Annotated in this window: 99 protein-coding genes, 10 tRNA genes, 2 pseudogenes and 1 riboswitch (1 of these 112 running past the window's edge); of the genes and pseudogenes, 46 read left to right on the top strand and 65 right to left on the bottom strand. The window is 37.8% G+C overall.

Going from position 1 to position 115343, the window contains the following annotated elements:
- The 10 genes and pseudogenes from CIK00_RS10870 to CIK00_RS10915 form a co-directional block, all read right to left on the bottom strand.
- Positions 1–136, bottom strand: a pseudogene (locus CIK00_RS10870) (S-(hydroxymethyl)glutathione dehydrogenase); the annotation flags it as partial.
- Positions 137–556: 420 nt separating this feature from the next.
- Positions 557–1120, bottom strand: coding sequence for an S-(hydroxymethyl)glutathione synthase (gfa, locus tag CIK00_RS10875; RefSeq protein ID WP_101768891.1), 564 nt, complete (start codon positions 1118–1120; stop codon positions 557–559).
- Positions 1121–1422: 302 nt separating this feature from the next.
- Positions 1423–2034 carry an S-(hydroxymethyl)glutathione synthase gene (gfa, locus tag CIK00_RS10880; protein ID WP_101768892.1) on the bottom strand — a complete coding sequence of 204 codons (612 nt, stop codon included), beginning with the start codon at positions 2032–2034 and terminating at the stop codon, positions 1423–1425.
- Positions 2035–2251: 217 nt separating this feature from the next.
- Positions 2252–3478 carry an NAD(P)/FAD-dependent oxidoreductase gene (locus CIK00_RS10885; RefSeq protein ID WP_101768893.1) on the bottom strand — a complete coding sequence of 409 codons (1227 nt, stop codon included), beginning with the start codon at positions 3476–3478 and terminating at the stop codon, positions 2252–2254.
- A 543-nt stretch (positions 3479–4021) separates the two neighbouring features.
- Positions 4022–4915, bottom strand: a complete 894-nt coding sequence (locus CIK00_RS10890; RefSeq protein WP_101768894.1) for a LysR family transcriptional regulator — start codon at positions 4913–4915, stop codon at positions 4022–4024.
- A 247-nt stretch (positions 4916–5162) separates the two neighbouring features.
- Entirely contained in the window at positions 5163–6389 is a 1227-nt protein-coding gene (locus CIK00_RS10895; protein WP_101768895.1) for an NRAMP family divalent metal transporter, read from the bottom strand.
- A gap of 233 nt (positions 6390–6622) precedes the next feature.
- A complete protein-coding gene (budA, locus tag CIK00_RS10900) occupies positions 6623–7342 on the bottom strand; it encodes an acetolactate decarboxylase (RefSeq protein WP_101768896.1) in 720 nt (239 codons plus the stop codon).
- A 12-nt stretch (positions 7343–7354) separates the two neighbouring features.
- Positions 7355–9019 carry an acetolactate synthase AlsS gene (gene alsS / locus CIK00_RS10905; RefSeq protein WP_101768897.1) on the bottom strand — a complete coding sequence of 555 codons (1665 nt, stop codon included), beginning with the start codon at positions 9017–9019 and terminating at the stop codon, positions 7355–7357.
- A gap of 268 nt (positions 9020–9287) precedes the next feature.
- On the bottom strand, positions 9288–10478 hold the full coding sequence (locus CIK00_RS10910; RefSeq protein WP_101768898.1) for a NupC/NupG family nucleoside CNT transporter: 1191 nt from the start codon (positions 10476–10478) through the stop codon (positions 9288–9290).
- A gap of 629 nt (positions 10479–11107) precedes the next feature.
- The gene (locus CIK00_RS10915; protein ID WP_101768899.1) at positions 11108–12574 is read right to left on the bottom strand and encodes an MltF family protein; all 1467 of its coding nucleotides are present in this window, start codon (positions 12572–12574) and stop codon (positions 11108–11110) included.
- Between the two features lie 363 nt (positions 12575–12937).
- Between CIK00_RS10915 and CIK00_RS10920 the strand changes: the two genes are divergently transcribed.
- On the top strand, positions 12938–13429 hold the full coding sequence (locus CIK00_RS10920; RefSeq protein ID WP_101768900.1) for a YehS family protein: 492 nt from the start codon (positions 12938–12940) through the stop codon (positions 13427–13429).
- 92 nt (positions 13430–13521) lie between these two features.
- Here CIK00_RS10920 and copI read toward each other — a convergent pair whose 3' ends face one another.
- The 5 genes from copI to CIK00_RS10945 form a co-directional block, all read right to left on the bottom strand.
- Complete coding sequence (gene copI / locus CIK00_RS10925; protein ID WP_101768901.1) at positions 13522–14073, bottom strand: copper-resistant cuproprotein CopI; 552 nt, start codon at positions 14071–14073, stop codon at positions 13522–13524.
- A gap of 3 nt (positions 14074–14076) precedes the next feature.
- Positions 14077–17241: an efflux RND transporter permease subunit gene (locus CIK00_RS10930; RefSeq protein ID WP_101768902.1), complete on the bottom strand. Its 3165-nt coding sequence runs from the start codon at positions 17239–17241 to the stop codon at positions 14077–14079.
- Complete coding sequence (locus CIK00_RS10935) at positions 17241–18962, bottom strand: efflux RND transporter periplasmic adaptor subunit (RefSeq protein WP_101768903.1); 1722 nt, start codon at positions 18960–18962, stop codon at positions 17241–17243. The genes CIK00_RS10930 and CIK00_RS10935 overlap by 1 nt, the downstream gene beginning before the upstream one ends.
- A 12-nt stretch (positions 18963–18974) precedes the next feature.
- Entirely contained in the window at positions 18975–20357 is a 1383-nt protein-coding gene (locus CIK00_RS10940; protein WP_101768904.1) for a TolC family protein, read from the bottom strand.
- A gap of 223 nt (positions 20358–20580) precedes the next feature.
- On the bottom strand, positions 20581–20973 hold the full coding sequence (locus tag CIK00_RS10945; protein ID WP_101768905.1) for a hypothetical protein: 393 nt from the start codon (positions 20971–20973) through the stop codon (positions 20581–20583).
- A gap of 298 nt (positions 20974–21271) precedes the next feature.
- Here CIK00_RS10945 and lgt point away from each other — a divergent pair, with 298 nt between their 5' ends.
- Entirely contained in the window at positions 21272–22072 is an 801-nt protein-coding gene (gene lgt, locus CIK00_RS10950; RefSeq protein WP_101768906.1) for a prolipoprotein diacylglyceryl transferase, read from the top strand.
- A 65-nt stretch (positions 22073–22137) separates the two neighbouring features.
- Here the strand turns inward: lgt and CIK00_RS10955 are convergent.
- From CIK00_RS10955 to CIK00_RS10975, 5 genes and pseudogenes are all read right to left on the bottom strand, one after another.
- Positions 22138–24685: pseudogene (locus CIK00_RS10955) on the bottom strand (TRAP transporter permease).
- A gap of 129 nt (positions 24686–24814) precedes the next feature.
- A complete protein-coding gene (locus CIK00_RS10960) occupies positions 24815–25774 on the bottom strand; it encodes a TAXI family TRAP transporter solute-binding subunit (protein ID WP_101768907.1) in 960 nt (319 codons plus the stop codon).
- A gap of 374 nt (positions 25775–26148) precedes the next feature.
- Positions 26149–26991 (bottom strand): energy-coupling factor transporter transmembrane component T family protein, encoded by an 843-nt coding sequence (locus tag CIK00_RS10965; RefSeq protein ID WP_101768908.1) that lies wholly within the window; start codon positions 26989–26991, stop codon positions 26149–26151.
- A 2-nt stretch (positions 26992–26993) separates the two neighbouring features.
- The gene (locus tag CIK00_RS10970; protein ID WP_101768909.1) at positions 26994–28688 is read right to left on the bottom strand and encodes an ABC transporter ATP-binding protein; all 1695 of its coding nucleotides are present in this window, start codon (positions 28686–28688) and stop codon (positions 26994–26996) included.
- Between the two features lie 2 nt (positions 28689–28690).
- Entirely contained in the window at positions 28691–29242 is a 552-nt protein-coding gene (locus CIK00_RS10975; RefSeq protein WP_101768910.1) for an ECF-type riboflavin transporter substrate-binding protein, read from the bottom strand.
- 657 nt (positions 29243–29899) lie between these two features.
- On the opposite strand from CIK00_RS10975, the gene uvrY reads away from it, so the two are divergent.
- The 3 genes from uvrY (at position 29900) to pgsA (ending at position 33083) form a co-directional block, all read left to right on the top strand.
- Positions 29900–30544 carry a UvrY/SirA/GacA family response regulator transcription factor gene (gene uvrY / locus CIK00_RS10980; RefSeq protein ID WP_101768911.1) on the top strand — a complete coding sequence of 215 codons (645 nt, stop codon included), beginning with the start codon at positions 29900–29902 and terminating at the stop codon, positions 30542–30544.
- Positions 30544–32394 carry an excinuclease ABC subunit UvrC gene (gene uvrC / locus CIK00_RS10985; protein WP_101768912.1) on the top strand — a complete coding sequence of 617 codons (1851 nt, stop codon included), beginning with the start codon at positions 30544–30546 and terminating at the stop codon, positions 32392–32394. Before uvrY ends, uvrC begins: the two co-directional genes overlap by 1 nt.
- A gap of 131 nt (positions 32395–32525) precedes the next feature.
- Entirely contained in the window at positions 32526–33083 is a 558-nt protein-coding gene (gene pgsA / locus CIK00_RS10990) for a CDP-diacylglycerol--glycerol-3-phosphate 3-phosphatidyltransferase (RefSeq protein WP_045038447.1), read from the top strand.
- A 175-nt stretch (positions 33084–33258) separates the two neighbouring features.
- On the opposite strand, the gene cobA is transcribed toward pgsA, so the two are convergent.
- From cobA to nirB, 4 genes are all read right to left on the bottom strand, one after another.
- Positions 33259–34080 carry a uroporphyrinogen-III C-methyltransferase gene (gene cobA, locus CIK00_RS10995; protein ID WP_101768913.1) on the bottom strand — a complete coding sequence of 274 codons (822 nt, stop codon included), beginning with the start codon at positions 34078–34080 and terminating at the stop codon, positions 33259–33261.
- Between the two features lie 50 nt (positions 34081–34130).
- Positions 34131–34937 carry a nitrite transporter NirC gene (nirC, locus tag CIK00_RS11000; protein WP_101768914.1) on the bottom strand — a complete coding sequence of 269 codons (807 nt, stop codon included), beginning with the start codon at positions 34935–34937 and terminating at the stop codon, positions 34131–34133.
- A 113-nt stretch (positions 34938–35050) separates the two neighbouring features.
- The gene (nirD, locus tag CIK00_RS11005; RefSeq protein ID WP_101768915.1) at positions 35051–35377 is read right to left on the bottom strand and encodes a nitrite reductase small subunit NirD; all 327 of its coding nucleotides are present in this window, start codon (positions 35375–35377) and stop codon (positions 35051–35053) included.
- Positions 35374–37941, bottom strand: a complete 2568-nt coding sequence (gene nirB, locus CIK00_RS11010) for a nitrite reductase large subunit NirB (RefSeq protein ID WP_101768916.1) — start codon at positions 37939–37941, stop codon at positions 35374–35376. Before nirB ends, nirD begins: the two co-directional genes overlap by 4 nt.
- 533 nt (positions 37942–38474) lie before the next feature.
- Between nirB and CIK00_RS11015 the strand changes: the two genes are divergently transcribed.
- From CIK00_RS11015 to CIK00_RS11090, 16 genes are all read left to right on the top strand, one after another.
- Positions 38475–38548 (top strand) — tRNA-Cys (locus CIK00_RS11015).
- Between the two features lie 19 nt (positions 38549–38567).
- A tRNA-Gly gene (locus CIK00_RS11020) sits at positions 38568–38643 on the top strand.
- Positions 38644–38707: 64 nt separating this feature from the next.
- Positions 38708–38794: transfer RNA gene (locus CIK00_RS11025), tRNA-Leu, on the top strand.
- 54 nt (positions 38795–38848) lie between these two features.
- A tRNA-Cys gene (locus CIK00_RS11030) sits at positions 38849–38922 on the top strand.
- A gap of 19 nt (positions 38923–38941) precedes the next feature.
- Positions 38942–39017: transfer RNA gene (locus CIK00_RS11035), tRNA-Gly, on the top strand.
- A gap of 64 nt (positions 39018–39081) precedes the next feature.
- Positions 39082–39168 (top strand) — tRNA-Leu (locus CIK00_RS11040).
- A gap of 146 nt (positions 39169–39314) precedes the next feature.
- Positions 39315–39390: transfer RNA gene (locus tag CIK00_RS11045), tRNA-Gly, on the top strand.
- A gap of 64 nt (positions 39391–39454) precedes the next feature.
- Positions 39455–39541, top strand: a tRNA-Leu gene (locus tag CIK00_RS11050).
- Between the two features lie 54 nt (positions 39542–39595).
- Positions 39596–39669 (top strand) — tRNA-Cys (locus tag CIK00_RS11055).
- A gap of 19 nt (positions 39670–39688) precedes the next feature.
- Positions 39689–39773, top strand: a tRNA-Leu gene (locus tag CIK00_RS11060).
- A gap of 491 nt (positions 39774–40264) precedes the next feature.
- Positions 40265–40753: a hypothetical protein gene (locus CIK00_RS11065; protein WP_101768917.1), complete on the top strand. Its 489-nt coding sequence runs from the start codon at positions 40265–40267 to the stop codon at positions 40751–40753.
- 3 nt (positions 40754–40756) lie between these two features.
- Complete coding sequence (locus tag CIK00_RS11070; protein ID WP_101768918.1) at positions 40757–41323, top strand: DUF5384 family protein; 567 nt, start codon at positions 40757–40759, stop codon at positions 41321–41323.
- A 160-nt stretch (positions 41324–41483) separates the two neighbouring features.
- Positions 41484–41825: an ArsR/SmtB family transcription factor gene (locus CIK00_RS11075; RefSeq protein ID WP_101768919.1), complete on the top strand. Its 342-nt coding sequence runs from the start codon at positions 41484–41486 to the stop codon at positions 41823–41825.
- 108 nt (positions 41826–41933) lie between these two features.
- Positions 41934–42989: an ACR3 family arsenite efflux transporter gene (gene arsB / locus CIK00_RS11080; protein WP_101768920.1), complete on the top strand. Its 1056-nt coding sequence runs from the start codon at positions 41934–41936 to the stop codon at positions 42987–42989.
- A gap of 154 nt (positions 42990–43143) precedes the next feature.
- Entirely contained in the window at positions 43144–43641 is a 498-nt protein-coding gene (locus CIK00_RS11085) for a hypothetical protein (protein ID WP_101768921.1), read from the top strand.
- A gap of 226 nt (positions 43642–43867) precedes the next feature.
- Positions 43868–44380: an RNA methyltransferase gene (locus CIK00_RS11090; RefSeq protein WP_101768922.1), complete on the top strand. Its 513-nt coding sequence runs from the start codon at positions 43868–43870 to the stop codon at positions 44378–44380.
- Positions 44381–44450: 70 nt separating this feature from the next.
- Here CIK00_RS11090 and CIK00_RS11095 read toward each other — a convergent pair whose 3' ends face one another.
- Complete coding sequence (locus CIK00_RS11095; RefSeq protein WP_101768923.1) at positions 44451–45308, bottom strand: DMT family transporter; 858 nt, start codon at positions 45306–45308, stop codon at positions 44451–44453.
- A gap of 261 nt (positions 45309–45569) precedes the next feature.
- On the opposite strand from CIK00_RS11095, the gene CIK00_RS11100 reads away from it, so the two are divergent.
- From CIK00_RS11100 to ald, 9 genes are all read left to right on the top strand, one after another.
- Positions 45570–46178 (top strand): 2OG-Fe(II) oxygenase, encoded by a 609-nt coding sequence (locus CIK00_RS11100; protein WP_101768924.1) that lies wholly within the window; start codon positions 45570–45572, stop codon positions 46176–46178.
- Positions 46179–46270: 92 nt separating this feature from the next.
- On the top strand, positions 46271–47044 hold the full coding sequence (locus tag CIK00_RS11105; protein WP_233426557.1) for a metalloregulator ArsR/SmtB family transcription factor: 774 nt from the start codon (positions 46271–46273) through the stop codon (positions 47042–47044).
- A 29-nt stretch (positions 47045–47073) separates the two neighbouring features.
- Positions 47074–47256 (top strand): protein-tyrosine phosphatase family protein, encoded by a 183-nt coding sequence (locus CIK00_RS11110; protein ID WP_101768926.1) that lies wholly within the window; start codon positions 47074–47076, stop codon positions 47254–47256.
- Positions 47257–47448: 192 nt separating this feature from the next.
- Complete coding sequence (locus tag CIK00_RS11115; protein ID WP_101768927.1) at positions 47449–48447, top strand: ArsJ-associated glyceraldehyde-3-phosphate dehydrogenase; 999 nt, start codon at positions 47449–47451, stop codon at positions 48445–48447.
- Positions 48448–48490: 43 nt separating this feature from the next.
- Positions 48491–49723, top strand: coding sequence for an organoarsenical effux MFS transporter ArsJ (arsJ, locus tag CIK00_RS11120; protein WP_101768928.1), 1233 nt, complete (start codon positions 48491–48493; stop codon positions 49721–49723).
- A 184-nt stretch (positions 49724–49907) separates the two neighbouring features.
- Entirely contained in the window at positions 49908–52853 is a 2946-nt protein-coding gene (locus tag CIK00_RS11125) for a bifunctional diguanylate cyclase/phosphodiesterase (protein WP_101768929.1), read from the top strand.
- A 76-nt stretch (positions 52854–52929) separates the two neighbouring features.
- Complete coding sequence (locus CIK00_RS11130) at positions 52930–53598, top strand: HAD family hydrolase (protein ID WP_101768930.1); 669 nt, start codon at positions 52930–52932, stop codon at positions 53596–53598.
- A 75-nt stretch (positions 53599–53673) separates the two neighbouring features.
- Positions 53674–53940 (top strand): hypothetical protein, encoded by a 267-nt coding sequence (locus CIK00_RS11135; protein WP_036794193.1) that lies wholly within the window; start codon positions 53674–53676, stop codon positions 53938–53940.
- Between the two features lie 192 nt (positions 53941–54132).
- A complete protein-coding gene (gene ald / locus CIK00_RS11140; RefSeq protein ID WP_101768931.1) occupies positions 54133–55242 on the top strand; it encodes an alanine dehydrogenase in 1110 nt (369 codons plus the stop codon).
- Here the strand turns inward: ald and CIK00_RS11145 are convergent.
- The 17 genes from CIK00_RS11145 to ebgR form a co-directional block, all read right to left on the bottom strand.
- Entirely contained in the window at positions 55218–55787 is a 570-nt protein-coding gene (locus tag CIK00_RS11145; protein WP_101768932.1) for a cysteine hydrolase family protein, read from the bottom strand. The two genes, ald and CIK00_RS11145, sit on opposite strands and share 25 nt — an antisense overlap.
- A 140-nt stretch (positions 55788–55927) precedes the next feature.
- Positions 55928–56566, bottom strand: coding sequence for a murein L,D-transpeptidase catalytic domain family protein (locus CIK00_RS11150; protein WP_101768933.1), 639 nt, complete (start codon positions 56564–56566; stop codon positions 55928–55930).
- 822 nt (positions 56567–57388) lie between these two features.
- Positions 57389–58021, bottom strand: coding sequence for a YccT family protein (locus CIK00_RS11155; protein WP_101768934.1), 633 nt, complete (start codon positions 58019–58021; stop codon positions 57389–57391).
- A 178-nt stretch (positions 58022–58199) separates the two neighbouring features.
- Positions 58200–59390 (bottom strand): class I SAM-dependent methyltransferase, encoded by a 1191-nt coding sequence (locus tag CIK00_RS11160; protein ID WP_101768935.1) that lies wholly within the window; start codon positions 59388–59390, stop codon positions 58200–58202.
- A gap of 352 nt (positions 59391–59742) precedes the next feature.
- Positions 59743–60072 carry a sulfurtransferase TusE gene (tusE, locus tag CIK00_RS11165; RefSeq protein WP_101768936.1) on the bottom strand — a complete coding sequence of 110 codons (330 nt, stop codon included), beginning with the start codon at positions 60070–60072 and terminating at the stop codon, positions 59743–59745.
- A 134-nt stretch (positions 60073–60206) separates the two neighbouring features.
- Positions 60207–60875, bottom strand: coding sequence for a Bax inhibitor-1/YccA family protein (locus tag CIK00_RS11170; protein ID WP_101768937.1), 669 nt, complete (start codon positions 60873–60875; stop codon positions 60207–60209).
- Between the two features lie 227 nt (positions 60876–61102).
- A complete protein-coding gene (locus CIK00_RS11175; RefSeq protein ID WP_101768938.1) occupies positions 61103–61876 on the bottom strand; it encodes an amino acid ABC transporter ATP-binding protein in 774 nt (257 codons plus the stop codon).
- Positions 61877–61889: 13 nt separating this feature from the next.
- Positions 61890–62987 (bottom strand): amino acid ABC transporter permease, encoded by a 1098-nt coding sequence (locus tag CIK00_RS11180; RefSeq protein WP_101768939.1) that lies wholly within the window; start codon positions 62985–62987, stop codon positions 61890–61892.
- Positions 62988–62989: 2 nt separating this feature from the next.
- Positions 62990–64189 carry an amino acid ABC transporter permease gene (locus CIK00_RS11185; RefSeq protein WP_101768940.1) on the bottom strand — a complete coding sequence of 400 codons (1200 nt, stop codon included), beginning with the start codon at positions 64187–64189 and terminating at the stop codon, positions 62990–62992.
- A gap of 86 nt (positions 64190–64275) precedes the next feature.
- Positions 64276–65307, bottom strand: a complete 1032-nt coding sequence (locus CIK00_RS11190; protein ID WP_101768941.1) for an amino acid ABC transporter substrate-binding protein — start codon at positions 65305–65307, stop codon at positions 64276–64278.
- A 431-nt stretch (positions 65308–65738) separates the two neighbouring features.
- Entirely contained in the window at positions 65739–66965 is a 1227-nt protein-coding gene (gltS, locus tag CIK00_RS11195) for a sodium/glutamate symporter (RefSeq protein ID WP_101768942.1), read from the bottom strand.
- Positions 66966–67813: 848 nt separating this feature from the next.
- Positions 67814–68155 (bottom strand): hypothetical protein, encoded by a 342-nt coding sequence (locus CIK00_RS11200; RefSeq protein WP_101768943.1) that lies wholly within the window; start codon positions 68153–68155, stop codon positions 67814–67816.
- A gap of 102 nt (positions 68156–68257) precedes the next feature.
- Positions 68258–71338 (bottom strand): EAL domain-containing protein, encoded by a 3081-nt coding sequence (locus tag CIK00_RS11205; protein ID WP_101768944.1) that lies wholly within the window; start codon positions 71336–71338, stop codon positions 68258–68260.
- A gap of 181 nt (positions 71339–71519) precedes the next feature.
- Positions 71520–72950: an amino acid permease gene (locus CIK00_RS11210; protein ID WP_101768945.1), complete on the bottom strand. Its 1431-nt coding sequence runs from the start codon at positions 72948–72950 to the stop codon at positions 71520–71522.
- 173 nt (positions 72951–73123) lie between these two features.
- Positions 73124–73576 (bottom strand): beta-galactosidase subunit beta, encoded by a 453-nt coding sequence (locus CIK00_RS11215; RefSeq protein WP_101768946.1) that lies wholly within the window; start codon positions 73574–73576, stop codon positions 73124–73126.
- Entirely contained in the window at positions 73576–76653 is a 3078-nt protein-coding gene (ebgA, locus tag CIK00_RS11220) for a beta-galactosidase subunit alpha (protein ID WP_101768947.1), read from the bottom strand. Before ebgA ends, CIK00_RS11215 begins: the two co-directional genes overlap by 1 nt.
- A gap of 249 nt (positions 76654–76902) precedes the next feature.
- Complete coding sequence (gene ebgR / locus CIK00_RS11225) at positions 76903–77880, bottom strand: transcriptional regulator EbgR (protein WP_101768948.1); 978 nt, start codon at positions 77878–77880, stop codon at positions 76903–76905.
- A gap of 346 nt (positions 77881–78226) precedes the next feature.
- Here ebgR and CIK00_RS11230 point away from each other — a divergent pair, with 346 nt between their 5' ends.
- The 3 genes from CIK00_RS11230 (at position 78227) to galM (ending at position 81658) form a co-directional block, all read left to right on the top strand.
- A complete protein-coding gene (locus tag CIK00_RS11230; protein WP_045038728.1) occupies positions 78227–79288 on the top strand; it encodes a UDP-glucose--hexose-1-phosphate uridylyltransferase in 1062 nt (353 codons plus the stop codon).
- Between the two features lie 74 nt (positions 79289–79362).
- The gene (gene galK / locus CIK00_RS11235) at positions 79363–80553 is read left to right on the top strand and encodes a galactokinase (RefSeq protein WP_101768949.1); all 1191 of its coding nucleotides are present in this window, start codon (positions 79363–79365) and stop codon (positions 80551–80553) included.
- Between the two features lie 16 nt (positions 80554–80569).
- Positions 80570–81658 carry a galactose-1-epimerase gene (gene galM / locus CIK00_RS11240; RefSeq protein ID WP_101768950.1) on the top strand — a complete coding sequence of 363 codons (1089 nt, stop codon included), beginning with the start codon at positions 80570–80572 and terminating at the stop codon, positions 81656–81658.
- A gap of 55 nt (positions 81659–81713) precedes the next feature.
- Here galM and CIK00_RS11245 read toward each other — a convergent pair whose 3' ends face one another.
- The gene (locus CIK00_RS11245) at positions 81714–82232 is read right to left on the bottom strand and encodes an AAA family ATPase (RefSeq protein ID WP_101768951.1); all 519 of its coding nucleotides are present in this window, start codon (positions 82230–82232) and stop codon (positions 81714–81716) included.
- A gap of 234 nt (positions 82233–82466) precedes the next feature.
- On the opposite strand from CIK00_RS11245, the gene CIK00_RS11250 reads away from it, so the two are divergent.
- Complete coding sequence (locus CIK00_RS11250) at positions 82467–82823, top strand: DsrE/DsrF/TusD sulfur relay family protein (protein WP_101768952.1); 357 nt, start codon at positions 82467–82469, stop codon at positions 82821–82823.
- Between the two features lie 89 nt (positions 82824–82912).
- Here the strand turns inward: CIK00_RS11250 and CIK00_RS11255 are convergent, their stop codons facing one another.
- The gene (locus tag CIK00_RS11255) at positions 82913–83941 is read right to left on the bottom strand and encodes a substrate-binding domain-containing protein (protein ID WP_045038733.1); all 1029 of its coding nucleotides are present in this window, start codon (positions 83939–83941) and stop codon (positions 82913–82915) included.
- Positions 83942–84138: 197 nt separating this feature from the next.
- Here CIK00_RS11255 and CIK00_RS11260 point away from each other — a divergent pair, with 197 nt between their 5' ends.
- The 7 genes from CIK00_RS11260 to CIK00_RS11290 all read left to right on the top strand — a co-directional run bounded on the left by CIK00_RS11260 (position 84139) and on the right by CIK00_RS11290 (position 88745).
- Positions 84139–84471 carry a tRNA-binding protein gene (locus CIK00_RS11260; protein WP_045038734.1) on the top strand — a complete coding sequence of 111 codons (333 nt, stop codon included), beginning with the start codon at positions 84139–84141 and terminating at the stop codon, positions 84469–84471.
- Positions 84472–84691: 220 nt separating this feature from the next.
- Positions 84692–85699 (top strand): transposase, encoded by a 1008-nt coding sequence (locus tag CIK00_RS11265; RefSeq protein WP_101768953.1) that lies wholly within the window; start codon positions 84692–84694, stop codon positions 85697–85699.
- Between the two features lie 223 nt (positions 85700–85922).
- Positions 85923–86279, top strand: a complete 357-nt coding sequence (locus tag CIK00_RS11270) for a MerR family transcriptional regulator (RefSeq protein WP_101768954.1) — start codon at positions 85923–85925, stop codon at positions 86277–86279.
- 58 nt (positions 86280–86337) lie between these two features.
- Positions 86338–86715: a carboxymuconolactone decarboxylase family protein gene (locus tag CIK00_RS11275; RefSeq protein ID WP_101768955.1), complete on the top strand. Its 378-nt coding sequence runs from the start codon at positions 86338–86340 to the stop codon at positions 86713–86715.
- A 234-nt stretch (positions 86716–86949) separates the two neighbouring features.
- Entirely contained in the window at positions 86950–87291 is a 342-nt protein-coding gene (locus tag CIK00_RS11280) for a 5-carboxymethyl-2-hydroxymuconate Delta-isomerase (protein ID WP_101768956.1), read from the top strand.
- Between the two features lie 91 nt (positions 87292–87382).
- Positions 87383–87781, top strand: coding sequence for a cystatin domain-containing protein (locus CIK00_RS11285; RefSeq protein WP_101768957.1), 399 nt, complete (start codon positions 87383–87385; stop codon positions 87779–87781).
- A gap of 313 nt (positions 87782–88094) precedes the next feature.
- Positions 88095–88745 carry a Qnr family pentapeptide repeat protein gene (locus CIK00_RS11290; protein ID WP_101768958.1) on the top strand — a complete coding sequence of 217 codons (651 nt, stop codon included), beginning with the start codon at positions 88095–88097 and terminating at the stop codon, positions 88743–88745.
- Between the two features lie 67 nt (positions 88746–88812).
- Here the strand turns inward: CIK00_RS11290 and gloA are convergent, their stop codons facing one another.
- The gene (gloA, locus tag CIK00_RS11295) at positions 88813–89253 is read right to left on the bottom strand and encodes a lactoylglutathione lyase (protein WP_101768959.1); all 441 of its coding nucleotides are present in this window, start codon (positions 89251–89253) and stop codon (positions 88813–88815) included.
- Positions 89254–89353: 100 nt separating this feature from the next.
- Positions 89354–90937 (bottom strand): Na+/H+ antiporter NhaC family protein, encoded by a 1584-nt coding sequence (locus CIK00_RS11300; RefSeq protein ID WP_101768960.1) that lies wholly within the window; start codon positions 90935–90937, stop codon positions 89354–89356.
- Between the two features lie 84 nt (positions 90938–91021).
- A riboswitch (Lysine riboswitch) is annotated at positions 91022–91196 on the bottom strand.
- 750 nt (positions 91197–91946) lie between these two features.
- Here CIK00_RS11300 and CIK00_RS11305 point away from each other — a divergent pair.
- A complete protein-coding gene (locus CIK00_RS11305) occupies positions 91947–92183 on the top strand; it encodes a hypothetical protein (RefSeq protein ID WP_101768961.1) in 237 nt (78 codons plus the stop codon).
- Positions 92184–92277: 94 nt separating this feature from the next.
- Here CIK00_RS11305 and artM read toward each other — a convergent pair whose 3' ends face one another.
- The 5 genes from artM to punC all read right to left on the bottom strand — a co-directional run bounded on the left by artM (position 92278) and on the right by punC (position 96891).
- Positions 92278–92949, bottom strand: a complete 672-nt coding sequence (artM, locus tag CIK00_RS11310; RefSeq protein ID WP_101768962.1) for an arginine ABC transporter permease ArtM — start codon at positions 92947–92949, stop codon at positions 92278–92280.
- Positions 92946–93650 (bottom strand): arginine ABC transporter permease ArtQ, encoded by a 705-nt coding sequence (artQ, locus tag CIK00_RS11315; protein ID WP_101768963.1) that lies wholly within the window; start codon positions 93648–93650, stop codon positions 92946–92948. Before artQ ends, artM begins: the two co-directional genes overlap by 4 nt.
- Before the next feature lie 3 nt (positions 93651–93653).
- Positions 93654–94388 (bottom strand): lysine/arginine/ornithine ABC transporter substrate-binding protein, encoded by a 735-nt coding sequence (locus tag CIK00_RS11320; RefSeq protein ID WP_101768964.1) that lies wholly within the window; start codon positions 94386–94388, stop codon positions 93654–93656.
- A 63-nt stretch (positions 94389–94451) separates the two neighbouring features.
- A complete protein-coding gene (gene artP, locus CIK00_RS11325) occupies positions 94452–95180 on the bottom strand; it encodes an arginine ABC transporter ATP-binding protein ArtP (RefSeq protein WP_101768965.1) in 729 nt (242 codons plus the stop codon).
- 505 nt (positions 95181–95685) lie between these two features.
- Positions 95686–96891: a purine nucleoside transporter PunC gene (punC, locus tag CIK00_RS11330; protein ID WP_101768966.1), complete on the bottom strand. Its 1206-nt coding sequence runs from the start codon at positions 96889–96891 to the stop codon at positions 95686–95688.
- 104 nt (positions 96892–96995) lie between these two features.
- On the opposite strand from punC, the gene punR reads away from it, so the two are divergent.
- Positions 96996–97898, top strand: coding sequence for a DNA-binding transcriptional activator PunR (gene punR, locus CIK00_RS11335; protein WP_101768967.1), 903 nt, complete (start codon positions 96996–96998; stop codon positions 97896–97898).
- Positions 97899–97966: 68 nt separating this feature from the next.
- Here punR and CIK00_RS11340 read toward each other — a convergent pair whose 3' ends face one another.
- The 14 genes from CIK00_RS11340 to CIK00_RS11405 form a co-directional block, all read right to left on the bottom strand.
- Positions 97967–98575: a CDP-alcohol phosphatidyltransferase family protein gene (locus CIK00_RS11340; RefSeq protein WP_101768989.1), complete on the bottom strand. Its 609-nt coding sequence runs from the start codon at positions 98573–98575 to the stop codon at positions 97967–97969.
- Between the two features lie 22 nt (positions 98576–98597).
- Positions 98598–99233: an ATP-binding cassette domain-containing protein gene (locus CIK00_RS11345; protein ID WP_101768968.1), complete on the bottom strand. Its 636-nt coding sequence runs from the start codon at positions 99231–99233 to the stop codon at positions 98598–98600.
- 4 nt (positions 99234–99237) lie between these two features.
- Positions 99238–100899, bottom strand: coding sequence for an ABC transporter permease (locus CIK00_RS11350; protein ID WP_101768969.1), 1662 nt, complete (start codon positions 100897–100899; stop codon positions 99238–99240).
- 98 nt (positions 100900–100997) lie between these two features.
- On the bottom strand, positions 100998–102110 hold the full coding sequence (locus CIK00_RS11355; RefSeq protein ID WP_373322846.1) for an ABC transporter substrate-binding protein: 1113 nt from the start codon (positions 102108–102110) through the stop codon (positions 100998–101000).
- A 131-nt stretch (positions 102111–102241) separates the two neighbouring features.
- A complete protein-coding gene (gene lpdA / locus CIK00_RS11360; RefSeq protein ID WP_101768971.1) occupies positions 102242–104392 on the bottom strand; it encodes a dihydrolipoyl dehydrogenase in 2151 nt (716 codons plus the stop codon).
- Positions 104393–104405: 13 nt separating this feature from the next.
- Positions 104406–105017 carry a carboxymuconolactone decarboxylase family protein gene (locus CIK00_RS11365; RefSeq protein WP_101768972.1) on the bottom strand — a complete coding sequence of 204 codons (612 nt, stop codon included), beginning with the start codon at positions 105015–105017 and terminating at the stop codon, positions 104406–104408.
- A 476-nt stretch (positions 105018–105493) separates the two neighbouring features.
- Positions 105494–106081 carry a TfoX/Sxy family DNA transformation protein gene (locus CIK00_RS11370; protein WP_101768973.1) on the bottom strand — a complete coding sequence of 196 codons (588 nt, stop codon included), beginning with the start codon at positions 106079–106081 and terminating at the stop codon, positions 105494–105496.
- Positions 106082–106460: 379 nt separating this feature from the next.
- Complete coding sequence (gene purR, locus CIK00_RS11375) at positions 106461–107465, bottom strand: HTH-type transcriptional repressor PurR (RefSeq protein ID WP_101768974.1); 1005 nt, start codon at positions 107463–107465, stop codon at positions 106461–106463.
- Positions 107466–107842: 377 nt separating this feature from the next.
- Positions 107843–108634, bottom strand: coding sequence for a heme ABC transporter ATP-binding protein (locus tag CIK00_RS11380; protein WP_101768975.1), 792 nt, complete (start codon positions 108632–108634; stop codon positions 107843–107845).
- Positions 108631–109668 (bottom strand): FecCD family ABC transporter permease, encoded by a 1038-nt coding sequence (locus CIK00_RS11385; RefSeq protein ID WP_101768976.1) that lies wholly within the window; start codon positions 109666–109668, stop codon positions 108631–108633. The genes CIK00_RS11380 and CIK00_RS11385 overlap by 4 nt, the downstream gene beginning before the upstream one ends.
- 17 nt (positions 109669–109685) lie before the next feature.
- Complete coding sequence (locus tag CIK00_RS11390) at positions 109686–110543, bottom strand: heme/hemin ABC transporter substrate-binding protein (protein WP_101768990.1); 858 nt, start codon at positions 110541–110543, stop codon at positions 109686–109688.
- Between the two features lie 74 nt (positions 110544–110617).
- Positions 110618–111037 carry an ExbD/TolR family protein gene (locus CIK00_RS11395; RefSeq protein WP_101768977.1) on the bottom strand — a complete coding sequence of 140 codons (420 nt, stop codon included), beginning with the start codon at positions 111035–111037 and terminating at the stop codon, positions 110618–110620.
- On the bottom strand, positions 111034–111735 hold the full coding sequence (locus CIK00_RS11400; protein WP_101768978.1) for a MotA/TolQ/ExbB proton channel family protein: 702 nt from the start codon (positions 111733–111735) through the stop codon (positions 111034–111036). Before CIK00_RS11400 ends, CIK00_RS11395 begins: the two co-directional genes overlap by 4 nt.
- 3 nt (positions 111736–111738) lie before the next feature.
- Complete coding sequence (locus CIK00_RS11405) at positions 111739–112575, bottom strand: energy transducer TonB (RefSeq protein WP_101768979.1); 837 nt, start codon at positions 112573–112575, stop codon at positions 111739–111741.
- Between the two features lie 410 nt (positions 112576–112985).
- Between CIK00_RS11405 and hutW the strand changes: the two genes are divergently transcribed.
- The 3 genes from hutW to hutZ all read left to right on the top strand — a co-directional run.
- Entirely contained in the window at positions 112986–114398 is a 1413-nt protein-coding gene (gene hutW / locus CIK00_RS11410; RefSeq protein WP_101768991.1) for a heme anaerobic degradation radical SAM methyltransferase ChuW/HutW, read from the top strand.
- A 42-nt stretch (positions 114399–114440) separates the two neighbouring features.
- Positions 114441–114968: a heme utilization cystosolic carrier protein HutX gene (gene hutX, locus CIK00_RS11415; protein ID WP_193435465.1), complete on the top strand. Its 528-nt coding sequence runs from the start codon at positions 114441–114443 to the stop codon at positions 114966–114968.
- Between the two features lie 98 nt (positions 114969–115066).
- Positions 115067–115343, top strand: partial view of a heme utilization protein HutZ gene (gene hutZ, locus CIK00_RS11420; protein ID WP_101768981.1) — the 5' end (the start) only. 281 nt of this gene lie beyond the right edge of the window; the window shows 277 of its 558 coding nt (coding positions 1–277); the start codon lies at positions 115067–115069; its stop codon lies off the right edge, out of view.

Here is a 115343-nt window from a genome sequence, read left to right on the forward strand (position 1 = left end):
GACATACGCCAGTTGCAACGATGCGAACTAATACTTCACCAGCACGAGGTAACATTACATCAATTTCTTCAACAGAAAGAGGTTGTTTAGGACCCCATGCGATAGCAGCTTTTGATTTGATAAATTTGTCAGTCATCGTTCACTCTCTTAAAATATAAGTGACCCATGTTTAAACATGGTGTTCGTTGTTAATTATAGTCACAGGTTTAATATCATCATTGTGACTTGATGCCGCTATTATATTTGTTTCTTAAAAATTGATAATCCCTTAAATTGTAAAATCATTATTACTGAAGGGTAACAATAAGTCTATCTTCTCATGGTAAATAGGATATTACTCATGTTTGTTCTTATTTTAGGCGATACTACCTATTGATGTGAATATCTAGCTATTATTAATTGTAAATACTTTTAAATGAGGGCATAGATTGTCTAGGATTAGTCTTTTAACTATGACCGTTATTTTTACCATTTGAGATGAAATTTAGATAAAAAAAAAGCAATATCAAAAGATATTGCTTTTTAAAGAATAAAATAATTCAGCTATTTATTATGCTTATTTTTGGCTTTGAGCATAAACGTGTGCTGCAATTGCATCCATTAGTGCTGGAGATAGGCAATCGTATGTATTAAGACCTAGTTCGTTAAGACGTGCACGGATAGCCGTCATGTCTTTAGGATCTGTACCTGTTTCAATGATAGATGAAACAAATGCAGCAAACTCAGGTGCAGACCAACCTTTGTCAGTTGATAGTTCTGTATGAACAAAATCTAAACCGAAGAATGGGTGATTAGCATTCTCGATACGACCGTACATGTGAACGCCACATTCTTTACAAGCATGACGTTGAATTGCTGCAGACTCATCGATAATAACAAGCTTTTCTGCGTTAGCAATTACTTCAACGTTGTCACGAGAGATAACAGCGATTTGTGAAAATACTGCGCCTTCAGGTTTCCAGCACTTAGAACAACCACAAGCATGGTTATGTGCAGTTTGACCAGATAGTTTCACACGAACTGTATTTGATTCACAGTTACAGTTTAATACGCCACCTTGGAAGTTTTCTTTAGTTGCAGTAAAACCGTTATCAATTGCAGGGTGTAGAGATATAGACATAATGTTTCTCTTATTGGATTGTTATTAGATGATTTATTTTTTAGGTTTATTATAATTAATTATAAAGACCATTTTTAAATATTATATTTATTTGTATAAGCACAATTAAAAATTAATTAAAATAATAATTAACAAATAGATATTGGGTTGATGTAGTACATTCTATGCTTAATTTTATTTTCCACAATAACGAATACTGTAATTGATTATTACCAAATAGGAACAATCGAAAATAAAGGTAGACAGCCCTAGTAAGGCACAACTTAAAAGGGCGTTCTTATGAAAATAAATTAGCGGTGATTTTATTTATTTTTACTAATGTGGGTTGAAATAGCATCCATTAAGTCGGGTGATAAGCAATCATAAGTTTCTAAACCTAATGATTCAAAACGCTCACGAATTGCTGGCATTGATTTAGGATCAGTACCTGTTTCAATAATTGATGAAACAAATGCGGCAAACGTAGGCGCAGACCAGCCTTGCTCGCTTGATAGTTCAGTGTGAACGAAGTCTAAGCCGTAAAATGGGTGGTTTGTGTCTTCAATACGGCCATACATATGAACGCCACAATCTTTACAAGCATGACGTTGAATGGTTGCTGTTTTATCAACGATGATTAATTTTTTAGCATTGGCGATTACTTCAACATTATTTTTTGGAATAACGGCGACTTGTGAAAATAATGCGCCTTTAGGTTTCCAGCATTTAGAACAGCCACAAGCGTGGTTATGAGCAGTTTGACCATTTAACTTAACGGTAACTTTATTTCTTCGGCATTGACAGCTAATTAAACCACTTTTAAATGTATTTTTAGTTGGTTTAATTCCACCATCTATTGCTGGATGCAATTTAATAAAAGATGTCGTTGAACCTTCGGTATTATTACCGAATAACTTAGCAAAGAATTTTTTCATTATATTAATCTTAATCTGTATAGTAGGATAAAGTATTAAATATTTTATGATAAAAAGAATATTAACGATAAAATATTAGGTATTAGGTATTAGGTATTAGGTATTAGGTATTAGGTATTAGGTATTAGGTATTAGGTATTAGGTATTAGGTATTAGGTATTAGGTATTAGGTATTATATTCGGCTAATAATGATTAGCCGAATATTTATTATGTTTGTTACATGCCGTTAGGTTGGAATAAAGCTTTTAAGCGTTTAGTAATAATTAAACGTGATACAGTAAACATACCTTCAACGGTACGTTGGTGAAGGCGGAAAATTGTATCGTAAAGACGACGAATTAACCGTCCTTTAAAGACTAATTTATTTGCCATCTTTGAATGAGGTGCAAATGAACCAACAGCAAAGTGGTGACCAACAGCGACAACCATACCACCGTCTTTAAATTCAAAATCAGTTAGTTCTTTACCGCGTAATAAATCGGTCAAGCTTTTAGTTAAATGCACTGCAGCGCGGTTAGCAGCTTGTGCTTTTGGCGGTACAAAGCTACCGTCAGCCTGTGGAATTGATGCACAATCACCTAAAGAGAAAATGCTGTTATCAACAGTTGTTGTTAAGTTTGCATTAACAAGGATTTGGTTCATACGGTTATATTCTAGACCACCGATGCCATTTAACCAGTCAGGTGCTTTTACGCCAGCAGCCCAGAACTGAATATCTGCTTCTAATGGTTGATTATCCGCGGTTACCATACCGTGATCTGATACTTCGCTGATGCGGGTATTAAGCAATACATTAATATTGGTACGTTTTAGTTCTTTTAATACTTTTTCTGACATTTTTAGTGGGCTATTTGGTAGCACACGATCAGCAGCTTCAATTAAGTTAATTGTTAGTTTAGCTGCATTGTAACGTTGTAGCTTGTGGCTTACACGAGCAAGCTCTGCTGCAAGTTCAACACCTGTTGCACCTGCACCTACAATATTTACAGTGCGATCACTACCTTCACGTAGTAATTGACTGATTTTATTCCATGCATGACGAGCTTGGCTTGCTGAATCAAGGAAAATACAGTTATCACGTGCACCTGTCGTATTAAAATCATTACTTACAGCGCCGACAGCAACAACAAGGTAATCATATTTAACCATCGCTTCTGTGCCATCATTACGGCGAACAGCGAGCATTTTATTTTCACGGTTAATATCAGTCATTGCTGCTTGATAATGTTGGTAACCGTTAATTGCACCATGAGTGAAATAGCAAACAGAATCTAACTCACGGTCAAAAGTACCCGCAGCAATTTCATGCAGACGTGGTTTCCAATAGTGATCAGTTTCTGGTTCAACCAGAATAATTTCATGTTTTTTACGATTAGCTTTAGCTAACAATGTAGATAGTTCTATACCGGCAGCACCGCCACCTACAATAACGATTCGTGACATAACGAATACCTCAAAAAGTGAACCCTAGACATCATTCTCAGGGGATGGTCTTTCCATCATTAAAGCTATGAGCTGATCCGTTGCTACAAAATGATTTTTTATTAGCCCTAATACGTAGGGCCGCTACCTGATATCTTATATGTAATGAATTTCTTTGATATAAGACAATTAAATCAGTCAAAATTCAAGTTCTGTGAACTAAACAAGGGTATTTTTTTTAAAATATCTTAGTTGAGCCAGGAGTGACTATTATATTGCTAACTCATTTAATGACAATAGAGTAAAAAACAAATAACTTTTACTCTGTAGTAATAATCAGGAACGAAAATATACTTTAAAAAATAATGATGGCAATAAATTGTTAGTAAAATGACAGTATTCAGGTCTATAGATAATCTGCATAACTATACATTTATAAACAGAAAAAAGGATAAAGAGAGTAAGTGTGACAAATGGCAGTGTTCTTATAGAGTAAGAATTAAAGCGCTATTAAAGATAGAGGGGATAGCATGAGTAGAGGCGCTCATGCTAAATAATGATTATTTAAAATGATTCAATATTAGTAAATTGTCCTTGAAGCCAATGAATAGCAGGACTTAATTGGGAACCAATAGGATAAATAAGAGATGCTGACCATACATTACTAGTGATTTTACTGAATGAAAGGTTAAGTTTTTGTACTAATTCATTCTTAAGATCATGTTGTAATACGAAATCAGGTAAACAACAGATACCAATATCTTCACGGCATAATGATAAAATAGTATGGATATCTTCAACATGCCATAATTGTAATGCGGCTTTTGCTTCTTCAAAAGGTAGAGAATCTAAAGAGGCTGGAATTAATAGACGTTGTTGACAGAAATCTTGGTAGCTTAATGTTGTTGCGCCATCATTAAATTTATCAAGGTAAGATTGCGTCGCAACCCAACTGACATTGATATTGAATGCTTGGGTATATTCTAGATTCATCTTATTTTCATGATCAAAAATACCCAGTGCGATATCAAGGTTTTTAGCTTTTATCTCTTCAGCTAAGCGTTTACTATTTTGTTGCATAATAAATAATTCAATATTAGGCAAATCAGAGGATAGTTTTTTTATTATTGATAGTATTTTATCATTACAAACCAGTGGATCTATCCCCACTTTTATTTTTACATCATTCATATGGTAAATAGATAATGATCGCTCAAGAAATGTTTGATATTGCGCCATCATTATTTTTGCATTTTTTAGTACATGTTCCCCTTTTTCTGTAAGGCGAGGGCATTTACTTGAACGGTCAAATACTTGAAACCCTAAATCGAGTTCAAAATTTTGAATAGTGAGGCTAACTGCAGCTTGAGTTTTATTTAGCTGTCGTGCAGCAGCACTAAACGAACCATATTCGGCAGCAGCAATAAATGAGGTAAGAGTTTCAATCTTTATATTCATTTTTTAACGATTCATCTTATTTTATTATTATGGATATAATCATATCTTATCAAACTGTATAAGAATGATAGTAATATAGCTGCTCTAATATAACTAAATCATATATATAATAGCAACTATTAGTGATTTTATAATAACATTTAATGCCAATTTGTAACTAAATAGTTATTGATTATGTCTTGACGCGATAATTAACATAAATATTAATTAAAATGGAAGACATATTTAGTGAGATGTCTCCCATTAATTAGCCGATAAATTTAGTAATAAAACCACTAATATTAGATAGGCTAGCTAAGCTCATGATAATTACAATAGTAATGCCAATAGCGGTCAGATAAAGAGGGTGTTTATAATCACCAACAATATTGGGTTTTCGTGTAGCAGCAAGCATTGTCGCGAGCACTATTGGTAGAATAATACTGTTGACTAGACCTGCTAGCATCAGTAATAGAATCGGCATGTTCATTAATACTGTGCCTAAGGTCGTGAAGATTATAAATCCAACACACCATGCTTTTTCATTACGAGCAACAATAGGGAAAAGGGTTTTTATGAGAGATATAGCCATGTAGGAATTACCAACTACCGAAGTAATTGAAGCAACAAATAAGACTAAGCCAAAAATAAAGTAACCAATATCACCTGCGCCGTGGCGAAATGCGTCTGCTGCTGGGTTTGATTTATCTAATGTTACTCCAGTTGTGATAACACCTAATATCGCACAAAATAATAAAATTCGAATAATGACCGCAATTGATATTCCGGCCCATGCCGTTTTGATGACATTGTGTGTATTTTCAATGCCCGTTAATTTCACATCAATTAAACGTTGTGCGCCAGTATAATAGCCACCAACAGCACCACCGACGATAGTTAAGGTTGGTAATAAAAGGTTAGAAAAATCAGAAGGGGCAATCGCAGCCATTACGGTAGGTGCTAATGGCGGTAAATTGGTAAGGGCAACATAGGCGATTAATACGATCATTAATAACCCGAGATAACGTGCCATTTGATCCATACGCTTTGATGCATTATGAACAACAAAAAGTAGACTACCAATAACACCTGTAAAAATCGCGCCCCAGGTGGTATCTAGTCCGGCTAGGACATTCATACCAAGGGCTGAGCCACTAACATTACCAAAGTTGAAAGCAACAGCGCCAAGCGCTAATAGAATACCAATGAAATATCCCATGCCTGGTGCCACTTTATTAGCAATATCTTGAATACGTAAGCCTGAAACACCAACGATGCGCCATAAGTTCATTACAATACCAAACGTAATAAACATGGAAGCAAAAACAGGGAAAGCCATATCAATGTTATAAATATTGGTAAATACGGCAGTTTGCGTTAAAAAACCAGGACCGACAGATGTTGTGGCCATTAAAAAAGCAACACTTAAAATAGCTTTGTTTTGCCAGTTGTTGTTACGCGGGGAGGTGTTGGTGGTTAATGTGTTAGTTTGCATAATCAATCCCAAAATTAATGTCTCTCATATTTATAAAAATAGAAAGACAACTGATGGGGATCAGCTGCATTGTGATGACGTTTTTTTTGCTAAAAAGTAATGCAATGTAATCGATTGCTTTAGCTGGCGCAGATAATAGAGATAGTCTTGGTTATTGTCAATAATGTTTTTTAAATAGTAAAAAAAACCCCATTATTATAAATAACAGGGCTTGAAACAACACGTCTTAGCGATTATTTTTCGGTAGTATGGATAGCCGCTTTAAGATCGTCAGGATTTAAATCAGCACGATCAAATTCTTGAGATGCAGGCATGCGTAAATGGAAATCTTTAAATATTTCAACTTCAGTAGTGCCTTCTGTCAAAATAAAGTCACTGACATGACCACCTTGAGTACGATCATCACTAATGAAATGGAAATGGAAGCCAGGAACATTAATACCGATCATGTATTCAGGGATCTTAAAGCCAATCATTATGCCTGAGACATGGGTCATTTCTGCAATAGGTTGATGTTTTACGACTTCTACCATTGGCGGATAAGGGCGATGTTGTGCTGGAACGGTACGTGTTTTAACGTATGAAAATTTACCCGTTAAACGAATAGCATTAATTGCATTGTTAGCAACAAAATCTTTTTCTAAACACGCTTCAAACTCAGCTTTTGTTAGTTCAATAAGGCTTACTTTTTCCGTAGGTTCAAAATTAACCACAGAAGCAAAGGGAGTGGTAATATCATGACTAACTAAATGTACTTCACCAGTACTGGTTAGTTGATAGACTTCATCACCTAAAACGATCATTTCACCATCAAGGTCATTAAAGGTACCAATACCAAAGTTGCCGTGATCAAGTAGTTGACCAATTGTAAAATCACCTTGGTATAAACCTGCAATTAAGGCACTCATCATTGAAGTTTGGTAAAACGTTTTGTTGTTATGTTGCTGACTCATGATGTTTTCCTATTAATCTTGTTGGCAAGGGTGAAGTTGATCAAGTAGACGGCTGTTATCGCGGTAGTCAATATTAACGTTAACTAATACAGGACCGCTTAATGCCATTGCTTTACGTAATACTGGTTCAATATCATCAGCAGTATTAATGGCTAAACCATACGCACCAAAGCTTTCGGCATACTTAACAATATCTGGGCCCATAAAGCTCACTGCACTTTCACGACCATATTTTTTAAGCTGCTGAATTTTTACCATGTCATAGCTGTGATCTGTCCAAACAAAGTGAACAATATTACATTTATGACGAACAGCGGTTGCTAATTCCATAGATGAGAATAAGAAACCACCATCACCAGACATTGAAATAACTTTTTCATTAGGTGTCAGTAGTGATGCTGCGATAGCCCAAGGTAAAGCAACGCCCAATGTTTGTTGGCCATTACTAAACAGTAATCGACGAGGCTCGAAACTATGGAAATAACGTGCCATCCAAATGTAGATAGAGCCTACATCGCAACATACAGTCGTATCATCACTCACAAATCGACGTAGATCATGCACAAAACGCAATGGATGAACACCCATTGACGATGTTTTGTTTACACCCATGCGCATAATTTGTTGTAAGTCTTGACGTAAATCCTGAAATTTTTGATTATTTTCAAGAGATTCACGTTGATCTAATTCAGCGGCAATAGAAGCAACTGAAACGGCCACATCACCGACTACTTCTGAAATAGGATTATAGCTAGCTTCTAAATCAGCTTGTTGGTAACCCACATGGATAATGGGTGTTTTACCGTCTTTATTCCATAAGATTGGATCGTATTCAATTGGGCTATAACCAATAGTAATAATTAAATCAGAATTGTTTAATGCAATATCACCCGGTTGGTTTTTAAATAAACCCACACGACCAAGGAAACAATCATATAAATTATGAGAAATGACACCAGCAGCTGCAAAGGTGTTAACCACAGCAATTTTAGTCTGCTCAAGTAATTGACGAATGGCACCAGCAACAAATGGCTGGCTCGCATCCATACCTAATAATAATACTGGGTTTTTAGCCGCGTTGATAAGATCGGCTGCCTGACGGATAGCTTGTGGGTGCGCACCACCAAATAAAATTGGCTTCGGTTGTTGTACTGGAATAAAAGGAATTTGGTTAGTTAGTACATCTTGAGGAAGGCTAACAAAACTTGCCCCTTGAGTCGGTTGTTCTGCAATACGAAAAGCTTTATGAACCACGTCAGGTAAAGAAGCACTGTCCATTACTTCAGCGGAAAACTTAGTAATTGGATTAAATAGAGAACGTGTATCCATTGATTGGTGCGTATTATGGGAATACATCGAAAGTGGAACCGCACCAGCAAGGGCAACAACAGGATCACCTTCACTATTTGCAGTAGCAACACCAGTAACTAGGTTTGATGCACCAGGACCTGAAGTGGCAAGACAAACACCAGCTTTACCTGTTAAACGACCCGTCGCTGCGGCCATGAAAGCGGCATTTTGTTCATGATGACAAATAATGATTTCAGGGCCGTCATCACAGATAGCATCAAACACGGAATCGATTTTAGCACCAGGAATACCAAAAATATGCGGAACATCGTGTGCTTTTAGGGTTGCAACGACAAGCTCTGCACCTGAGATGATTTTATTTGACATATAAGCCTCATTGTTATGATTATTTATCGGCTCAGGACATGTTTTCGCTAAATCGAATTTTATGTAATGAGTAATACAAAATTTAAATTATTTATCATACAAATTAAAGAGGCTAAAACTGGAAGTTAATATTACTTAATTAATTAATTGCAGTGGAATTGATTGTATATAGAAGGATGAGCAGAAGTAATAATGGCTGAAGATATTGATTCTTATGTGATAAAAAACCACAGGATTCATTTAAGAATCCTGTGGTTAATTGATGCTGCTATAGCATGATGTTAGCAATTAATGCAGATAAAATACTAACTAACGTTGAACCATAAAGTAAACGTAAGCCAAATCGAGCAACCATATTACCTTTTTCTTCGTTTACACCTTTAACCGCACCAGCAATAATGCCGATAGAGCTGAAGTTTGCGAATGAAACAAGGAAGATAGAAACGGTACCGACAGTATGTGCTGATAAACTACCGACTTGTTTTTGAAGGTCCATCATTGCGACAAATTCATTAGTAACAAGTTTCGTTGCCATGATACTGCCAGCTTGTAATGCCTCGTGAGCAGGAATACCCATCAGCCATGCAACAGGGTAGAACAAGTAACCAATTAGGTTTTGGAAGCTGATACCAAAAGCGGCACTAAAGCCAGCGTTGATCATTGAAATTAGAGCAATAAAACCAATAAGCATTGCAGCAACAATCACTGCAACTTTAAAGCCCATTAAAATGTATTCGCCAAGCATTTCAAAGAAAGTTAATTTTGCGCCACTTTCTGCTGCCATCATTTCATCGATATCCATTTCTGCTTCATGGTCATAAGGATTAATAATGGAAAGGATGATAAAAGTACTGAACATGTTTAAAAACAATGCTGCAACAACATACTTAGGGTCGACAAGCTTCATGTATGAGCCAACGATAGACATGGAAACTGTTGACATTGCCGTCGCTGCAAGGGTGTACATACGACGCTCAGACATTCCGCCTAGAATGTTTTTATAAGTGATAAAGTTTTCTGACTGGCCAACCATTAATGCACTGATCGCATTGAATGATTCTAGTTTACCCATACCATTTATTTTAGATAACAAGAAACCTAATCCTTTAATGATATAAGGTAATACTTTGATATGTTGCAATATACCAATTAATGCGGAGATAAAAACAATTGGCATTAATACATTAAGGAAGAAGTTAAAATCATTGTTATTCGATAAGTTACCGAACACAAAATTAGTACCATCACTTGCAAATGAGAGTAAACCATTAAATGCGTCTGCAAACTCTTTTACAATACCTGTACCAGCAGATGAATTGAGAAGGAAGTAAGCAAGCGCCAGCTCTATTATAAGTAACTGAATAATATAGCGATATTTGATGTTCTTTCGGTTATTACTAGCAAGTAAAGCTAATACTGCAATAACAACTAACCCGAGTATAAAGTGTAAATAGACCATATTGGATTGTGCTCAGTGTGATTATTATCTGTTTATGTGTGTATGCTGAATGATTTCATACCATGATAAAGTGATGTATATCGCATTTTTAATCCAGTAGTTTTTTTTGCAATTGACAAAAACTAATTTTCCACGTTTGCGCAATCGCTTGCTATTTGTTTGAATATGGTGATAAAAATAATGATGACGATGAAGGGGCGTGATACGATTTATTATATTTTGTGATTTCACTCAAGTTTTTTGATTGAAATGTTTATATTTATTTAAATAACATGGTTTATTATGAGTATAATTGTTTAAATTAAGTGTTGGCTGTTTTGTTGGATATATAGAATTGTTAATCTAGCGTATTAATTCAATATATTAATATTAAAATGTAATATTGGAAATATGAGCAATGATTGTTACTGGCATTAATTTACATTATCAATAGATAATAGAACGATCTCTACTCTATTAATCTTATTACAGGTGTTGTAATGAAAAAATTATCCAAAAACCGTAAATTATGGTATTTCCATAAGCATGACCGTCGAACTAAGCATTTATCACTGCCTAATTTAAAATCATAAATCATCATTATGTATATAAACCATGATGATTATTGATGGCTTATGATAGTTAATGTGTTATTTAAACAACACCGGAGCATCAAATTTATACGGTGGAATAAAAGGGCGAATACCTGAATCACGGAAACGTTGAAGTTTCATTATTTGCTTATAAACAATGAAGTAACGATTAATGTTATTCACATAGACAATCGGTTGTAATCCAATGTGTTTACGGGTAATGAGTTCAACATTATTAAACCAAATATTAGGATTATAACCTTGTTCTTTTGCATAACGGCGCATTTTATTGATATTACCAGGTCCAGCATTATAAGCGGCTAAGGACAGATAAATCTTATTATCGTAATCTATTTTATCGCTACTAAAGTATTGATTTTGTAGATAACGCATATATTTCACACCCGCGTGAATATTATTTTTTGAGGTATATATATTAGGAATATCCACACTAGGATCACGCGCAGTACTAGGCAATACCTGCATAATACCAACGGCACCTTTGTTTGATACTTTATGTTGATTAAGCCCTGATTCTTGAAAACCTTGTGCCATTAACATTAAATAGTCAAAGTCATATTGTTTTGAATAGCGAAAGAATATAGGTGATAGACTTGCTATTTTATCAATATTATTAGGATCAAGTAGCGTATGAAGCCAACGATGATTTTTAATGTATTTACTGTAAATAATATTACCGATTAATGTCCCTTCTTTCACTGTATCAATATAATGATTAACCAGCGCCATCAGTTTGGGGCTGTTTTTACGCATAGCCCAAGCGATTTGACCATCATTACGTAATACAAAATTATCATTAACTCGAATATTTTTTAATATGGGTTGCCAGATTTTTATTTTATGGTTATCAATGACGGTTGCATTGAGAAGGTCTAAATTAATAAGTTCCAGTAATTCATAGTCTTGTAGCGTTTCATCTATGAATAATATTGATGCTATGGGTAAATTTTGCATCCGTAATTTATTATTAATTTTGAGTAAACTTTGATGATAACTTGAACTTTTTCTGACCCAGATTGTTTGACCACTTAAATCGGTGACTTTATTAAAGGGCGGTTGTTTATTATTGTTAATGAGTACTTCTGAAATATTCGTAAGTACAGGTTCACTAAAAGCGACCCGTTTTTTACGTTCAGTCGTCACGGTAATATTAGCAATGGCGATATCACCTAGGCCATTGATGACATAAGGCAGCAGTTTATCTCGGTGTACAGGAATAATTTGTAGATGTAATGCTGGGTGTTTTTTACGAATATCTTGCTCAAAATGTTGCAATAAGTCTGCAATAATACCTTTAGTAATACCATCTTCTATATAGTAAAAACCCAGATCTGCTGCAACCAATACCCGTAATACCCGTTTTTTTTCTAGTTCTGCTAGATCACCGACATACTTAGAACCGCCGAGAGGGGCGAGTTGAACGGCATTAATTTGAAAACTCATTAATAGTAGGCATAAAGAAATTAGCTGATATTTATATTTAATGAAATTAGAAATAGTCATAATTATTTATCTGCCATTCCGTAATAATCGTAAATTGATACGTTTTGGCTTTAATTATGGCTGTAAATAGTGAAAATTTCTTATTTATCTCGATAATTTGTATGACTTATACTGATGATGTTTTATATGCTAAAGAAAATATCGATAAGTATTAATCAATAGTTGAGTATTTATTTTCAATGGTAAGTTATTCATTGGTATGGTGTTAGGAAAGTTATCAATTACAGCTAAGAGTAAATTAATTGGCATTGTTGATATATAAAAGCTGCTAGATACGGGTGAATAGCGATGAGTTATCTGTTATTCTGCGCTGATAATTTCGCTGTGATTATTACAACCACAGCATACTAAATTGGATAAATTGTGACTAATAACGATGTTTTGCGCCGTATTCGCTATACTTTTGAATTAACTGATAGTGAGATGATCGCTATTTTCGCTGCTGCTGACTGTGAAGTAACACGTGAGCAAGTATGTAGCTGGTTAAAAGGCGATGAAGCGGAAGGTTATAAAAGTTGTTCTGATGAGCAAGTAGCTACTTTCTTAAATGGCTTTATTAATCAAAAGCGTGGCAAAAAAGAAGGCGTTCAGCCTGCGCCAGAGCAGAAAATCACAAATAATATTATTTTCAAAAAATTACAAATTGCACTAAATCTAAAAGCAGAAGAAGTGCTTGATTTATTGAAGTTAGTTGATTTCCGTTTAAGCAAGCATGAATTAAGTGCTTTTTTCCGTAAAGTAGATCATAAACACTACCGTGAGTGTAAAGATCAAGTGCTGCGTAACTTTTTACAAGCACTACAAATCAATCTTCATGGTGTTGAATCACTAGAAGAAACGACTGACGAGAAGTAATTGTCTTCGTTGTAAATAAATATTAAAAGCAGCTTCTATTGAAGCTGCTTTTTTATTGGCTGGGATTATTTTCTTCGTTATAACGGACTTTGTTACAACGTAATTGCTTTCATCATTCCAGCTTCTGCATGACCAGGCATATTGCAAGAAAGTTCAACATTTTTATCGCCGTGGAAATGCCATAGAATATGTTTTGCTTTGCCTGGTGCAACGGTGATACTGCTGCCATTATCATGATTATGTTCATGATTACGATGATCCATTTCAACCATCATTTCTCGATGTTTTACTTGTTCTTTTGCTGAGCCGATAGTGAAATTATGATCCATTTTCCCTGTGTTCATTACCACAAATTGCACCACGTCGTTAGGCTTGATATCAACTGGTTTTTTAAAGGTGATTTTCATGTCATCAGAAAGAATAACGTATAACACTTTATCTGGTTTTGACCCCATTGCGGGCATTCCCACATCAGACATATTTTTCATGTCCATCATCTGATGATCCATTTTATTGGTGTCCATTTGTGAATGATCCATACCACTATGATCCATTGTTGCGTGATCCATGGTTGAGTGGTCCATTCCAGCCATCGCTGTTGTGGTTGTTAAGGCTAGTATTAAAGTAAACAGTATTTTTTTCATGACTCATTCCTTTGTAATTGATGATGAATTTAATGATGCTGCTGTATTGGTCTTAAGCTCGCGATTTTTCCAAAGCTTGAAGGTGGCTGGTAATACTAATAACGTCAGTAACAGTGCAGATGCCATTCCACCAATCATTGGTGCGGCAATGCGTTGCATGACTTCAGAGCCCGTACCTGAGCCATACATTATCGGAATCAAACCAATGATAACGGTTAAGACAGTCATCATTACTGGGCGTACACGTAATCCAGCACCTTCACTGATGGCTTGTTGTAAATCATCTGCTGTTAATGAACGTTGTTGCTCTTGAGCATCTTGTTTTTTAAAGGCCCATGATTGATTGAGGTACACCAACATAATCACGCCAATTTCAACGGCGACACCAGAGAGCGCGATAAAGCCAACACCAACGGCAATTGAGAAATTAAATCCAAGTATGAACATCAGCCATAAACCACCAACCATGGCTAATGGTAGGGTAGCCATAATAATGATTACTTCTTGTACGCGGCGGAAACTGAAATAAAGCAGTAGCATAATAATGGCGAGAGTAATTGGAGTAACAATACTCAAACGGGCTTTTGCGCGTTCCATATATTCATACTGACCAGACCACGTTAATGAATAACCTGCGGGCAGTTTTAATTGTTTCGCTACCACTTGCTGTGCTTCTTCAACGTAAGAACCTAAATCTCGTTGATCAATATCGACAAAAACCCATCCATTTGGACGTGCATTTTCAGTTTTGATCATTGGTGGTCCATCTTCGTAACGAATATCCGCAACATCAGCTAGTGCGATTCGTGCACCATTGGGGGTAATTAATGGCAGATCTTTTAATTTCGCGGCTGAATCACGGTAGGATTGCGGATAACGAACATTAATCGGATAACGTTCTAAGCCTTCAATGGTTTCACCTACGTTCATTCCACCAACCGCGGTAGAGACTATTTGTTGAATATCTTTAATGGCTAATCCATAACGCGCAGCTTGGCGGCGATTAATATCAACCGTGATATAACGTCCACCGGCAACACGTTCGGCATAAACTGAGGTTGTTCCCTTAATGTTTTTTAGAATAGGTTCAAGTTCTGCACCGATCTTTTCGATAACCTTTAGATCTGGGCCTGCGATTTTGATCCCAATGGGTGTTTTGATGCCTGTCGCTAACATATCAATACGGGTTTTGATCGGCATCACCCATGCGTTAGTTAATCCTGGAAATTGGATCAATTTATCTAATTGTTTGCGTAAAGACTCAGTGGTAACACCTTTTCGCCATTGATCTCGTGGCTTGAATTGGATCACTGTTTCAATCATGGTTAATGGTGCAGGATCGGTTGCTGTATCTGCTCGACCAACCTTGCCCCAAACCGTAGCGACCTCTGGTACTGTTTTAATCAGTTTATTGGTTTGTTGTAATAACTGACGAGCCTTACCGATAGAGATCCCCGGATAGGTAGTTGGCATATACATTAAATCACCTTCGTCTAACGGTGGAATAAATTCACTGCCAAGTTTTGTTAATGGGTAGTATGAAGAAGCCATTAAACACACCGCAATAACGATGATTGTTTTTGGAAACTTAAGACTTATATTCAATAATGGTCGATAAAGTGCAATCACAGCACGGTTCACGGGGTTTTTATGTTCAGGTAAAATTTTACCGCGAATAAAATAGCCCATTAATACGGGGACTAAAGTAATCGCTAAGCCTGCCGCTGCTGCCATCGCGTAGGTTTTAGTTGATGCTAATGGCGAGAACATCTTGCCTTCTTGTCCTTGGAGCGCGAACACGGGAACAAAACTTAAGGTAATGATCAGCAATGAGAAGAATAAGGGTGTACCAACTTCTTCTGCCGCTTTACCTATTACTTGCCAACGGTTTTCATCGGTAAGTGGGGTACGTTCAATGTGTTTATGCACGTTTTCTATCATCACAATCGCACCGTCAACCATTGCGCCGATTGCAATAGCGATACCGCCTAGTGACATGATATTGGCATTAATACCTTGCCAATGCATGATGATAAAAGCAGATAAAATACCAATCGGTAAGCTAATCGCTATTACTAATGAAGAACGAATGTGGAATAGAAATAGTGCACAGACGATAGCAACCACAAGGAATTCTTCTGCGAGTTTTTGCCACAGATTCTTCACCGCATGGTTAATTAATGTTGAGCGATCATAAGTGGCTACAATCTCAACACCTGCTGGTAAGCCTTGTTGTAACTGTGCCAGTTTAGTCTTGACGTTGGCGATGACTTGACTGGCATTTTCGCCAAAGCGCATCACAATAATGCCACCGACAGCTTCACCTTCACCATTAAACTCAGAAATACCCCGGCGCATTTGCGGACCAATGTTAATATCTGCAATATCCCCGAGTAACAGTGGCGTACCATTTTTGGTTACTTTTAATGGCAGTGATTTTATGTCCTCGATATTGGTTAAATAACCTGTAGTACGCACCATATGCTCAGCTTCAGCCATTTCAATAACGGAGGCACCGGTTTCTTGGTTGCCGTTTTGAATCGCCATATTCACTTGCTGTAACGTGAGGTTATAGGCCCGTAGTTTGGAAGGATCGATTTGAACTTGGTATTGTTTGACCATGCCACCAACGGTTGCAACTTCAGAAACACCTGCAACAGTTTGAAGTTCATACTTTAGAAACCAATCTTGTAAACTACGTAATTCGGCTAAATCATGCTTACCTGTTTTATCTTGTAATACATAACTATAAATCCAGCCAACCCCAGTCGCATCTGGGCCTAAGGTTGGTTTTGCATTGGCGGGTAACTTAGGTGCAACTTGGCTTAAATATTCAAGTACACGAGAGCGGGCCCAATACATGTCAGTCTTATCATTAAAGATAATATAGACATAGGAATCGCCAAAGAAAGAATAGCCACGAACCGTTTCAGCGCCAGGTACGGCTAACATGGCTGTTGTTAATGGGTAAGTGACTTGATCTTCGACCACTTGTGGTGCTTGACCTGGGTAACTGGTCTTAATGATGACTTGAACATCAGACAGATCCGGCAGGGCATCGACGGGGGTATTTTTAACGCTGTATAAGCCAGCAACGGTTAAAAATAAGGCCGCAATTAATACCAATAAACGGTTATTGATTGACCAACGAATAATAGCAGGGATCATTATTTATTCTCCATTGGTTTAATATCTTGCAGAGTGTAATCACTGCCATTCTTAATCAGCTTAAACCGAATCGATTGCCCCTGTTTAAGATCGGTTAATGCAATACTATCGTCGACGGTAAAATTCATTTCACCCGCAGGCCATTTCCATTCAGGTACTGCTTGGTGGTTAACCGTGATCATATTAAATGCGGGCATTAACATTGAGATATCACCATTTACCCACACTTCATTAGCGATATTGTGCTTCTGTTTTTTATAATCAATGATGCTATATTGATTATCTGCTGTTTTTTGTAGCTCAAATTTAATCTGTTGACCTACTACTAAGTCTTTAATTTTTATATTTTTATCAATATTAAAATCCATCGTCATCGCAGGCCAATTCCAAGCACTGACTGGCTGGTGGTTGATGGTTAATATTGTTTGATCAGCATTGATCGCAGTGATCTCTCCTTGAGCCCAAGTGACGGCGGTTGCTTTATCGACACTGTCGACACCATTAATACGTGAGAGATCAGCCGTTTTATTTGATTCTGAATCAAGCATAAATTGTGCTGACGTGACAATACGATCTGCGGTCGTTAATCCTGCGATAACTTCCACGAGATTATCGGCTTCACGACCAATACGGATCTTTACTGATCGGTATTTTCCATTACCTTCAGCGAGTACAACGCGGGTCATATTGCCTGATCGAATCACGGCTTGAGTCGGGATAGTGAGAACGGCTTTTTCGGTTATCGGGGTTAGGGTGATGTTGGCGAACATATTGGGTTTTAATTGCTCATTATGGTTAGCAAACTTTAACCGCATCCGTAATGTACGTGTTTTGGGATCTAGAATAGGGTAAACATAATCAACTTTGCCTTGCCATTGTTGGCCGGGGATCGCATCTAATGTCATGGTGGCTTTACTGTCAGCGGTTATCCAATGTGCTTGGCGTTCAAATATTTCAGCATTAACCCAGACTTCATTTAAAGGTCCCGCACTAATAGCGGCTTGTGCGGGTGATAAATACCCACCTTCACGAATATTTAAACTCGCAATAATACCATCAGCGATAGCTTTGACTTCGATGGTCTTTGTTGCTTTCCCCGTTTTGATAATGTGTTTAATTTGTTGTTTGTCGACCCCAAGTGCGGCTAAACGATCTCGGGCACCTTGCATTAAACCACTACGACCAGTGCGATAAGCATTAAGTAATTCTTGCTGAGATTTAACTAATTCAGGCGAATAAAGGGTAAATAATACATCGCCTTTATGTACCTGTTCACCGACAGCATTGACGTATAATTTTTGAACCCAACCACTGACACGAATATTAGTTTGCCAAAGATGACTTTCATCAAAAGCAACATAACCGATGGTATTTATTTTGGGTTCAAGTTTTTGCTTAATAACTGCTGCTGTTTTTACACCTAAGTTATTTTCAACCGCAGCATCAATAATTACCGTACCTGCAACATTTTCTTTTGCTGTGGTTTTTTCCGCATAAACAGGAATGAGATCCATGCCCATTGGTGATTTACCCGGTTTATCACGTTGGTAATTAGGATCCATTGGGGCTACCCAATATAACGGATCATTATTGGTCGTTGTTGTTTCAGCTGTGGTCATTGATGCTGAATGACGCGATAGATAATGTGTAATAGTTACACCAATCGCAGCACCAATAAGTAAGGCAACTGTCGCAATTTTGAGCGTATTTTTTGACGTCATGGTATTACCTACTTATTGATTATTATTATTGATGGTTGTTGAATGCTGAAGCTGCAACGATTGTGGTTGAACATCAAAACCATTGACTAATGAGGCTAAATTGCTGTTAGTAATGTTTAAGTCGGTAATAATCCGAGCTTGTTCAATGACTAAGGCAAGCTCATCAGTGGCTGCGGTGATCACATTATTAAACTGCGCGGTATTATTTTGATAACCCCGTTCTACAGCTTGTGTACGTGCTTTAGCTTGAGTCAGAAGGGTGGCTGTATAACGCGATAAGCGCTGGCTTAAATTATCACGTTCAACCAATAAGGCATTTACCTTGGCGTTCATTTGATTGAGCAATAGATCACGTTGTGATTTTGCCGCTCCCACTTGATATTGCGCAGCCGCATAATGGTGATCTTGACGGTTATCTGTAAACAGCGGCAGATCCATGGTGAGATAGGCACTCACCAGATCAGAGGCTGGTTTGCCAGACATACCATTGGCTTGGCGAGAGGCATACATAACTTCAATGCCAAATTGAGGTTTATAGGCTTGTTGGCTAATGGCGACTTGGGTTTCATTTGCAGAAATAGCACTATTGGCAATAAGTACCAGTGGGTGTTGTTTCAGTAATGAATAATGTTGGGTAGTGGCGGTTAAACGCGGCATTAATTGGTTAAGATGTTGCCAAGATAACTGGTTTGATGCTTTGATTATTGTTTGCGTTGTGAGCCAATCAGCGCCCAGCCATTCAGACAGTTGTGCCATGATACGATGTTGTGTTTGTCGGTTTGTTTGTAATTTGTCTTCTATTTTGACGACTTGCAGTTGAACTTGGAGTAAATCTTGTGCCTCACCGCTACCGATAGCGTAGTTAGTCTTGGTGAAATTGGCTAATTCCGTTATAAGGCGGTGGTTACGTTGTAAGGTACGATAAACTGATTGTTGATAGCCTAATTCTAACCATAATTGGGTCATTTTATTGGTAATATCAAGTTCACGAACCGCATGTTGAATACCAATAGCTGTTGCTTGGATATCACCTTTTTGTTGTTGTAAATCAAGGGTGTCACCACGGTCAAATTGTTGCATTAAACCAATCGATAATGTGGTCATTGGATCAGTATTTAGAGAAAAACTGTTCGTTGGCAAACCACCAATACCCAGTTTTAATTTGGGATCAGGTAAGCTGTTAGCGCCTAAACTGGTTTCTTGCATTGCACGCTGTTGAGCACTAATTTGCGCCATATTGGCATCGTTTTTAATCGCTTTAGTGATCAGTTGTGTTAATTGTTGCGATTGCTCAGTTTTTGCCGACGCAGTTGTTAATGGTGACGCAAGCAGTGTTACCGGTGTTATCGCGCTAGCACTGGCAATCAGCACTAACATAGAAGTTGTAACGTTCATAACGTAATCCAATCTTCCACAAGCGAATATAAAACAATATAAGTGATGATCTAATTATTATTACGTAGTTAACTAAGTAATAACGGTCTAGGACAGTCATTGAATTAAATAAGGCTTATGGTGATCTTAGATCTGCTGCAAAATAATTAAATACAGATCATAAGATACAATTAATCTATCACGGACAATAATGATGTCGTGAGTAAAAATAGATTAAACGGATTTATGCTATTGGAGGGCGATATAACGTTGGAGTGGTAGTATTTAATTGGTGTGTTTTTTCTATAGCGATGAGCGTCAGATTTGATGGCTGAGATAAGTTTTCAAATTGGCTCGGGAGAAAAGCAATATTACTTAAACATGCGATAGAGCAACAATTATCAACGCCACCCATTTTATCGCAATGTGCTGCCGATTGTTGTGCTTGATGGTGGTCATGAGATGTCATTGATTCATCATCACAGCAATCCATCGTTGATGACATTATCATCATTGAATTATTCATGCTGAGCATTTTTATCGACATTAAAGGCGCACTGGAAGCAACACTTGATAGCAATAATGCTATAAGCGTAAAGCTTGTAATCCAAATTGTGCGAAGACGTTTAATATACATCTTGAGCCTTTAATTAAAGTTAAGTTATTATTATATGCGATAATTGTAGTTTGAGGTCAAGTATTAATTGTTATTTAAAGGGGTAATTAGCGCATAAAATGACAAATATAGTGCGTTAATATGTTTACTATATTGCTCAGTGCTTTTTTTGTGCTGTATTATTAACCGTATTTATTATAAATAGTTTGATAAATTAAGCTGCGGTTTATTCACCCCACTGGTTTTTCTTGCTAATCTGTAATCATTATCGATAGCATTTGTTATTTTTGGCTATTGTTCACTCAGAAGGTAATCTTGTTTGAATCATTTTGTTTGGGATGTTAATCCAATACTAGTGTCATTCTTTGGTTTAAAGATACATTGGTATGGCGTGCTATTTGCGCTCGCTATTACGTTTGGCTTCCAAGTTATGAAGTCAATTTATGAACGTGAAAATAAGCCAATTGAAAGCTTAGATTCATTACTTATGTATGCCGTGGTCGGTATCATTGTTGGCGCTCGATTATTTCATGTGGTGTTCTACGATCCAGATTACTACTGGGCACATCCAGCGAAAATTTTTGCTGTATGGGAAGGTGGACTTGCCAGTCATGGTGGTGGTTTAGGTTTAATCATTGCGGTTTACTATTACAGTAAAAAGTATGCTATTGACCGTATGTGGCTTCTTGATCGATTAGCAATAGCAACCGCATTGTTTGGTTTCTTTGTCCGTTTTGGTAATTTCTTTAACTCGGAAATCTTAGGCACCCCAAGTAATTTGCCATGGGCGGTTGTGTTTGAACGTGTTGATTTAATACCACGTCATCCGGTTATGCTTTATGAAGGCTTTTCTTACTTAGCAATATTCTTCTTATTATTTGCTTTATATAGAAAAACCGATATCGGTAAGTATAAAGGATTGCTGTTGGGTTGGTTCTTAGTCTTGGTGATGACAGTACGATTCTTACTAGAATTTATTAAAGTACACCAAGCTGATTACTCAACCGATATGGTGATTAATACCGGTCAGTTATTAAGTATTCCATTTATTTTAGTGGGTATCTATTTGGTGATTAAAGGCCAAAGAGAGCGCCATTTACAACACGCTAAAAATAGCTAATGTAATGCTTTAAAATTTTAAAAATAGACAATAGAAAGCCGATCAGATGATCGGCTTTTTTTTGTTTATACGATGGCGGATTTTTGTGGTGTTTTTGCTATTGGTGCTGACAGTAAACGTCGACGCTGATTTTGAATTATTATCCCAAATAATAATATTGCAGGTAGCCAAAACCATTCTTTACGCCAGCGTTCCACTGGGACTCTAATATCGAGAATCTGTTGATCAACTTGTAATTGTTCTTTAGCGGCAGGGCTGCCAAAAATTACCATGTCAATCAATGTCTTGCCTTGGCTTTGATAGGTTTCAACACCAATATTTGTCAGTTTTTGTTGGCCGGTATTACCCTTAGGAACGGTAAATAACACGCTAAACTCTCGGTGTTTACCAATCGCATCTTCACCAGCCATTCGCATACGAATAACATTGCCAGCAGGTAGAGTATCAAGGGTTTTTACTAAGTGTGTTGGCGCGATATTTTGAAAAGGATCCACTATTAAGTCTTGCCAAAAACCGGGACGAAATAGAGTAAATGAGATCAATAATAACGCGATATTTTCATACCAACGATTACGAGTAATAAACCAGCCTTGGGTTGCCATCGCAAAAATAAGCATCGCAATGGTTGCAATAATAAAGATAATAATGCCATGGGTTACAGTGACATCGATCAGTAATAAATCAGTATTAAAGATAAATAAAAACGGTAATGCGGCGGTTCGTAAGCTGTAATAAAACGCAGTGATACCGGTTTTTATTGGATCGCCTTTTGATACGGCGGCAGCGGCAAATGAGGCTAACCCAACTGGAGGAGTTACATCGGCCATAATGCTGACCTAGCGTTACAATAACGGGCGCTAATAAGCTTGAGACCACAATATAGTTAGCGGTAGTTGGCAGTCCCATACCAAGTATAAGGCTTAATAGTGCAGATAAAATTAGCATCAGCATTAAATTGCCCATTGATAGCATTTCAACTAAATCTGCTAGAATTAACCCCACACCTGTTTGAGAAACAGCACCGACTATAATTCCCGCGGTAGCAGTGGCAATACCTATTCCGATCATATTACGTGAGCCTGCAATTAAGGCTTCAATCAGATCATTTTTGCCGTCATTGAAATTGCCATAATGATAACCGTCTTTACGTAATAAACTTAGTAGCGGACGTTGAGTGACGATAATACCAACCAACATTACCGAGCCCCAAAAAGCCGATAGTCCTGGAGATAAACGCTCGACCATTAAACACCACACTAAGACCACTACAGGTAAAATAAAATGTAACCCTGCTAATAAGACGCTGCGTGTTTCTGGCAATTCATCTAAGGGCGCATCAGGATCATCAGCCGGTAATGGTGGGTGAGTGGCGGCTACTTTGAGTAAACCGAGATAAACTGCAATTAATAATCCGCCAATGGCATAAGCTGCATAATTACCTAATAACGGTTTGATCCATCCTAAGCCATAATAGAGAGTTAACGAAAAACCACTGACCAACAAACACCCAAAACTAAAACTGGTTAAACGCACTAACCACGGTTTATGGTGCTTAGGTTCAATTGCGGTCATTCCTAACTTTAGAGCTTCTAAGTGAACAATATAAAGCAGAGTAATGTATGAAATAGCCGCCGGTAAAAATGCATGCTTAATAATGTCGATATAAGGAATGCCGACATATTCGACCATTAAAAAAGCCGCAGCGCCCATAACAGGAGGCATAATTTGCCCGTTTACCGAAGATGCAACTTCTATTGCGCCTGCTTTTTCCTTGCTAAACCCGACTTTGCGCATCATTGGAATAGTAAATGTACCCGTTGTGACAACGTTAGCTATTGATGATCCAGATATTAATCCAGTTAGCCCTGATGCAACTACAGCGGCTTTTGCTGGCCCACCACGAAGGTGTCCTAATAAACTAAAGGCTAATTGAATAAAATAATGCCCAGCACCTGCACGCTCAAGTAAAGCGCCAAATAGCACAAACAAAAAAACAAAGCTGGTGGATACCCCAAGTGCGATTCCAAATACGCCTTCAGTGGTGATCCATTGATGATTCGCAAGTGAAGCAAATTGTACACCGCGATGGGCGAGTAATCCCGGCATCCAAGGGCCCGCAAAACTATAACCAATAAAGCCTAGTGCAATAAGAGGTAAAGCTGGGCCTAAGACTCGTCGGGCAGCTTCTAGTAATAACGGTAAGCCAATACACGCAATGACTAAATCAAATTGGGTTAAACTGCCGGGGCGCTGGGCTAATTCATTATACATAACAAATAAATACAATGAGGTAGCTGCCGCAATCATCCCTAAAGCAATATCACTATAAGGTACCCGATCTGTGGCTGAAGAGTGTCTGGCAGGAAAGACTAAAAAGGCAAGAATAAGCGCAAAGGCTAAGTGAATAGCGCGAGTTTCGGTGTCATTAAAAACCCCGAGACCAATAATAAAAGGCAGTGGGGATGCGATCCACAATTGAAACAGTGACCATGAAATAGCTAAAAAGGTAATAACTTTTGCCATCATTCCAGTCGGTAAACGCGCGCCGACATCTTTCGCAATCAGATCTTCTGTTGAAAGCGGGTTATCGAGTATTAGATTATGTTGAGTCATAAGTATTCACTTACTTGTTAACACTAATGAAAACAGAAAACGTTATTAAAGCAATGGCATGCTATGTATTTTCATTAGTAAAAAAGAAGGGTAAGCGAGATAAGTGACTATCTCGCTTGGCGGTGGAATTTACATCCAGCCACGTTCTTTGTAGTAGCGAATAGCGCCATCATGTAGTGGCGCGGTTAAACCGGCTTTTATCATGTCGGTTTCTTTTAGTTCAGCAAAAGCAGGATGTAAGCGTTTGAAACGATCCATGTTAGTAAAGACTGACTTCACTAATTGATACACCATTTCGGGATCAGTATCTGCATTGGTTGATAACACCGCTTTACCACCAATAGAAACGGTATCATTTGGGTTACCACGGTACATACCACCAGGAATAATCGCTTTAGTGAAATAGCTCTTTTCTTTTAATAGTGCATCAATCTCAGGGCCTGTAACCGCAATTAAACGGGTATCTGTAGTCGTAGAGGCTTCTTGAATCGCGCCATTTGGGTGACCAACAAAGTAGCTCATCGCATCAATTTTATTATCACTCATTGCAGGCGCTTGTTCGGCTGGTTTGAGATCAGAAACCAGACTGAAAATATCACTATTCCAATTTTTAACCGTTAAAATCTGCTCAAACGTATCACGTTGTCCTGAACCGGGATTGCCTAAGTTCACTCGCTTATTCTTTAAATCGTCAAAGGTCTTAATACCTGAATCTTCACGAGCAAGAATGGTAAACACTTCACTTTGTAGAGAGAAAACCGCACGAATAGCGGGCATTTTGCCGTGATCTTGAAAAGGGGCTAAGCCGTTAAGCGCTTTAAACTGATGATCGGATTGCATAATGCCGAAGTTGTATTCATGGCTACGTAAACCATTTACGTTAGCCACACCACCACCACTGGTTGGAGCATTACATTTGATGTGGTGAGTATCCGTTGTGCGGTTTACAAATCGACAAATAGATTGTCCTGCAATGTAATAAACACCCGTTTGACCACCCGTACCTATCGAGATAAAAGTGTCAGCGGCCGTAGCGAAGCTTGAGCAAAGTATTCCGCCTAATGTGCTAATAATAGCGAGTAATTTCATTTTAAAATCCTTTTAATGATTATTACAGAGTGATAATTGTTATTTTCTTTATCACTGTGGTATTTATGCTATTTTTGTATTTATTAGTCTGTATGTTGTGTTTTTTAATGATTTTTAGTTATAAAAACGTGACTGGTTGTTTGACTAGTAAGCGTTAAGTTTATTTTTTGTTAATTTAAAGTACGGTTTAATTAATACGCTGACAATAAGTAAAAAGTTACTTTTCTTATGATTTGAGAAATAGAGCAATATTATTAATAAGAGATGGAATAAAAACAAGGATAACAAGAAGGTAATGAAGAGAGGAATTACAGCGAGTTAAACGAAAAAACCGCCAATAAATGACGGTTTTTTATTATGATTTAAAGGCAGTCTTAATGAAAAGGATACCAGAATAAAGTTGTAGATTGATAACGATGCAAAATGCCAAGCCCAAGTACAAGAGCAATAATAACTAGCGCAATGACATCATTTTTTGTCATCGGTTTTAAGCTATACCAACTGCGTTTTTTATTACGACCAAAACCACGTAATGTCATCGCATTGGAGATCACATCAGCGCGATCTAAACTTGAAAAAATCAGCGGCCCAAGGATTTTGGCAACGTTACGAATACGTGTCATCACTGGCGCATTTTTTGATATATCTACCCCTCGTGCTTGTTGAGCATGCATGATATTAGTGAAATCTTTCATCACTTCAGGTAAATAACGTAACGTTAAACTAACCGCATAAGCAATACGGTAAGGGACACCTAATTTATTTAAACTGGCTGAAAATTCCGTTGGATGAGTAGTAAAAACAAATACTAACGCAATTGGGAACATACTAAAATATTTCAGCGTGACGGTTAGTAAGTAAAATACCGTTTCAAGAGTAATATTATAGTGACCAAAAAGGTGCACGAGTACAGTGGTCGAATGCATGTAATCGGTGCCTTGTTGAGGGGCAATCAAAAACATAAATAATGCATTCATTAATAATACGACCGCGGTACCGACTAATAACGGTTTATAGACAGCAAAAGGGATTTTAGTGGCTTTAAGTAGCAATAAACCCACGATGATTAATCCACAGATAACGCGTAGATCAAAGGTGAGTAACACCATTGTTACCCACGCCATAAATAGCACAAATTTAGTAATGCCGTTTAAGGCATGAAGCCAAGAATTGGTGTTGACATAACTGATGCCAAATTTTAAATGTTTGCTTTTCATGGTTATTTATTTTTTACTTCGTGGGCGATAAAACAGCGAATAAATTGATCAATATGCTCAATACCCATCGCCTGAGCTAATGAATATAAGCTAGTAACGGTTAAGTTTGCTTGATCCAATAATGCTGGTTGGCTAAAGATATGATTAACTTTATCATCGGTAAGTAAGCGATTATCGGCAATGACAATCGCGCGTTGGGTATATTCAAGCACTAAGTGCATGTCATGTGAAATAATCACAATGGTTAGCCCAAGCTTTTGATTCAGTTCTTGAATAAACGCCATCATTGCAGTGTAGTGATGATAATCTTGTCCCGCTGTTGGCTCATCGAGGATCAGCAATTCAGGCTCAAGCACTAACATTGTCGCAATTGTAACGCGTTTTTTCTGACCAAAACTTAATGCATCGACAGGCCAGTGGTGATAGCGACCTAGGCCACAAAGTTTAAGCGTTTTTTCTACTTTGATTTTAATCTGTGCTTCATCCATGCCACGGTTACGTAGCCCTGATGCAACTTCATCAAAAATCATATGATGTGAGATCATATGATTAGGATTTTGCATTACCACCCCAATGTGCTGGCTACGCTCAAAAATAGATTGGTTCGTTAAGTCGTTACCATTAAGGGTGATGATACCTTCATCGGCTTCTAACACGCCCATGATTAAACGGGTGATGGTAGATTTACCCGAGCCATTTTTACCCATAATGGCAACAAATTCGCCTTTATGAATATCAAAGCTAACGTCGTCTAACGTCTTGCGAACACCATCATAAGAATAACTAAGGTTGTTAACGCTTAATAGCACATCTTGTACGGGATCTAATTGAGGTTGTTTAACTTGATGGAACCAATCTTCTATTTGAGGTTTGAATTTATCAAGATTAATGGTTGAAAAATATGCAGGCTTATCTTCAGCTGTGATCGTACATCCGGCTGCTTTTATGGCAGAAATATATAATGGTTCACGGATACCGTGTTGCTGTAATAACGGGCTGGCTAAAAGATCATCCGGTGTCATATCTGCAATGATTTCACCACGTTCCATCATAATAATACGATCAATTGGACGGTGTAATACGTCTTCTAAACGGTGTTCAATAATGATCACCGTTTTGTTTGAATCTTTATGTAGATTATCAATGATCTCAATTGCTGCTTTACCCGTTTTGGGGTCAAGGCTGGCTAGTGGCTCATCAAATAATAAAATATCAACGTCATCCACCATGACACCCGCCATAGAGACACGTTGTTTTTGACCGCCGCTTAGTTCAAAAGGAGAGTGATCTAAAATACTGTTTAAATCGACCATATCGGCGGTTGCTTGTACGATTTCACGCATTTGTTGTTGCGGAATCATTTGGTTTTCAAGTGCAAAAGCAATATCTTCGCCTACACTTAATCCCACAAATTGACCATCGGTGTCTTGGAGTACCGTACCGACCATACTGGTACAGTGATCAAGATCTAATGTGCGGGTATTCTTACCATTAATATATAACTCGCCGCTACAATCACCTTTAATAGCATGCGGTATTAGTCCATTTAGGCATTGTCCTAATGTTGATTTTCCACAACCACTTGGACCAATAAGCGCAATTTTTTCGCCTTTGTTAATTGTCAGATTAATATTTTTAAGCGTTGGATTTTCAAGCGCCCAATATTTGAACGAAAAGTTATTAAAGACGATACTCATTATTAATAAGCCTCTTTTAAGTTGAAGCTTTGCTGCTTACGTTTAGCGACCGATGTCAGGATTAAATGGCCAACAAGGGCAATAATGATGGTATTACTTAATGCAATAATGACTAATTGCACTAATACTTTGGTAAATGGTTCTGCATAGAGGACCGCATCAAGAAAAGCGGAGCAGCCATAGCCCACGACATTGGCGACAAATGCAAGTGCCACAAATAGGCTAAAATCAAGTTTAGAAAAAAGTCCCATATCTAAACGGCCACGAGTAAGAATAGGGTAGAGTCCAATAATCAAACCAACAATGCCTGAGCCAAGTTCCCATGTAAACCATACTCCCCAACCGGCAAATAGGTCTGTTACCCAATGACCAATAATGCCAACAAGAAAACCGACAAGAGGACCAAAAAGAACGGCAAATAAGGCTAATACTGCCATGGCTGGTTTTAAAGTGGTGTTAGCAAAGACAGGAATACCGAACATAGGTAAACCACCGATGCCATATAAGGCTGCACCAATTGCAATAACAACAACTGTTTTAGCAGAAAGACTCATAACTTAACCTTGTTAACTCAGTCATCGAGACATTCAGCCATCGATGAAATGCAATAATTGGATTATAAAGGTGCTTATGGTTGTAATCATCGTGTTACAGATTAGACAGACGATGCTAATCAGCAGAGTACCGTGATAGTAATGACTATCATTTTGGGTAACTCAGCATTAATAATCCATTATTAAGTAGGAGCGGTGTAAGTCTTTTCAATATGAAAACGCAGTATGTCGTAAATGTGAAACCAAAAGCGGCGCTATGATAACGTAATCTCTCACGGAAAGGAACGCTTTACATCTAGACGGCTAAAGAATAATCAGCATTAGTTTATCTTATCAAATTTAGGTTAATAAAGTGTTATAGCTTACTGATTTGGCTGTTTTTTATCATGGTATTGTTAGCATATGTGCAGACTAATTTTTTGGGGCTTTATTTTTATTATAAAATAGACAATAATCGAACAACGGTCATTATTTTACAGCGCGTAAAAAATAGATAACCGTAAACTGTCAAGTCTTAACTTTATGTGAAACTTTGCACTGAGACACAGAATCAGTATGAGGTTAGCGTTGAAGTTAAGGTAGAATTATAAGTATTAGTGAGTTAGCTGTCCCGCCATTGTGGCCGGGTGCAGAGCCAAATCATATTGGAGATACAGCTTGATTAATGTATTCCTTGTAGATGATCACGAACTGGTTCGCACAGGGATCCGACGTCTTCTTGAAGATGTCCGTGGTATTAAGGTGGTAGGGGAAGCCATCAGTGGTGAGGAAGCCGTAAAATGGTGTCGTAGCAATTATGCCGACATTATTCTTATGGATATGAATATGCCAGGTATCGGCGGTCTTGAAGCGACTCGTAAAATTTTACGCTTCAATCCCGATGTTAAAATTATTGTATTAACTGTACACACTGAAAATCCGTTTCCAACCAAAGTTATGCAAGCGGGTGCTTCGGGTTATTTGACCAAGGGTGCAGGGCCAGATGACATGGTTAACGCTATTCGTATGGTTAATAGTGGTCAACGGTATATTTCATCTGAAATTGCTCAACAAATGGCTTTAAGTCAGTTCGCGCCAGATTCAGAAAATCCATTTAAAGAACTGTCAGAGCGTGAATTACAGATCATGATGATGATCACCAAAGGACAAAAAGTTACTGATATATCAGAACAATTAAGTTTAAGTCCTAAAACAGTAAATAGTTACCGTTATCGCTTATTTAATAAGTTAAATATTAGTGGTGATGTTGAGTTAACACATTTGGCGATTCGTCATGGCATGCTTGATACTGAGACTTTATAGTGTCAGAGCACGTTGATGATGTCAGTTTTGATGCTCAAGGTTTTCTCAAAACGGTCACTCACCAACCTGGCGTCTACCGTATGTACGACGCCAGCGGTGAGATCATCTATGTTGGTAAAGCCAAAGATCTCAAAAAACGCCTATCCAGTTATTTCCGTATTAATGTTAACGGTGAAAAAACGCGCGCGTTAGTCAAAAATATTCGTAAAGTTGATGTGACAGTTACTCACACTGAAACTGAAGCATTGATCCTCGAACATAATTATATTAAGCAGTATTTACCTAAATATAATGTCTTATTGCGTGATGATAAGTCTTATCCTTATATTTTGCTAAGTGCCAGTAAACATCCTCGGCTATCCATTCATCGTGGCGTTAAACGCCGTAAAGGTGAATATTTTGGTCCTTATCCTGATGTTTCTGCTGTACGTGAAAGTTTGCATCTTATGCAAAAAATATTTCCTATCCGCCAATGTGAAGATTCTGTTTACGCTAACCGTAGTCGTCCCTGTTTGATGTATCAAATTGGTCGATGTTCTGGTCCTTGTGTTAAAGGGTTAGTCTCTGATGATGATTATCAACAACAAGTGCAATGGGTAAGATTATTTCTACAAGGTAAAGATCGGCAAGTGATCAATACCATGGTGGAAAAAATGGAGCAGGCGAGTGCTGTTCTGGCGTTTGAACGTGCTGCTGTTTATCGTGATCAGATCCAAGCCTTGCGTCGTATTCAAGAGCAGCAGTTTGTTAGTCAAGATAATCACGATGATTTAGATGTTATCGGTATTGCTCATCAAAATGGTATGGCGTGTATTCATGGTCTTTATATTCGTCAGGGTAAGATTTTAGGTAGTCGCAGTTATTTTCCTAAAATGCCTATCGATGCTTCGTTAACCGAAGTGTTATCAAGTTTTGTTACCCAGTTTTATTTTAATCAAGCTGAAGGACGGGTTATTCCGAGCCTTATTCTTTTAAGTGAAGAACTCGGGGATGATAGTGAGGCTATTTTAGCTGCATTATCTGAGCTTGCAGGCCGTAAGATAACGATTAAATATCATCCTCGTGGTGCACGAGCCAAGTATTTACAATTAGCACAAACAAATGCCGAAACGGCGCTAACCAGTAAATTAAATCATCGAATGACGATTCAAGAGCGTTTTTTTGCACTGCAACAAGCATTAAACTTAAAACCTATCTCTCGAATGGAATGTTTTGATATTAGCCATACCATGGGTGAAAAAACCGTGGCATCTTGTGTGGTCTTTAATCATGAAGGTCCATTAAAGCAAGAATACCGCCGTTATAATATTACTGGGATCACTGGTGGTGATGATTATGCAGCGATGGCACAAGTATTAGATCGTAGGTATAGTAAAAATATGGAATTGGATAAAATTCCAGATATAATTTTTATTGATGGGGGTAGAGGTCAGCTCTCAAGAGCGTATGATGTTGTTAGTCCTTATATTGCTGAGTGGCCGAAACGACCAATGTTAGTGGGTGTTGCAAAGGGAACCACACGAAAACCAGGGCTTGAAACCTTAATTTTCGTGACGGGTGAAGAATTATCTATGCCAAGTGATTCTCCCGCGTTACATTTAATCCAACATATTCGTGATGAAAGTCATAATCATGCGATCAGTGGTCACCGTGCCCAGAGAGCAAAAGTAAGAAAGCGTAGTACACTTGAAGATGTCGAGGGAGTTGGACCCAAGCGGCGTCAAGCTTTATTAAAATACATGGGTGGAATGCAAGAACTGAAAAAAGCAAATAAAGAAGAAATAGCTAAAGTACCAGGTATCAGTTTAGCTTTAGCAGAAAAAATAGTCGATGCATTGCAACATGGTTAGTCTGTCACTTTGAAGGTCATCATTGTTACAGTACTTTATTGGTTGAATTTACACGAAAGGCATACTCTGTTATTTTTTAGAGTAACCTCGGTTGTATCTTAGACCCAGATCTTGAATATAAGAATAAAATTATGCGTTTATCAATCCCAAATATTTTAAGTTTTATCCGGCTCATTCTTATCCCATTTTTTGTTATTACCTTTTATTTACCTTATGAATGGTCGGCGTTTGCAACTGCGTTAATCTTTTGGGTGGCAGGCGTAACAGATTGGTTTGATGGTTATCTTGCACGTAAACTCAATCAAACAACCCGTTTTGGTGCTTTTATTGACCCTGTTGCCGATAAATTAATGGTTGTAACCGCGATGGTGTTGGTGGTTGAACATTATCATACCCTTTGGGTAACTGTGCCTGCTATTACAATGATTGGACGTGAGATTATTATTTCAGCATTACGTGAGTGGATGGCTGAACTTGGTAAACGAGCAAGTGTAGCCGTTTCATGGGTCGGTAAAGTAAAAACTGCCTCACAAATGTTTGCGTTATTATTACTACTATGGCATCCACATCAATATGTTGTGTGGCTAGGTTATGCATCGCTTTACATTGCAATGGTACTAACTTACTGGTCAATGGTGCAGTATCTTAAAGCGGCTAAAGGTGATTTGTTAAACGCAGATAATCACTAAATAACGTTAAATATTGGCTAACAAATAAAGAAATGGCGAGCTAATAAGCTCGCCATTTTTGTTTCTAGTCTTTTATCTTTGTTGTCTGAATCGATATATTATTGGTGCTATTTTAATGTGGTAAATATCATTAACACCTTACTTATCAATTCCTTATTATATCAATAGTATAAGATTATCCACAGCACTGTAAAGGTTGTTCAATATTGATTGAATCTGTTTGTTGCTTAAACCAATTAAGTTGTTGTGATAATAAGGTCACGCTACCGATAATAATAAGAGCGGGGCTAGCTGCTTGTTTAGCGAGTGTTTCTATCTGAGCTAATTCTCCCGTTAAAACACGTTGCTGAGCCGTGGTGCCACGTTCCACAATTGCGATTGGTGTTGCGAGTGACATGCCATAAGCACTGAGTTTATGACGAATGGCACTGCTTTGATTGAGTCCCATATAAAATACGAGTGTATGTTTAGCACGTGCTAGTGATAGCCAATCAATTTGATCCTGACCTTGTTTTAGATGCCCGGTAATAAACTGGACACTTTGCGCATGATCGCGATGGGTCAATGGAATGCCTGCATATGCAGCACAGCCTGATGCGGCTGTGATCCCTGGAACAACTTCAAAAGGAATATTAAAAGGCAGTAATGCTTCTAATTCTTCACCGCCACGACCAAAAATAAATGGGTCTCCACCTTTTAAGCGTATTACTTGCTTGCCGGCTAAAGCATGTTTAACTAATAAATCATTTATTTGTTGCTGGGGGACGCAGTGATTACCAGCTTCTTTACCCACAAAAATTGATTGGCAGTGCGGTGGAAATAACGCAATAATTTCACCAGAGACTAAACGATCATAAATAATGACATCAGCCTGTTGAATCAAACGCATTGCTTTTACCGTTAGCAAGTCAGGATCGCCAGGGCCAGCACCGACAAGGATAACTTTACCAACACTTTTTGGTGTTGATAATGTATAAAAAGTGTCTTGTTGTGACATAAGTTTACTCCAAGGCTGTGTCATTATTATTAGTATGATTACACTATTTTTTATTGTGGTTGGGTATCAGTTGTAGCGGATTTAATTATTGGACGTTGTGTTTTTGATGTTGTAAACCAATAGCCAAGTCCCATAAATACCACCCCAGAAATAGTATTACCGATAGTTACCCATAGTAAGTTATGACCAATTCCCGCTAGCGTAAATGCTTCTTTATGAACGCCAAACCAAGATAGAGCAAAGATTGTCATATTTGCAATTGAGTGCTCATAACCTGAAGCGATAAAGGCTAATAAACACCACCAAATAGCAATAAATTTCGCAGAGCCTTCAACCCGCTGACACATCCAAATAGCTAAACAAACAAGCCAATTACAAAGAATACCTTTAAATACTAACACTGAAGCGGGTGCAGCCGTTTTTGCCATCGCGACATTGTTTAATAAGCTATTGCCATCATTTAACAGATGACCACCGCCAGCATAGAAGAAAAGTAATGCGACGCCTACAGATCCTAAGAGGTTACCCATCCATGTTTGAGGCAATACCTTTAGCATGTCTGTGACGGTGATTTGACCTGTTTTTACACCAAAAGTTAAAAACATAGTGTGTCCAGTGTAAAGTTCAGATCCTGCAATAATCACCAAGACTAAAGCGATACCAAATGTAGCACCCATAACGAGGGGTCTAATACTGGGATCAACCATATTACCGAGAGTAAAAATTAAAATAATGGCCAAACCAACGTAAGCGCCAGCCATGGCAGAGCTTATCCAAAAGCCTAGTTTCTCGTTTTGTGCAAATTTAACAATACGGGCCGCATTGGCGGAGCATTTTTTGATTGTATCAGCGTACATACATTTTCCTTGTAGAAATTAAAACTGTTTGTCATAAGCTAATAATGAAGTGTTTATATTAACTTATGGCAAAAAGAGTTTGGCAATATATGCCAAACTCATTACTGCTTTAATTACAAGCGAACCTGTACTTGACCTTGGTGAACTTGAATCTGATAACACGTAATTTTAATATCAGGTTGTTCTAAACAATGACCATCAACTAATGAAAAACGTTGTTTCTTTAATGGACTCGCGATCCATAGTTGATCCTGATGTTGGCAAATAATCCCACGAGAGAGGACATTTGATTGTGCAAAAGGGTCTTTATTATTGAGGGCAAATAGTTGCTCACTATTATAGGGACGGAAAATCGCCACTTGTTGATCGCCAACTAATGCGCAAACACCGGTGCCGGGAATTAAATCATCAAGATTGCAGACAGAAATCCACTGACTCATGCTTTTTCCTCCAATGAAATAATAAAGGTTGTATCTTGTTCATGATTCATTGCTTTTTCATCAGCAGTTGCTGGACGATGCTGTTCGCGTGTAGGAACAAAAACAACGTTGTCATCATGCTTAGAACTATTAATGAAATGTGCAAAGCGCTTTAATTGTTGCTCATTGCTGAGTGTGGCTTGCCATTCACAGTGATAAGTTGCAATCAATCGTTCTGCGTCTGCTTCAAGTTGTTGGTTCAGGCCTAATTTATCATTGATGATGACGTCTTTAAGGTAATCAACGCCACCGTCTAAGCTTGTTAACCATGTTGAAGTACGTTGTAGCTTGTCGGCAGTACGGATATAGAACATCAAGTAGCGATCGATATATTTAATTAAGGTTGCAGTATCAAGATCTGCTGCAAATAAGTCGGCATGACGTGGTTTCATACCGCCATTACCGCCAACATACATATTCCAACCCGCATCTGTAGCAATAATACCTAAATCTTTACCTTGAGCTTCAGCACATTCACGAGTACAACCAGACACGCCGAACTTCATCTTATGGGGAGTACGAATACCTTTATAACGGTTCTCAAGTTGGACGCCTAAACCGACACTGTCTTGCACGCCAAAACGACACCAAGTGCTACCAACACATGTTTTTGCCATGCGGAGTGCTTTGGCATAGGCTTGACCTGTTTCAAATCCGGCATCAATCAGACGTTGCCAAATTTGTGGTAAATCGTCTTTATGAGCACCAAATAAACCAATACGCTGTGCGCCAGTTACCTTGGTGTAAAGTTTATAGTCACTTGCAACTTGGGCTAATGCTAATAATCCCGCTGGTGTCACTTCACCGCCAGCCATACGTGGAATAACAGAATAGGTGCCATCTTTTTGCATGTTGCCAAGGAAAATATCATTGGTGTCTTGGAGTGGTGTATTTTGAGGTGTGAGTGCGTATTCATTCCAACATGAAGCAAGGATTGAGCCGATTGTTGGTTTACAGACTTCACAGCCGTAACCTTTACCATATTTAGCCAGTAACGCCTCAAATGACGTAATTTCTTCTATACGAATAAGGTGTAAGAGTTCTTGGCGAGAATATTCAAAGTGCTCACAAAGGTGATTTTTAACTTCAACGCCGGCTTTCGCAAGTTCAGCATTAAGAACTTGGGTTATTAATGGTAAGCAACCGCCACAGCCTGTACCTGCTTTTGTTACTGCTTTAATCTCACCTAGCGTTGTATAACCATCAGCGACAGCTGCCGCAATTTTACCTTTAGTAACATCAAAACATGAACAAATGACAGCACTATCAGGTAATGAATCAGCGCCCATTGCCGGTTTTTCTGTACCCGCATGAGCCGGAAGAATTAGAGCGTCAGGATTTTTAGGTAATTCAATATTGTTCAATTTAAGCTGTAATAAATTACCATAATCAGCGGTATCACCGACCAACACGGCACCTAAAAGCTGCTTTCCGTCTTCTGAAACAATAATACGTTTATAAACATCTTGCTGTTCGTTAAGGTAAACATAGCTTTTACTGTTGGGAGTACGACCATTCGCATCACCAATACTGCCAACTTTTACGCCTAATAATTTTAATTTGGCGCTCATGTCAGCACCTTCAAAAGCATGCGACTCACCCAGTAAGTGACCTACAGCAATTTGCGCCATTTTATAACCAGGAGCAACTAAGCCAAAGAACATGTTGTTCCATGAAGCACACTCACCAATGGCATAAATATCATCATCAGATGTTTGACAGAAATTATTAATCGCAATACCGCCACGATTACCTAGCGCTAAATTGCAATGTTGAGCGAGTTTATCTTGGGGACGAATACCAGTAGAAAAGACAATAAAGTCGACTTCAAGTGAAGTGCCATCAGCAAATGCTAATGTATTGCGAGCATGTTCACCTTGGGCAATAATCTCTTGAGTATTTTTACCTGTATGAACTACAACACCGAGTTGTTCGATTTTTTTTCGAAGTTGTGCGCCACCATGGGGATCCAATTGCTCAGCCATCAGTACTGGGGCAAACTCAATAACATGAGTATCCACCCCTAATGCTTTTAGTGCACCAGCAGCTTCTAATCCAAGTAATCCGCCACCAACGACAACACCACTTTTACTGTGTTTAGCGGTTGCTTCAATCGCTTTAAGATCTTCAATGGTGCGATAAACAAAACAGTCTTTTGAATCATTGCCTTTAATTGATGGCACCCAAGGGTATGATCCTGTTGCCATAATTAACTTATCGTAATGAACTTCACGACCACTGTTTGAGTAAATGAGTTTTTGATCTCGGTTAATGGTGATGGCACGTTCGCCTAATAGGACCTTAACATCATGCTTTTGATAAAAACCTTGCTTAACGAGCGAGAGTTCTTCAGCGGTGTGGTGAGAGAAATAAGATGAAAGATGAACCCTATCATAGGCTACACGTGGTTCTTCACAAAAGACCGTAATATCATAGTTATCCATGTTAGCTTTATCGATAAGCTCTTCGATATAGCGGTGACCAACCATACCGTTACCAATAATCGCTATTTTGACTTTACTCATAAATCCTCTTAACAATATTGTGAATTACAATAATCTTATTGAGTGTTAGTCAGAATAAATATGATATAAATCAAATACAACTTTAAATAACCCTAAAGAGGTATACTTTAAAATCAAATAATTAGCGGTAACAATTAACGCTTATTGATGAAGATCTTACTGTAGAAGAAGGTGTTGTTTCCGATGTAATACTTTAGGTGAAAAGTTATTGACTATTTTATTTGTAATATTGTTAATGTGTGAATAACAATATGAAATTTAAGTGAACGTAAAGTAAATCTCAGTGCCTAGTTATAACAAAGGAATGACAGCTAACAAAAGATGATAATCTTTTAATTTAGAATGGTTATTTTGATGCGGGTGGTTTTTGATCAGAAATGGGCTGATTTTTAGGTGGATGTAACGGAAAATGACCACTTAAATAAAAAGTCATAATTTTTCGTTGACTCAGCCCGTAAAATCAGTAAATTACATCACATACCGCAGCGGGGTGACTCACTGAGGTTAGTACGGAATATAATTCTTTACGATATGGCGCGTTGGCAGAGTGGCTATGCATCGGATTGCAAATCCGCGTACCTCGGTTCGACTCCGGGACGCGCCTCCATTCTCTTTGAGAATAAAATGCGACACTAGCTCAGTTGGTAGAGCGCAACCTTGCCAAGGTTGAGGTCATCGGTTCGAACCCGATGTGTCGCTCCAAATTAAAGAATACGGCTTAGGCGGTATTTACAGATGGTGTCTTACTCATCGCAAGAAATTGCGTGCCCTGGTGGTGGAATTGGTAGACACAAGGGATTTAAAATCCCTCGGCGTTCGCGCTGTGCCGGTTCAAGTCCGGCCCGGGGCACCATCTATTACGTTGTTAAGCAATTAACAGCAGGCTAGGAGAATTCCTAGTAACGTTGGCGCGTTGGCAGAGTGGCTATGCAGCGGATTGCAAATCCGTGTACCTCGGTTCGACTCCGGGACGCGCCTCCATTCTCTTTGAGAATAAAATGCGACACTAGCTCAGTTGGTAGAGCGCAACCTTGCCAAGGTTGAGGTCATCGGTTCGAACCCGATGTGTCGCTCCAAATTAAAGAATACGGCTTAGGCGGTATTTACAGATGATGTCTTACCCATCGCAAGAAATTGCGTGCCCTGGTGGTGGAATTGGTAGACACAAGGGATTTAAAATCCCTCGGCGTTCGCGCTGTGCCGGTTCAAGTCCGGCCCGGGGCACCATCTATTACGTTGTTAAGCAATTAACAACAGGCTAGGGAAATCCTAGTAATATTGGCGTATTGGTAGAGTAGCTATGTAGTTAGTTGCAAGTCTGCGTACCTCGGTTCGACTTCAGAATACACCTCTATTCTCTTTGAGAATAAAATGCGACACTAGCTCAGTTGGTAGAGCGCAACCTTGCCAAGGTTGAGGTCATCGGTTCGAACCCGATGTGTCGCTCCAAATTAAAGAATACGGCTTAGGCAGTATTTACAGATGGTGTCTTACTCATCGCAAGAAATTGCGTGCCCTGGTGGTGGAATTGGTAGACACAAGGGATTTAAAATCCCTCGGCGTTCGCGCTGTGCCGGTTCAAGTCCGGCCCGGGGCACCATCTATTACGTTGTTAAGCAATTAACAGCAGGCTAGGAGAATTCCTAGTAACGTTGGCGCGTTGGCAGAGTGGTTATGCAGCGGATTGCAAATCCGTGTACCTCGGTTCGACTCCGGGACGCGCCTCCATTCTCTTTATGAGAATAAAGCCCGAGTGGTGAAATTGGTATACACGACGGATTCAAAATCCGTTTCCTTCGGGAGTGTCGGTTCAAGTCCGACCTCGGGCACCAATTAAAATAATAAAGCCTCAGCTCACGCTGGGGCTTTGTTGTTTCTAGTCTAATCACAAACTTAGCCCTGTCTTTTTCTGGTCAACTTCCTGTCCCATTCCATTAAAACCACTTCGTAAAACGGCTGTTCCTGCTGATATCCGGTCATGTTGAAAATCCATAGCCGATTACTGTCCTGCAAATTCCAACATAATCTTGTGTATTCAAGTGTCTCTCGTTAAAAATAAGCGTTTATGAAATTTTTATTTTATTATCACATTATGAGACATAGCGAATAAGGTCGGGGATATATAGTTTATTGTAGGGATTTGTTTAATGTCGTTCATATTATAAATATATATGCAGTTATTCTTTTTATATAAATTCAAAAAATATTAAAATACGAGCAATATGCCTTTTGGGTATTAACAAATATATAAATTAGGCGCAATATACCAACACTAGGTGCTTTGTTTTATAGCAACTGTTTGCGTTTAATTATGGTGTGAGAAATGAAAAAAATAATCGCTTTATCTTTATTATCGGCTGTTATTCTAAGTGGTTGCGGAGTAACAGGGGAACAATATAAAGCATCAACTTATCAAGTTAGTGCCTTGAATCAAAAACAAGAAGCAAAAACTATCAACATTATAGCTGTTACTCCAGCAAAGGTGCAGGTTGATAATAAAGAAGCTAAAAAAGACGTGGCTGCGGTTGGGGGATTTTTAGGTAGTATTGCTGGAGCGTTTATTGGCAATAATCAGGGAGAAACACTTGTAGGTGGTGTCTTGGGGGGGGTCACAGGAGGTGCTAGTAGTATGCTTGTTTCCGATAAAGTAATGGTCGATGCTGTTTCTTTAACATATTCTGAAAATAATAAAATTTATACGTCGACTCAAGTAGGGCAAGCTTGCGAGTTTAAACCCGGTGTTGCTTTAGTTATATCAACTCAAGCTAATGAGACTCGAGTTCAGCCTAACTCAGTATGTAAGGAAAGTTAAGCTATGAAGAAAGTGATAATATTTCTTTGCACATTTTGTATTTCACCTTTTTCAATGGCTAATGCTGATACATTACAATCTCAATTATCTGCAATTCATCAAGCAGAAAGTATTGGGATTTCAAATATAAAAGCAGAACAAATACGGCAGGATAAAATAGAAGCAAGACACCGAGCTAAATTGGCTCGTATTGTTTCTCAAAAAAGAAAGCAAGCAGAACAATCGGCGAGATTAAGACATAAAAAGGCACTAGAAAAGCAAAAACGATTAGATGCTCTGCATCAAGAAAAGGTGGCTGAACGTTTAGCGGATAAATATCGAGATCAAGAATATCAAGATAAATTACGAGATCTTGAGTTTAAAAGTAAAATGATAGCTATTCAAAAAGAATCAGCAAGAGCAGCTAGAGAAAATGATTTTATTGATGTAGAACTTAACAGACAAAAAGCCAAAACTGATATATTGCAATCTGAAGCTGATGCTACAAGAAATGTATCAAAAGGCACTCAAAATTTGATGGAGTCAGAAGGTCGAGCTAAAGAAGATGCTAATAGTGGTTGGTTCAATTAAGTTCGTTCTAATTATTGGTGAAATATTATTCTTATTTAAGTAATTAATGCCTCAATTGAAAGATTGAGGCTTTTTATTCGCCTTATCTAAAAATTGATAATTGCACTGTTCTTCAATATGAAGTATCGTTAATCGACGATTAACGAGATGGTGTGATAAAATAATGACCAAATGTCCTGATTCTTGCCAAATATCTTTTGCGGCAACAGATCAACAACTAAAGACAGAACAAACATTAGCAGCACAAGCTAAAGCATTATCACATCCTGCACGTTTGCGTATTCTTCACATTCTTCATACCTTAGATGCGATGGATAGCTGTTTAAACAGTGATCTAGTGTCTGAGTTAGGATTAGCGCAATCAACAGTTTCTGAGCATTTACGGATACTAAAACAGGCTAATTTTATTAAAGCTGAACCAAACCCACCTAAAGTGTGTTATCGCATTAACCGTGAAGCACTAAATACATTTAACGCTAAATTTTCAGATTTCTTGTCTTAATATTTTATTAAGTACTTTATAGACAAGATTGGATTTTTTCATGACAATTAATCGTTATTCGACGATTAACGATTGATTGTTGTAAATAATAAATATTGGAAGGTTACTATGACAACAAAGGTTTTAAATAGCCCAAATAATAAAATGCAGTTTCTTGATCGTTACTTAACGGTATGGATTTTTGCTGCAATGATCATTGGGGTGGGGATCGGCGCTATTTTTCCTGAAGTGTCTCAGTGGAATCAAGCGATGTCGGTTGGAACAACCAATGTTCCGTTGGCGATTGGTTTGATTTTAATGATGTATCCTCCTCTTGCAAAAGTAAATTATGGATTAATGGGAAAAGTAACCAAAGATAAACAAGCCCTTACGTTATCTTTGGTTATGAATTGGATTGTTGGCCCTATTTTAATGTTTGTTTTAGCATTAACCTTCCTTGGTGATCATCCCGGTTACATGGTGGGGATTATTCTTATCGGCTTGGCTCGTTGTATTGCGATGGTATTAGTCTGGAATGATATTGGAGGCGGTAATAAAGAGTATGGCGCTACATTGGTTGCATTAAACAGCGCATTTCAAATTCTGACTTACAGTGTTATGGCGTGGTTGTTTATTACGGTATTACCACCACTATTTGGTTATCAAGGTTTTGCTATTAATATATCTATTATAGATATTGCAGAAAGTGTTCTTATTTATCTTGGTATTCCTTTCCTTGCGGGTTTTATTAGTCGTAAATGGTTGGTCGCTAAAAAAGGAGATCAATGGTACAACGAGGTGTTTATTCCACATATTTCACCTATTACGTTAATTGCATTACTCGCTACGATTGTGCTGATGTTTAGCCTTAAAGGCGATATGATTTTAGCCTTACCAATGGATGTTTTCCGTGTTGCTGTGCCACTGGTTATTTACTTTGTTCTAATGTTTTTTATTAGCTTCTTTGTTGGTAAGAAAATGGGTATTCCTTATGACAAGAATGCCTCTATTGCTTTTACAGCCACCGGCAACAATTTTGAATTAGCGATTGCAGTGTCTATTTCAGTGTTTGGATTGAGTTCAGATCAAGCATTCGCTGGGGTAATTGGTCCTTTGGTTGAAGTGCCAGTGTTAATTGCTTTGGTTAATGTTGCGCTTAGAATGAAACAAAAATATTATCCGTAACTTTTAAATTAATGTGGGTATTAAAATAATAAATTGAGAATAATCAGGGTGTTTATTGATGGATTTTATAATTTGTATTGCAGATAATATGTAATCCAGTATAACCATTATCTACTTGATAAATTTATTTATACTAAACATTAGGATTGCAAGCATGCTAGATCATGTCGTAACAACCTACACCCGATCTATATTTGATGATGATCTTGAAGATGGTTCTATTGATGATTTTTCAGAAGAATCAGCATTGGTAATGGACGTCTCTTCTGAGCGAGCGGATACATTAGCGATGCTGATTGAAAAAGGGATAGCGCTTACTGATGGGGGCTATCATTTGATCGATGATGAAAATCGAATAGGGTATCGTGCGACCGTTGATTTGAAAGATGCCAGTATCATTCGTTTTAATTTAGTACACATCACATCTGAAGACTCACGTCATTTAAATGCCTATGATATTGAAGTGATCGCTGCTGCTGATGATAATAAAGTGTATATATCCACAATGCCGTATATGCCATTTTTTACTACTATTCTTGATATGTATAATGGCGATGAAGCACAAAAGATAGATGCATCGATACAGCAAGCCATTGAAGATTTATCGTTAGGTTGGTTATGTCATCATTTAGCAGATAATAACGTAAATTAATTATTATTAATTATAGTGATTATCGACGTTGAGTTAATTTTTTAGTATAGAATTTCAACAGCGATTATTTAAAGAAGAAGCTTCATTCAAAAGAGTGAGGCTTTTTTGCTTATGGGTCTGACGGTAACGTTAAGTTTGGTTACTTCTTTCTGCAAAGTTACTATTTTAGTATAATGGCATCTTTATTTATATTTGTTGTTAATCTAAACAATAAGGTATTCCTGACATGAAAGATGCATCAGTAATCATTGGATTAAGTAATCCTAAAAGTCCAACCAATATCGGTGCTGTACTCAGAGCTGCTGGTTGTTATAAAGCAGATGCTGTTATTTATACGGGAACCCGTTACGATAAAGCCGCAAAATTTCAGACAGATACTAAAAAAATGGCACAGACAATTCCATTATCTGGTGTTGAATCTATGCTTGATAATTTGCCGAAAGATATGAAGATTGTTTGTGTCGATTTTGCTGAGGGAGCAACATTATTGCCTCATTTTCAGCATCCAGACAAAGCGATCTATATTTTTGGTCCTGAAGATGGTTCCATTTCACAAGACGTAGCAAACAGAGCCGACCATGTTGTTTATGTACCCACGGTTGGTTGTATGAACTTAGCAGCATCCGTTAATGTTGTTTTATATGACCGTCTTGCTAAACAAGAAAATATTATCCAGAGTGATGAACATATTCGCCAAAATCGTGATAATAAAAATAATTTACGTGTAAGCGCTAAATAATATTTAACATGATTGATGGATTATCGCCGTTGTAAATACGAACGGCGGTAATTTTATTCGGTATTATATATTACGCAGATTGTTTAAGATCCCACACAGTATAAAGCCCTAATGTAATTAATATTATAGCTCCGCCTAAAATATCGTTTATTGATGGTTGCTCGCCAATCACTAAAAATACGTATAGTGGGCCTAATAGAATTTCCATTAGCAAAATTAAGCTTGTTTGAGCGGCTGGAATATAGGCTGCAGATTTTGAAATACACAGATAAGAGCCGGGTACAACAATACCACCTAATATCAATAAATATAACATTTGGAGATGGGATAACGAAAAGGGTTGAGCACCTTTAATATAAGCGAACACCGCAATCATAAAGCCAGCTATAATCAGAATATTAGCGGCTTGTTCCCCTTTCGTTTTACGCATGGCGACTAAATAGATAGCGGTTGCTAATGCCGTAACCAATGCTAATACATTGCCTACCCATTGACCGCCAGCTGGCGCAAACGCAAAGATAATCCAAATGCCACTGGTAGCGATACCAATAGCAAGTAATGTTGGCCATTTCAGTTTCTCTTTTAAGATTAAAAAACCTAAAATAGCGGTAAAAAACGGTGCGGTATTGATAATAACAAGGGTACTTGCTACTTGAGTATAATGTAGCGATTCAATAAAGCAGACGGTTGAAGCTGCAAAAATAAATCCTAAGCCTAAAAGAGATAAAGATGGGTGTGAGATTTCAGTTATAAATTTCTTACGATTATAAAATAGTTGAACAATCACCAATACGATACATTGAAACGCACCACGCCAAAAAAGTACATTCCATGCAGTAGAATTTGATAGTTTAACGAATAAACTATCAAAGCTTAATATCATTATGCCAATAAAAGCCAATAATAATCCGTGTTTTTTATCGCTCATAACAACGATTTCCCATACATTTAAATCAGTAAATTAATGTTTTTATCAAAATTATTTATTTAATACGTGATGAGTATTTAATAAATATTATGTCTATGTGGCATTAGTCACTATTTGATTAGATTAATCAACTACTGAATCTAATATTGTATACGTCATTGTTAATTTGAGTAGAAAATTTCATAGTTATGATGATTTTTATGATTTGTCGTAAAGTGTGTCTGCCCTTATAACGTTTTTTTATTTAATATTGGAACGACTATGAACAACGGCAAGCTTATTGATGCATTATTTACCCAAGGGTGGTTTGTTTGGGATGATTTCTTAACTCAAGATAAAGTCAGTGAACTGAAAGCCTGTATTCCCGCAGATTGGAGTCAAGCAGGGATCGGTCGTAATGAGACATATCTGACTAAAAAAGCAATTAGAAGTGATAAAATTCAGTGGTTATCTTCAGATATGGGGCCACCAGTTACTGATTTTTTACAGCAAATGAATGATATTCGAGTCGAAGTAAATCGTCATTTTTTCTTGGGTTTATTTGAATATGAAGCACATTTTTCCAAATATGAACAAGGTGACTTTTATCAAAAGCATTTAGATTGTTTTCGTGGTCAAGAGAACCGTAAATTAACAACGGTCTTTTATTTAAATGATGATTGGCAGCCAGGACATGGTGGTTGTCTTAAAATGTATGATCTCGACGATAATGAATTAGCAACATTAGATCCAAAAGCAGGCAGATTAGTCGTTTTTTTATCTGAACTGTTTCCGCATGAAGTACTTCCCGTGACACAACAACGATTTAGTATTGCTGGTTGGTTTAGAACCAATGGCGTCAGTGGCCATCAATTAGATATAGCTCGTTAGAATTCAAAGATATATTTTTTATTACTTGAACTTGTCATATATGTTTTATCGTATATTCTAATGTTTCAATGATAATTAATAAGGTTTTTACTGTGAAACGTATTTTGTTTCTTTGTACCGGTAATTCTGCACGATCGCAACTTGCTGAAGCATTAATGCGTCATATGTGTCGAGACAGTGAAACTGTAATTGGTCAATTTGAAATTATGAGTGCAGGAATGGCGCCAGAAAGCGTTGATTCACGAGTTTATGAAGTACTCAATTATCATCATATTAATTCCGATAATTTAACTAGTGTATTGGCATCGAGTTTACAACATCGACATTTCGATGTCGTGATAACGTTGTGTGATAAAGCCAGTAGAGAATGTGCTCTTTTCCCTGATTCTGACGCATTAATACATTGGGATTTTAAAGATCCTAAGCCAGAGTCCGGCTCTCAAGGTTTCTATGATGTCTTTGATGGCTTAAAAGCCAAGATAGCGTTATTTTTAATGCTTAATGGTGATAATCAATCTGACACTATTGGTGCGGTTGAGTTATTTAAAATAATGAGTGATCCATTACGATTACGTATTTTAATGTTAATTCATGATGAAGTTGCTTTATCTGTAGGGGATTTGACGAAAGCGTTACAGGTTAGCCAACCGAAAGTTTCTCGTCATTTAGCCTTATTACGTGATAGTGGTGTATTACAAGATCAACGTGAAGGGGTGTGGATTTTTTATCATTTCTCTTCCGATTTACCAGTATGGATCCGCCATACATTTGATACGGTACGTAATGGTCAACTTGCATTGATTAATCAAGAAAAAATACGTTTAAGTGCAATAAAAAACAGGAAGAAACCACCATCAATTTATTAATGCTATAGCAGAATAGGAATTGTTACGTTATGGATAATATACATCCTGTTTGGACACTACCATTAAATGAAGCAGCCTTTACCAAAGGTGGCTTATTATTAACACCATGCCCTGGAACAAAAGGGGTTAATACGATAACGAGCTTGCGTCAATTAAAAGCGGCGGGAGCAACGGTAGTGTTAACTGCGTTAGAATATAAAGCAGTGGAATGATGACGCTAAGTACTAATTGCTATCAATAATAATTTATTACGAAACCTCGCAGATGCGGGGTTTTTTGTTATTGAAGCTTGTTGAACGTATTTTAGGTAAAAAAGGTTTATTTCTTTTCTTGTGGCTGATATATTTGATTTTCCATATATATGGATATTCGTATATTTATTATTAACAAGGTAAGGAAGAATCATGACTATTAAAGTAGGGATTAATGGATTTGGTCGTATTGGCCGCTTAGTATTACGTGCTGCATTTGACTGGCCTGAGATTGAATTTGTCTTAATTAATGATGTTGCAGGTGATGTTAATACCTTGTCCCATTTACTTGAATTTGATTCGATTCAAGGGCGTTGGGGACATGCTGTGACTGTTGATAATGGCAAAATGATGATTAATGGTCATGCAATTCGTTATTGTCAGCAACAACAGATTGCTGATGTCGATTGGTCGGGTTGTGATGTTGTATTAGAAGCCACAGGTGTTCACCGTGATACTCAATACCTTAATCAATATTTACAGCAAGGCGTAAAGCGGGTAGTGGTTTCTGCGCCAGTAAAAGCCGAGGGAGTATTGAATATTGTGGTCGGGGTTAACGATCATTTATTTGATGCTAAAAAACACCGTATTGTTACTGCCGCATCTTGTACTACCAATTGTATTGCGCCCGTTGTTAAAGTGATCCACGAACATCTTGGTATCAAGCAAGCATCGTTTACTACTATCCATAATTTAACCAATACACAAACTATCCTAGATGCGCCGCATAAAGATCTTCGTCGTGCTCGTGCATGTGGTATGAGTTTAATTCCAACAACAACGGGTTCAGCTAAAGCCATTGTGGAAATCTTTCCAGAGTTAGCTGGGAAAATTGATGGTCATGCGGTGCGTGTACCATTGGCAAACGCATCATTGACGGATATTATTTTTGATGTTGAGCGTGATACTTCTATTGATGAAGTTAATCAATTATTGAAAGCTGCATCAGAAACGGAACTGAGTGGTATTTTAGGCTTTGAGGCCCGCCCATTGGTGTCGATTGACTATCGCGGTGATCAACGATCAACTATTATTGATGCGCTATCAACCATGGTTGTAAATCATCGTATGGTAAAAATTTATGCGTGGTATGACAATGAAATGGGTTATGCCACACGGACAGCAGAATTAATTCGTAAAGTTGGTTGTTAATCAGCTAATAATAAAAAGTGATAATAAGTTAGAGAGTATTTTTATGTTAGCAAAGCTGAGCCAGTTACCCAATGATGTACGCCAATATATGTTGGTGACATTTAATTATTGGAATTTCACTCTAACGGATGGCGCATTAAGAATGTTGGTGGTTTTACATTTCCACCAACTGGGTTATAGCCCGTTAGAGATTGCCTCATTATTTTTATTTTATGAATTTTTTGGCGTGGTAACGAATTTAATTGGTGGCTGGCTTGGTGCGCGGGTGGGTTTAAATAAGACCATGAATATTGGTTTGTTTATGCAGGTTGTCGCATTGTTAATGTTGGCTGTACCTTCCGCAAATCTTACTGTTATATGGGTAATGTTTGCCCAAGCGTTATCAGGTATTGCTAAAGACTTAAATAAGATGAGTGCTAAAAGTGCGATTAAAACACTCGTTCCAAATGATCAGCAAGGTGCATTATATAAATGGATCGCACTGTTAACAGGTTCAAAAAATGCACTTAAAGGTGTCGGCTTTTTCTTAGGGGGGGCGTTACTGGCATTGATTGGTTTTCAAGGTGCAGTTATTGCGATGGCTGGAGTGCTTGCCGTCGTATTTATATGTAGCCTATTGTGGCTTGATAAAGATCTTGGCAAGGCAAAGAGTAAGGTAAAATTCAGTCAGATTTTCTCAAAAAGTAGAAGTATAAATATACTGTCTGCGGCCAGAATGTTTCTTTTTGGTGCGCGTGATGTCTGGTTTGTGATTGCATTACCATTATATTTGGGGCAAGTTTTTGGCTGGGATTATATATTGGTTGGTGGTTTTTTAGCGTTGTGGGTCATTGGTTATGGCTTGGTTCAGAGTATTGCCCCAAGAATTACCGGTAAAACGGAAGGCATAGTACCCGATGGTCGAGTTGCATTTGGATGGGCAATGATACTGGCTGTGGTTACGGGAGTGATAGCTATTGCATTACAATTTAATTGGTATCCGCAATTAATTATTATTATTGGTCTAATGATCTTTGGTGCTATTTTTGCGATTAATTCCTCATTACATTCTTATTTAATAGTAAGTTATGCCAAAGATGATGGTGTAAGTTTAGATGTGGGATTTTATTATATGGCAAATGCAATGGGGCGTTTAATTGGAACATTGCTTTCAGGCATGATATATCAATTATATGGTTTAGCGATGTGTTTATGGATAGCATTTATTTTTATTATGATGACAACAATTATATCATTATGGTTACCTCGTCACAGTACAACAACGGCGTCTATTTAATCTAATTGTGTTATTGTTTTTAGTGATAAAGTGATATTCACCTGAAAGATATTAAATAAAATTTATTATCAATACTGACTTCCTTTAATTATGCTATAACATGCGCTATATTAAGCAGTTATTATTTTTCCAGTATTAAAGATAATTATTTTTCCAGATATATTGTTTAGGCTACTGATTACTTATGGTTACAACACTAAAAGCATTAAAACGAAACAGTTATGGTGGCGAGTTCATACAAGAAGTACTGCATACTGTTTATAAAACATTAAAACCCACACATTGTTATATTGCTTATTTTGATCAAAAGCATCACAAAGCGACATCTTTAGCTTATTCTATTAATGATCGTTTTTCGAACACCGTATTTACATATTTAATCAATAATTCTCTTTGTGAAAAGATGATATCTTCTGGAAAACCTTACTATTTTTCTAATAATATCTCACAGATCTACCCATTCAATCAGATAATCACTTCTTATTCATTACAACATTATCTCGGCATACCTATCTTTTCTGAGAGCAGTGAAGTTGTGGGTGTTCTTGGATGTTTATTTGAACATCCTTATTTTTTTTCTGAAGAACGGTATGGCGAATGGTGCCAAGTTCTTGGTGATATTCTTGGTTCTGATGTGCAATATTTAGCAGTGCTATCAGAACAAAAAAAACTACTTTGTGAAATGGAAGAATACCAGCAAGAAGCTCAGCTTGGTAATTTTCAAGTAGATATAGCAACGGGTAGTGCCTATTGGAGTAAAGAAATTTATCGAATATTCCAATGTGAAATTGATAGTTTTACACCTAATGAAACAACGACGAATCAATATATTCATCCTGATGATCGTACCCGTATTCTTGAACTAAGACGTGATATGCTAGATAGTAATAGCATGAGTTATAATGTTATTTATCGTATTGTTTTAGCAGAAGGTGAAAATAAATACTTACGTGAGCATTGTCATATATTGCGTGATATTAATGGGATTGCCACATTAATTAAAGGTATTGTACAAGACATTACCGAATTTTATTACCTTTCAAATAAATTAGATCAAGCATCAGATAAATTAAGCGTAACATATAACGCAGTTACTGAAGGTCTATGGGAATATAATTTAGAAACACAAGTATTATTAACATCACCTAAATTTTGGGATATTTTAGGTATTAATGAAACCCCTGTTAATAATATATATGATTGGGTTATGATGATTCACAACGATGACCGTTTAGCGGTTATTGAATGTTTTTCAAGTTTACGTAATGGTGATACAACCTCAATTGATGTTGAATTTAGATTAAAATCAGGAAGTAATGACAAAAATTGTCGTTGGTTTAATTGTAAAGGTAATATTATTGAATCCAATAGTATTAATTGTTACAACCGCATTGTCGGTATATTAATTGATATAACCGATGCTGTTGTAGCAGAGCAGCAATTAACCCTTGCTAAAACAGTTTTTGATAATACGTCTGAATGTATTGTGATAACCGATAAAGATAATAATATAATTTCAGTTAATAAAGCCTTTGAAAAAGTAACAGGCTATTGTCATGCTGATATTGTTGGTGAAAATCCACGTATATTAGCATCGGGTTATCATAATACTGCTTTTTATAAACAAATGTGGCATAGCCTTGAAACAACAGGAACATGGCAAGGGCAATTAAATAACCGCCGTAGTGATGGTATTGTTTATCCTGAAGAAATGACGATTAATAAAATTGAAGATGATCATAATGTTATTAATTATGTTGGTTTTTTTCATGATATTAGTTCTCGAAAGCAAACTGAAAAGAAATTAAAACTATTAGCAAATAATGACACCTTGACAGGGTTAATGAATCGCCGTCATTTTATTGAAAAAGTAGAAAAATACATCGCACAAATTGATGACGTATCAACTAATAAATTATCGACGTCAATGTGTTCACTTTTATTTATTGATCTTGATGATTTTAAGATTTTTAATGATCTTTATGGTCATGATTTTGGGGATACAGTTTTACAAAAAGTAGCTGATATTCTTAGAACGACACTTTGTGAGTACAGTGTCGTTTGTCGTTATGGTGGCGATGAATATGCCGTCTTAATTAAAGAGCAAGATGTTAATTATGCTCAAAGGATTGCCAATAGATTGGTAAGTATTATGTCACAACCGATTCAATGTAATGGTATTGATATAAATTTAACTATTAGTATTGGTATATCATCATATCCTGAAAGTGGTACGACACATCAAGCTTTACTTAAGAATGCTGATTATGCCATGTATGAACAGAAGTGGTTAGGGCGTAATGGTGTCTGTGTTTATGATCAACAATTACAACATGAATATATCCGTAAATTAAAATTACGCGATAAATTAAAGCATGCTATTAATGCTCAAAAGATAATCGTCCATTATCAGCCTATTGTTGATAATAAAACCGGTAACGTATGTAAATTTGAAGCACTAGCGCGTTGGCATGATGATCAAGAGGGTTTCATCTCTCCAGGGGTCTTTATTCCTATTGCTGAACGCTACGGTTTAATTGGTATGTTAGGTCAATTAGTTTTTGAAAAAGCGTGTGCTGATTTAGATCGTATTCATCGCAGTGGTTTTACCGATGTTGTTTTTTCAATTAACCACTCAGTGAAAGAATTCTCACAGCATAATCAAGAATATATTTTTGAAACGATCAATAACTATAACTTACCCTATAGCGCGATAATGATTGAAATTACTGAATCAACAGCCCTTGATGACGGTAAGAATATTATTGATATTCTTGCGGCATTTAGATCACGCGGTATTGCGATTTCATTAGATGATTTTGGCACGGGTTATTCGTCATTAGCAGCCATTATTGATATTAAACCCGATATTATTAAGATTGATCGAAGCTTTATTGTTAATATTGAACACAGTAAAGAGAGTCAAATGTTAGTTTCATTAGTTATCGATCTTAGTCGTAAATTAAAGGTTGAGGTTGTTGCTGAAGGTGTTGAAACACAAGCGCAATTGGATATTTTATCTGAGATGTCGTGTCATTATATTCAAGGTTTCTACTATAGCCCAGCAGTAGCGATTGATGATGCGATTACGATACTTAAAGCACGTAATAGTGCTAGTGGTGTGAGATGAATAGCGAGCTGTTATTTGTAAAAGTAGGATGTTATAAAAGCAGTTCTTTTATATAGAAATTATTATTTGGTAAACAATGCAAACTCTTTTTTTTGATTTTGATGGTACGTTAGTTGATTCTGAAACGTTTCACGCTAACAATTGGAGTGACTATTTAGCGACATATGGTGTTACGTTAACGGCAGAAGATTTTATTGAATATTATGCTGGGGTTACGTGGCCAAAGATAGCGAAACATTTTATAGATAGTTATCAACTTAATGTAGATATCGTCACTATTACGACTGAAATGGAAGCATTGACTGATACCAAAATTCGTCAGCAAGGGATCCCCGCCTTACCTGGTGTTGATGCCGTGCTTCACGCTTTTTCTGGTAAAGTACCAATGGCGGTTGTGACAGGAGCGCCTCGAGATTACGTTGAAGGTGTCTTAAAATTACATGGCTGGCTAGATTTATTTGATCAAGTATTCAGTGGCTATGAAGTTGCAAATAATAAACCGTCACCTGATGTTTATTTACATGCTTGCCAAGCAATGAAGGTTCAACCTTATCAAGTCGTTGCGATAGAAGATAGCCGTACGGGTTTACAATCAGCAAAAAATGCCGATATTTGTTGTCTATTGATTAATGGACATCCTTCACTAACAGCAATTAATGCTGATCATTCATTTGTTTCAATGGTTGAGGCAAAACCATTACTAGATGCGTTATTTAAAGATAAATTATCGTCTGCAGCTGCGTGAAGTAAGCAATTATCTTGCAGTAACAATACGCTATGTTAAATTATGCACGATTGAAATAACTTAGATAGGTTTATGATGGAAAACGAAGAAATCATGACGGGTGACATGTTGGTTGAAACTGTTGAAAATCAGCTAGCTGACGGTAATCCATTAGTCGTGAAAGAAACATTGATGCGTTTAATGATGACAGGTACTGCACGTGATGAAGCGGTGCAGATGATTGCTTGTGCATTATCTATCGAAGTTTTTGATGTAATGAAAAATGACGGTAAGTTTGATTTAAAACGTTATCGTGAAAATCTTGTCGCTTTACCTGATATGCCTTGGGAAGATGACATCTAATTTATATCGGAAGTGATAAAAAACCGTGATATTTTATCACGGTTTTTTTTGCTTGTTTTTTGTGAATTATTGTTTGATTTGCTATTGATCATTAGTTTAAACGTGAGTTGTTAGCGGGAAAATAGTAGGAAATATCTATTATTATTAACTATTGTCTATATATGACGAGTGTTGATAGACAAGGGTACAATGATGAAAATTGGTATTCCTAAAGAGATCAAGATTCATGAATATCGCGTTGGTATGGTACCTGCTTCAGTAAAAGAAGCAATATTACATGGTCATACTGTTTATGTCGAAACACAGGCAGGAGAGGGGATTGGTTACACTGATGAGGATTATATTGCGGTTGGCGCACAAATTGTAATATCAGCCCAAGCTGTGTTTGAACAAGCCGATATGATAGTAAAAGTAAAAGAACCTCAACGGCAAGAGCGGAGATTATTACGTAAAGATCAAATATTGTTTACTTATCTTCATTTGGCTCCAGATAGAGAACAGACAGAAGATTTAATTAATAGTGGAGCCGTATGCATCGCTTATGAAACAGTAACTGATGACAATGGACAATTACCATTATTAGCACCTATGTCAGAAGTGGCTGGCAGAATGGCATTACAAGCAGGTGCTTTTGCTCTTGAAAAATCACGAGGTGGTCGAGGGGTTTTATTAGCTGGAGTACCTGGTGTCGCACCTGCCAATGTGGTAATTATTGGTGGTGGTGTAGTGGGCATGAATGCAGCTCAGATGGCAGTAGGCTTACGTGCTAATGTGGTGATTATTGACCGAAATGTAGAAGTATTGCGCCGCCTTGACCGTTTATTTTCTGGGGCTGTGACCTGCATTTATTCAACCAGTGATGCTATTGAAAAATATGTTATTGCTGCAGATCTTGTGATTGGTTGTGTGCTCGTTGCTGGTGCACAAGCGCCAAAACTTGTCACAAAGGATATGATTCGACGCATGAAAGCCGGGGCTGCGATTGTTGATGTCGCAATAGATCAAGGTGGCTGTATTGAAACATCATATCCAACCACCCATGATAACCCGACTTATATTGTTGATGATGTTGTGCATTATTGTGTTGCTAATATGCCAGGTGCTGTAGCGAAAACATCAACATTTGCACTTAATAATGCGACGTTACCTTATATTCTACAATTAGCTGATCTTGGTTATAAAACTGCATTCTCTACCAATAAACATTTACTCAATGGCTTAAATGTTTATCACGGTCAAGTCACGAACTATAGTGTTGCTCAAGCATTAGGTTATCCTTATATATCAAGTGTTTTTACTTGATGTAAGGTAGCTATTCTTGACAACATTGCCAAAGAACGTTGATGCTCTTGTTCTGTTGCTGACGTACAAGCATCACTGATAATATGGACACAGTAATCACGATCATGGGCATCTCTAACGGCGGATTGAATTGCCCAGCAAGTACTTACGCCACAAAAGTAAACATCAGTTATTGTATTGGCACGTAGGACACTATCAAGTGCCGTATTATAGAAAGGGTTTACGCGTGATTTTGTGATTACCATATCGTGTTTAGTTACATTTAAATCAGGGTGAAACTCAGTGCCCCATTGGCCTAATTCTAACGCTCGGTATTGTTGTGCTTTGCCAAACATTGGTGATTGGTGAGGTAATTCAAGATAACTAGGCTGAAAACCAACTTTGACAAAAATACACGGTATATTATTTTCTTTGGCCCATTGAATCGCGATATTTGTATTATGGATGATATGGTGGGTACTGACTTGTTCAGCACAGCTTGGTATTTTCCCTTTTATATCAACAATGTCATTAATTAAATCTATAATAACTAATGCCTTTTTCATAATTTTACCTTTTGGTTGGTTATTTTTTTGCTAATGCTAATGAGCATACAATCAAATATTGAGTTTGAATATTATGAAATCTTAGATACAAAAAAAGCTTTTAGTTCTTCAACTAAAAGCTTTTTATTAGAAGAGGTAGATTATTTAGCGTAAGCAAAAATAACACTACCGCCTTTAATTGTATCAATAATCTTTTTGGTCAAATAGGTTGGTATAGCCGGACAGCCCCAACTGCGACCAAGGTAACCATTATGCTTTATAAATGATTCTGAAACATATTTGGCACCGTGAATAACAATAAAGCGTTTTAATGCATTATCATTTTCACCACGTGTTAACCCATTAAGTTTTAATGAATAACCATTACCACCATTGTATGTACCTTCGGTTAAAAATGTACCTAATGATGTTTTATGTGAATTAACACGGTTAGAGAAATCATCAGCCATTAAACGACCACTATTTTCGCCATGTGACACATAAGTACGGTAAAGTAATTTATTCGATTTTAAATCAATGACATAAAATCTTTTTTCAGTAGATGGCATACTGTAATCAATAATGGTTAATAAAGATTTCTTTTTCCCACGGGTTTTATTGTAAGCAATAAATGCTTTTTTGAACACGCTGTAATCAATCTTGCCTTTTAAATCCGCTTTTTGGTAGACATAATCTGCGACAATGTCTGCATTCTTACGTTCAGTATGGAGAACATGCGCAGATGCATTTAATGGTAAAAGGCATACCATTAATAGAAATAGGTAAATAACTTTTTTCATTTAATTCGTTCTATTCTTAAATAGGTTGCAAAGTTGGTTAGCAATTAAGCGAGGGTGTACTTTATCATAAATAAGAAAAAAAAAAGGAGATATTAAATAATAGAGCAGTGATAATTAAACGGTTTTAAATAAGATAGTTGTTGAATTAATGATTAATTTAATCATGGATAACAATAGCTTATTAATATGAACATCATTTAATTAAGTGCAGCATGTTTGATTAATATGAAGCTAAAAAAAGCTGTGTAATTAAGCGAGAAGTGGTTATAACTATTTGTTTTTAATTGATATTTATATCTTACAATCTGAATTTTAAATATTTAGAATATATTTAAAATAATAATGTAGAGGGTGAGTTAAGAGTGATTCAGCGAGAGAGAATATCAACCAAAACAAATAAACATGAATATAAGATGAAGAAAAATAAATAATAACTATTTATATTGTCTAATATAAAGGACAGTATCGATACTATTCATCATATTGCGCTACTTTATTAGTTACATATTATAAATTTCACTTCAACTACTATCACCACCGCCATTTAGATCACCGATATGATCACTATGACCATGACCTAATGAAAGGACTGCTAAGTCATCACCAGATTGACATTTTGTTGAGCCCAAATGGCTTTGGTTATGATGGTACCCATTTGGTATTAAATGACATCGAACAAAATAGGAAAAGAGAAGCCATATTCTTGATTATAAGTAGTAACGTTCACTTCCCTTATTTTTAATTGTAGATATGAAAAATAAGGGAAGGAAGGGTAAATAATCAATCAGTACTTAGTGATACCAGATTTACTATTAAATAGAATTACTTATTAATACTTGCTTTGAAGTGTTGCTGTGTCGTTGTATCTGCCTTGTTATACCAATAATTCAACATTTTAGTGACATAAGCTTGATCAATCTTCTCTTCTTTTTTGGTTGAGCTTACTGGTAGTTGTACGGGTTGTATTTCATTAGCCATAACGATTGAAGGTAGTGCTGCAGGTGCTTCACTTAAATTATATTGTGTGATTTCTTGTTGGAAATTACGTCCAATTTGAATACCATTTTTAATTAATAAACCATCTTTAAATGGTATTTCACTACCATCAGCAGATAACAAAGACATCATTGGATGGTTGTTGAATTTCTGCGCTTGATATGCACTTGAAATATTAGGCAGTTGTAATGTATATGCAATATCACTGCCTGAAAAAGTCATTATTACAACTTCAGAGCGAAATAAGTGAGTGTCGCCATTTTCACGGTAATTTTTATTATAACGAAAAGCGATTTGGTTGTTACCGTTATTCAATATTTGAGGTGCATTACCTTCAGCATTTACGCCATTGACGAGAACCAGTTCAGCAGATTGGGGTAGGTTAAGTGTTACATCGGCAAATGATGAGAAGCTGATGCTACACGCCGCTAAAGAGAGTAGGGCTGTACGTAGTTTCATGTCGATTCCTTTGAGTGTGTAAGATGAATAATCTGTATTAGGCATAGTGGTACTATTGTATTCTGATAATTAAGATTTTGACAAATAACTATCGAATTTAATGATTAATCACTAGTTTGTTGGTATAAAAAAACCCAGCGTCGGCTGGGTTTGATATCTATCTATGCTAAATCGCGTATTACTTTACGTAACAAGCGAAACCTTTAAGGTAGAAACCTTCAGGATAAGCACTGTCTAGTGGGTGATCGGCGGCTTGGCTGAAACGCTCGATAAATTGTACTTCGCGATGTGCATCAAGTGCAGCATCAGCAATGATTTTTTGGAATAAACCGTTATCCATTAAACCAGAGCAAGAGTATGTTAATAACATGCCACCTGGTTTTAGGATTTGCATCGCTAACATATTGATGTCTTTGTAACCACGACAAGCACCTACTAACTGAGATTTAGACTCGGCAAATTTAGGTGGATCCATGATAACAACATCAAATAGCTCGCCACGTTCACGGTATTCACGCAGTAATTTAAACACATCAGCGTTTACAAACTGTGCATTTTCAACCGGATAACCATTCATTTCTACGTTAAGTCGTGCGGTATCAAGTGCTGGTTGAGAAACATCAACGTTAATCACTTCACTTGCGCCGCCTTTTAGCGCGTATAAACCGAAGCCACCAGTGTAGCTGAAGCAGTTTAGAACACGCTTACCGTTAACATATTTAACCGATGCTTCGCGGCTATCACGTTGATCAAGGTAGAAACCTGTTTTGTGACCACCAACGATATCAACGTTAATTTTAACGCCATTTTCTTCAATAGTGACAAACTTAGGTGGCTCTTCACCATGTAGAACGCCTGTGCGTTGTTTTAAGCCTTCTTTTTTACGAACAGATACATCAGAGCGTTCGTAAATATTACAGCTTGGGTAGCACTGTCGTAATGCTTCAAGAAGTACTTCTCGTTGTGCTTCAGCACCTGCACTCAATAGTTGGCACACTAAGTAATCTTGGTAGCGATCGATAGTAATACCAGGAAGACCATCTGATTCAGCGGCAATTAAGCGGTAGCCTGTAAGACCATCGCGAGCGGCTAATACATCACGTAGACTTTGTGCGGCATTAAGGCGGTTAACAAAGAAGTTAACGTCAATGGCTTCATTTTTGTTGAATGTCCATACGCGAACGCGAATCTGAGACTGTGGTGAATAAGCACCACGTGCTAGCCATTCGCCTTTGTTATCGTAAACATCAACGGTTTCGCCAAGTTCTGGTTTTCCTTCAACACGATCAATACCGCGAGAAAAAATCCAAGGGTGGCGACGGCGTAGTGATTTTTCACGGCCTTTTACCAAATAAACAGAAGCAGTCATGACATGCCCAATATGGAATTCGAGTGGGGGCATATTATGTTGTGCTGGCTACGTAAAATCAAATGAAAACGTCTAAGTTGGCATATAAAGCCATTATTGAGTGTTAAATAAACGACAGTACTTCACAAAAATATAAATAGATTTTGTGGGTGGATGATCAGCCTATCGTCATTATTTAACTAAAATAATGTAATGGGCAATATAAAAAAAAAGAGAGTGTTATGGCTCGGCGTTGTGTGAAAACGTGAGTAACGGGTCATGTGTTGTGTAGGGGAGTGATTTCATACTGCTCATAAAAAAACCAAACATAAAGCGAGTTATCGTCGTTATGTTTGGTTTTTAGAATGATATTTTAAATACACTTCACTGGCTTAGGTAACCCAGCAAGTTTAGTTGCTTGCTTTGCTGGACCTTTTGGAAATAAACGATATAGATAACGTGAACTGCCTTTTTCTTCACCGTATTGTTTTGCCATTGCTTTTACAAGCATTCTAACTGCGGGTGAAGTATTAAATTCAAGGTAAAAGTCACGAACAAAGAGAATCACTTCCCAATGTGCCTCAGATAATTCAATCGATTCTTCTGCTGCAAGTGGCACAACTAAATCTTCTGACCAATCACTAACATTTTTAAGATAACCTTGGGCGTCAGTGTCGATTTGTACACCGTTAAATTCAAGCATAATAGACCTCTTTATTGCTAACGTTGCAAGAATAGTGATTCGCTTGTCTACCTGCAAGTAAAAAACGAAAAGCCTGCATCAGGCAGGCTTTTTAGTTTGTATTACTAAACGTAAGGCTAATATATCGCGGTTGTTTAGTTGTCGCTGCTATTCACTACACCTAGAATCTGAAGCAAGCTTAAGAATAGGTTGTAGATAGAAACATACAAAGTAACCGTTGCTGAAATGTAGTTTGTTTCACCACCACGAATGATTGACTGAGTCGTCAATAAGATCGCTGCTGATGAGAACAAGACAAACATACCGCTGATTGCTAACGATAGCATTGGCATTTTTAAGAAGATATTCGCAACTACTGCGACAATAATCGCAATAAAGCCAGCCATTAGCATGCCGTTAAGGAATGATAAGTCGCGTTTGGTTGTTAATGCGTAAGCAGAACAAGCAAAGAATGTTAGTGCTGTACCGCCAAGTGCTGTCATAACAACATGGCCCATGCCCGCACCGACATACATATTTAAAATCGGACCAAGGGTGTAACCCATAAAGCCTGTTAATGCGAACACAAATATAAGGCCTAAGCTACTGTCACGGTTACGCTCAGTAAGGAAAATTAGACCATAGAAGCCAACAAGTAGAAAGATCCAGTGTACAGGTGGAACATTCATAACCATTGCAACGCCAGCAACGCCAGCAGAGAACAATAACGTTAGCGATAGTAAGAAATAAGTATTACGTAAAACCTTATTGGTTGACAGCACGCCTTCGTAACCATTGTCACGATTGACCATACGTTCGTTCATAAGTGTTCCCCTTAGGGTAGTTATGTTAATTCTAATAAAGCTATATATGAGGCTAAACAATACGAATTGCAAGCGTAAACTTAAGCTTTAGATTTATTTGTTTGCTATCAAGCATATTATAAGTATTTGAAGATTAAAATACTTCGCTCTCTAATCTTCATTTATCGTTAAGTTGTAACTAAGTGTTACATCGATAAGGCTTCCTTTAAGGGTGGCAGTTTCAGCCATTAGTGCAATATTTGCTGTAAAAAAAGCTGCGTTCGATCAGATTTAGGGTGATCAAAAAAATCATGAGGGTTATTTTCTTCAATGATTTCTCCTTGATCCATGAATATTACCCTATCTGCCACTTGGCGCGCAAACCCCATCTCATGCGTTACGCACAACATTGTCATACCCTCATTAGCAAGCTCAACCATCACATCTAATACTTCACGTACCATTTCAGGATCGAGTGCTGACGTCGGTTCATCAAACAACATCACTTGCGGATTCATGCACAGTGAACGTGCAATGGCGACACGTTGTTGCTGTCCACCAGAAAGTTGGCCTGGGTATTTATGGGCTTGATCTGGAATTTTAACCCGTTCTAAATATTGCATAGCAAGCGCGTTAGCTTCTTTCTTTGGCATTTTCTTAACCCAAATGGGCGCTAAAGTGCAGTTTTCTAATACTGTTAGATGAGGAAAAAGATTAAAATGCTGAAAACACATGCCGACTTCTTTGCGAATTAGCTCAATATTTTTCAAATCTCCGGTAATGTCTTGCCCTGCGACAGAGATTTGCCCTTGTTGGTGCTCTTCTAAATAATTAATACAGCGGATCATGGTTGATTTACCTGATCCTGATGGTCCACAGATAACGATCTTTTCACCTTTACGCACTTGTAGGTTAATGTCTTTAAGAACGTGAAATTGACCGTACCATTTGTTTACATTAACTAGTTCTATAACCCATTGAGTATTGTTAGGATTAATGGTGGCATCGTTAGTGTTTTTCATTATGCAATCCTTGCTAATGTTGATGGCCAGTATGTAGTTTGTTTTCTAGGTAGATACTGTATCTCGACATACTAAAACAAAAAATCCAGAAAACAAAAGCGACAAAAACGTAGCTTTCAGTGGCAAAACCTAACCATTCTGGATCACTGTTGGCGGCTTGCCCAATGCCTAATACATCAAACATACCAATAATAAGTACTAAGCTGGTGTCTTTAAATAAGCCAATAAAGGTATTTACAATCGACGGAATGGTGATTTTCAATGCTTGGGGTAAGACGATAAGATAGGTTTTCCGCCAGTAACTTAACCCTAAAGCATCTGCCGCTTCATATTGGCCTTTGGGTATTGCTTGTAACCCACCACGAATAACTTCCGCCATATAAGCTGCACTAAATAGTACCACCCCAATTAAGGCTCGGATCAGTTTGTTGGTTTCTAATTCAGAACTTAAAAATAATGGCAGCATAACGGATGCCATAAATAAGACGGTAATTAATGGTACACCCCGCCAGATCTCAATATAGACGGTACAAATACTTCGAATGATCGGCATTTCTGAACGCCGCCCCAGCGCTAATACAATGCCTATCGGTAGCGATACCACAATACCGATAATGGCAATGATCAAGGTAATAAGTAAACCACCCCATAAGTGCGTTTCTACAGTAGGTAAGCCTGCAATACCGCCATATAAAAGAAAGCCTGCTATAAATGGATAAATATTAACAAAAAATAACCAAATCCAACCTCGATGAGGGGTTTTTTCGTAAGCCAGTAAAGTAATAAAAATGGCTAATGTGGCATAAAACAGTTTAGGTCGCCATAATTCAGCACTGGGGTAGAAGCCAAACATGAATTGATCAAACCGTACTTTAATAAAGGTCCAACATGCGCCGGTGAGTGTACAAGCATCACGAGAGTCGCCTTGCCAATTGGCATTAATCAATGCCCAATCAATGATCCCCCATAAACCGATAATGGCAAAATAGCCTAAAAGTAAAGTGATAATCGTATTGAGGACAGAAGAAAATAGATGTTGGCGTAACCATCTAAAAATACCCACTGTGTTTGCTGGTGGGGGTAAATCAGGAAGAAATTGATGCTTACTCATGCTTACCTCTCAACCAGAGCCATTTTTTTGTTATAGATATTCATCAGCAGTGATGTAATTAAACTTAGACTTAAATAAACCGCCATTGTCATCGCGATGATTTCAATCGCTTGTCCTGTTTGATTGAGGGTTGTACCTGCAAAAACAGAGACCAGATCAGGATAACCAATCGCCATTGCCAGCGAGGAATTTTTAGTGAGGTTTAAATATTGACTGGTAAGGGGCGGAATAATAACCCGCATCGCTTGTGGAATTACAATTAAACGGAGAGTTTTATTACGGGTTAAGCCTAATGCTTCAGCCGCTTCTGTTTGACCATGACTGACGGCATTAATGCCTGAGCGAACAATTTCTGCAATAAAAGCCGCAGTATAAATACTCAGTGCAAGTAACAAGGCCGCAAGTTCAGGTAATACCGTAATACCACCACTGAAATTAAATCCTTTGAGAACGGGATAATCAATACTGATTGGTTTACCACTAATAAAGAAAGCTAATAGTGGCAGTAAGGTAATGACGGCAACACTAACGAGAAGTACCGGAGATTGTTTACCCGTGTTTTGTTGTTTTCTCTTGGCGTAATACTGATAACTCATTGCTATGATTAGAGCGATAAGCAGTGAGATAAATATAAAGCTAGAACCTTGTTCAAAAATAGGACTAGGTATGGATAAGCCGCGTATATTAAGAAAAATACTCTCGCCAAATTGTAGGCTTTGTTTTGGTGAGGGCAGAACCTGTAATACCGCAAAGTACCAAAAAAATATTTGTAGTAATAATGGAATATTTCGAAATATCTCAATATAAAGCGCAGCAAAGCGACTGACTAACCAATTAGGGGATAAGCGGGCAATCCCAATAATAAACCCTAAAGCGGTAGCAAGAATAACACCGAGTATGGCAATGAGTGCCGTGTTGAGTAAACCAACAAAAAAGGTTCGGCCATAACTGAAGGTTTCATCATAATCGATAAGCGTTAAACCGATACCAAACCCTGCTTCTTGACTCAGAAAATCGAAACCAGTCGCAATACCACGTGTTTCAAGGTTAGTTAATGCATTATTGATGATGCTATAAAAGAAAAACGCTAGAGCCGCGACTGCAACAAGTTGAAAGATAATGGCGCGAAACATTGGATTATAAAATAGATTTTTAGTGCGAGATCTTGTTTGTGAACTATCAGTCTTCGTAGAAAATGCCATACAACATCCTCATATCCATTGAGATGGACAGAGGGAGCCATAAACGACTCCCTTCCTTTCATAGACGAACTTAAAAGAGCCCGTTATTAACGAATCGGTGGAGCATATTGAATACCACCATTATTCCATAGTGCATTTAATCCACGCTCAATGTTAAGTGGCGATCCTAAACCTACGGTACGATGGAAACTTTCACCATAGTTACCCACTTGCTTAATGATCTGGAAACCCCAATCGTCATTTAATCCCAGTCCTTTACCCTTTGGTCCATCAAGACCAATTAGGCGACGAATATTAGGATCTTTTGAGTCTTTTTTTAGTTGCTCAACATTGGCAGAAGTAACATTGAATTCTTCAGCGTTAATCATGGTAAATAATGTCCAACGAACGATATTGAACCATTGATCATCACCTTGACGAACAACAGGGCCTAGTGGCTCTTTAGAAATAATTTCAGGTAAAACGACGGCGGAAGTTGGATCTTTGAGGTTTAAGCGTAGGGCATATAAGCCTGACTGGTCGGTGGTGAGTGCATCACAACGTCCAGAGTCAAAACCTTTTGAGGTTTGAGGGGCAGTATCAAATACAACAGGCTTATATTTCATGCCATTTACACGGAAGTAATCTGCTAGATTAAGCTCGGTTGTAGTGCCTGATTGTACGCAAACTGCTGCACCATCGAGTTCTTTAGCACTTTTTATACCCATGTCTTTTTTGACCATGAAACCTTGACCATCGTAATAGTTTACACCAGTAAAATTAAGGCCAAGAGCGGTATCACGGTGCAATGTCCAAGTTGTATTACGCGATAAAATATCAATTTCACCCGATTGTAAGGCGGTGAAACGTTCTTTAGCGGTTAACGGTATATATTTAACCTTGGTTTTATCGCCTAATGTGGCAGCAGCAACTGCTTGGCAGAACTCGACATCAAGACCTTCCCACTGACCTTTCGCGTTGGGGTTTGAAAATCCGGGTAAGCCCGCACTAACACCACATTGGACATACCCTTGTTTTTTAACTTTATTGAGCGTGCTATCGGCGGCGTTTACGTTAACAGCGAAGAGAGTAGCAGATGCAGCAAGCACTGCGAATACCCCTGATATTTTTTGAGCCATTAATACTTTCCTTGTCTGGGCAATCGTTAAAGTAATACGCCTCGAGTAACTTATATTGTTAACTCAGTAACAAGACGCTAACAATTACAAGTATAGGAAAATATAGATAAAGGGCGAGTTTTTTCTTTAGTTCTTCAGGATCTACTTTCTTGATAATAACAGACAGTACAACCGCAACAGCGATTATTAAACCTGCTGCTGATGCGAAGGCATACATGATCTATAGGGAGTGAAACTGTGGTGTTTTTAGCATTCTACGCCAATTAAGATCACCATATTTAGCCGATGATTAGTACAGTAAGACCTAAAACAAGGAAGTGAGTATTGATACCATATTCAGATGAGCGGGATTGGGGGAGAAGTGATACGTGAGATACAAAAAAGAGAAGATATACAATATCTTCTCTTTTTATATAGATGATTAATGCTACTTAGTGACCAAGAAAGCTGATGTAACCTTGAAGGACTAATAAGTTAGTAATATCAATAAAGAAAGCACCTACAATCGGCACAACCATAAAGGCTTGTGGTGACGGGCCATTTCGTGACACTAATGAACCCATATTCATTACTGCTGTCGGTGTTGCACCCATACCAAAACCACAGTGCCCACCGGCAATAATGGCGGCGTCATAGTTGCTTCCCATTACACGGAAAGTAACAAAATAGGTAAATAACCCTAAGACGAGAGTTTGAACGGCAAGAATTATCAACATTGGCATTGCCAAGTCCATTAATTCCCACAGATGCAAGCTCATTAGTGCCATTGCTAGGAACAGTGACAAGGCTATTGTACCTAGGGCATCAACAGTTTCTTTGTTGATTTTATAGCACTTAGTACCCTCGCAGACATTGGTAATAAACACACCAATAAACAACGCATATACGAATTCAGGAATACGTAATGCACTGATACCAAGCCCGTCTACAAAATCTTTAAAGTGTGATGCACCTGCAACACAAACCAATAAAATAAATAATACTTCAATGGTGTTTTTAGAGGTAATACGGTCTTCTTCGCGATCGCTATAAGTGATCAAATCCGGGTGTTCAATGTGATGATTACCACTTTCACCAAAATCAGATTTTAGCTTATGTTTGTTGATCAATCGTTGGGCAATTGGACCACCGATGATACCACCCATAATCAGACCAAATGTTGCCGCAGCCATTGATAGTTCTAATGTGTTTAAACCATAGTCGGTAGCAAAAGTTTGTGACCAAGCCGCACCAGTACCGTGACCGCCTGAAAGAGTGATTGAACCAACAATAAGACCAAGTAATGGATCTAGACCTAACGCTTTACTCATTCCTACGCCAACAGCATCTTGAAGAATAATAAATATTGTTGCGACCCCTAAAAATAGGAATACACGAGAGCCGCCTTTCATCAATAATTTATAGCTAGCGGCAAGACCAACGGTTGCAAAGAACATTTGCATTAAGGTGTCTTGCATACTTAATTTGAAATTAATGTCAAAACCTTGAAAATGGAAAAAGGTAATAATAAAGGCAATGACAAGTCCGCCGACAATCGGCTCTGGTATATTATATTTTCTTAAAATCTTAACTTTAGTATTAATAAAGTAGCCAAGAAAAAGCACGATGATTGCGATGAGCAATGATTCGAGCTCATTAACATGAATAGTTGTTGTCATTTAAAATCTTCTTTTTTACTTCTTTGGTGCTAATTTTAACTCCAAAAAGACATTCTTACCATATTGCTATGTTTTGGTTACTGTGCTAGTGGTTGTCTGTTTTTAGTGCTTAGCTATTTATATATTATTAAGTAGTCGTTTTTTTACATGACTAACTGTTAGGTTTATGTTTTTTATTGTTAAATTTAAGTATCGATTATGTTCTGTTATTTATTGGCGTCATAAATCTTTTCGGGTCGATGTTTTTTTGCTGCTTTTGAATGGTTAGTTTTTCAGAATCAAAGTGTTATATTTTATAAGTATGACAATTTAAGTATAGAGTACGGCATTCTTTTTATTTGACGGCTGTAATATAAAGGTTAAATTGAAAATTTAGTTGTTGATAGTGTAATTTAAAAAAAAGCATTAATTCTCATAATTTGAGAAATGTAGGTAGTTAGTTTCAGTACTATTATTTAGTCTTGAAAAAAAAGATAAAAACTAGAAAAAAAATTATGAAACATTGTTCAAAACAGTAAATAGAGGCTTTTTTTGTCATTGTTCAGTGATCAAACCTAAGTGATTTCTTTGTTGTTGAGAGATATTTTTTTATTTATTGGAAGGGATTTAGATAAATACTCAAAAAGATAACTTATTGCTTATAACACCTTATCTCATAGTGTGAGAATGATATGACGATACTTTATTCTTGGCATAATCATGCTTAGACAGGAAGAAAACGGAGAAGTATTAGCGGGGGAGAAAGCAGAATATTAATGGTAACGACAATAAATCATCGTTACCATCATGTTGAAATGAAGAGAGATTGTTTCCATAAAAATACGTTTAGATTAGCTTTTATAAAAAAGTTACTCAGTTTGGTGTTTTTTTAACTTTAAATCTTTTTTTAATTGTTGAATGTACGCAATACGATCGGGATCGGCTGGACGAGTATCATTTTTACGCTCTTGTTGTGCTTGAGCTTCACTTGGGAGTACGCATCGTCCACGAATACGCTGATGATATTGTTTCGTTTCTTGTTCTGCACGTAATGTGGCATGTTCTTGCTCTTTTGCCATCGCTTCACGTGCTTTACTTTGATCAGTAGCATCAACCACAATATAAGAATTGCGTTTTTGCATTCTATTTGGCTGCTGACCAAATTGTTCCCGTTGTTTAATAAAGTTATCTAAGTGATCACTAAAACTCATTGTGACGTCCTGCTAAGTAATCAAAAAAGAATCCATTTATTATTAACAATAAAATGGCGTATATGTTTAATAATAAGCTACAACGTTGAATAAGAGAACCTCTTATATAACGTTCTCTGATATTTGTTGTTTTTGAGGTAGGTATTGGTGATTAAAGTGATCGCGAGTAAGAGGTTTATTGAAATAAAATCCTTGAAATTCTTCGACCCCAAAGGCTTCAAGGGCAATGACTTGTTCAATATTTTCAACACCCTCAGCAACGACAGTTAAACCAAGATTGTGAGCAAGTTTTACTATAGCTTCAATAATAGTAATACTGTCTTTGTCATGGGGTAATGCTTTAACGAATTCTCGGTCTATTTTGAGAATGTTGATAGGAAAACGGCTGAGATAAGCGAGTGAAGAATAGCCTGTACCAAAATCATCTATCGCAATTTTAACCCCAAGCGTTTTAAGTGCGATTAATTTTTGATAAGCTAATTCAATATCTGTCATTAACACACTTTCTGTGATCTCCAGTTCTAGATATGTAGGATCACAACCGGCCTTTTTGATGGCTTGCTTTATAATCTCTGTTAGGTTCGATTCAAGTAATTGTTGTGCTGAAATATTGATAGCCATACTAATATTAAGCCCTTGCTGTTGCCATTGTTTAAGTTGATAACAGGCTTTTTCAATGAGGAATATACCCGCTTCAAGAATTAACCCTGATGATTCAAGTAATGGAATAATATCAACAGGAGCTTGATAATGGCCGTGCTTATCACGCCATCGCAGCAATGCTTCTGCGCCAGTTATTATATGTGAGATAGCTAATACTTTAGGTTGATAATAAAACTCATAGCGATCAGTATTTATAGATTTTCGTAATTCTGATTCTAATTCCAATTTATGTTCTGCTTCAGTTTCCATGACAGGACTAAAATAACAATATTGATTTTTAGACTTATTTTTAGAATAGCCCAATGCAATATTTGTATTTCTTATTATTTTCTCAGGCGTTATTTGACTGTTTATTTGAAGTGAAATGCCAATGCTAGCTGAAATTGAAATGAGTTTATCATCATAACGAATAGGTGCATGAATATTATTGAGTAATTTTATTGCAAGGTAATTAATATTTTGTTTCTGTTGTAATGATTGGATAAGAATGCCAAATTTATTATTATTCAAACGTGATAGAAGAGTTTTTTCTCTTAGATTTGATCGAATACGTTTTGATATAATAATAAGAATATTTTCTATTTTTTCATTATCTAGAGAATCATGTAATTGTTTGAATAAATCAACCTCAATGATTAAGACTGATATTTTAGAGTGATTTTTTTTTGACGTTAATAATGATTTTTTAAGTTCACTAATAAACATATTTCTATTAGGGAGCGTAGTTAACTGATCATAATGTGCAAGATGATGTAATTGATGTTCATAATTAATACGATCAGTAATATCTTTACTGATTGAAATATAGTTACTAATTCGACCATTTTCATCGCGAATAGGGGAGATGGTATTATCAAGATAATAAATGCTATCATCATGATTTTTTTGTAAAACAACACGCTGTATTGTTTGTCCTTGATTTAATTTCGATTGAATGCTGTCTATTTTTTCTTGATTATTAATATAACGCTTGAAAATTGTTTTACTATTTAACCCTATAATATTATTTGAACTATCACCTGTACTTTTTTCATATGAATTATTCACATATTCAATAAAGCCAAATTTATCAGTAATAATGACAGCATTTTCACTTTGTTCTACAGCTCTTGATAGCCCTTTGAGTTGTTGTTCTCGCTTAACCCATGATGTTATATCTATTATATGTAATATGATACTATCATCGTTAGTATTAATTTTTGTTGCGGTGATTTCTAGGTATTTAATCTGAGGGATATTGATCTTTAGCTGTATTTTTTTCTTAGTATTATAAGCTAGAGAATTGATGCTTTGTAATAATGCGACAATATCGCTTTTTGTATCTATTGGATATATATGTGAAATTAAGTTTTTGTGAATAACATCTTTGTTTAAATTTAAAATAGTTAGAGCTACTGAATTAATCGCTGTTATTTTTTGATGGTTGTTAATAATAATAATACCTGAGTCAGTATTTTTAATCAGAGAATGGTAACGAAGAGTGTTTTTATTTTTAATATAAGTAATACGCTTTATCTCTTTCTTTTGTCGATGTATATATCTAATGATAAATAGTATATAAACACAGACAATTATAATTGATATGAATATTGGTATATATTTGTAGGATAGTTGTTGAGTAAATCCAAATATATTATAATTATTTTCAATATCAATTTTTGAAATTAATATCCATGGTGATAAATTACCATTATTAAAATCCAGAGTTGCTTTTAATTGTTCAGGGATAAAAATTGGAGAGTAAGTGTAAAGAATTTTTTCTTTTATTATTTGTTGATTATTGTAATTTTGTATTTGTTGCCATAATGAAAAATACTTACTTTTGAAATTGTTATCAGTGTTAATCGAGGAAATGTCTTTTTGATTGATATTAATTAATGATTGACCTTGATTATCAATAAGCCAAGACTGTAGAAATAATGGGTCATTAGTTTGTGATGTTGTCATCATATCAGCGAGACTGTGTTGCTCTATTTTGATGACCCATTGGTGATTGTTTATCGTAATATGCTGATAATAAGCAATATTATTTATTGGTTTGGCTAACATCTTAATATAAGTTTTATTTGGTAGAAGTGAAAATGCGTGATCAATATCATTCAGTTCTGAAATCGAAGCTATAGGTTTATTTTTTATAATTGTTATTTTTGTATTAGTCGTAGCTTCAATTCTTAATCGATAACTATTTTTATAATCAATCAGACTAATGCTATTAAATCTTATGTTATTAGTTAGCATGGTTGTTGCTAATGTAATAAAAGTATCATTTTGGGATGGGGTCAGTAGTTGCTGCCATGATTGTTGTTTTAACGCGGTATTAAATTGATCAAAAAGAATAATAGTATGTTTAATGTGTTGTGAAATCTGTTGTTGTAATTGATGCTGTTGTTGGCGTTGATCGTTTTTTATTGTATTGATTGTATTGTCATTATTTTGTTGGCTGTGATAGGTAATACTTATTACGGCTAACATCAGTAATAAAAAGCTGAAGACTAAACTTGTTACCATTACTTTTCGCATAATATCCTTATTTACGCATATAAAGCTAAAGCCTGTAATTCATTATATGCTACCAAACACATAAAGTTAATGTTGTGGGAGTTTAAATATGACTGTAATGTGATGAAAGAGTTAATATTAAGAAAGAAAAAAGCCTTGAGGGGGAACTCAAGGCTAGAAAAGTATGATTTATAATTTAGTGTTAATTCGTTTCTGAGACTGTTTCTAATACCATACTTTCATGGGCAGCAAGTTGAAGTTCATAACGATTGTATTTCCACCATGCATAGCCAAGGAATATCACGATTCCACCGACATTGTAGAAGATAATAGTCATGATATCGGCACCTGTTGGAAAGGTAGATGCTAAGAAACCGATACTGAAGATACCAATTAGAATTGATACCATTACGATACCCGTTGTACGTGAACCCATTTTAAAGTCACGTGGTAGGTGGTCTAATTTGAGACGTAAGTTTAAGTAAGCAATCATAATAAACAATGGTGGTAGCATAGAAGCCGCCGCTGTCATGTTAATAACGGTACTCATTAGCTCTTGTACTGAATTAGAACCTAACATTGGTACGATAAGTAGCGGTATTACAATAAAAAATTGTGCCCATGCTGCACGTGCTGGAACACCATTTTTGTTTAACTTAACGGTTTTCTCACCAAAAATTCCAGCTGGAATTTCAGAGAAAAAGATTTTAACCGGTGTTGCTGTCCACATCAGTAGTGAACCTAGCATTGCAGTGAATGAAACAACACCCACAAAACGGTTCATTATAATTTCAGGTAAGCCGTAATGACGCGCTAAGCCTTCAAATACTTGTACTGAACCACCAGTAAATTTCAATGCATCGCGCTCAACAAATACGTTGATAAGTACAGATGAAACACAATATAAGCCACCGATAAAGATACCTGCAAAAATAATCACTTTTACGAAAGCCTTGTGGCCGCCTTTGACATCATTAACATAAACGGATACTGATTCCGCGCCACCCGCCGCCATAAATATCCATGCGGTTACACCAAAGAAGGCCCAGTTAATTTTCGGTGTTAATGCTTCTACTGTGATCGGATCTGCGGGTTGAATACCGCCCATTACCGCCGCACCTGCCAAGATAATGTATGACAATGTTAGCACTAGCATAAATGACGAGGTGACAGAAGTGATTGGCCCCAACATCTTTGCGCCATTGGTTGATACATACGTAGCAAGGGCAAATAGCGCAATACTTAATAGTGTGGTCGTGGTTGGGGTAAATATATATTCATAGCCAAGGAACGCATAGGATGCATAAGCAATAACGCGCGGCAGTAATGAGGTAAAGAAGAATAGATTAACAAACCAATAGGTATAAGCGGCGAGGAAGGCCCAGCGCCCACCAAGAGAACTTTTAACCCACGCATAAACACCTGCTTCTGAGTCTTTATTCAGTGAAACAAATTCAGCAATGATTAAACAAAATGGGATGAAATAAAGCAAGGTAGCAATAAAGAACATAGGGGTAGAGGATAGACCAATTTCGATATTGTTATTAATAACGTTATTGAAACTGTATACCGCAGCAAAGGTCATCGATAGTAGACCAAATTTCCCTATGGTATTACGTTTGGATTCAGACATGAGAATCTCCGATGGATCACGTTTAGTATTGTAGGATGTCTATGTATTTAGCGATTAAACCAAATCATAGGTTATTGTTTTTATGCTTTTGTTGGTGTTTTTGTTGATGTTTTAGCTGTTGGCGATTTTTATTAGATAACCGCCAGTTATTATTCACTGGCGGTTAAGTGTGGTTATTTATTAAGGAAGTATCCATCCTCAATGGTGACACGTAAAACCACTTTTTGAAGGTTGTCAGCGGCACTGAAGCGGTGTGCTTGGTGGTTTTCAAATATCACCATTTGACCTACTTCTATGCGGTGGGCTTGAGCTGTTCCCTCAAAATATTCACGGTCAGTTTCATCGCTGTATGGATGCACTTGCGTTAACGTATCTTTATCTGCACATTCAATAGTTTCACTGCCTGCAAGGTAGTAATGAACATCAAAATAACGGCGGTGGCCGACAAATTGTTCATTCGCGTTTGAAGGGCCATGTTGAAGGCGGTAAGCCAGTGAGTCACCCACAGAATGGAAGGCATTTGGCTGAATATTACCGATGTTCTCAATCGCTTCTACACAACGATTCCATTTACGACCATCGCGATAGAGGCTTTTGAATTGATCCAGTGATGCTAAAATAATCATTATTTATCTCCACCGATGCGTGTTGTGGTAAATGTTTGACTTGCTAAGTAGCGGCTATCACAATCGGCTTTATTAAAGGGCACTAAGCTCACTTGATAGCTGAAGTCATTAAAGTAAACACGGTATGAGTCAAGTACTTCTGAACCCCATGAGTTAGAGCCTAAGCCCATAACTTGATGATCAAGATTGACCGTAATGTAGCCACTTGGCTCAAGTTCATTAATGTGTTGTGCTTGATGGATATGTTGATTGGTGTAATGCCATGCGCTGAAATTAATTTCTTGCTCAGGTTTAACCAATAAACCCACACCATGACGGTTAGTTAAACTTGCCCAACGCACATGCTGGCGGTTGCCATTATTTTGTGGGAATGGGTAGTTCTCAAACATATTACTAACGGTAGTGTTGTAGATATCAATAATGTTGCTTTGACGGCTATCTTGGTAACTTTCTTCAGGGCCACGGCCGTAGTATTCAACCTGATCAAATTGATTATTAATCCCTAAATCCAAACCAATAACCGGAATGACATGCGGGTAATCACCGTACTTATTGCCACTTAACGTCATGTTTACTTGACCTTGAGGGCAAATTTCAAAACGGTATTGGCAACGCATACCAAAATCTAATACTGGCGGCGCAACAATACTGTTGGTGGTAACAATTACTTTACCTGTCATTTGCTCGACATTGATGCTACGGAAATGCTCTTGCATAATGTGTAGGTGAGCTGGGTGCCATAAACCTTCATATTCTTGCTTATGGTTATCAATCATCGGCTTGAAGAAACTCATTGCAGGTGATGATGCAATCAGCTCATTATTTTGGCGTAGCCATGATGTAAGCTTGCCATCAACTTTAGAGAAACGCAGTGCAAAGTCATAACCGCTAATTTCCCAATCAAGACGGTTTTCAATAACGGTTAGTGGTATCGCATTGTTATTTTCAAATTGTTCTTTATATGCAGTATTGGGTTTGGCTTGGTATTGGAATATGCCAAGTTTATGGTTAGCTTCGCTATATGCGGTGCGAGATTTTTTACGCATAGAGACATTCACAAACGTTTCACGCTGATCCATAACTGGTAGCACTAATTCAATATCGCGTGATTCCCCTGCCGCCAAACCCGTCACGGTAATTTGATTAAAGGTTAGAGTGTCACCTTCAGCACGTACTGCGATATCAAATACCACGTCATCTAAAGTAGAGAACCAATATTTGTTAGTAACCGTAATGATGCCTTTCGCGTGATCTTTAACGGCAATTTTTACCGGACAAATAACTTGTTTGTATTCACGTAATCCCGGGCCAGGTGTTTGATCTGGGTAGACTAAGCCATCCATGCAGAAGTTGTAGTTATTTGGATAGTCGCTGTAATCACCACCATATTTGTACACATCACGGCCATTTTCATCTTGCTCGTAAATACCGTGATCACACCATTCCCATACAAAGTGACCTTGAATATGGTCATGTTTGTAGAACACGTTTTGGTATTCAGTCAGTCCACCTGGACCATTACCCATTGCGTGGGCATATTCACAAATAATCCGTGGCTTAGCATGTGGAAACTCACCAAACTCATTCATCATTTGAGCGCGAGAGTACATCGTACTAATAATATCAACCACTTCAGCATCACGATCTTCTTCGTAATGGACTAGACGGGTATTATCAATCGCTTTAGTTGCTTGGTACATTGAACGAATATTACAGCCGTAGCCAGATTCGTTACCCAGTGACCACATAATGATAGAAGGGTGGTTCTTTTGCGCATGAATATGACGTTCAATGCGTTCAACAAATACTTGTTCCCATGCAGGATCATCAGTGATCATGCTCAGGTTACCAACGTTAGCAAAACCGTGCGTTTCAACATCAGTTTCAGCTATTACAAATAAGCCGTATTGATCGCATAGTTCGTAAAAACGTGGATCGTTAGGGTAGTGCGCAGTACGTACTGCGTTAATATTATGCTGTTTCATAAGCACAATATCTTTTTCTACGCGATCCATACCGACAGCGCGGCTATTTAGGTGGTCGTTATCGTGGCGATTAACCCCGTGTAACATTACGTATTGACCATTAATCTCAAACAGGCCATTACGCACTTTAATATCACGGAAGCCAACCCGTTGCGGGATCACTTCTACCACAATGCCATCCGCATCCCTTAGGGTTAAGAATAAGTGGTATAAATGTGGATTTTCAGCTGTCCAATGAACGGGTGAATCCATTTTGATTGCAAAATTGGTATGCGTTGTACTAGCAATGGCTAGACTGAAAACGTTTCCACTAGCAACCTGATGTTGACCCTCATAAAGGGCATAATCAATGCTATAATCACTCACAACGTGACCACTGAGATTTTCCAAATCAACGTTACAGTTTAATGTTGCACCTTGATAATCTTCGTCAAAATCAGTACGTACAGTGAAATCACGCACGTGAATGGGTTCTTTACCGACTAAGTAAACATCACGGAAAATACCCGCCATCCACCACATATCTTGATCTTCAATATAGGTTGAATCGGCCCATTGCATAACGCGCACAGACAGTAAGTTTTTACCGCTGTTAACGAAAGCTGAAATATCAAATTCTGCTGTTAAACGGCTGCCTTTACTAAAGCCAACATATTGACCGTTAACGTAAACTTCAAAGTAGGTTTCAACACCATCAAACTTAATAATGGTTTGTTTTTCATTCCAATTATCACCTAAGAAGAAGGTGCGCTGATATGCGCCAGTTGGGTTGTTTGAGGGTACAAAAGGTACGTCAATCGGGAATGGGAAGCCTTCATCAGTGTATTGTAAGTTACCGTGACCTTCCATTTGCCACATGTTTGGCACTTGAATACTAGTCCAGTCACTCATTTCTTGGTTGTAGAATTCTTCAGGAACAAGCAGTGGATGAGTGAAGAAGTTAAAGGTCCACTGACCACTTAGCAACATGAAATGCTGACTTAAATCACGCTGAAAGCGTTGCGCTTTGTTTAATGCGTTGTAAGAGAAAAAGTATGCACGAGGTGCCAGTCTATTTTCGCTAAGTAAGTTAATGTTTTCCCAGTTATTCACGATGCCTCCAAGACATGTCTTAATTATCTGGGGTTATTATTAAGTAAAGTTTTACTAAAAAAAATAGGTAAAACTTTGTTGTATTAACTTGGTCACATTCTGTTTTGAGCTTTGTGATGTCGACAACAAAAAAACAATCATTGGCGTTTATTTGAGTGATCTTGCGCTTGTTTTAAACTTGTTGAGTAATTAAAAAGCAAAAAAACGACAAATTAATTGTCGTTTTTAATTTATTATTAGCTGCTTATACTATTTTTTAGTTGTGTCTCGTAAAATTAATTGGCTAGGAACAAATACCCGTAATGGAATTGTTCGACCATCACGGCTGCGTTCTAATAACAAATTAACCCCTTGAGATCCCATCAGTTCTGAGTGGATTCTAAAGGTTGATAGTGGTGGGTAAGTAAACTTTGCGGTTGGAATGTCGTTGACACTGATTAAACTAATATCATCAGGGATATTAAGCCCACTTTCATGTATGGCACGTAATACGCCAATAGCAATCGAGTCAGATGCGACAAATAAAGCACTTGGGTGATTGTTAGCCAGCATCTTTTTAGCTAATGAATACCCAGATTGACTACTAAAATCACCACGGTAGATATCTTTATCTGAAACAACACCTTTGAATTTGCCATATTCAGTAAAAATTAATTCACGAATATCATATTTATCAGGGTTATCTTGACCACCAATAAATCCAATTCGTTCATAGCCTTGTTGAGTAAAGTGGTTGATGACTTCTTTGCTTATTCGCTCTAAATCAATATCAATGCAATCAATATCAAGTTGGTGATCAGTGTAATCAATATAAACTGTATTACTCGAAAGGGCACGTGCTGCGGCAAGGTTGTCTGCGCTTACTTGTCCTATCAGCAATATCCCATCTACGGCTTTAGGCGCTGCGGCAATATTGCATTCATAAATATTGGTCAGTTTAATGCCGAGTTTCTCGCATTGGGTGTCAATGCCATGTCGGATTGCGAGGTAATAAGGGTCATCAACTTCAATATCTTGTTTGTAATTATACAAAGCTAGAAAATGTAGGGTTTGTTTTTTAGCGGTTTTTCGAGATTGGCTGGTGGTGTATTCAAGCTGCTCTGCAATTTCAAAAATTTTGCGTTTAGTCTCATCTTTTACGCTAAGGGTTGGATCATCGTTTAACACTCGAGAGACTGTCGCTAACGAGACACCTGCTTTGGTTGCTATTTGTTTTAATGTTGCCATTTGTCCTCCGGCAATCCCTGCAACCTGAATCATGTTTGCTGTGTGTTTAAGGGACATGTAGTTATATTTTATAGAATTATACTATTTATTTTCAGTAAAAAACGCGAATAATTTAGTGTCGGCCAGTGAATATATTATTAATAGAGATTGGATGTTATTTGTAAAGTAGTTAAAAGTATTGATTCATATAGCGTAGATAAGCAATAACGATGATCTTATCTTGTGATGATTAGCACGAATTACATTTTTAATGGAAACGTTTACACGATGTGTCTTTGATCACGGAAGTTAACCTGAAATCACTTTAGACTTTTTAACATTATAGAATCACAAGAGTTGAATCACTATGTCTGAATGTTTTGATCCGATTGACCACCCTCATCGTCGTTATAATCCGTTAACAGGGCAGTGGGTGCTAGTTTCACCACACCGCGCTAAACGTCCGTGGCAAGGTGCGGATGAACAGCCACAACCGGAATCGAATGTTGCTTATGACGGTTCTTGTTTTCTATGTCCAACCAATACCCGTGTATCTGGCGATAAAAATCCTGATTACACCGGTACTTATGTTTTTAGTAATGATCACGCTGCATTAACTGCCGATACGCCAAGTGCGCCTGAAAACAGTAACCCTTTATTTCGTTGCCAAAGCGCCCGTGGTTTAAGCCGTGTTATTTGTTTCTCACCTAACCACAGTAAAACCCTGCCGCAGTTATCTGTTGGCGCAATTCGTAACGTGGTTGATACGTGGAATGAGCAAATTGAAGAGTTAGGTAAAGATTACGTTTGGGTACAAGCGTTTGAAAATAAAGGTTCAGTAATGGGGTGCTCACAACCACATCCCCATGGTCAAATTTGGGCTAATAGCTTTTTACCTAATGAAATTAGCCGTAAAGATACTTTGTTACGTGAATATTATGCACAGCATGGTACTAACTTATTAGTTGATTACGTTAATAGTGAGCTAGAAGATGGTTCTCGTACTGTGGTTGACACTGAACATTGGTTAGCCGTGGTGCCTTATTGGGCGGCATGGCCATTTGAAACCATGTTATTACCCAAAACACACATTCGTCGTATGGATGAGTTAACTCAAGCCCAGCGTGATGATTTAGCGCTAGCGATTAAAAAATTAACCAGCCGTTACGATAATCTCTTTAAATGTTCATTCCCTTATTCAATGGGGTGGCATTACGCTCCTTTCTTTGAATCTGATGCCAATTTTAGTGATACCTCAACCGATCATTGGCAGCTTCATGCCCTGTTTTATCCGCCATTATTGCGCTCTGCAACAGTGAAAAAATTCATGGTGGGTTATGAAATGCTAGCAGAAAGTCAACGTGATTTAACCGCAGAACAAGCGGCTGAAAAGTTATGTGCTGTGAGTGATGTGCACTATTTAGATTAAGTATTCGTTAGGTTTTATCATTTTAATAAATGACATTTTTTCTTGATCATCTTTGGTAATAGTAGGTAAAAATAATGATAACAAATCGTACTCAACACCTTATTGATAATGTATCAGCTGTTTTTTCATCAGTATTAGGCTATGTCGCCAGCCATATTATTCAAGCACCTGGGCGTGTAAATCTTATTGGTGAGCATACAGATTATAATGATGGCTTTGTGCTTCCTTGTGCGATTGATTACCAAGCAATCGTCGCTGCTGCACGTCGTGACGATAATATCGTGCGCGTGGTGGCGGTTGATTACAATAATGAAATAAGCGAGTTTGATATTACTCAGCCGCTTGAGTTTGATCAGCAATGCATGTGGGTAAACTATGTTCGTGGTGTGATTAAATATTTACTTGAGCGAGGCTATGTTCTTGGTGGCGCTGATATTGTTATTAGTGGCAATGTTCCACAAGGTGCAGGTTTAAGTTCATCAGCAGCGCTTGAAGTCGTCATTGGTCAAACATTTAAAGCATTATTTGATCTTACTATTAGTCAGCAAGAAATTGCACTGAATGGTCAACAAGCAGAAAACCAGTTTGTTGGTTGTAACTGCGGCATTATGGATCAATTAATTTCAGCGGAAGGTGAGCAAAACCACGCACTATTAATTGATTGTCGCTCATTAGAGACAACGGCTGTTGCTATGCCTGAAGATATGGCGGTAGTGATCATTAACTCTAATAAGAAACGTGGTTTAGTCGATAGTGAATACAACACGCGTCGTGCACAGTGTGAACAAGCCGCTGCTTTCTTTGGTGTACCAGCCTTACGTGATGTGACATTAGCGACGTTTATCGCGCATGAAACAGAGCTTGATCCTATGGTTGCTAAACGTGCACGTCATGTGATTACTGAAAATATGCGAACTGAACAAGCTGCAATCGCGTTAAGTAATGGCAATATGACGTTATTGGCCGAGTTGATGGCTGAGTCACATGCATCAATGCGCGATGATTTTGACATTACAGTGTCTGAGATCGATACGCTGGTTGATATGGTGAAAGGCGTTATTGGTGATCAAGGCGGTGTGCGAATGACAGGCGGTGGTTTTGGGGGATGTATTGTGGCACTGGTACCACCAACATTTGTTGATGCCATTACCGCTGAAGTGAATGCGAAATATCAGGTAGCAACAGGCTTACAAGCCACTATTTATGTCTGTAAAGCAATGACGGGCGCTGGTGTTATCAGTGAACAGAACTTAGCAATAACGTAATTTAAGGCGACTGAATATGTTAACTCACTTACCTCAACATGCGATTGCGTCACACCAATCTATGACTGTGGATATGGCTGTCGATGGTTTACCCGCTAAATTGATTACGCTTGTTAATCAACAGGGTATGTCGGTTACGCTAATGGATATTGGTGCCACATGGCTTAGCTGTTGTGTGCCTGTAATCGTGGATCACCAAACCCAATACCGAGAAGTGTTGCTAGGGGTAAGTACCCTGAACGATTTTTATCAGCAGCAAGCCTATTTAGGCGCAACCGTTGGGCGTTATGCTAATCGTATTGCCGTAGGTAAATTTAGCTTAGACGGTGAAGATTACCAACTATCAATCAATCAAAAGGGTAATTGTTTGCATGGTGGCGAAAGTGGTTTTAATCATCGTCGTTGGCAAATGCAGCAAGTGAATGCGACTGAAGCGCAATTTAGTTTATTATCTGCTGATGGTGATATGGGCTTTCCGGGGAATTTGCAGGTAATCGTTACTTATACTCTGACTGAAAATAACGAGTTAGCTATTCGATACAGTGCAGAAACAGATAAGCCAACTGTGGTTAATCTTACAAATCATGGTTATTTTAATCTGCTAGGGGCTGATAGCGACAAAGATTGTTTATCACATCAGTTAATGATCAACGCTGATCATTATTTACCGACCGATTCGAGCGGGATCCCGCTGGGTAAATTTAAGACGGTTGAGGCAACAAGTTTTGATTTTCGCGAGCCAAAATTGATAAATCAAGATTGGTTAGCGGATAGTGATCAACAACAAGCGCAAGGGTATGATCATTCGTTTGTATTACGATCTGATGTACGTCGAGCCACCACTGCTTGTGCAACGATAGTCGCGGCTGACAATTCATTAACGATGGATGTGTTAACCACTAAACCAGCAATGCAATTGTACACTGGAAATTTCTTGGCAGGGTGCCCTAATCGTATCGGTGGCGAGTATGCAAATTATAGTGGTTTTGCTTTAGAAACTCAGTTTTTGCCAGATTCACCAAATCACCCGGAATGGCCGGATAATGATTCGATATTACGCCCCAGTGAGCATTATCATCATTTGACCTGTTATCGATTCCGATAGCGCTTAATAATGACAGAAACCCACAACCTTAACGTTGTGGGTTTTTTATTGGTACTTAGTTATTATAAAAAGCATTCAGTTGCTGAATAATTTCATCTTTACCATCAACGTTGTGTAATTTCTTCACGCTCTCATCAGGTATTTCAAAGATATGTTTAATTGCTTCAGCACTGGCATTAGAAATACCATTAGTACGGTATTCTAAGCGTTGGTGAATTAACTTATCTGACGTTGTTACATAAATCATATCGATATTATCAACAGACTGGCGAATATAATCACGATGCTTTTTTTTGTATGCCCCTTGGGTGATCACGAGACGTGGATAGAGGCGACGGTAGTCATTAATTTTATCAACAATGCGGCAGAAAAATTGGTCACGCATTGCTTCAGTAAAAGGCTGTTTCGCGGCAATAATCTGGCGCATTTCATTAGTAAGATCATCATCAGCATGATAAACAAACCAGTCATGATGTGCCCCAATGACGTCACCGACAAATGACTTTCCAGCACCCGATAAACCAAACAAAAACAGCACTGATGGGGCAGACGTTAGTTGAAGGCGATGGCTCATTAAATGCTCTCTGTAAATGACGATTAGGTTATGGCAACTGCATTTAACATACAATTACTCGTTAAGGGCGTTAATGTGCCAAATTATTGCAGTAGTTAAAAGTTTAAAATTATAAAAAATACGGTTAAAGAATAAAAAATAGACATTAGGTGCGGTTTACATTCATAAATGACCACTGACGATACGTTTCATGGTAAAACAAGAGTCGAAAAATCAGATAGAGATAGGAAAATAATGCAAACCATACTAATGATAATTAATGATGCTCCTTATGGCTCTGAGCGTTCATTTAACGCACTACGTTTAGCTATAAAACTGAATGAACAAGAAGCTGAACCTGTTGCTGTTAAAATCTTTTTAATGTCTGATGCGGTAACGTGCGCACTTGCAAAACAAGCCCCAACAGAAGGCTATGATATTCAACAAATGGTTGAGATTGTTTTAGCGCAAGGTGGTGAAGTTAAGCTGTGCAAAACTTGTTGTGCTGCACGTGGATTAACTGCGTTGCCTTTAATTGAAGATGTTGTAATTGCAACATTGGATGATTTAGCAGAATGGACGCTTGCCGCCGATAAAGTGTTTACGTTCTAAAGTAGTAGTATTAAATATTAACCACACAAGTGACGCTGTCACTTGTGTGGTTGTATAACCGAGATATAGAAATAAAACCAGAGAGTAAACTACTGAGGAGTCATTACTGATAAACGTTTAACCAAGGTTGGCACAAACATATGCGTGATACTTGAATCAGGTTGAGTGGTATCGAGTATTGGTTGTTTAGCTGCCGTTGCTAATTGAAAAGCCAATTGTGTCGCTTGTTCTGCCATGATCTGAATGGGGTAACGCACAGTCGTCAGCTTAGGATGCAGATACTTCGCAATTAATCCATCATCAAACCCAATTAAAGACATTTGATTTGGCACCGTTAAACCATTACCTTCAAGTACCGATAAACATCCCGCTGCCATATAATCGTTATAAGCTGCAATCGCTGTTATTGGTTGATTTTTAGCGAGTAGGTTAGTCATTGCAACTTCACCACCATCTTCATCTGGCGTGCCATATTCAATATAGCTTTGTGGTGCAGTTAGCTGATGTGCTTGTAACGCGTCTAGATAACCTTGCTTACGCTGAGTGGTATCTTCAATATCATGATTAGAACAAATATAGCCAATATGCTGGTGGCCATGCTTAATTAATAGCTCTGTCGCTAGATATGATCCTCGATGGTTATCAAGCGCAATACAACGATCAGCGATCTCAGGAATAAGGCGGTTAATGAGCACCATCCCCGGTACTTCTTGTGCATAAGCGATTAATTCATCATTAGATAAACTCTTACTGTGAATAATTAACGTATCACAGCGGCTATTGATCAATAGTTCAATAACATCACGCTCACTGTCAGCATTATGGTAGCCATTACCGATCAATAAATGCTTATTGTGTTGGCGAGCGATATTGTCGATCGATTTGATCATCGCGCCAAAGAAAGGATCAGAAACATCACCCACTAACACCCCAATAGTATTGGTTGATTGGCTGACTAATGCTCGAGCATTGGCATTGGGACGGTAGCCTAGTGTTTTCATTGCTTGTGTTACTGCGGTAATCGCTGCTTTACTTGCTTTGGGGGATTTATTGATCACCCTTGATACGGTTGCGACAGATACTTCGGCGAGTTTCGCCACATCTTTGATTGTTGCCATGATCACCTCTTTACTGTTAAAGCTATTAAACTACGGTTGTGTAAATAACGCAATTTAACTGTGTGATATAGCTAACTAATTCGAAATGATACTCTTTGTAAATCAATATTTAATTGGTAATGAAACGTTAACATATTGTATGTGTATATCACTATTAACAATGAACTTAATTGAGTATTAAGTACGAAGGAGATTCCATGGACACTATTTCATACGCAGATTTCGCTAAATTAGATATTCGTGTGGGTAAAATCGTTGATGTTGTTCGCCATGACAATGCTGATAAGCTTTATATTGTTCAAATTGAAGTGGGTGAAACTAAGCTTCAAACCGTCACTAGTTTAGTGCCTTACTACACCGAAGAGCAATTATTGGGTAAGCAAGTGGTAGTGCTATGCAATCTAGCCAAAGCCAAGATGCGTGGTGAAACATCAGAGTGCATGTTGTTATGTGCTGAAACGGATGATGAATCTGAAAGTGTACTGTTAACCCCTGAACGTTTAATGGCAACAGGCGTAAAGATTGTTTAATTGGTTGTTGTAATATGAAAAGCAGGGTAGTGGCGAGGGTGGCTTGTATTATTTACGTGGCTATAAATCACTTATTCGTCACTATAATTATCTGCCGCGATATGTAAGCCAACCCCCGTCATTCCCTACAAAAAGAATAAAAGAATAATGGACAGCCATAACATTGCGTATCAATTATAAGTAACTACACTTAAGCTTCAAGTTGCTTATGGTGGAACGAATGACAATCTCAAGACGAAAATTGATAGAGCCTCAAATAACGCCTTTTTATCATGTAATTAATCGCTGTGTACGTCGTGCGTATTTGTGTGGCGATGATCCATATAACGGTAAAAACTATCAGCACCGTCGCGGTTGGATCGTAAATAGAATCAAACAATTAGCCGCTGTTTTTTGTATTGATGTGTGTGCTTATGCAGTGATGAGTAACCATTATCATTTGGTGCTTAAAATAGACACCGAACAGCAACAAAAGTTAACCCCAGAAGAAGTAATATCACGTTGGTTACAGTTATTTAGCGGCCATCCTATCGCGGTCGATTTTTTAAAAGAGGGTCAAATAGCCGCAGATAAACAACAAGCGCTATCAACATTAGTGGCTGAATGGCAGCAACGATTAGGCAGTATTAGCTGGTTTATGCGCTGTCTTAATGAAGAAATAGCACGAAAATCTAATAAAGAAGATCAATGTAAAGGGACGTTTTGGGAAGGACGTTTTAAGTCTCAAGCATTACTTGATGAACAAGCATTATTATCGTGCATGATGTATGTGGATTTAAACCCGATAAGGGCGGGCGTTACGCCGTCACTAGAACAGTCTGATTTTACCTCTATTCAGCAACGTATTCGTGAACATTATCAAACGAAAACATCGACACAACAATCATCATCAAACACCTCTCGTTTTCAATTATTACCCTTTGTTGGCGCAGAACATCAAGCTAAAAAAGCAGGTATAAACTTTGTTTTTACCGATTACCTTGAGCTGATTGACTGGACTGGTCGGTGTATTCGAAATGATAAAAAAGGCTTTATTACACCTAATCAACCCAAGATTTTACAGCAAATGGGAATAACAGCAGATGCTTGGCTTGAGCACAGTGAACAATTTATGGAACATTATGCCAATGTAAGCGGTAGATGGTCCCGAATGTGTGCCTTCAAACAACGTATTGGTGGGCATTGGTGTAAAGGAAAGTTAGCGAGTCATCAGTTACATCCTAGTTAGACATGGTTTCTTAGAATTAGATAAAATACCGCAATAACTGTCAATATTGTGGGTTTTGTCGATCCTGAAATATAGAAATAGAATCGATTTAACGAAGAATTCAAATAATAAGTTGTAAATTTTAGATTTGAGAGTTTATTGCTAGTGGAATAATTTATTTTTTAAGGGCGTTATTTAAGAACTAAAATATATGGCTGTCCAAGATTAAGTAAGAGGTAGGATAATGAACATAAAAGAGTTTTCTAGTTTAGTGGGCTTGTCGTCTCATACTCTTAGGTATTATGAAAAAATAGGGTTACTAAAAAATATCCAGAGAAATAGCAGTGGTCATCGAGTATATGCATCTAAAGATGTAACGTGGATTGGTTTTGTAAAGCGTTTAAAAGAAACAGCGATGCCGCTTGATGAGATTTTGGTATATACAAAACTCAGAGAACTTGGTGCTGAGTCGTTACTTCAGCGTCAAATTTTATTAGAGCAACATCAGAAAAACTTGAGATATCATATAAAACAGCAACAAAATCATATGGCTGCTTTGGAAGAAAAAATTAATCTTTATAAAAATGGAAAAGTCGGTTGACTTAGAGTTGACTCTAACTTGTATGGTGTTCCTATATTAATTGAATAGGAATATCACAATGAATAAATCACGTTTTGAAAATGGTGTAGAGTTACTTAATTGTATTGATGGCGAAGCTGGGCGTAAGGTTATTGAAAGCTTACAAGATATTTGTCCTGATTTAGCTAAATATACAATTGAATATCCCTTTGGTGACATTTACGCTCGTTCAGGTTTGGATTTAAAGTCTAGAGAGATCGCAACCGTTGCTGCATTAACTGCGCTAGGAAATTGCGTCCCTCAGTTGAAAGTACACTTAAATGCAGCACTCAATGTGGGGTGTTGTGAGAACGAAATAAAAGAAGTGATACTTCAAATGTCAATTTATGCGGGTTTTCCTGCGGCTCTAAATGCTATGTTTGCTTTCAAAGAAGTGCTTTTTGATAGAGCTGCATGATAAAAAAAACAGTGAAAACATTAACGTTGTAATACTTGGTGAGTAGATTTCCTATCCCGTTCGTAACCTCATTGTCGGGAATGAGAGGGTGAAGATTTGGCATTGATCACAAATTAATACATTAGTGATTAAAATCCAATTTGGTGAACTAATATTAGGGATATTAAGCCGTTATGATATTTATTCGACGCTAGTGTTACAAAATATTAGCTGTACTAAAGAGGGAGTAACAATATGCCACATTGTATCGTTGAATATGCTAAGGATTTAGAAACAGACATTGATTTAACTGAATTAATGACCACCACGCATTTTTCTATTTTTAGTTCAGGTATTTTTGAAGAAGAAGACATAAAAACCCGCCTTATTCCTTATGAAGTTTATCGAACGGGAACAACAGCAAAGCCATTTGTGCATATTACGTTACGTATTTTACCTGGTCGTTCTGATCAACAGAAAGATACGTTATCAGAGCTAATCTTGCATAATGTCGCTTCGATGTTTCATTCGGATATTGCTCTTAGTGTAGAGATTGAAGATATTAATCAGCAATCTTATCGAAAATATGTAGTATAAATTTGCAAATTAATCCTTTTTTTCAATTTTATTTGCAATGAACACTGTTTTTATGTTGTTATAGAGATGTCTACTATAAATAGGAAAAGTCATGAATAAGAAACTTCTGGTTGTTGCTTTGGGTTCATTAGCGTTAGTGGCGTGTAGTGCACAAGATGTTAAAACGACTAGCGAGGCAAATATGCAAACGGGTTGTGACTATACTCACGCAATTCCTGGTGGCTGGCAGCGAGGTGAGATAACACCTGAAGTAACAGCTGCGGCACAAGCAGCTGTCAAAGAAATTACAGGTGACCACCAGCTAAAAAATGTTATTCATGTTACTCAACAAGTTGTTGCAGGTATGAATTACAACGTTACCTTTTCAATCGAAAATCATGACGTTTATACCGCTAAAGTCTTCCGTAGTTTAAAAAACACTTACATTGTTGACTCTGTGAATAAGAATGTTGGCGCAGTTTCAAATTGTGATGTGCCTAATCATTTATAGGTTGTGGTTATTATTTAATCGTATTCTTTAATGAAAAAACAGCTGCTGATATTGATAAATTCTCAATACCAGTGGCTGTTTTTTTATGTCTATTTATAGCCCTCTAATACGGCCATGATAATGCGATAATGAAAACAATAAACGTTCATACTTTTTATTTTAAATAACGAAGCTGATACCTCTTACAATCGCCAGATTTGGCTATTTAAGGCAATGTGAAAAAACACTTATTAGTTTACTGTTTTTACTGGTAATTAATGGTTTATTGTTATTAATATAGGACTGTTTTTAGAATTAATTAGAGTGATTATTGATGCATGTTGCAAAAAAACAATTCGACGGTGACGTCTTTTCTCATCAAGATTTAAGTGAAGCAACGTTTGAACAATGTCAGTTTTATCGCTGTGATTTTTCACGAGCAAACTTAACTGATGCTTGTTTTATTGATTGTAGCTTTATTGAAGCAGGAGAGACTGACGGTTGCAATTTTGCTTATACGAAATTAAAGGACGCCAGTTTCAAAGGTTGTAATTTAGCGATGGCAAATTTTCGTAACGCGCAATGCTTTGGTATTGAATTGCACCAATGTAACCTTAAAGGTGCTGATTTTCATTATGCGTCATTTGCTAATTACATTACGCATAATTCTTTCTTTTGCTCGGCATTTATTTCTGGATGTGATTTAAGTTACGCCAACTTAGAAAGTGTGATGCTTGAAAAATGTGAGTTATTTGAAAACCGTTGGCGTGGCGCTAACTTAATTGGCGTGTCATTTAAAGGTTCGGATTTAAGCCGTGGTGAATTTTCAACTGAGCAATGGCAACAAGCGATATTTAACGAAACTAACCTATGTCATGTTGATCTCGATAACGTTGATGTTCGTCGAGTTTCTTTGGAGGGGGTTAAAATTTGTGATTGGCAACAAGAGCAATTATTGGGAAATTTAGGAATAATTGTTTTATAGATAGTTATGCTAACGAATGATTGCCACAGGAATACAGCATATACCTGTGGCAGCGTTGATTTACCTATTACCATTCACCAATATTAACTTGTGAAATCCATGGTTCAATAGGGGATAACGGCTCACCTTTTTGCAGTAATTCAATAGAAATACCATCAGGTGAACGGATAAATGCCATATGACCATCACGGGGTGGGCGATTAATCGTCACGCCATTGTCTTGTAAGTGTTGGCACAATTGGTAAATGTCATCAACACGAAACGCAAGATGACCGAAATTACGACCACCGTTATAAGCTTCTGTATCCCAGTTATAAGTTAACTCTAATAATGGTGATTGTGTCTGAGTGGTGGCTTGTGCTTGAGCCGGAGCGGCTAAAAATACTAATGTAAAACGCCCACGTTCGCTATCTTTTCTATTTGTTTCAACTAACCCTAATTTATTGCAGTAGAAGTCCAGTGAGGCATCTAAATCACTGACTCGTACCATTGTGTGTAAATATTCCATTGTTTATCTCCTGATCAAAAAAATCCCCGCGGTTTAGTGCTCTAGAATAAATCAAATAAGCACGAAAACGAACGGGGATTATTGTTAATAATGGTTGTTTTTAATCAGCAGCCGTTATTAATTGTTGTTTTTTATCTTGACGTATATGGTAAACACAACAGCCAACGAACCATACTGAGCTGACAGCGATACCCATAATGGTTGAACCTGTGATACCCATTGCAAGGTAGCCAAGGAAAGCACCAAAAGCAACGGTTAATGCGTAAGGTAACTGAGTCATTACGTGATCCATATGATGACTACCTGCGCCTGTTGCTGACAAAATACTGGTGCTTGAAATAGGTGAACTGTGATCACCAAATACGGAACCTGCTAATACTGCTGATAGCATAGGCATTAATAAGTTCACGTCACTCGCAATTGCCATATCACCCGCTAACGGTAGCATGATACCAAATGTACCCCAGCTGGTGCCGGTCGCAAAAGACATCCCACATGATAGTAAGAAAACGAGCGCGGGTAATAGCTCAACAGGTAGACCATTTTTTGTTAATGATGCTAAGTATTGTCCTGTTTGCATGTCGCTAACAACTGTACCAATTGTCCATGCAAATAATAGAATGATAATCGCGGGCATCATTGCTTGAATACCTTGAGGTGCTGCTGTTAACCATGTTTTTAGTGGTAACTTTAAGCGTAGTGCTAATACAATAGAAACGGCAAGACTACATAAGGCAGCATAAACTAATGATGAACCAACATCAGTATGCTCTAGCGATCCAATCAGACTAAATGCTTGACCTTTAGCGGTTAATACATCAGCGCCACTCATTATCATAAAGCCAACACTAGAAACCGTCAGCGTCAGAATAGGTAACACCATATCAATCATGGTGCCATTACCTTCACCTTCAGTAGTGATTTCTAAGCCTTTAGGGTGACCTTTAGATTCATCCCAAAGTTGACCTTTACGTGCGCGCTCTTCGTGCTTACGCATTGGACCAATATCAAGTTGGAATGTGATAACCACAAGTACCATTAACAACGTAAATACAGCATAAAGATTCATTGGAATCATTTGTACGAACAATGAAATTGGGCTGGTATCAGTAATATCATTAGAGACTAAAATGCCACCAAGGATTGCAATGATATAAGCACCCCATGATGAAATAGGCGTGATAACACATACAGGTGCGGCCGTTGAATCTAGCAGGTAAGCCAATTTGGCGCGTGAAATTTGAAAGCGATCTGTCACAGGACGACAGATTGGCCCAACAGATAAGCTATGGAAAAAGTCATCAATAAAGAAAGCAAATACCATCATACCCGTTAAGATATTAGCACTGCGACGATCTTTACAGCGGCGAACACCCCATTCAGCAAATGCTTTGGTTGCACCAGTTGCGGTCATTAAGCTGATCAAACCACCCAGTAATAACATAAATAATAGCATGTTAACGTTACTGGTATTAATTGCACCATCAGCCCAAACTAAGCCAAGAATTTGATGTAAAAGATATTGTAGTGCTGCGAGTGGGTTGTAATTATTTAGAAGGAATGATCCTGCTAGAATACCCACGCCTAAAGACAACAAGACGCGACGGGTAGTAATTGCAAGGATAACAGCCAGTAGTGCAGGGACTACTGATAATAGTGAATCAGAATATTGGATTAAATTCATGGATCTCTTAAACACCTATAATAAGGTGGAGATCTACCGAAAGGATAGAGAAACAGATTTCTTGAGAAATAATACTTCTTATCCCTATAGGGTAGCGCTCCATAGACAACATAACTATGGCAGTTCTGTACTTATTAAATACAGAACCAGCGATTATTGATGACTCAATAACTACTTCGGCGCTGACTCCTTTCTTCGGTTCTCATAGGGGATCTCCCTCCAACCGAATACTCTTAGGCAGCGCGCCTCTACTCAAAGGATTAGACTTTGACTATACATAGATATTTCTCACAAGCAATAAAAAAACATGCTTATATGTATAACAGGTGCAAATTTAAGCATGTTGATTAACTGATCATTGTTTCAATCGGTTAGTCGTTAATTGTTTCGTTATTGTTGCATATTATTCCGTTATTCGGGATTATTATCTATTGGGTGAGTGAGATTATGAATATTGTGATTTAGTACTGGAGGCTACTGCTATTGATATTATCGAAAAGAATAATGCGTAGACTGGAATCATGAATCTAACCAACAATTGTTGTTCATAGTTGATACTCAATTTTATCATTATAGTTATTGGTTAAAATTGGGAGTCATTGATGTTGCTCTTTAAAGATAGAGTAAATGTTTTTTACTATTAGGTTGATTGATTTTGAGGTACTAGATTCTTATAAATAGGAATAGAAGGGGGGTGTTTCATGGATAGTCATATCTATACTTGCTCATCATTTTATTGGGTTATTTTTAATAAACAATTACTTAGTTATGTTTCTGTAATGGGATGTTTTGAAAATAAGTACGAATGATTATTTAGTGAGTGTGGTTTGTCAGTATTTAAATAAATGATTAATAATATTATTTTATATAAGATACCTTTGTTTATATAATAACCAGTTCTATAATGTATCTATTACTATAACGAGTTAACAAATATTCACTATTTAGTAGTATTTGTAACCATAATCTAATATTTTATATGGGTTTATAAAAAATAAGGATATTGACTATGAATTTCTTCTTTCGTTCAAAGAAGACCGTGAAAGCAACAACAGCATTGCAAGCAAAGGAAAGGCTTGTGAGTGAAATTACTCGTCATAGAACGTCACGTCATCTGCAATTGATGAAAGATGAGTTAACGCAATTGTTAACGCAATTTTCCCATATTAAAGAGAATAAAATTGACGTTGTTAAAAATACCAAATCACAATTAGTTTTAAAAATTAACGCTAAACTAAGTCATTAAATCATGATGAAGTGTATTATTTTTAGTTATTAAAAAGCCGACATAGTGTCGACTTTTTAATGCGTTAAATTGTTAATTAGAGTGATAATAAAAATTAACGTACCGCTTCAAAGGCCAGTGCTTTTTTCTCAAATACTCGAAACAGTAATGTGAGTATTCCATTGATCGTAAGGTAGAACGCCCCTGCAACAGCAAACACGGTTAAAGTGTCATAAGTTTGTGCATTAATACGTTGTGCGTAACCCATAATATCCATAATAGTAATTGTGCTTGCTAGTGATGTGCCTTTAAAGACTAAAATCACTTCATTTGAATAAGCAGGAACCGCACGACGAATCGCAAAGGGAAGTAATACACCCAATGTTGCTTTGGTATTCATGCCTAATGCACGGCAAGCATGCCATTGACCTTTAGGTATTGCATCAAATGCACCTTTAAATAACTGGGTACTATAAGCGGCGGTATTTAGCGCTAATGCAAGCATGGCACAAAACCATGGTTGGCTTAACCAATCCCATAAAAAACTCTGACGAATAATCTCAAATTGTCCTGGACCATAATAGACTAAAAATATTTGTACTAATAATGGCGTTCCCGTAAACAGAGTAATAACACCACGACTGATCCAATGAATAATAGGTGTACGTAATATTAAACTTGTCGTCATGAATAACGCTAAACTACAGCCTACGAATAAAGAAGCAGCGGTTAATTCAAGACTGGTAATAAGACCTTGCACCATTAACCAAAAATTTTGTTCATTCATGCGGTTGCTCCTTGGCTTTTATGTTTTTGGACGCTAGAGCCATCTTGCTCGCTGAATTTCCTTTCGATTATTTTAATAATACGTTGAGTAATCAATGTAATAATTAAATACACGGCAGCAGCGGTGGCATACCAAGTAAAACTTTCATGTGTTGCCGCGGATGCTAATTGAGCTTGCTTTAATAAATCAGTTACACCAATTAATGAAACCAATGCGGTGTCTTTTAATAGTACTAACCATTGATTCGTTAAACCGGGTAATGCATGACGTACTGCTTGCGGTAAAATAATACTGAAAAAAGTACGTTGTTTACTGATGCCTAGTGCGGTTGCTGCTTCTTGCTGTCCTTTGGCTACGGCTTTTAATGCTCCCCGTATAGTTTGAGCGGCATAAGAAGCAAAAATAAGTGACAGCGCAATAACACCTGATAAAAAAGGGCTAATTTCAATAAATTCGCCAGTGATGTAAAAAATAATTTCGCCCGAACCAAAAAAAATGAAAAGCACTACTAATAGTTCAGGCAGACCACGGAGGATAGTCACGATAAATGTTGTTGGCCACGCGATAGCACGATAACGTGACATTTCGCCGCCTGCAAATAACATCGCTAAAACTAACCCTACCGCTAAACTGACAAAAGCAAGCTGGATTGTCATCCAGCTAGCTTCTAGCAGGGATTGTGAATATCCCGTTAATATCATAACTTACTTACCAAAATACTGTTCGAAGATTGCTTGGTACTGACCATTTGCTTTAATGGCCGCCAGCGCTTTATTTAATTGTTCTACTAATGCCGAGTTATTTTTATTTACAGCAATACCAAAACCATTACCAAAATATTTAGCATTAGTGACAGGCTTACCGACATAAGAGAGTTTATCGCCGTTACCTTTCTTAAACCATTCAGCGACAACTGCAGTATCACCAAATATAGAATCAATACGGCCATTTTGCATATCGATAAATGCATCTTGATAACTGGTATAAGGCACCGCAGTTACTGCCGGCATTTGATCGGTAATATAACTCTGGTGCGTTGAGCCATTTTGTACGCCAACACGCTTACCGTTAAGGGCTGCTTGATTGGTAACGTGATCTTTCAATGATACAAACGCGGCGGCATTGTCATAATAGGTATTACTAAAAGTGACTTGTTGTTGACGTGCCGCGGTGATGTCCATTGCTGAAATTGCAGCATCATAACGTTTGAATTTAAGTGCCGGAATAAGGCTATCAAATGCTTGGTTATGGAACGTGCAGTTTGCTTTCATCTCTGAACACAAAGCTTTAGCTATATCAATATCAAAGCCTTGAATTTGATTGTTAGCATCCATGTATTCAAATGGCGCGTAAGTCGCTTCTGTAGCAAATTTAAGATCTTGTGCCATGACATGACCAGATGCTAAGCCAATTATTGCCGCTAATAACATTTTTTTCATCGCTATACTCCATGCGGGTGTGTTACGTAGTTATCTATTTACGTGATTTTAAAAAGATACCTATTAATGATTAAGGTATTGTGCAAATTGGGTTGTTTGTGGGGCAGTAAAAGCACCATGGCTACCATGTTCAACGACTCGACCGTTTTCCATGTATAAAATATGACTTGCAATTTTTTTTGCAAAATCAACCTCATGGGTAACGACAACTTGGGTTATTCCTGTATCACTAAGATCTTTGATGATCTTAACGATTTGACTGGTGATCTCTGGATCAAGTGCTGCGGTTGGTTCATCAAACAACAGCACATCTGGTTTCATCATTAATGCACGAGCAATCGCAACCCGTTGTTGTTGGCCACCTGATAGTTGTAATGGCCATGCGTCTGCTTTATCGGCAAGATGCAATTGCGTCAGAATATCTAATGCTTGTTGTTTAGCAATGGCTTTATCTATGCCTAATACTTTTGTTGGTGCTTCAGTTAAATTTTCAATCACTGTTTTGTGTGGCCAAAGATTATATTGTTGAAATACCATTCCTACTTTTTTTCTTAACGCTAAGCCTTTCTGTTCTGAAATAGGTTTTGAAAAATTAAATAGATTATTGGCTATCGTTAATTCGCCATCGGTTGCGTTCTCTAACAGGTTTAATACCCGTAGAAGTGAGCTTTTTCCTGCGCCACTTGGACCTAATAAAACAAGGGTGTCGCCATTGTTACAAGTAAAGCTGACATCATGCAGTACTTGGTTTTGACCGTAAAATTTATTGATATTACTTACTTGAATACTCATGCTCTAATACTGCATTAATCGTCACTTAATTTATATACTACTCATCACGATATCTTATGCAAGTAAAATGTATAAAAAAATAAAATGTTGCGTATTTGTTTAATTTATAATGATTTAACAGGTTAAATTGCTTGGTTTGAGCTTTTGTTTTTAACAATCATTAAACATTGAGCTGTTATTGTGAACTGAATGCATAAAGAGAGCTGAAATTATACATTTGTTATTTTTATCAAATGATTATTTAGTCATTGCTACATGACTCGCTATGTAAGCGGATTAATGGTTGGTCGGTGATATTATTATGCTTTTATTGCCGTGATTCTATTGAATATAAATAGACGTTGGAAAGAGGAAAAACACACTTAATGCAGTAATAGTGAATGAGGAAATAGAATTAATTACAAAGATTGTAAAAAAGGGAGGGGGCGTTAGGTGGTGGAGATCAAGATAATATGGGTAAAAAAAAGCAGCCATAACGGCTGCTTTTTATAACGAACAGGTAAAGTTAAGCGGTTGCCATTACAGGTTGCTGGTGGCGAGCTTGAGTAACCAAAATGAAACCGATAATTGCAATAAAGCCAGTGATAAACATCGCAATGGTTACCGTTAATAAACCATACCCAGCAAAGGCTGATACTAAGCCACTTGCAGTAAAACAGACCATTGTTTGCATAAAGTTTAGTAGACCTGCCGCGGTTGCACTACAGTTTCTGAAATCAGAGAGTGCTGCACTAATCACCAATGGGTAAACAGCACCATTAGCCACTGCAAGGAAGCAGAACGGAATAAGAATTGGCCAGATAGTGGTTACTGTCATTGATAGTGAGATAATAAACATGATTAATACGCTGGCAAAGAACAATGCCAAAATCCAGGGTAATAACTTTTTGCTCTCGAAATGACTCAGTAATGTGCGGCAGCCGTAACCACCAACAATAAAGGCGACAGTTTGTGGTGCATAGCTTAAACCAATATCAGTACCTGAATAACCCATTGCTGACATAACAAATGGTGAGCCTGTTAAGTAAGCAAAGAAAGCAGCTGAACATGCAGCAAAAATTAGCATGTTACCTAAGAATTTCTTTGAGCTTAGAATTTGGCTGTAATCCTTACGCAGTTTTACCGTTAACTTTTCTTGTTGTTGGCTAAGGTTAGCGCTCTCAGGCTCTTTTAGCGTCATAATAGCTAACACCGCACCAAAACCGACTAATGCGATGAAAATGCTACGCCAGCCTAATTGATGCTCAAGCATTGCACCTAATAACGGTGCTAAAGCAGGAGACAGTGCGACTAAAGGCATGATTGTTGCGAATACACGCTCAGAAACTTTACCGTCATAACGGTCAACCACAACCGCTTGCCAGATAACTGTAGCACTACATGCGCCTAATGCCTGTACAAAACGAGCAGCAAGGAAGACTTCAATATTTGGTGCAAATGAACATGCAATAGAAGCAAGGCTGAATAGCACCATGCCGCCAACAAGCACTTTAATGCGTCCTACTCGATCAGAGAGTGGACCATAAACAATTTGTCCTAACGCCATACCAAGTAAGAACACACTAAGAGAAAGGCCGATAAGAGATTGGGTTGTTGCAAAGTCGGCACGAAGTGTCTCAAATGAGGGTAAATACATATCGGTAGCAAGGAATCCCAGCATACTTAAACATGCAAACCAGAATAGGGTAATTTTAGAAGGTTGATTTTTCATTTTATACTTTTAGTCAATATTACAATTGATACTAGTGTAATACTGGTTTTAATCGCTGTGAAACGCTAAAATTTCAACCATGCTTTCAAAAAATTTGATGTGATATGTTTTCCTATAATGATCTCCAAGTTATTGACGTCGTCGCCCGTCGTGGCAGCTTTTCAGGAGCAGCAGAAGAGCTGCATAAAGTACCTAGTGCTATTAGTTATACCGTTAGATTGATAGAAGAGCGTTTAGCTGTCGAATTATTTGTTCGATTACATCGACAGGTTAAACTAACGCCAGCAGGGGAGTATTTTGTTGAAGAATCCCGCAAAATAATCAAACAAATGCAATTAATGAAATATCAAACTCAGCGAGTAGCGAATGGTTGGTCGCAAAATGTGTCGGTTGCATTAGATACTGTGGTACGCCAAAGTCGAGTAAATATGCTGGTAAAAGATTTTTATGAACACTTTCCTGATGTGGAATTACATTTGACGATGGAAGTATTTAATGGTGTATGGGATGCGCTCGCTGATGGACGAGCTGATATTGCTATCGGTGCAACAGCGGCTGTACCCGTTGGTGGCAGTTTTGATTATCGAGATATGGGAACATTAACATGGAAATTTGTGATTGATCCTCAGCATCCGTTAGCGACTTGTGATCATCCATTAGAGCCGCATGAGTTAGCGCAATATCCCGCTGTTTGCTTAGAAGATACCTCTCGCACGTTACCTAAACGTATTACGTGGTTAATGGATAACCAACGTCGAATATTAGTCCCGAATTGGTACAGTGCCATGCAGTGTTTAAAAGCAGGATTAGGCGTGAGTGTCGTGCCAAGTCATATGGCCATTCCCTTAATTGAAACGGGAGAGCTAATTGAAAAAGAGTTAGCGATTAAACCGTCAGTGAGCCCTTGTTGTTTAGCATGGAATACTGAAACCATGAACCCGGCAGTAAGTTGGTTGTTAGACTATCTAGGTGATAGCGAACAGCTACATCGTCAATGGGTACGTTGATTCGCAGTTTATTTTGTGAAAAGAGGTTGCTGGATGTAGATGTGATATTTACATCCAGCCGCATTAATTTAATTTTTTAGGGTGTGATAACCAGCCCAGATGCGAGTCGCAGTGGTGATCCAACATAAGGAACCAAAAATCCACGCAATAACGTCAAAATATTGTGGTAAAAGGCAAAATAATACAAAACAAGCAATAGTTTCAGTGCCTTCAGTAAGACCTCCAATGTAATACAAAGATTTTTGTTTATACACTGGGCTTTCAATATTACGTTTACCCGCCATGATTGCAAATGCTAGAAAGCTTGAACCCGTTCCAATAAAAGAAAAAATCAAGAATGCACCCGCAATTGCATTTTGTTGTGGATCTGCCAATACAAAGCCAAACGGAATTAAAGAATAAAATAGAAAGTCTAAGGTAATATCAAGGAATCCACCACAATCGGTAATACCTTGTCGGCGTGCGACTGCGCCATCTAGTCCATCAAATAATCGATTAATAATAATAAAGAATAAGGCTAAGCTATAATGTTCAAAGGCTAACGCAGGGAGTGTAAACAGACCAAGCACAAAGCCGAAAAGGGTGATTTGATTAGCACTGATACCATAATTATCAGGTAATGCCGCTAGTTTCGCTAGTGGCTGACGAATAAGAGTAATACTGTAACGGTCGAGCATGGTACTTCCTGTTTTATTATTTTTATTGCCAAGGCCAATGTAAGACATCGCCATTAGTTGGAATATCATCATCGTCATGAGTAACCATTAACGCGGGGATATTACGTTGTTTAATTTGATCAAATACAAACTGACGAAATGAAGATCGTAATGTTTTATCCAATTTACTAAAGGGTTCATCAAGTAATATTGCTTGTGGTTGTGATAATAAGAGTCGCATCATGCTGATTCTTGCACGTTGTCCCCCTGATATTTCATTGGCTTGTTGGTGTTGTAAATGCAGTAACCCTAACTCATCTAAGGTGGCTAATGCTTGCTGTTTACGTTGGCTTCCTTTTATATTTTGAGGCAATCCAAATACAAGATTTTGCCAGATATTAAGATGAGGGAACAGTAAATCATCTTGAAAAACAATCCCAACATGACGCATGTTAGGGGCTAATGAGGTTATAGATTGATCATTGAGCTGTATCTCACCTGTCGTTGTGAAATCAGGGGTTAAATGACCAGCAATAGCACTAAGAATGGTTGATTTACCACAGCCACTCGGACCCATAAGCGTCATTATTTTACCCGCTTTAACCTCAAACGTTAATGGTCCTACAATCAAATCATTATTGCGATGACGTAAGGTTAACTGTGAAACAGAAAGGGTCATAATATTACCTTGTGGTGTGAGCTTGAGATGTTTTGCGTTGTGCAAAGACCATCGCGATAGTAAAAAAGACTAAAGGTAATAATCCCTGTAATAAGCCATAAATGGCACTAATACGGCGATCTTGACCACTGGCAAGCGTTACCGCTTCTGTGGTTAAGGTTGATACGCGACCCGCACCTAGCATTTGTGTTGGTAGGTATTGTGACAAACTTACGCTGCACCCCACTGCAAAGGCTAACCATAATGCGGGTTTAAGCTGTGGAAATTTAACCCGCCACCATGTTTGCCAGTCATTTAATCCTAGACTCCGTGCTGTTTGATCTAACCGTTGATCATAACTACGCCATGGACCATCTAAGGTAAGATAAATATACGGGAAAACATACAACCAATGACTCCAATTTACCCATAACCAAAAATGTTGTCCAGCCACAAAAGAAACGGCTGTTTGCATACCAAATAATAATGATAACTGCGGCGCTATCATCGGTACGGCAATTAGCATTGTTGGAATACCGTGTTGATATTTTTGACGGTATTCAAGACAAATTATCACCATAATTAATGCACAAATACTGCTGATTAGGGCCAAGGCAACACTGTTACTGATGAGTTGCTGTAATGGCTCAAGTTGTTGTTGCCAAAAGCGACCACTATAGCGGCTTGGCAATAAATCAGGAAAGCGCCACCGTAATGCAAACGACCATACAGCTAAAATAGGCAGCATAATTAATGGTAGTAATAATAAACTATGGCTAAAAAAAGCAGCAATAGGGGATGGTATACGATGTACGCGTTGTTGAATCGCCCCACGATATTGCCATGATGTAGCGTATGACAGTCGCCACCATTCGGCTAAACGTAATAATCCAAAGGTGATAATTACAATTCCAAATAATAGAAATGCGCCTGCTGCCGCGCGTGGTAATTGCGTTAAGTCGCCATCTGTAAACCATTGCCAAATTAACATTGATAATGTGCTGGGATGTGTAGGACCAATAATCAAAGCAACATCAACAACCGCTAAACCATAACCGGCTACGGCAAAAATTGCCAAACGTAACTTCGGCAACCATAGTGGTAAAATAACCATATACCATGTTTGTTTATGATTATAGCCAAGGCTGATTGAGACTTGATAAAGACGTTTTATATCAAGCTGTTTAAGAATACTAATACTCATTAATAATAAGAAAGGCGTTTCTTTAATAGCTAATGCGAACAATAATCCTAAACCAAAATGGTCATGAATGAGATCAGGGAACAGTGTATCTGTGAGTCCTAAATGGTGCCAAATACGTGCTAACCAACCCGTTGATGAAAACATCAAACTAAAACCAAGTACGAATGCAATATGAGGGAAAGCGAGTAACGGTGCTAACAAGCGTTCAATTTTATGCCACTTAGGGCTGAGCCAATAGCGACGAAGTATTAAATAGCACCACCATAAAGCAAGTAGCGTACTGCCTAACCCTGATAGTAGTGTTAAAGCAATTGAATCACTAAGATCAGGCCAAGCAAAGAGTTGCTGCCAACCTAATAGTGATGGTTGATGCATGTTTAATGCGGGTAGCCATGCAAAAGCAGGGGCAAGCATGCCAAGAAAGCCAATGATTAATGGACTTGCAAATAGCAATAATGTGACAACAAATATAATGGCTAACATAAGGCTCAAATAAACATTAATAAGGAAAGCTAACTTGCTATCATAATGCAAGTTAGCTTAAGTTATAATAACTATAACAGTGGGTTAGTTACTGTATTTTAGTTGCCATATCTTAGTTGCCATTGATGTTCAATTGCCGCTAGCCAGGTGGGATTTGGCTCGGAAATAGAAGGATATGGTGTAAAGCTTGGTTTGTTATACGTTGCTGGCAGTTGTTTAAAAGCCTGTGGGCTTAAGATTGTTGGATCACCCCACACAGTAGTATCCGCTTTACGTGCTTGTGCTTCAGGGCTTAATAAGAAATTAATTGCCACTAATGCACCCGCTTTGGCATTTGCGTTCCACGGAATCGCAAGAAAGTGGATATTGGTTAATGCGCCAGCACTAAAGGCATAAGTTTTTGCTTTATCAGTTAAATTACCATTAGCAATGGCTGCTGCGGCAGCGTTCGGGTTGAACGTAATGGCTAATAGTAATTGCTGATCATCAAGTAATTGCACTGTTTCTGCGGTACCTGCTGGGAATTGCTTACCTTGATGCCATGCAACCTTATGGAGTTGATCCAGATAGTGCCACAATGGTGCCGTTACACGATCAAACAGCGCTTGATCTTTCGGTAACTGCAAGGGTTGATACAACGCTTTTTTATCAGTAGTTAGCTCTAATAATGCGGCTTTTAAAAAACCAGTTCCATGAAACTCGGGTGGTTTAGGGTAGCTAATTTTCCCTGGATGTTGTTGAGCTAACGTTAATAATGCCTTAAAGCTTTTAGGTGGGTTTTTTAATGTTTCTGGATCGTAAATAAAGACCAGTTGACCAACACCCCACGGGGCTTCTAGCCCTTGGGTTGGCTCTGAAAAATCATTATTAATAGGTAATGACTTATCAACATATTTCCAGTTAGGAAGTTGATGTGTAAATGGGCCGAATAACAACCCATTCTGCTTCATTGAACGAAAGTTTTCGCCATTGATCCAGACCATATCAACGCTACCATGGTCGTTTTTACCTGCGGTTTTTTCAGCCAGTAAACGCTGCGTGGTTTCAGCAATGTCGGTTACTTTTACTTGTTTTAATGTAACACCATAACGATGTTGTAACTGAGTATTTGCCCATAGCAGATAATCATTAATTTCTTGGCTGCCCCCCCAAGCATTAAAATAGACGGTTTCACCTTTAGCTTGGGTGAGGGTTTGTTGCCACGTTGGCATAATATTAACGTTTTTATGCTGTTCGCTTGCGTGTGCCGCTACACTACTGATGACCAATGCAGCGGTTAACGTTAGTTTTTTTAAAGTAGACAATGCTGTTATCACAATTGATGTCCTTATTGGCGTCATTATTAGCTACGCATCCACTGATGATATTTTTTTACCCAAGCTAGCAGTTTTTGAGGAGCATGGGCTTTTTTCCATACGCCGGCGGTGTATTTTGCGCCTTCGCTCATGGTTGGATAAGGGTGAATAGTGTCTAAGATTTTGTTTAGACCTAAATTATGACGCATCGCTAAAGTAAATTCTGCTAATAAATCACCAGCATGATGACCTACAATGGTTGCACCAAGAATTTTATCGCTACCTTTAGGGGTTAATATTTTAATAAAACCTTCATCATAACCATCGGCAATCGCACGATCTAAATCATCCAATCCATAACGGGTAACTTCATAGTCGATACCTTGTGCTTGGGCTTCTTTTTCATTAATGCCGACCCGTGCTAATTCAGGTGCGGTGTAAGTCACTGCAGGGATCACGGAATAATCGACTTTGAATTTTTTAACTGCCCCAAATAAGCTATTGACTGCGGCATACCATGCTTGGTGAGCGGCAACGTGGGTTAGTTGATAAGGACCTGCAACATCACCAACAGCATAAATATTAGGATATTGAGTTTGTAGGTATTGGTTAACAGCGACAGTGCCACGCTCTGTTGTGGTAATGCCGAGTTCTTCTAAACCAAAGCCTTGTACATTCGCAACTCGCCCTAACGCGACCATTACGGCATCAAATTCTATGCTAACTTGTTGGTTGTCATGTTCAACAACAACACGTTGGATAGGCTGACCATTGTCATCAAGAGTAGATTCAAATTGGACAGCATTATGTTGCAGTAAAATATTTACACCATCGTGAGTAAGAGATTGCTCAACTAACTGAGCCGCATCGCGATCTTCACGGTTTAGTAGTTGGGGTGATCGTTCAACAATCGTGACTTCAGCACCTAATCGACAGAAACTTTGGGCTAATTCACAGCCAATAGGACCACCACCAAGAATAAGTAATCGTTTTGGTAGGGCGGTTAATTGCCATACAGTATCAGACGTTAAGTAATTAACCGTATCTAAGCCAGGGATCGCTGGCACTAATGGACGCGCACCAGTTGCAATCACAATATTACGGGTTGTAATGCGAGTGCCATTCACTTCAACTTCCCATGGCGATAGGATAGTTGCATCACCTGTAACACAGTTGACACCTAATTGACTGTAACGTTCGATGGAGTCATGGGGTTCAATTTTTGCGATAACATTATGGATACGTTCCATCACTTGAGCAAAATCGATGTGATTAATTTGAGCATCGATACCAAGCGTTGATGCATTTTTAATATCTGCGGCAGTATGTGCTGCACGAATAAGTGCTTTTGAAGGCACACAACCGGTATTTAAACAATCGCCACCCATTTTATGACGTTCAATAAGAGTGACTTCTGCTTTTACTGCTGCGGCAATATACGCACTAACTAAACCACCTGAACCAGCCCCAATGACAACTAGATTTTGATCAAAGCGAGCGGGTTTTTGCCATTGTTTGTATTGTTTTTTCATTGTCATTGTTTTCATTATCCATTTTGTAAGTAATGGGAAGAGGCCGAGTAGAACTAAAGAAAATAAAACGGGAACTGAAACTATACCACTGAGTGAGTCTATTTTCCCAAGTTGAGTACCTGCATTAATATAAACCGCAGTACCTGCAAGCATGCCTAATTGGCTGACCCAGAAAAAAGTACGGGTTTTAATTATGGTTAAGCCCATTAAAAGATTAATAAGGAAAAAAGGAAAAACCGGAATTAAACGTAAGCTCAGTAGATAAAAGCCTCCTTCTTTCTCAATCCCATTATTGAGTGTGGTTAAGCGATTACCAAATTTTGTTTGTACCCAGTCACGTAATATAAAACGACTAGAAAGAAATGCTAGCGTTGCACCAATTGTACTGGCAAAAGACACCATAATCAGGCTTGCCCAAAAACCAAATAATGCAGCACCTAATAAGGTTAATATCGACGCGCCAGGAATTGAGAGGGCAGTGACTAAAATATATAAACTAAAAAAGCTGATATAAGCCGTAATTGGATTTTCAAGGATATGATGCTGTAGCGTTAATTGCTCTTGCTTCGCAGCGTCCAGTGTAAGAAATTGACCAAGATCGAAATAGAACCAAGTGCCAATAATTGCCAAGATAACAGTAAGTAATAATATTTTATTCCGTTTCATTATTGCTCCTTAATTATTCTTTATTATCTGCAGTAGAAGAGGCTTGAGCCGTTATATTCTGCGGTGAATTTGATGTTGATTGGGGTTGAATCGGTAATGAGCAAAACCCTTGAGCTGGTACATCAAGCGCAGTATTAAATTTAGCCGATAAATTTTGAAAACTGACTAATGCAGTTATTTCAATAATATCATCACTGCTATACCACGTTGCGAGTGTTGCTAGCATTTCATCACTGACTTGTTGGTCACTAAGGGTCATTGCTTCTGTATACGTCAATACCGCTTGTTCTTGTTCTGAAAAATGTTCAGAAGTTTGCCAATGGGCTAGTGCTTTAATTTTTTCTAATGAATGACAGCGTTCGGCTAATTTCATTCCATTAGCATCAACACAAAAAGCGCAGTTATTAAGTTGTGATACGCGGACGCAGACTAACGATCGCATAACGGCATCAATGGGGGATTTTTTACGATCAAGATAACCAAAGAACAAAGCCACTAACCAAAAAAGTACAGGTTTTCGTCCCCATAATTTAGCTGGATTGAGTATTTTGCCGAAATGGCGTTTTTGCAACCACAGTACCGGTTTGACCCACAATGAAAATGTTTTTTTGGTTAATATACGCAAGGTATGTCCTTATTAAATGAGAATCACATCGACTCTTAAGTAGCAAGACCGAGGTAACTAATATTGTATTTCATTTAATGACAAAAAATTTTTTTATTCAAAATATTATTGGAAATAATAAATAACAAATAATAATAACGAAAGTCATAATCGTTACATTAAGAGCAAAATGTGACGTGCATATGTTATTTTTTATGACTAATAATAAAAAAATAGTTAATAAAAGGTTTTATTTTATGGTTATGACGGGGTTTGTAGAAATTAATGAATAAATATTTTATTTTCTTATTCTTTTTATGTATTTAATTCGTTTGTTCAATAAATGTACATTTTCGCGTGCGTTTATCATGTTTATTGATTTGGAATGGGTAATGTAAGGATTGTGTAGGGATAGATACGTGTATTTGTTGGATAAATTAAAGAGGCACTGGGCCTCTTTATTCTTAAGCGTCACTTAGCCAGTTGACGGATATTTATTATAGTTTAGCTAGCAGTTCATTGCGTCTGCTTTCTGGTATTACTGACCAATGTTGGCCATGTATAGCGCCTTCCAATGCCCATAGTAACTCTAAACTTAATGATGCCTCTTGTCTTTTTTGTAATGCCTTATAGGCGTTGAGTGCACCAATATCATAGAGTTGATCAATCGTTTGAATTCCGACTTTTTTAAGCATCCTCTCATTTGAAAGCCGTAGGTTAGGTAAATCTTTTATTCTATCCGGAGTGCAACATTCTTTTGCTTTTTTATCAGCTTGTGCTGCTTCAAGAGAATATTTTGCTTGCTCTATTATTTTTTCAGGTTCTTCCCACCATTCATCAAGAATAGCGTAATGTTTTGTTCTGACAGGAAAACCTCGTTTTTCATAGATATAGGGTTTTAAACCCGCTTGTTTAAATTCCTCTTTTGTTTGTGCATTTGCTCGTAGATGGAGTTTATTATTAACGACCAGTGCGAACATTGTCTCACCTGCGAAAATACCAAAGCCACCAAACATGGAGCGAGATCTAACGTTGCCTAAATGATCTAATAGCTGTAATGAATTTTTTAATATTGGTTTGTCCATACTTCATACTTCTACTCGGTGAATAAATGAGTGTCACCTAACATTAAAGTAGTTGTAAATTTACTTTATTATTAAAGTTATTTACGAGATAAATTGCCTACTCTAAATCATCCATGCATTACTCTATAAATAATACTATCAATAGTGAAGTATTATTTATATTTTGTAAGTCTTTTGCTTACTATTATATGTGTTTACAAGGTTCATTATATTCGATCTTTTAAAAAGGTAAGTTTTAATATTAATGACAGCTGATGAATTTGTGAGATTGCTCATGTTTTCTGACGGTAAGGATAGCGACGGTAGAGATAAGGATTGGATTGATTACGAATGGATGAAAAAGCCAATAGAAATATTGGCTTGATAATAGGTTGTTATATTAGCGTAAATCTTTTACAGACTTGCGTTCAACGATTGCAGGTGCCATTTCAAAAATTTGACGCTCATGATCTTTGTTCTTCATTCGGTCCATTAGAATTTTAATGGCGGTTTTACCTAAACGACGTTTTGGCTGGTGGATTGTCGTTAATGGCGGTGCGAAGTAAGGTGCAAGATCAATGTTATCGTAACCAATAATTGAAATATCATCAGGAACACGTAACCCAGCTTGCTCAAAGGTACTAATAAGTGCCATTGCCATGATGTCATTAAAACAGAAAATAGCCGTTGGGCGCTCGGTCATTGCAATATATTTTTCAGCCGCTATAACCGCTGAATCACACTCAAAGTCACCTTCAAGGATCCAATCTTCGTTAACGGCTAAGTTAGCTTCAGCCATCGCTTTGTTGAAGCCTTTTAAACGTTCACGACAAGTGGTTTTCTCATTATGGCCAGATAAGCAACCAATGCGACTATGACCATGGTCAATAAAATATTTAGTCGCAAGATAGCCACCTTGCTCGGCGTTATCCTGAATTTTATCAGTATGTGGGCTTTCTGGACCCCAGTCCATTACAACCATAGGTAGGTCTTTTTGGCGCTCAAGCAGATCCAATAGTTTCTGATCAAGATCAGAACACATCACTAATAAGCCATCGACACGCTTTTCTGCAAGCATACGTAAATAATCATATTGCTTAGAAAGATTACCTTCAGTATTACATAAGATGAGTGTGTAACCTTCGCGGTAGCAGTACTCTTCAACACCATGTACAACTTCAGCAAAAAAAGGGTTAGTTGATTTAGTTACTAGCATACCAATAGTGCGAGTGGTATTACATTTTAGACTACGCGCAACAGCACTTGGTGCGTAATTAAGCTCTTCAACAGCAGCCAGTACTTTTTTTTGTGTGGCTTCTGCGACAAAGCGCGTTTTATTGATTACGTGTGAAACTGTTGTCGTTGAAACTCCAGCCATACGTGCAACATCTTTAATGGTCGCCATATTTATTCTTCTAATAATGAGTGCTAGAGTTGTTTCTAGCTAATTCTGTGGTACCAAATTGAATAATTACTGAGATGAATATAATTCAATGTATTTACGTAAACTCTCTCGTTAATTATTCAATTTGGCACCGATAATGTTTTATTACATACTTAAATGGTATTAACACCAAAAACCGCATTTGTTTGCGGCTTTTATAATTATTGCATATTTTTCAAGTGTAATCGCTTGCGTTCACATTTTACTGAGTGTTACGCGTAGTGCAACGTTTCAATTGTCTTGGAGTAAATTATTTGATAGCTATCAACAAAAAAACGTTAATTTCAGTAATTTTATCGTAAGGTTACTAAAATTTACTAGGTACGATCAACATAATATTATGATAGTAGATAAGGATAACCATGGACAGGATGAGGATATACAGAAACGTGCCAGCCATAGATGTTATGAATTATTAGGGGGGTTAATGCTTGCCATGGTGAACCATCGGCTTGAATTTTACCATGCTGAATAATAACCATCCGTTGAGCATATTGTGCGGCTAAGTTGAGATCATGTAATACAATAATAACCGCCGCACCTTTAGCCGCCATTATTTGTGCCATTTGTAATGTTTTATGCTGGTGAGCTAAATCCAAGGCCGATGTCGGTTCATCTAACATTAGAATGCATTTATTATGTGCTTGGCTTAATTGGGTTAAAACGCGCGCGAAATGGATCCGTTGTTTTTCACCGCCAGATAAGGTTGGATATAAGCGTTGAGCAAGATGAAGAACATCCGTGTCACACATGGTTTTAGTCGTGATGTGGTCAATTTCTTGACGTGATAAACAAAGCGGCATTGTGCCTAATTCCACGACTTCTTTACAGGTAAAGGCAAATGAGAGCGAACTGTGTTGCGGCAGAATACCTAAATGACACGCAAGTTCAGATCGTTGCCAACTATTTATATCACGATCAAAAAATGCAACTTGACCACTTTCAGGTTCTATTTCACCACACAGTATTTTAAGAAGGGTACTTTTACCTGCACCGTTAGGCCCGAGTAGTGCTGTTATTTCTCCTGCTTTTATATCGATACTAAAATTATCTAATAAGACTTTACCCGCCAGTGTTAACTGTAAATTACGTGCTGAAATTACAGTTGAGGGCGCAGAGGTTACCGTCATGCGATTCTGCCTTTTTGTTTATTAAGTAGATAAATGAAGAATGGAGCGCCTAAAATGGCGGTAATAATACCCACGGGGAGTTCTTGCGGTGCAAAAGCACTACGGGCGATCATATCGGCAACGAGTAAAATCAATGCGCCTAAAATAGCTGAAATGGGTAAGAGGGTTTTATGATTAGGACCTGAAATCATGCGTCCTAAATGGGGGATCACCAGACCAATAAAGCCAATCGGACCCGTAATAGCAACCGTAATACCTACACCCGCAGCACAGACAATAATTAAACTACGCTTTAGATGTTGAACATTTACCCCCATATGACGAGCTTCAGCTTCACCCAATAAAAACGCATTAAGCGCATTTGCTTGGCGATAACAATAATAATAAATGACGACGAGGCTCACAAAGGCGAGGCCAATATTCGGCCATGTGGCTCCTGCTAACGAGCCCATTGACCATAAAGAAAAATCACGTAGCGCTTGATCATTCGCAATATAGTTAAGTAACCCAAGACCTGCACCCGAAATCGCTCCAATTGCCACACCCGCCAATAGCATTACCACGACAGATGTACCATTTTTATCGGTGCCAAGGTGATACACCAAATAGGTACTAATAGCGCCACCCAAAAAAGCGAAGAAGGGCACAGCACCAATATTCATTAATAAAGGATATTGCGTCATTAACGGGGTAAATAAAATGATCGCAAAAGCTGCGCCTAGGCCAGCACCTCCTGAAATACCAATAATACCTGGGTCTGCGAGGGGGTTACGAAATAAACCCTGTAGAACAGCACCGCAAATAGCCAGTATTGCCCCGATAGCAATACACAATAATGTTCGTGGTAGACGTATTTGATGGATCACGAGATCAATATGAGCGGCAAGCTGATGGTCTCCAGGTAATAATGCTATAAAACTATCTTTATAACTGATATCCATCGGTCCAATTGCAATTGAGCTTAATAATGCAAAGAGCAATGACCCAATACTGATAGTGTAAATAACATGGGGTGAAATACGGCTGTCGTTCATGATGGCTTTATCTCAGATTACGATTGTGGGTAGAAAATATGATTAAGGCGCATAGCTTCATTAATACTATGGATGCCTAAGCCACCAATTAATGCCGTACCGTCAATCACTGCAATTGCATTGTTTTTTGCCGCAGGGGTTGCCTCTAGGACGGGCATTTTTTTGATAAGTTGTGCCATGTCTTTGATGGAGGCTGTCGTACGGTTACTGAGTAAAATAATGTCAGGTTGCATTTGTAAAATAGCCTCGGTTGAAACCGGCTTATAATTTGATACCATCGCCGCTGCTGGGTTTATTGCCCCCGCTAAAGTAATAATACTGTCGGCGGTGGTATTTTTTCCGGCAACACTAATTGGTCGTCCATCATGAATCATTAAGAACAATACTTTTTTAGGCTGAGTCTGGTGTGAATTGTTTTGTTTAATCGTTTTTACTGTGGTGGTTATGGTCTGTTTAAGCTGCTGCGCTTGTTGTGAATGTTGGGTTAAAGCTGCCACTTGATCGATTCGATGCAGTAAATCAGACACCGTTTCGCCACCGTTAACAATATCGACCTCAATTCCCGATTGCTTTAATAATGTTAATGTCTTTGGTGGACCCATTTCATCGGAGCCAATAATGCGAGTCGGGGCTAAAGCAATCAAGCTTTCTGCTGACAGTTGACGGTGATAACCCACTTTAGGCATGTTATCTGCCACCAGTGTTTTACTGGTTACATCGACGGCAATTAATTGTTGCTCAGCCCCTAATGCATTAATGATTTCAGTAATAGCAGCACCAGCACTAATCACTCTTGCAGAATTTGGTTCTACTTGCGCATGGGCTAAGGGACTAAATAAGCTTGATGCGGAGATAAACAGTGTGGTTGATAACATTATTTTTTGAGAAATATGACGTAAAAAAGGTGTAGTTATAAAAGGTGCAGTTATAAAAGAGGTATGACGGTCCATTATTGTTGATCTTCCATTAATAGTTGCGTGGCTTTAATGTCGTTTTTTTGTAGAAAAGCTAATAATTTGAGCATCTGTTCGACTGAGGCTTTTTTATCAGCACCAATAACGACGGGTTTATTTGCCTGTGCTTTTACAGTGGCTAATAGTTGTTGTGAAAAGTTATCCCAGTTGTCGATCGATTGACCGTCTAATGCCCAATAAGGTTCAGCGTCAACGAGGTTTATCGTGATCGGATCGGCTTTGGTTGTTTGTAATATTTGAGTCGCGGTTTGCGGTAATTCTACATCTAATGCTTTAATTTTTACTGTTGCGGTAAGTAATAAAAACACCATCACAATAAAAATAATATCCAATAATGGGGTTAAATCAGGGTTGAGTTCATCTGTGTTTTGCTGATGATTATTGATACTAATCATGCTGATTTACCATTGTAAGCTGGGTTTTCTTCACAAGTATCACATGGCTTTACGGGGCCATTACCGAGATCAATGTTCATGCCTTCTAACCATAAATTACAACGATTTAGACTGTGCTCTAATGTCTCCATGATGCTATCGGCCCATAAGCCTAATAATTGTGAGCCTGTAATGGCGGGCAGGGCAATAATTAAGCCAGCAGCGGTAGTGCGCATCGCTAAACCTAGACCATCAGCAAGATCACTGGGAGTCACAGAGCCTGTTGATAGGGCAATGCTTTTAAACATTTCAATTAAGCCCAGAACGGTACCAAGTAAACCTAATAGCGGACTAATCACACCAATTAAACTCAGTAATCGTAACCCTGAACGCAATTGTTGACGTTTTTGAAGTAGCCAAATGCTTGCGGCATCTTCACGTAATGGTTTCGTAAAATGACGATGGGAAATCAGCATCGAGATGCCTTTACATAATAATGGCCGTTGGTGTTTAAGTTGTTCTGCTAACTGATCAAGTGCGCGATCATCATGGCGATTTTGTTTATCCAAAAGTGCGGTAACTTTGGTTTTTCCAACACCAGTACAGAGTAATACTTGTATAAACCGTTCAACTAAAATCATGACCGTTAATATCGAGCAAATAAGCAGCGGCCATGTCATAAGGCCAAATTGTTGGGTGAGGTTGTCAATAACAGTCATGGTTTAGTCCAGTTTAAAACGTACAGGGATCTGTACTCGGTGGGCAATCGCTTTACCGTTCACAATATGAGAAGAAAAATGCCATTTTTTGATCGCCGCGATTGCCGCGTTATCTAAGATCTGTGCGCCTGATGATTTGATCAGTTTTTGCTTGAGTTGTTGTCCTTTTATATCAATCCAGACTTCAATCAGTACTTGACCTTCAATGCCACGACGTTTGGCTAATTTGGGGTAATTGACAGCGCCAGGTCGTGTTACAAAGGTAGGCTTTGATACCAACTGTAATGCTTGTGTTCCTGCGTTATCGACAGCGGTGGCTGCTGTTTTATTCGCTTGATTTGACGGTGCTTTTGTTGATTTTAGTGCTGTTTTTGTATCTGTCGTCGTTGTTGGTGTTACAGCTGATGATGTCTGTTTTAAAGGTTTTGTATGCGTAAGCTGCTTTTTCTTTACAGGGGGGACAGTTTTCTTTTGTGTTGTTGCTTTCTTTTGTGTTGTTGCTTTCTTTTGCGTTACTGTTTTCTTCGGTGTTATCGTTTTTTTAAGCGTTGGGGCTTTTTTATCCGCTGTTGTGGTCTTTGTTAAGCGCTTCATGGTTGATGCAACAGGGGGCTTTACTGGCGCAGATTTTGTTGGTATCGATTCGGTTGATATTGGTATTACCGTTGGCGGTGGTGTTTTCACTACAGTAGGTGGAACAGCAACGAAGGTTAAACTGACACGTGGCGTATCGGTTCCTATCGTCAGTGTGATTGGATCCTTGGTTGGCATCGCAGCAAGAAACATACTATGAACCAATAATGATACCGCCCCAGCGGCAACGTAACGTTTTGTATTCACTATTTTTACCTAAAAATAACACTAAAAAGAACGTCATCGATAGTGATTGAATATTGACGCAAAATACCACCTCCTGTGTATATGGTTAGTTTTATTATATTTTTCATGTTGTTAGTAACATAATTATTAATATCAGCATTTTATTTTTAGCCATTATCCACTAAATGCGAATAATATCAATTATCATTTGCAATATTATTCAATGCAAAATATTATGACCGAAAATAAGATTAAGAATCACTGATGGGAATGGCAATGTACCGTTTCTGTACTGAAATCTTGAAATAAACAGCTTAAAAAGTGATAGCAAATAATCATAAATGATGTGATGTGAATCGATTTGTCGCCAACCTTATCGAAGTTACACATCACAAGTTACTGAAGAGGGGCTAGTGGACATAGCCATTAATATGATAAATGCTGAACAATCTATATTGCCTATAAATACGCCAGCTAGTTTGGATATATCTAGTTTTGGTGGTGATATTCTTGGAGAAAATACGCCGGATCCGTTGCGATTTGGTTTTCGACGTAAATTATCGGCACATGCTGGTGGTGGTAGTCACAATCCTATTGAATCCAATCAAATACAGCCGCTAGTACAGCAAATTTTACAGCGGACAACCCCACCTTTTAATAAGCGTTGTTTATACGTTCATATTCCATTTTGTCGTGTACGTTGTACCTATTGCAGTTTTTTTGAATATGCATCGAGCCAACGGCTGATTGATGATTATTTTGCGGCATTAATGGTTGAGCTTAAATATAAAGCCGCTCAGCCATGGACGCAAGCTGCACCTTTTCAAGCGGTCTATATTGGCGGTGGTACTCCGACTGATTTAACCGCGGCACAAATTAAACAACTCGGCACCATGATCCGCCAATATTTTCCGTTAGCCACTGATTGTGAGTTAACCCTAGAAGGGCGAATTAACCGTTTCAGCGATGAAATGTTTGAATCGGCACTTGAAGGCGGGTTTAACCGTTTTTCTTTTGGTGTGCAAAGTTTTGATACGCAAGTTCGTCGTAAAGCAAAACGCTTAGATGATCGCGACGTGGTGTTAAAACGTGTCAGTGAGTTAGCGGCAACCGATCAAGTGCCTATTGTGATTGATTTACTCTATGGGCTGCCTTATCAGAATCTTGAAGTCTGGCAACAGGATTTGAACGATTTTCTTGATTCTGGTGCCAATGGTGTTGATTTATATCAATTGATTGAAATGGGTAATACGCCAATGGGGAAAATGGTCGAACAAGGTCGTTTACCTGAGCCGGCTGATACCATGACTAAAGCCTCAATGTTTGAAATGGGGGTAGATTTTATGGCTAAACATCATCTACGTCGTTTAAGTGTTAATCATTGGGCGCGCGATAATCGTGAACGAAGTAGCTATAACAGCCTTGCTAAAACCACCGCCGAAGTCTTACCACTAGGGGCGGGTGCTGGTGGCAATGTTGGCGGTTATGGTTTTATGCAACATCGTAAGCTTGAACATTATATGGATGATGTTAATAACCAACGGATCCCACTGGCGATGATGGTTAAATCACCACCCCATGCTGCGGTTAATACGGTAATTAAAGCAGGCTTTGATCGCGGAGTGATTGTAGCAAAACAACTCGATAAGCAAGCAGGCTGGTCATTGTTCAGTTATTGCATGCCATTATTTCAACAGTGGCAACAACATGGCTTTGTTGAAATAGAACAACTAGGGCGGCATCGCTATTTAAATCTGACGCTAGCAGGGCAATTTTGGGCGGTAACGCTGGCACAAGCATTGATTCAAGTAATAACCACCACAACGGTAAAAGCTCAATCTTAACCGTGTGAAAATTAAATATATTAGCTAATTGTAATTAAAAGGATGATAACTGTGTTTACTCGCTATTCTCATGATGAATTAAAAACGAGGGTTGCTCAAATATTGCAACAGGATGAAAAACTTCATGCTGGCGCTATTGCTGAACAATTACAGGTTACAGAAGGTGAAGTGGCGTTATCGCTGCCATCTGAGTTAGTTTTTCCACTGGCTGGCAATGTGGCACAAACCATTGTTGAGGCATTACCTAGCTGGGGGCCTGTTACCACTATCGTGCATTCAATGGGGTCTATCTTTGAAGTGAAAGCGCCGTTTCCCAAAGGAAAATTGGCCCGTGGCTACTATAATTTAATGGGTAAAGATGGCGAATTGCATGGTCATTTACGGTTAGATCTCGTTAAGCATATAGCATTAGTCAGTAAGCCATTTATGGGACAAGAAAGCTATTTTATTGGCTTCTTTGCCGAGCAAGGCGAATGTGTCTTTAAAGTCTATTTAGGTAGAGATAAACAGCGCAGCTTATTCTCAGATCAAATTGAAAAGTTTCAACAGCTCAAACTATTAGCCAATTAAAGCCATTAGTTAAAACTAGTCGTTAGTTAAAAATATAATAACAACAGATAAAAATAGAATATTAGTCAGCCAGTATTAAAAAAATAAGGGAATTATTTATGAATGAAGTAAAACAAGAACGACTGCAAAGCCGCTTAGGACCAGAAATTAAAGAATTTCGTGAAGGATGTTTAACACTGCAACTCGCCACCGTTGATATTAATGGTAAACCCAATGTCAGTTATGCTCCGTTTGCGTTACTTGATGATGGGTATTATGTGTTAATTAGCCAAATTGCCAAACATGCGCGTAATTTACTGGAAAATCCGCAAGTCTCTTTAATGATGATTGAAGATGAAACGACAGCAAAAACACTGTATGCCCGTAAACGATTAA

The organism is Photobacterium carnosum (assembly GCF_002849605.1).
GTDB lineage: Bacteria > Pseudomonadota > Gammaproteobacteria > Enterobacterales > Vibrionaceae > Photobacterium > Photobacterium carnosum.

Coding starts and splice junctions, on each gene's coding strand:
- CIK00_RS11155 (WP_101768934.1), bottom strand. CDS start 58,021: ATGAAACTACGTACAGCCCTACTCTCTTTAGCGGCGTGTAGCATCAGC.
- CIK00_RS10930 (WP_101768902.1), bottom strand. CDS start 17,241: ATGATCCCTGCTATTATTCGTTGGTCAATCAATAACCGTTTATTGGTA.
- CIK00_RS11280 (WP_101768956.1), top strand. CDS start 86,950: ATGCCACATTGTATCGTTGAATATGCTAAGGATTTAGAAACAGACATT.
- CIK00_RS11255 (WP_045038733.1), bottom strand. CDS start 83,941: ATGGCAACAATCAAAGATGTGGCGAAACTCGCCGAAGTATCTGTCGCA.
- CIK00_RS11110 (WP_101768926.1), top strand. CDS start 47,074: ATGGATAATATACATCCTGTTTGGACACTACCATTAAATGAAGCAGCC.
- CIK00_RS11245 (WP_101768951.1), bottom strand. CDS start 82,232: ATGAGCCATCGCCTTCAACTAACGTCTGCCCCATCAGTGCTGTTTTTG.
- CIK00_RS10910 (WP_101768898.1), bottom strand. CDS start 10,478: ATGGTCTATTTACACTTTATACTCGGGTTAGTTGTTATTGCAGTATTA.
- CIK00_RS11175 (WP_101768938.1), bottom strand. CDS start 61,876: ATGAAAAACACTAACGATGCCACCATTAATCCTAACAATACTCAATGG.
- CIK00_RS11145 (WP_101768932.1), bottom strand. CDS start 55,787: ATGAAAAAGGCATTAGTTATTATAGATTTAATTAATGACATTGTTGAT.
- CIK00_RS11285 (WP_101768957.1), top strand. CDS start 87,383: ATGAATAAGAAACTTCTGGTTGTTGCTTTGGGTTCATTAGCGTTAGTG.
- nirD (WP_101768915.1), bottom strand. CDS start 35,377: ATGAGTCAGTGGATTTCTGTCTGCAATCTTGATGATTTAATTCCCGGC.
- CIK00_RS11305 (WP_101768961.1), top strand. CDS start 91,947: ATGAATTTCTTCTTTCGTTCAAAGAAGACCGTGAAAGCAACAACAGCA.
- CIK00_RS11130 (WP_101768930.1), top strand. CDS start 52,930: ATGCAAACTCTTTTTTTTGATTTTGATGGTACGTTAGTTGATTCTGAA.
- punC (WP_101768966.1), bottom strand. CDS start 96,891: ATGAAAAATCAACCTTCTAAAATTACCCTATTCTGGTTTGCATGTTTA.
- CIK00_RS11085 (WP_101768921.1), top strand. CDS start 43,144: ATGCTAGATCATGTCGTAACAACCTACACCCGATCTATATTTGATGAT.
- gfa (WP_101768891.1), bottom strand. CDS start 1,120: ATGTCTATATCTCTACACCCTGCAATTGATAACGGTTTTACTGCAACT.
- CIK00_RS10975 (WP_101768910.1), bottom strand. CDS start 29,242: ATGAGTCTTTCTGCTAAAACAGTTGTTGTTATTGCAATTGGTGCAGCC.
- CIK00_RS11270 (WP_101768954.1), top strand. CDS start 85,923: ATGAACATAAAAGAGTTTTCTAGTTTAGTGGGCTTGTCGTCTCATACT.
- cobA (WP_101768913.1), bottom strand. CDS start 34,080: ATGTCACAACAAGACACTTTTTATACATTATCAACACCAAAAAGTGTT.
- CIK00_RS11390 (WP_101768990.1), bottom strand. CDS start 110,543: ATGTTATCAACCACACTGTTTATCTCCGCATCAAGCTTATTTAGTCCC.
- CIK00_RS11135 (WP_036794193.1), top strand. CDS start 53,674: ATGGAAAACGAAGAAATCATGACGGGTGACATGTTGGTTGAAACTGTT.
- CIK00_RS11185 (WP_101768940.1), bottom strand. CDS start 64,189: ATGGCATTTTCTACGAAGACTGATAGTTCACAAACAAGATCTCGCACT.
- CIK00_RS11205 (WP_101768944.1), bottom strand. CDS start 71,338: ATGCGAAAAGTAATGGTAACAAGTTTAGTCTTCAGCTTTTTATTACTG.
- CIK00_RS11190 (WP_101768941.1), bottom strand. CDS start 65,307: ATGGCTCAAAAAATATCAGGGGTATTCGCAGTGCTTGCTGCATCTGCT.
- CIK00_RS11200 (WP_101768943.1), bottom strand. CDS start 68,155: ATGAGTTTTAGTGATCACTTAGATAACTTTATTAAACAACGGGAACAA.
- gloA (WP_101768959.1), bottom strand. CDS start 89,253: ATGGAATATTTACACACAATGGTACGAGTCAGTGATTTAGATGCCTCA.
- CIK00_RS10935 (WP_101768903.1), bottom strand. CDS start 18,962: ATGACGTCAAAAAATACGCTCAAAATTGCGACAGTTGCCTTACTTATT.
- artQ (WP_101768963.1), bottom strand. CDS start 93,650: ATGATATTAACGGGATATTCACAATCCCTGCTAGAAGCTAGCTGGATG.
- CIK00_RS11320 (WP_101768964.1), bottom strand. CDS start 94,388: ATGAAAAAAATGTTATTAGCGGCAATAATTGGCTTAGCATCTGGTCAT.
- CIK00_RS11385 (WP_101768976.1), bottom strand. CDS start 109,668: ATGAACGACAGCCGTATTTCACCCCATGTTATTTACACTATCAGTATT.
- lpdA (WP_101768971.1), bottom strand. CDS start 104,392: ATGAAACGGAATAAAATATTATTACTTACTGTTATCTTGGCAATTATT.
- hutX (WP_193435465.1), top strand. CDS start 114,441: ATGATAACTGTGTTTACTCGCTATTCTCATGATGAATTAAAAACGAGG.
- CIK00_RS11275 (WP_101768955.1), top strand. CDS start 86,338: ATGAATAAATCACGTTTTGAAAATGGTGTAGAGTTACTTAATTGTATT.
- CIK00_RS11350 (WP_101768969.1), bottom strand. CDS start 100,899: ATGTTAGCCATTATATTTGTTGTCACATTATTGCTATTTGCAAGTCCA.
- CIK00_RS11100 (WP_101768924.1), top strand. CDS start 45,570: ATGAACAACGGCAAGCTTATTGATGCATTATTTACCCAAGGGTGGTTT.
- ebgR (WP_101768948.1), bottom strand. CDS start 77,880: ATGGCAACATTAAAACAAATAGCAACCAAAGCAGGTGTCTCGTTAGCG.
- arsJ (WP_101768928.1), top strand. CDS start 48,491: ATGTTAGCAAAGCTGAGCCAGTTACCCAATGATGTACGCCAATATATG.
- CIK00_RS11345 (WP_101768968.1), bottom strand. CDS start 99,233: ATGACCCTTTCTGTTTCACAGTTAACCTTACGTCATCGCAATAATGAT.
- CIK00_RS11090 (WP_101768922.1), top strand. CDS start 43,868: ATGAAAGATGCATCAGTAATCATTGGATTAAGTAATCCTAAAAGTCCA.
- CIK00_RS11125 (WP_101768929.1), top strand. CDS start 49,908: ATGGTTACAACACTAAAAGCATTAAAACGAAACAGTTATGGTGGCGAG.
- CIK00_RS11370 (WP_101768973.1), bottom strand. CDS start 106,081: ATGGACAAACCAATATTAAAAAATTCATTACAGCTATTAGATCATTTA.
- tusE (WP_101768936.1), bottom strand. CDS start 60,072: ATGCTTGAATTTAACGGTGTACAAATCGACACTGACGCCCAAGGTTAT.
- punR (WP_101768967.1), top strand. CDS start 96,996: ATGTTTTCCTATAATGATCTCCAAGTTATTGACGTCGTCGCCCGTCGT.
- CIK00_RS10895 (WP_101768895.1), bottom strand. CDS start 6,389: ATGCAAACTAACACATTAACCACCAACACCTCCCCGCGTAACAACAAC.
- nirB (WP_101768916.1), bottom strand. CDS start 37,941: ATGAGTAAAGTCAAAATAGCGATTATTGGTAACGGTATGGTTGGTCAC.
- artP (WP_101768965.1), bottom strand. CDS start 95,180: ATGAGTATTCAAGTAAGTAATATCAATAAATTTTACGGTCAAAACCAA.
- CIK00_RS10965 (WP_101768908.1), bottom strand. CDS start 26,991: ATGAAAAGCAAACATTTAAAATTTGGCATCAGTTATGTCAACACCAAT.
- CIK00_RS10885 (WP_101768893.1), bottom strand. CDS start 3,478: ATGTCACGAATCGTTATTGTAGGTGGCGGTGCTGCCGGTATAGAACTA.
- galK (WP_101768949.1), top strand. CDS start 79,363: ATGATAACAAATCGTACTCAACACCTTATTGATAATGTATCAGCTGTT.
- CIK00_RS11115 (WP_101768927.1), top strand. CDS start 47,449: ATGACTATTAAAGTAGGGATTAATGGATTTGGTCGTATTGGCCGCTTA.
- CIK00_RS11215 (WP_101768946.1), bottom strand. CDS start 73,576: ATGATTATTTTAGCATCACTGGATCAATTCAAAAGCCTCTATCGCGAT.
- artM (WP_101768962.1), bottom strand. CDS start 92,949: ATGAATGAACAAAATTTTTGGTTAATGGTGCAAGGTCTTATTACCAGT.
- CIK00_RS11400 (WP_101768978.1), bottom strand. CDS start 111,735: ATGACTGTTATTGACAACCTCACCCAACAATTTGGCCTTATGACATGG.
- CIK00_RS11340 (WP_101768989.1), bottom strand. CDS start 98,575: ATGCTCGACCGTTACAGTATTACTCTTATTCGTCAGCCACTAGCGAAA.
- CIK00_RS10915 (WP_101768899.1), bottom strand. CDS start 12,574: ATGACTATTTCTAATTTCATTAAATATAAATATCAGCTAATTTCTTTA.
- CIK00_RS11210 (WP_101768945.1), bottom strand. CDS start 72,950: ATGTCTGAATCCAAACGTAATACCATAGGGAAATTTGGTCTACTATCG.
- arsB (WP_101768920.1), top strand. CDS start 41,934: ATGACAACAAAGGTTTTAAATAGCCCAAATAATAAAATGCAGTTTCTT.
- CIK00_RS10970 (WP_101768909.1), bottom strand. CDS start 28,688: ATGAGTATCGTCTTTAATAACTTTTCGTTCAAATATTGGGCGCTTGAA.
- CIK00_RS11095 (WP_101768923.1), bottom strand. CDS start 45,308: ATGAGCGATAAAAAACACGGATTATTATTGGCTTTTATTGGCATAATG.
- CIK00_RS10945 (WP_101768905.1), bottom strand. CDS start 20,973: ATGTATATTAAACGTCTTCGCACAATTTGGATTACAAGCTTTACGCTT.
- hutW (WP_101768991.1), top strand. CDS start 112,986: ATGATAAATGCTGAACAATCTATATTGCCTATAAATACGCCAGCTAGT.
- CIK00_RS11260 (WP_045038734.1), top strand. CDS start 84,139: ATGGACACTATTTCATACGCAGATTTCGCTAAATTAGATATTCGTGTG.
- CIK00_RS11160 (WP_101768935.1), bottom strand. CDS start 59,390: ATGACTGCTTCTGTTTATTTGGTAAAAGGCCGTGAAAAATCACTACGC.
- CIK00_RS11230 (WP_045038728.1), top strand. CDS start 78,227: ATGTCTGAATGTTTTGATCCGATTGACCACCCTCATCGTCGTTATAAT.
- CIK00_RS11065 (WP_101768917.1), top strand. CDS start 40,265: ATGAAAAAAATAATCGCTTTATCTTTATTATCGGCTGTTATTCTAAGT.
- CIK00_RS11180 (WP_101768939.1), bottom strand. CDS start 62,987: ATGAGTAAGCATCAATTTCTTCCTGATTTACCCCCACCAGCAAACACA.
- gltS (WP_101768942.1), bottom strand. CDS start 66,965: ATGACAACAACTATTCATGTTAATGAGCTCGAATCATTGCTCATCGCA.
- CIK00_RS11150 (WP_101768933.1), bottom strand. CDS start 56,566: ATGAAAAAAGTTATTTACCTATTTCTATTAATGGTATGCCTTTTACCA.
- galM (WP_101768950.1), top strand. CDS start 80,570: ATGTTAACTCACTTACCTCAACATGCGATTGCGTCACACCAATCTATG.
- CIK00_RS11300 (WP_101768960.1), bottom strand. CDS start 90,937: ATGAATTTAATCCAATATTCTGATTCACTATTATCAGTAGTCCCTGCA.
- gfa (WP_101768892.1), bottom strand. CDS start 2,034: ATGAAAAAATTCTTTGCTAAGTTATTCGGTAATAATACCGAAGGTTCA.
- budA (WP_101768896.1), bottom strand. CDS start 7,342: ATGAGTCAGCAACATAACAACAAAACGTTTTACCAAACTTCAATGATG.
- alsS (WP_101768897.1), bottom strand. CDS start 9,019: ATGTCAAATAAAATCATCTCAGGTGCAGAGCTTGTCGTTGCAACCCTA.
- CIK00_RS11395 (WP_101768977.1), bottom strand. CDS start 111,037: ATGATTAGTATCAATAATCATCAGCAAAACACAGATGAACTCAACCCT.
- CIK00_RS11265 (WP_101768953.1), top strand. CDS start 84,692: ATGACAATCTCAAGACGAAAATTGATAGAGCCTCAAATAACGCCTTTT.
- CIK00_RS10940 (WP_101768904.1), bottom strand. CDS start 20,357: ATGAACGTTACAACTTCTATGTTAGTGCTGATTGCCAGTGCTAGCGCG.
- nirC (WP_101768914.1), bottom strand. CDS start 34,937: ATGTACGCTGATACAATCAAAAAATGCTCCGCCAATGCGGCCCGTATT.
- CIK00_RS11250 (WP_101768952.1), top strand. CDS start 82,467: ATGCAAACCATACTAATGATAATTAATGATGCTCCTTATGGCTCTGAG.
- purR (WP_101768974.1), bottom strand. CDS start 107,465: ATGGCGACCATTAAAGATGTTGCACGTATGGCTGGAGTTTCAACGACA.
- CIK00_RS11380 (WP_101768975.1), bottom strand. CDS start 108,634: ATGACGGTAACCTCTGCGCCCTCAACTGTAATTTCAGCACGTAATTTA.
- CIK00_RS11355 (WP_373322846.1), bottom strand. CDS start 102,110: ATGCCAACGTGGCAACAAACCCTCACCCAAGCTAAAGGTGAAACCGTC.
- CIK00_RS11290 (WP_101768958.1), top strand. CDS start 88,095: ATGCATGTTGCAAAAAAACAATTCGACGGTGACGTCTTTTCTCATCAA.
- ald (WP_101768931.1), top strand. CDS start 54,133: ATGAAAATTGGTATTCCTAAAGAGATCAAGATTCATGAATATCGCGTT.
- pgsA (WP_045038447.1), top strand. CDS start 32,526: ATGCGTTTATCAATCCCAAATATTTTAAGTTTTATCCGGCTCATTCTT.
- CIK00_RS10960 (WP_101768907.1), bottom strand. CDS start 25,774: ATGAAATTACTCGCTATTATTAGCACATTAGGCGGAATACTTTGCTCA.
- CIK00_RS11170 (WP_101768937.1), bottom strand. CDS start 60,875: ATGAACGAACGTATGGTCAATCGTGACAATGGTTACGAAGGCGTGCTG.
- CIK00_RS11070 (WP_101768918.1), top strand. CDS start 40,757: ATGAAGAAAGTGATAATATTTCTTTGCACATTTTGTATTTCACCTTTT.
- copI (WP_101768901.1), bottom strand. CDS start 14,073: ATGAAAAAAATACTGTTTACTTTAATACTAGCCTTAACAACCACAACA.
- CIK00_RS10890 (WP_101768894.1), bottom strand. CDS start 4,915: ATGAATATAAAGATTGAAACTCTTACCTCATTTATTGCTGCTGCCGAA.